Consider the following 113,008-nt stretch of genomic DNA (forward strand, 5'->3'; position numbering starts at 1 on the left):
AAGTCATCGACACACCCAATCCAACGCCACCGGGGCGGCCTTGGACACCGTTCCCGGGCCCGAACCATTCGATTCAACGACCCGCGAAGTACGGGCCTAGCCTGGGTGGATGAGCACGTCAGCGGGGCGAGAGCCCAACCTTGAGCTGCGCGACTTCCTGCGTTCGCGCAGGGCCCGGATCAGTCCCCGTGAGGCCGGCCTGGGGCCGGACGCCGGTCGGCGCCGCGTGCCGGGGCTGCGCCGGGAGGAGGTGGCCCGGCTGGCCGGGATCAGCGTCGACTACTACGTCCGGCTGGAACGCGGGCGCAATCCGAACGTCTCGGCATCGGTGCTGGAGGCCGTGGCCCGCGTGCTGTGCCTGGATGCGGCCGAGCGCGCCCACCTGTTCGACCTGGCCCGCCCCAGGCCGGGCTCGGGCCGTCGCCGCGTGGTGCCGCCGCAGCGGGTGCGGCCCGGACTGCTCCGGCTCCTCGGGTCCCTGGCAGGGACTCCTGCGATGATCCTGGGCCACCGGTTGGACGTGCTGGCCGCCAACCCACTCGCGAAGGCCCTGTACACCGATTTCGACGCCGCGGCGCACCGCGACCGCAACCTCGCCCGGTTCATCTTCCTGGACCCCGCCGCCAGAGACCTCATCGCCGACTGGGAGACCGCGGCCCGTGGCGCGGTGGCGGCCCTGCGCCTGTACGCGGGGCGCCACCCGCACGATTCCCGCCTGACCGAGCTGGTGGGCGAACTGTCCGTGCACGACGAGGACTTCCGCCAGTGGTGGGCCGACCACGACGTCCTCGAATACACCCACGGCACCAAGCGCTACCGCCACCCCCTCGTCGGCGAACTGACCCTCGACTACGAGTCCCTCGTCCTGCCCGACGACCCGGACCAGGCCCTCTACCTCTACACCGCCGAACCTGACAGTCCCTCCGCACACGGGCTGCGCCTGCTGGGCAGCTGGTCGGCGCCGGACCTCACGGCGGGCGGGGGCCACAGCCCGCACCATGCGGTGCGGACGCTGCCCGCCCCGGCCACACGGGACATCCCGCGGGCGGACAGCGCAGCGGCACTTGTCGCGACCACCGACCTCGAGGCCGCCCACGACGCCGACCGCGAGGGCACGCGGTGAGCCCGGGACGGGTTCTGACGGGCATCTCGGCCCGGTCCTGAACGGTCGTGGTCCTCGCGGGAGGCGCCGGACCGCCGGAGGCCGGTCACTGGGTGCGTGCAGCCATAAGGGGCACGGATGGCCGCTGTTGGTGACTCCTACGGCCGAGGTATGACGCCGTGTGCGCACCGCGCGGTTACATGAGCCGGGGATGCGGGCCCGTCGGCCCCGACCGGATGCGAGGGAGCAATGAGCGAAGCACGTGAGAACCAGGAGAGCCACGCCTACGACGTGGTCGTGCTGGGCGCGGGCCCGGTCGGCGAGAACCTCGCCGACCGCTCCCGCGCCGCCGGCCTCACCGTGGCCGTTGTGGAACGTGAACTGGTCGGCGGCGAATGCGCCTACTGGGCCTGCGTCCCCAGCAAGGCCCTGCTGCGGCCAGTGATCGCGGTGGCCGACGCCCGCCGGGTGGACGGCGCCCGGCAGGCCGTCACCGGCCGGCCCGACGCCGACCGGGTCTTCGCTCGCCGCAACCACTACGTCAATGACTGGGACGACACCGGACAGGCCGAGTGGGTGAAGTCCATCGGCGCCGACCTGTACCGCGGCCACGGCCGCATCGACGGCCCCCGCCGGGTCACGGTCACCAGGGACGACGGTGCACGCCACACCCTCACCGCCCGGCACGCGGTGGCCATCGCCACCGGCAGCCGGCCGCTGCTGCCCGACATCCCCGGCCTCCAGGAGGCCCGGCCCTGGACGAACCGGCACGGCACCGACTCCAGCACCGTGCCCGCCCGGCTCGCCATCGTCGGTGGCGGCGGAGTCGCCATCGAGATGGCCACCCTCTGGCAGGGCCTGGGCTCGCAGGTCACCCTGCTCGCCCGCCGCCGCCTGGTCGCCCGCATGGAGCCGTTCGCGGGCGAGCTCATCGCGCGCAGCCTCACCGAGGCGGGCGTGGACGTGCGGATCGGCACCCAGGTCACCGCCCTGCGCCGTCCGGACCCCACCGGGCCCGTCATCCTCACCCTCGACGACGGCAGCGAACTGCAGGCCGACGAGGTCATGTTCGCCACCGGCCGGACCCCCGCCACTGACGACATCGGCCTGGACACGGTCGGCCTCACCTCGGGCACCTGGCTGGAGGTGGACACCACGTGCCTGGTCCGCGGGGTCGACGGCGGGTGGCTGTACGCCGTGGGCGACGTCAACCACCGCGCACTGCTCACCCATCAAGGCAAGTACCAGGCGCGGACCGCCGGCGACGCCATCGGCGCCCGCGCCGCGGGCCTGCCCCTGGACGACGGCCCGTGGGGCGACCACGCCGCCACCGCCGACCAGCACGCCGTGCCCCAGGTCTTCTTCACCGACCCCGAAGCAGCCGCCGTGGGCCTGACCGCCGAGCAGGCGGCCCAGGCCGGCCACCGCATCCACACCGTCGACCTCGACTTCAACGCCGCCCTGGGCGCCAACCTCTACGCCGACGACTACCGAGGCCACGCGCGGATGGTGGTCGACCTCGACCGGGAAGTCCTGCTCGGGGTGACCTTCGTCGGCCCCGGAGTCAGCGAGCTGCTGCACTCGGCGACCGTCGCGGTGGCCTGCGAGGTCCCGCTCAAGCGGCTGAGGCACGCGATCGCCTGCTTCCCGACCGTCAGCGAGATCTGGCTCTTCCTCCTCGCCGCCTACCACCACGACCGCAGCTGAGCCCGTCGTTCACCGAACTTGATCGACCCCGATCCCCGGCCCCGAGCCGACATCGCTCCCGGCACCCACACCGGTGGACCCGACCACTCCGCCCCGACCTTTCGCTTTTCCTCGCCCCGTGGGGAGTTTTCCTTGATCGGAGCGGCGGGTCCACCGGCGGCTGCCTGGTGATCCTTGCGGCCACCGTGCGATCACCGGGCACCGATGCCGCCCGTGACCGGTGGCTTCGCGCTGAGAGCCCTCAGTGCGGGAGCAGGGTCGCCTCGATGCCGGCCAGGACGGCCTCCAGGCCCTGTTCGAAGCCCTGGTCGAAGTCCTGGAACATCTCGCGGCCCGCCGCCGCCGCGAGCGGGTAGGCGGTCAGGCGCTGTGCGCGGGCGTCCAGGTCGTAACCCTCGGTGCCGTTGAAGGGGTTCGGGCCCATGGCCTGCTCCTCCACGACGTAGCCGATGGTGTAGGCGTAGCCGGTGTACCAGGCGCGGGTGGCGGCGCCCAGGGTGAAGCCGGCGCGGGTGAGCAGCTGCAGGCTCGCCTCCAGGCCCGGCACGTAGGACGTGTCCGTGAAGCGGGCGCCGCTGTAGACGCGGGCGCCGTCGCGGTAGCGCAGCAGGTGGGCGCGCAGGGTGCGCATCATGGCGCGGTAGGCCTGGCGCCAGTCCTCCTCAGGCCCCACCTGATCCGAGGCCCCCGACGGCTCGGCCGAACCGGCCGACTCTGCTGTCATGCGGCGCATCATCTCGGTCGCCATCTCGTCGAGCAGCGCCTGCTTGTCCTTGAAGTGCCAGTACAGGGCAGGCGCTTTGACGTCCAGCTCGGCGGCGATCGCACGCAGTGTGAGGCCGTCCAGGCCGAGCTCGTTGAGGAGCCGAAGTGCGGTGTCGGCGACCAGCTGCCGGTCGAGTTTCGGGGTTCGCTGCGGGGTCACGGTTGACAGTTTAACGGCGTTAAGTGCATGCTCGCGGGCAACCGCACTTAACAACGTTAAGGAGCTCTCGTGGCTCTTCGGGCAACGAACCCCAACACCCCGGACCTCCACGCCGCAGACGCCGACACCGACGTGCTGATCGTCGGCGCCGGCCCCACCGGTCTCGCGCTCGCCCTCGATCTGGCCCGGCGCGGCGTCGCCGCGCACCTGGTCGAGCGCGGCACCGCGCTGTTCCCCGGCTCGCGTGGCAAGGGGCTTCAGCCGCGCACCCTGGAGGTGCTGGACGACCTCGGCGTGCTGGCCGAGATCCGCGCGGCGGCCGGCCACTACCCGCCGAACCTGTTCTGGAAGAACGGTGAACCGCAGCGCACGAGCCGCATGTACGACGAGACGAGCGAGCCGTCGGAAGCCGAGCCGTACCCCGGCACGTTGATGCTGCCGCAGTGGCGCACCCAGCGGGTGCTGTACGGGCGGCTGCGCGAGCTGGGCGGCACGGTGGACTTCGGCCGGGAGCTGGTGGCCCTCGGGCAGGACGCGGACGCGGCGACCGCCGAGTTCGCCGACGGCCCGCCCGTCCGGGCGCGCTACCTGGTCGCGGCCGACGGCGGGCGCTCGACGGTGCGCCGGCTGCTGGGCATCACGATGACCGGTCAGACGGTGGACCCGGCCCCGATGCTGGTCGCCGACGTCACGGTCACCGGCCTGGACCGCGATCACTGGCACGTCTTCCCGCCCGCTGACGGCACCACCGGCCCCGGTCTCGGGGCCGGGCTGCTGGCCCTGTGCCCGCTGCCCGGCGGCGGACAGTTCCAACTCATCGCCCAGTTCCCGGAGGGCACGCAGCTGGACCTCTCGCTGGACGGCATCCGGCGTCTGGTCGCCGACCGTTCGCACCTGAGCGCCGAGGATGTGAGCGACCTGCGCTGGGCCTCGGAGTTCCGCCCGCGGGCGGCGCTGGCCGACCGGTTCCGCGCCGGCCGGGTCTTCCTCGCCGGCGACGCGGCGCACGTGCACTCGCCGGCCGGTGCCCAGGGCCTGAACACCAGCATCCAGGACGCCTACAACCTGGGCTGGAAGCTGGGCGCGGTGCTCGCGGGCCGGGCCGCGGACTCACTGCTCGACACCTACGAGCAGGAGCGGCGACCCAACGCGGCACGGATGCTGGGGCTGTCCACGAAGGTGCACCGCGGCGAGGTCCGCCGCGGCCGGGCGACCCAGCAACTGGACCTGGGCTACCGGGAGTCCTCGCTCGCGGTGGAGACCCGCACCGACCTCGCCCCGCACGCCCTGCGCGCCGGCGACCGGGCCCCGGACGGCCGCCGGGGCGGCATCCGCCTCTTCGACGCCTTCCGGGGCCCGCACTGGACGCTGCTCACCGTCGGCGCGCAGGCGGAGCTGCCCGTGGCTGCCTTCGCCGGGGCAGAGGTGCGGATGGTCGACGTCCCGGCCTACGAGGCGTACGGCACCGGCGTCTTCCTCGTCCGTCCGGACGGCTACGTGGGCTGGGCGGGCGCGACGGCGCAGGGCCTGACGGGCTATGCGGCGCGCGTCGGTGCCCTCGGTCGCTGAGACCGGGGGCACCGGGAGGGGTGTCCGAGGCTGCGGCTCCCTGACCGGCGAGTCCTTCCAAGCAGAACGTGCCGCAGGCGAGAGGGTGCGCAGCGGCGGTAGCGGCAGCGGTCGCCGGTCGGGACAGGCGGGGCTGCTCGCGTTCGGCAGGCCGGTGGTGGGTTCGGCTGATGCTTCTCGCCCTCCCGGCGCCCCCGGGCCGTCGCGGAACCACGGGTTCGGCGAGCTGGTCAGGGTGGTGGTCGTCGACGCCACGCCGGCACTGACCGGCGGGCCGGCGCTCAGGACAGCGGCAGCAACGGTGACCGCTTACCGCCACTGCACCACCCCGGACAAGGGGAAAGCGCTCTCATGACCGGGCACATCACCCCCGCCGAACTGGCGCGGAACCCGACATCCGAGACCAGGGACGAAACGCCGAGTTGTGGACGGTCGGCCAAGCACCGAACGCCTTCGGCATCTCCCGCCGCTGCCAGCCCGTCGTCCTCAACCGCCAGATCACGTCCTCGAATTGCTGCCGCGGCCACTCGGGGTACGGGCCGAACCCCCGCCGATCAGCAAGTACGGCTCGGTGAAAAGGTTCAATCTCCGCAGCGGGAAAGGTCTCGATCCCTCCGCGTCGTGAGGGCCCTGCGCACGGCGTAGGCGGCGGCGCCGATCGCCAGCACGGTGGCTCCGGAGGTGACCGAGGCGATCGGCAGGGAGAAGGCGAGCAGCATGCAGCCGGCCAGGCCGAGCGCCGGGACGGCGCGCGGCGGGCGCCCCTCGACGGAGGTCAGGGTCCAGGCGGAGGCGTTGGCGATCGCGTAGTAGGAGAGCACGCCGAAGGAGGAGAAGCCGATCGCTCCGCGCACGTCCGTGACGGCGGCAAGCGCGGCGACGACGGCGCCGACCGTGAGTTCGGCGCGGTGCGGGACGTGGAAACGCGGGTGGACGGCGGCCAGCGCGCGCGGCAGGTGCCGGTCGCGGGCCATCGCCAGCGTGGTGCGCGAGACGCCCAGGATCAGCGCCAGCAGCGACCCGGTCGCCGCGACCGCCGCGCCGAAGCGGACCAGCGGGACGAACCCGGGCACGCCGGCGGCCTTCACCGCCTCGGCCAGCGGTGCCGTCGCGCGACCGAGCCCGTTGCTGCCCAGTACGACCAGCGAGGCGACGGCCACGGCCGCGTAGACGACCAGGGTGATGCCCAGCGCGAGCGGGATCGCCCTCGGGATGGTGCGCGCCGGATCGCGGACCTCCTCGCCCAAGGTGGCGATGCGCGCGTATCCGGCGAAGGCGAAGAACAGTAGACCTGCCGCCTGCAGCACCCCGCCGAACGTGGCGTCCGCACCGACGTCCAGGCGCGCGGTGTCCGCCGTCCCGGAGGTCAGGCAGGCGGTGACGACGGTGGCGAGCACCGCCAGGACCACCGCGACGATCGTGCGGTTCAGCCAGGCCGCCTTCTGCACGCCGAGGTAGTTCACCGCGGTCAGTGCCACCACGGCGCCGACCGCCACCGCGTGCGCCTGGCCGGGCCACACGTACGAGCCCACCGTCAGCGCCATCGCCGCACAGGAGGCGGTCTTGCCGACCACGAACCCCCATCCGGCCAGGTAGCCCCAGAAGTCCCCCAGCCGCTCGCGCCCGTAGACGTACGTGCCGCCGGACTGCGGGTAGCGGGCCGCCAACCGGGCCGAGGAGGTCGCGTTGCAGTACGCCACCACCGCGGCCAGCGCCAGCCCCGGCAGCAGCCCCGAGCCGGCCACATCGGCAGCAGGCGCGAGTGCGGCGAAGATCCCCGCCCCGATCATCGACCCCAGGCCGATCACCACCGCGTCGAACACCCCGAGCTGCCTCCGCAGCCGCGGTCCGCTGCCGACTGCTGGTGACTCGCTCATAGCTGGCTCCCCGGCACGCGCCCGCGTTCGGCAACGGACTCCGATATCGGCAGACGATATATGAGCCGGGTGACGCGTATGCCCACGCATACCGAGACCGACCGGCGGACGGAGCCCGGCCGTCACCGGTGCCGCCCCCATGGGCCGACCCGTCGGACGTCACGCGCTGTCCCGCCTTCGACGGCCCGGGCGGGCAGGCCTGGTACGGCGGCCGACGCTGATCGGCTCGGGGCGGTCAGCAGACGCTCCGTCGCCCTCCCGCGGTGGGACCGCCGAGCGACTGCCGGGCGCGGCCTCCGACGCGGTGAGTGAGCGCCATCGCGTCCTGCTCCGGAACCGGTGCATGCTCCGGTGGCCGCCGAGGTGTCACCGGCAGCGGTGTTCCGCCGAGGATGGCGAGCACGACCTTCCCGTCCACCGTCTCCTCCGCGATGAGCAGGCCGGCCGGTCCGCCCGGCCTGCGGCGGTGGTGGCGCAGCAGATCGAGCACTCGTGCGGAGACCGGAGAGGTCCATGACGGACCGTTCCGGCACGCGCCCGGTGCGAAGAGACGCCTCCGCAGCGCCATGTCCGGCTCGGGGGTGACCGCGTTGGTCACTCCCGAGCCGGCTCGGGGCGAGGGCGTACGACGGCGATGGGGCAGGTGCCGTAGTGGAGCAGAGCGTGGCCCACCGAGCCGAGGGCCAGGCCGTGGAAGCCGCCACGACCACGGGAGCCGACGACTGCGAGATCGGCCCGGTCGGAGGCACGGACCAGCGCGGGCGCGGCCTTGCCCCGGACCAGCTCCGTCTCGATCTCCACATCGGGATACTTCTTGCGAAGGCCGGCCAACTGCTCCTCCACCTCCCGCCGTTGCTCGGCCTCGACGTCCTCCGGAACGAGCTCTCGTTCCGGAGCCTCAGCCGGCACCGGCATCTGCCACACGCGCAGCACCTGCAGCCGGGTGCCGCGCAGGGACGCCTCGTCGAACGCGAACTCCATCGCGCTGACGGAGTGCGGCGACCCGTCGGTTCCGACGACGACCCGGTGATGACCGGTGGTCAGCTGGCCCACCACCACCACCGGGCCATCCGCGTGGCCGGCGACCTGCAGACCGACGGATCCGAACAGCAGGTTTCCCAAGCCCCCCTCGCCGCGTGCCCCGAGAACCACGTTGCGCGCCTGCTTGGACACGGAGCAGAGGACCTCGGACGGTGAACCGGAGAGTTGCTGGCAGCCCACGTCGAGATCCGGATGGCTCTCTCTGACCATCGCCTCGGCCTCGGCCAGGATTGCCGCACCACGCCTGCTTGCGCTCTGCCAACGTCCGGGCGGATGGAACGGAAAGTCCATCTCCCATGCGGGCAGCACGTGGACGATGTAGAGGGGGCAGCCGTGCAATGCCGCGTCGTGCGCGGCCCAGATGAGCGCGCGCAGGCTTCGTTCGAAGCCGTCGTACCCCACGATCACCGGGTCAGTCATCACTACTCCAGCCGGTCGTTCCGCTGTTGACACGAGAGCGCTGACGTGCGGAGCGGCGCATCTCGCTCAGGGCCCGCCGAGTCCTGGCGGACTCCTGACCTGCCGTGGCCGTCGCAGGTGCTCCGCGCGGCCTTCCGCCTCCCTGACCCGCTGTCCCGGACACCCCTTCGGCCGTTCCCCCATTTCCAGGCTCACCCTCTCGAGTCCGGTCCGCCATCCGGTTAGCAGGTGTCCGCGAGGGCCTCGGAAACCAAGCGTCTTCCCTGCGCCTCGGCTGCCAGGGAAGAGGCCTCGGAATCAGGCTTCCGGATCGGCGAGATGGGGCCGAGCACCACCCTGGGAGCGGTCGACGGGTGGCGGGTCGCGCGTGCCGACTGGGGAAGACAGCCGAACACTGCCCCCATGCGTACCTACTGAGCCGAATCGGCGGGCCGAGGACTCACGTGAGGTGCTTGACTTCGCGTAGCAGGTACTGGGGCGGCCGAGACACCTCAACCGTCGCGGCCGCGGACGACGACGACCGGGCAGGGAGCGTGCTGGACGCAGTGCTGACCGACAGAGCCCAGCAGGGCCCCGGTGAAGCCGCCGACACCCCGGTGGCCCACGACCAGCAGTGACGCCCCTTGGGCGGCGACGTCCAGCAGCGCCTGTGCCGCCACCCCCTCCACCGCGTGCGCCCGGATCTCCACCGGTGGCTCGGAGCCCGCGACCTTCTCGATGTTCTCGGCAAGTGCCTTCTGGGCGATCTCGCCGATCTGATTCCGCTGCTCCACGGAGACCACGCTGCCCACCCCGGAGAACGGCGGCTGCCAGGCCATCACCGCCTCCACCACCGCATGGGTCAACCGAGCCTGCCGAATCGCCCAGCGAAGGGCCCGTCTGGACTGCTCGGAGCCGTCCACACCGACGACGATCCTCTTCTCGTGATCCTCTTTCTCGATCATGGTCCCGTCACTCCCTTTCGAAGCTCGGGTCGTCGACGGTGAGCCGTCACACGGACAGCCATGTCAGCGGCGGTGGCACGACCTATGTCCCGTACGGCCCCGAGCGGGATGCACTGCTTGAAGCATCGCCCGTGTCCGGCTGGTCCGCATGCCGGCTTCCCGCCCTCACGGACGGTGTGGAGCAACTCGCCCTCACGCGTGCTCGATCCGGCCGTGGCGCAGTGCTGGACTGTGGTCAGGCGCGTTCCGCAAGGAGGGTGGCGGCGCCTTCGAGAGTGCCCAGACGTGGGTAGTCGTCCTCGTCGAGGCGGCAACCGGTGCGTTCGGAGAGCCGTTCCACCAGGTTGAGGAAGTCGAGTGAGTCGAGTTCGAGGGCTTGGCGGTAATCCGTGTCGGGCCCGATCTCGGTGAAGTCCGCGTCCGGGACGATCTCTGTGATCGCCTCCTGGACGAGTGCGAGCGCCTGGTCGTGGTTCACAGCTCCTCCGGTTTCTGCAGCAACCGGTCGAGGGCGGCCAGGTAGCGTGCGCCGGTGGCGCCGTCGCTGGCTCGGTGGTCGGCGGAGAGAGTGGCGGTGACCACCGGACGGATACCGAGCAGCCCGTCGACGGCCCAGGGCCGCTCGACCACTCTGCCGAGGCCCACCAGGGCGACTTGCGGGGGATAGATGACACCGAGGACGGCCTCGACGCCCTGGTCCCCGAGATTGGTCACGGTGATCGTCGGATCGGTGGTCTCGGAGCGGTGCAGGCGGCCGGACCTGGCGCGGGAGACCAGGTCGCGGAGCCTTGCCATGAGCTCCGGCAGGGTCAGGTCGGTGGCGTCGTGAATGGCGGGGGCGACCAGGCCGCCGCCGCGCAGTGCGACGGCGACGCCGAGGTGGACGGCGGGTGCGGCGGTGAAGTGGTCGTCCGTCCAGAAGCCGTTGAGCTGTGGCACCTCGCGGGCCGCCAGTGCGGCGGCCTTGAGCAGTAGGGCCGTGGGTACCAGCCGTTCGGCCACCGGGAGTTCGCGGTTGCGTTCGTGGAGCCAGCCGATCGCCGCGCCGAGGTCGACGGTGGTGGACAGGTAGTAGTGCGGAATCTCGCGTTTGGACCGGGCCATGAGATCGCCGACCGCCCGTCGCATCGTCTCGTGACGGCCGGTGGCTGCAGCCGGCCGTGCCGTGGCTGCAGACGGGAGCGCGGCTGCGAGCGCGGCTTTGACATCGAGGGCCCGGACGGCACCGCCCGTGCCGGTGCCGGCCACTGCCGCCAGGTCGATGCCGGCCTCCACGGCGAGCCGCTTCGCGAGCGGTGTCGCGCGGACCCGGGTGGCCCCGTCGCCCGTCCCGGGCCGAGCCGGGGGAGTCGGTGGCTTTTCCGGTCGTACGCGTGGGGTGTCGGGGGGTTTGGTGGTGGCGGTCTCGGCGGGAGGTGTCCGGAGCGGTGCGGCGGACGGCGGTTCGGCATTCACATCGGCGCGGGTGATCCGGCCGCCTGGGCCCGTGCCGTGCACGGTGGCCAGGTCCACGCCGCTCTCCTCGGCGAGGTGGCGCACCAGTGGAGAGGTCACCGGCACGCTCGGCTCACTGGTCTGTGTGGCGGGACGAGCCGGTCCGATGACGGCCAGGGACGCTCCGACGGGCATGGTCGTCCCCGGTTCCACCAGCAGGCGGTCGACCGTGCCGTTCTCGAAGCACTCCACCTCGATCGCCGCCTTGGCGGTGTCGACGACGGCGACGATGTCACCCTTGCGTACCTGGTCGCCGGGGTGGACGAGCCATTCGAGTAGCGTGCCCTCGGTCATGTCCGCACCCAGCGCTGGCATCCGGAACTCGGCCATCTCAGCCCACCGCCCGTCGTGCCGCGGCCACGATGTCCGCGGGCTGCGGTAGTGCCGCTTCTTCCAGTTGCCGGGCGTAGGGTACCGGCACCTCTGCTCCGCAGACCCGCTCCACCGGTGCGTCCAGGTCGTAGAAGGCCTGCTCGGTGATGCGTGCGGTGATCTCGGCCGAGAGTCCGCAGGTGCGCCAGCCCTCGTCGATCACGACGGCCCGGTGGGTGCGCCGGACCGAGCCGGTGACGGTGGCGTCGTCCAGCGGGCGCAGGGTGCGCAGATCGACCACCTCGGCGTCGATGTGGTCGGCGGCCAGCTGTTCGGCGGCCTGGAGGGCTTTGCCGAGTGAGCCGCCGTGGGTGATGAGGCTGATGTCGGTGCCGGGGCGGCGGACGGCAGCGCGGTCGATGTCCACCGGCCCTGTGTCGGGCGGCAGGGTGCCGGAGACGTTGTAGAGCGAGCCGTGCTCGAAGATGACCACGGGATCGGGATCGGAGAGGGCCGGAGCGAGCATGTACCGGGCGTCCTCCAGGGTCGCGGGGGCCAGAACCCGGATGCCGGGGATGTGGGCGTAGTAGCCCTCAAGGCTGTGGGAGTGCTGGGCGGCGAGCTGGCGTCCGGCGCCGGTGGACATCCGGATCACCAGGGGTACGGCGACCTGACCGCCGGACATGTGCAGCAGGGTGGCCGCGTTGTTCAGGATCTGGTCGAGGGCGAGCAGGCTGAAGTTGACGGTCATGATCTCGACGATCGGGCGCAGGCCGGCGATCGCGGCGCCGATCCCGGCGCCGACGAACGCCGATTCGGACAGCGGAGTGTCCCGGATACGGGCCGGGCCGAACTCGTCCAGCAGGCCGAGGCTGACACCGAGGGCCCCGCCGTACCGGCCGACGTCCTCGCCCATCAGGAACACCCGCTCGTCCGCCACGAGCGCTTCGCGCAGGGCTTCCCGCACTGCCTCACGGTAGGTCACCGCCTTGCCCGTGGCGGCCTTCCGCGTGGTCACGACGTCCCCCGTGCCGGGCTGTGGACGAAGCGGAGCAAGTCCTCGGCCGGTTCGAGTCCGCCCTGCCTGGCTTGCTCGACGGCCCGGTCCAGTTCCTCGGCGACCTCCTTTTCGAGGAGTTCCACCGAGGTGTCGTCGAAGCCGTTCTCGGTGCGCATCCGCTCCGTGAGCAGGGTGATCGGGTCGCGCTGCTTCCAGCGCTCGATCTCGGCCTTGTCCCGGTAGAGGTCGGGGTCGTACATGGAGTGTGCGCGGAAGCGGTAGGTGCGCAGCTCGAGGAAGTACGGTCCGGAGCCCGCCCGCACGGCCTGTGCGGCGCGCCGGGCGGCGCGCTCGACGGCGAGGACGTCCATGCCGTCCACGGCCCAGGCCACCATGCCGTACGAGGCGGCGCGGGCCGCCAGGTCGACCTGTGCGTGCTCGCGGGCCAGCGGGGTGCCCATGGCGTAGAGGTTGTTCTCGCAGACCAGGAGCAGCGGCAGGTCCCAGAGGGCGGCCAGGTTGGCGGTCTCGTGGAACTCGCCCTCGGCCACGGCACCGTCACCGAAGAGGCAGCACACCAGTTGCTCCCGCTCGCGCAGCAGGTCGGCGAGGGCCAGGCCAGCGGCGACGGGTAGTCCGCCGGCGACGATGCCGTGGCCGCCGTAGAAGCGGCGGTCCGCGTCGAAGAGGTGCATCGACCCGCCGCGTCCCCGGCTGCAGCCGGTCATCCGGCCGAGCATCTCGGCGAAGACCGCCTCCGCGGGGATGCCCCGGGCGAGTGCGTGACCGTGCTCGCGGTAGGTGGTGACCACGGCGTCCTCGGGGGTGAGTGCCTGGTGAACGCCGACCGAGACGGCCTCCTCACCGATGCACAGGTGCACGAAACCCCGGATCTCGCCCGCGCTGTACATCTCCACGCAGCGTTCCTCGAACCGGCGGATTCGCAGCATCTCCTTGAGCAGGCCGAGCCGGTGTCCGGTGTCCGGGCCGGGAGGGCGTGTCCTGGTCCGGCGCTCCTTGGCGGTGGTACGAGGGGTCATTGCGCCTCCTCCAGGGCTGAGACGTCGCCTTCGGGAAGGCCCAGTTCGCGGGCGCGCAGCAGCCTGCGCATCACCTTGCCGCTGCGGGTCTTCGGCAGATGCTGGTCGAAGGCGATCTCTCTGGGCGCGATCGCGGGGCCGAGCCTGCGGCGGGCGAAGGCGGTGATGTCCCGAGCCAGTCGGGTGTCGGGGTCGTAGCCCGGTTTGAGTGAGACGAAGGCCTTGACGACTTCTCCGACGACCGGATCGGGGCGTCCGATCACCCCGGCCTCGGCGACGGCGGGATGCTCCATGAGGGTGCTCTCGACCTCGAAGGGGCCGATCAGGTGCCCGGCGGACTTGATCACGTCGTCCGCCCGGCCGACGAACCAGTAGTAGCCGTCGGCGTCGCACCTGGCGATGTCGCCGGTGAGGTACCAGCCGTCGGCGAAGCAGGCCCGGTACCGCTCCTCGGCGTGGAGGTAGCCGCGGAACATCGACGGCCAGCCGGGGCGCAGTGCCAGTTCGCCCTCCGCGCCCGGCTCGTCCAGGACGTGGACCCGCCCACCTTCGACCAGAGCCCGTCCGTCCCGTCCTCGTTCCAGGACCCCGGCCTGCACCCCGGGCAGAGGACGTCCCATGGATCCCGGGCGGATCTCGGTCCCGGCGAAGTTGGCGATCATGATGCAGCCGGTCTCGGTCTGCCACCAGTTGTCGTGGATCGGCAGGCCTAGGATCTCCTGACCCCACCGCACCGCCTCCGGATTGAGGGGTTCGCCGACGCTGGCGATGAACCGGAGCGCGGACAGGTCGAAGGACCTGGGAAGGTCGGGCGGCCTGCCGCGCGGGCTCACCCGCATCAGCATCCGGATCGCGGTCGGCGCGGTGTACCAGACCGTGACCCGTTCCGAGGCGAGGACGTCGTACCAGCGGCGGGCGTCGTACTCGCCCGCGTCGACGACGAGGGTGACGCCGTGGGTGAGCGGGGCGATGATGCCGTACGAGGTGCCGGTGACCCAGCCGGGGTCGGCGGTGCACCAGAAGACGTCCTCCGGGCGCAGGTCGAGCGCGAAGCCCGCGGTGGCGTGGTGGGCGACCACCGCCTCGTGCACGTGGATCGCGCCCTTGGGGGTTCCGGTGGTGCCGCTGGTGAAGTGGAGCAGCGCCATGTCCTCGGGGTCGGTGTCCGGGATCGTGAACTCCTCGGAGGCATCCGCGAGCAGGCCGTCGAAGGATTCGGTGCCCGGCTGCGGGTCGGGGGACGGGCCGACGATCAGCACGTGCTCCAGTTCCGGCAGCCGGTCACGCCGCCCGGCCACCTTGCGGCGGTAGAGCTCGTCGGTGGTGACCAGCACCTTCACTTCTCCCAGGCGCAGCCGCTCCTCGACCGGCGCCGGTCCGAAGGCGGGGAAGAGGGGGCAGAAGACGGAGGTGTTCTTCAGCGTCCCGAGGACCGATGTGTACAGCTCCGGGCAGCGGCTCAGCAGTGACGCCACCCGGCTCCCGCCACCGACGCCCAGGGCCCGCAGTACGTTGGCGAAGCGGCTGCTTCGCCGGGCCAGTTCGGTGTACGTGATTGCGGTGACCGTGCGGTCTGCGGCGATGCAGCGAAGCGCGAGCCGGTCTCCGTGGCCTGCTGTCACGTGGCGGTCGACGGCCTCGTGGGCGATGTTCAGGCCCCGGCCGCCGGGCAGCCCGTCGAGCTGTTGGCGGGCCTGTTCCCAGGAGAAGGTGAGCCGCCCCCGCTGGTAGTCGGTCAAGCGGGTTGGTACGGCGGCCGTACCGGATCCCGTGAGGCTCTCGCTGTCCACGGCGGCTCCTTCCGACCGGAGGGTTGCTTCGAACCGTCCCTGGCTCCGTACTCGCCCTGTGGTGTCGCGGCCACGACCGGCTGGGAAGATGCGGTCCCCGGGCCACCCTCTCCGTCTCATCCTGCGACGCGGCGACGGTGGCCGCCATGAGGGGGACGGGGCCGGAAGGGGCCGAGTGACGCGGTGCGGCCGGAGCGTAGCGGGACTCGCGTCGTGCTCCACGGGGCCACGGACGACGGCCTGCCCGTGCCGGCACGGCTCGGCTCCGGGTGACTCCGGCCCGTTCCGGGTCAGCCGATCTGTTCGAGCGTGAGGCCGCCCTACGGGCGAGGAGCGAGGAGATCGGTCCTCGCTGGGGCTGGCTGGATCCTCAAGGTCAGGGGTCACTCGGTGGGTGTGATCAGGCCGTAGTGCCCGTCGTACCGGCGGTAGAGGACGTTGCCCCGCCCGGTGGCGTCGTCGGCGAAGAACACGAACGGCTGCCCGAGTGCGTCCATCCGGCGTTTCGCGTTGACGAGGTTCAGCCGGGGTGCGGGGGCCGAACTGATGGTCAGCGGGATGGCGGCAGCGCCGAGCCGCTCCGGGCGCGGGTGCACCTGGGCGAGCCGGTAGCCGGTCGGCGCCGCGCGGTAGAGGACGCTGTCCTCGCCGGTGGTGAGGTCGGTGAACAGGCGGAAGCCGTAGTCCATGGTGTCCATCGCGAAGGCAGCCTGGTCGGGTGTCTCGCGCGGGAGGGAGAACGACTTGTGCCGGACCACCTCGCGCAGCTCCGCCGGGTGGGGGCAGTGGTGGGGGCGGTGCACGGGCTCCGTCCGGAGCAGCCGTTCGTACTCGCCGGCCTCCGGCACACCTCCCCGTTGGGACTCCAAGTGCCGACTCACCCGGGCGAGTTGCAGAACGATTCGCTCGCGCAGCAGGCCGACGGCCTCGCTCATGGTCTCAGCGGCGACCTGGGCGCGGGCGCGGCGGCCGTTGACGTCGAGATTGGCCTGGGCGAGGCAGGGCCGCTCGACGGTGGGGTCGTCCATCCGGGTGAGCCGGATCCGGACGGACAGCACGGGCTCGCGCGTCTCCTCGACCAGAGCGAGCACGGTACTGCGGGCGACCTCCGCCGTTCCGGGCGGCAGGTCACCATAAATCTCGACCCGGACCTCGGGCGTCTGCCCGGTCATGGGCTTGTTCACCATCGGATCTCCTAGCCACGCTCCGCCCGTTCGATCAGGACCGGCCGACCGGGCCCGGCGGGCGATTGCCCGGCCTGTGCCCCGGGCGGCAGCTGCACGGTGGCCGGCCGTCGAGCGAGAGCCTGTCCCTTCACCAGACTGTCAGGCGATCGAGGCAAAGGCATCGGCTGAACGCCTCTGTTCATGGGGCCGGGCGGCCCAAGCCGACGGGGCTGAAGGACACCGCGATTCCAACGGGCCGGGCGGGACAATGGGAGGCCGGAGTGCCGTGAGGCGGCACGGTGGACATGGCGAGGCCCTGGAATCGCGGTTCACGCCGGTTTCCCGGGAGACACCTGTGAGGCGACCGGGTCCGGCAGGCCGGCGACGACTTCGGCGCCGTCGCGCGATCATCCCTCAGGCTCCGAGGCTGGAGGCACGTACGGGCGTCCGAGGTTTCAGCTCTGATCACGCGTCACCGGGCCGGTGGATGTGGACCTGTTGGCAGGAGGCTCGGCGCCGGCGGACGCACCGCGTCTACCGGCGCCCGTTCTGGCGTTGGCGGGGTGTGTTGCGGCCTCAGGTACCGCGGGTGATCTCAACCCGCCGTGGCTGCTTCTTCTCCGCTTTGGGCAGGGGCGCCTTCACGGTCAGCACGCCCTTGTCGTAGCTGGCGGTGATGTCCCCCTCCTCACATCCTTCTGGGAGCCGGATGCTGCGCGTGAAGGAGCCGTAGTGGAACTCCGAACGATGCTTCTCCGTCTTCTCCTCGCGGCGTTCGGCGTGGACGGTCAGCACGCCCCCTTCGACGGTGATCTCGACGTCCTTCGCCGGGTCGATCCCCGGCAGCTCGGCCTTGATGACGTAAGCGCCCTCCTCCTCGCTCTCCTCGACGCGGATGATGTGCTCTTCCGGGGAGATACGCAGGTCGAAGGGGAAGTCCTCGAGCAGGTCCGGGAACGAGGGCCACCAGTGGGCACGCCTGCGGAGCAGTTCACCGGCCATCGTCGTCCTCCTTACACGATTGACCACTTCCTTCATCCTGCGGTGCGGGGCCAGGCTCCGCGATCGGACGAGTCGAGATCTCCACCGAGGAGAACTTGCAAGTACTCGCCCTCACCACCGCCCGCGGTTCCGGGTGATCCACCGGTCGGGGCCGGACACGAATGGCACGCTGATCGCATCGAGACCACGGAGTTCCACTGGGGCGATCGAGGTGGGGCTATCGCGAATCTGCGTACGACGCGATCCACCCGTAGGCCATTACCTGGAGGCCGTCCGCCGTGGCTGGGCGGCGGGGAAGTGGTGAGGTCCATCCCATTCCCTTCCGCCCAGGTGGCTCTTCGCGGACGATGGATGGCTCCGGCCCGTTGCCGGGAGCAGCGATCAAGCGAAAGTCGGTCGACCATGGGTGAGCACGTGCACGTACGCCTGCGCCACGGACTTGACGTGAACGAGCAGGGCGAGCTGGTGGAGCACCTCCGCTGCGGCTGCGGCGAGGTATGGAGCAGGACCCACCGGGTGGAGGATGGCGAAGCCGAGCGGTGAGCCACCGCTCGGGTTCGCCGGAGGTCAAGTCGGTTCCGGGCCGGCCGGGAAGCGGGTGAGGCGCGCGACGCCTGTGGTCAGTGTCGGCCGGATGTCGGCACGGTGACGACCGGGCAGTGGGCGCGGTGCAGCAGGCCGTGTGGGACGGATCCGAGCCTCATCCCGGTGAAGCCGCCCCGGCCTCGGCGTCCGACGACGACCGCCAGCGCATGCTCGGAGGCCCTTGCCAGTTCCTCGACAGGGTGACCACGCACCACCTGGCGGCTCACCGTGACGTCCGGATGCCGCTCCGCCCGTTCGGCCATCGTTTCGAAGAGCAGGCGACGGCACTTCTGGAGTGCGAGGACCTCGTCCGCGGAGTCCAGCAGTGTGGGTTCCCAGACCCAGAGTGCATGAAGGTCCGCGCCGCGTACGGCGGCGGTTTCGAAGGCGTAGTCCACGGCAGCCTCGGAGGCACGGCTGCCGTCCGCCCCGACCACGAGGTACGGCGACCGGCAGACCGCGTCCTCGGGCTCCAGCACCACCACGACCGCGCAGGCGGCCTGGGCGCTGACCGGCACGGCCACCGAGCCGCCGCTCAGGAACTCCTCCAGCCGGTTCAGCCGCCGGGAGCCGAGAACGACCAGCTGCGCCTCCTCGGACTGCCGGCACAGCACCTGCGCAGGGGCGCCCTCCAGCAGGAAGGCGGCGACGTCGAGGCCGGGATGCCGCCCAGTGGCGAAGGCGACGGCCTCGTCGAGGGCCTCCTCGCCGGGGCTGCACCCGGACTTTCGGGACACGACGCCGTCGAAGCCGCCCAGACCCAGGCGAAACGGCGATTCCGCGTGCACCATCCGCAGCGGTGCCCGGCGGCGTACGGCCTCGTCGGCGGCCCAGGCGAGCGCGGGCTGCCCCGGGTGCCTGGCGTCCACGCCGAAGACGACGGGACGGGACGCTTCAGGATTCGTCATCGCTCCTCCAACCGACAGCCGTCCACCCGGTCTCACCTGCACAGTACGGACGTCCGTGCCTCGGTGCCTTCGCGGACAGGGCCGAGCGATCCGACCCGGCGGTCGTGACCTGCTGAAGCGCGCCCGGACCGACGATCGTGCTATGGGAACGACCGTCCGTGAGCTGCTGCGGGGCCGCCGCCGCAGACGGGCGCGCCGCGCCTTCCGTAGTGGGTGAAGGGGTACGAGGCTGCGGGCCGGGTGTGACGTGTCCACGCCCGTGCGCCTTCCGGTGGACTGCGGGCGTGGCCGGGTGTGGCAGGTGCGGCCCGCGTGACCCCGCTCGCCCCACAGGGGCCGGCGCCAGGCGCAGATAGCGACACGCCCGGCTCTCACCGTTGCGATCGAAATCCACTCATATCGACGCTTGTCATCGCCCTCTCATCCTGGCATCAGCCGCACCGCCCGGCCTGGTCGGCCGTGATCGCCAACCCGCTGCTCGGGAGCATCCCGGCCCCGCACACTTCCCACTCCGCTGCCCGCGAGTTCCTACAAGCGGGGTAGATCGAGCAGTTCGCGCAGACGCCCGGCGACCGCCCTCTCGTCCAGCCCCAGCAACGGAGTGATGCCCAACTTGTGGCGGCAGGGCGCCCGCTCACCACCGCTGCGTCCTGGCCCGCCGCAGCCTGGCACGCCCCGAGGAGATCGCCTACTACCTCGGCTTCGCCCCGACGGGGGCTTCCGTCGCCGAGTTGGTCCGTGTGGCCGGCTCCCGCTGGGCCATCGAGGAAGTGCTTCCAAGCTGCCAATAACGAGTGCGGCCTGGACCAGTACGAGGTCCGCCGCTACGTGGGCTGGTACCGCCACATCACCCTGGCCATGCTCGCTCACGCCTTCCTCGCGGCGATGACCGCCCACGCCCTCGAAAAGGGGAGCCGAAGGAACGGTCCCAACAGCCTCGTTCCCCTCGCCGTGGCAGAAGTGCGACGGCTTCTGGACCTTGCCCGTTCCCAGGCGGCCCGGCTCCAGTTCCGGTGCTCGTCGTGTGCCCGGGTTCATGTGGTGGCGTCCGGGTAGCGTAGGAGGGCGCCGAGACCGTCGTGCAGGGGCAGTTCCTCGCGGGGGATGACGATGAGTTCCGCGCCGGTGCCGACGATCGTGCGGATGAGTGCGGCGTCGGCCGGTTCCTCCCAGGAGGATTCGACGCCGAGATACCTCAGTTCGCCCTGGGTCAGGCCGATTTGCTTGGGGGTGAGGCCGACCCACAGCCGCTGGTGCAGGTCGAACGGGTCGTTGATCAGGACGGCTTCGGCCTGGCCCCGGCGCAGCGCGGCGACGGTGTCCGCGAGCCCTTCGGTTGCGCCGCTGTGGCGGGCGCGGCGGGCCAGGAAGCGCTCGACGGAGGCGTGGTCGCGTGCGGACAGGCGGCCGTGGAAGAGGTGGTCGAGTTCGTCCTCCAGCAGGGCGCGTTCGGGTTCGGCGTCCCAGCCGTCGCTGTCGATGCCGACGAGCCGCTGCCGCAGGCGCTTGGGGAGTTCGCGGGCGAGGGTGTTGCGGGCCCAGTGGTCACCGGACAGCACGATCGCCTCGGCGCCGCTGTGATCGGCCAGGTCGGCGAGCTGGACTGCGACCTCGGCGGCGGTCTGCCGCCAGTTGTCGGCTGGCACCCGTCGGCGGGTGCGGTCCTCGGGCGCCACGCGGGTGGAAGGCCATCGTCCGGCCTGCAGGTCCACCTCGAACTCGGCTTCTCCGGGCGTGGTTTGGGGCTGGGCGACGCGGTGGACCGCGGCTGCCACGTACGGGATGTCCGGGGCGTGCTGCATGGCGAGTGGCATGGCGTCGGGCAGCATCGTGTATCGGGCGGTGTCCCGGGCGGGAGGTTCGGGCAGTTCCTCGGCGAGGGCGAGTCGTCCGTGTGCGGCGAAGATGGCCTGACCGTGCTGACCGGGCAGGTCGCGGTCGGTTCCCACGAGGCGGGTGACGGTGCTGGTGGTGGCCATGTCGGCGCCCTGGGCGGCCAGTTCGGCCTGCAGGTGACGGCGGCGCAGGTCGATGGCCCGGTCGGGGTCGTCCAGGTCGCGCGAGGTGTCGACGTAGGCGCAGGCGTAGGGGCCCTGTCGTGCGTACAGCGGGCCGAGGAAGGTCAGTTGCATGAGCGGCTCCCTGAGGTGTCTAGAGCCTTTGGGAGAGTAGGAGTTCATGTGCCTGGCGGGCGGCGCGGGCCGGCCGTTCGGGGTCGGGCTCCTGGTCGGGAATCTCTTCCAAGCCCTGGATGAGGGCGCGGATCGCCTGGCCGAGGGCCTGGACCCGGGCTTCCAGCGTTTCCAGGCGCTCGACGGCGCTTTCGAGGTCGCGGCCGGGAGGGTGGGGACCGGCTGCCGGTGTCTGCTGTGTGGTGTGCTCGGTCATTGTCGGCTCCTGGGGGGAGAGCGCGGGGTCACTCGGCGGGTGTGATCAGTCCGTAGTGGCCGTCGTAGCGGTGGTGGAGGTTGTTGCCGTGTCCGGTGGTGTCGTTGGCGAAGAAGACGAATGGAAGGCCGGTGGCGTCCAGCCGTTTCTTCGCCTCGGCCGGGTTCGTCAGGGGTGCGGGAGTGGGGCTCATGGCCAGTGGCACGGCGACGGTTCCGAGCTGTTCGGGACGCGGGTGGAGCTGGGCGAGCCGGTAGCCGGTCGGCTTCGCGCGGTAGATGACGCTGTCCTGGCCGGTGGTGAGGTCGGTGAAGAGGTGGAAGCCGTAGTCCATGGTCTCCATCTCGAAGGCGGCCTCGTCGGGCGTTTCACGGGCGAGGGAGAAGGACTTGTGCCGGATGACCTCGCGCTCCTCCACTGGGCGTGGGAAGTGGTCGGGCCGGTGGGTGGGTTCCTCTCCGTGCCGCCACTCGTGTTCGCCGGCCTTCGGAGCTCCTCCCCGCTGGGCTTCCCAGTGGCGGCGCAGCCGGGAGACCCGGAGGGTGAGGCGGTCGCGGAGCAGGTCGACGGCCTCGGTCATGCTCTCGGCGGCGACGTGGGCCCGGGCGGGGCGGCCGTTGACGTCGAGGTTGGCCTGGGCGAGGCAGGGCCGTTCGGTGGCGGGGTTGTGTGTGCGGGTGAGCCGGATCCGGGCGAACAGCACGGGTTCGCGGACCTCGTCGAGGAGGGCGAGCACCTTGGTACGGGCGAGTTGCACCGTACCTGGCGGCAGGTCGCCCCGGGCCTTGACCTCGATTTCGGGCTTCTGGTGGGTTACGGGGTCGTTCACCACGGTTCTTCTCCGATCGAAGGCACGGTCGCGGGGCGTCCGGTGTATCGGGTCAGGCCCCCGATGCCCTGGGCGGGAGTGCCGGGGATGCCGGGTTCGAGGACTCGCACCCCGGCGCCGGTGAGCAGCGCGGTGCGGATGGCGACATCGGCCAGTGACGCCTCGACGAGTGGCCCGGTCTCCGGTGCGAACGCGGTACTGAGCTCCGCGATGTCAGTGGGGCCGGGCCCGAACCAGGCGGTGCGGCGGGCGGCGGGGTCGTCGGTGATCAGGAGGGTGCGCAGCTGCCCGTCGGCGAGGGCGCGCACGGTGGCGTAGATGCCCTCCACGGCGTGTCCGCGGGGCGAGAGTTCCTCGGCGTACCTGCTCACCAGTGCCGTGGTCTGATCGTGTCCGGCGCGGTGGGTCTCGGCGTCGACCTGGGCCATGCGTTCGGGTGCGGCGCCGTCCGGGCTGCGGCTGCCGCTGACCGGGTGGATCGAGACCTCCTGCTGGATCCGGGTGGGAAGGTGCTTGGCGAGGTACTGCCGGGCGCGGACATCGCCGGCCAGCATCAGTACGTGCGCGTCCACCTCGGCCAGCGCTGTGCCGAGTGCCTGTGCGACCTTGACGGCGTTGTGCTCCCAGGAGTCCTCGGCCCTGCGCTGGTAGCGCATCTGGGACATACCGCCGGGCTGGTTGCGCTCGATCTCGTCGTCCGGACCGGTGACCGTGCGGCAGGTTGCTTCGGTGGCGCCCGTCGGGTAGAGCTGCAGATCCGCGCCGGTGCGGTCGACCACGGCGACCACGTGGGCGGGGTGGTCCTGGCGCCAGGCCAGCAGCGGCAGCAGATGCGGCAGCGGCCCGTGCAGAGCCAGGTCGGCCTGCTCGCAGCCGGGCAGCACGGCCGAATGCAGTACCTCGCCGCCCGCGGCGAAGGCTGCCAGCACGCCGGAGCCGGGCCGCGCGGACAGGAAGACCCGGGTGAGGGCGTCCAGGTCGTCGACCTCGGCACCTTGGGCGGCGAGCTCGCGGAGGCGGGCCTGCCAGCGTTCCTCCGTGTCAAGGCCCAGCTCCGGGCGCGCTTCGAGATCGAAGTAGACCGACAGGAAAGGGCCGGGCGCGGCGAACAGCCCGCGCAGGGCTTCGGTGCGGGTCTCGGTTCCGGTGGTCATGAGAGCCCTCCTTGAAGAGGGATGCGGAAGATCATCGGCGATCTCGGTGGATCAGGCCCGGGCGGCACACTGCCCAGGCAGTGCTCAGCGAAGGCACGAGGCCGGCGTGTTACCTGCTCTCCCTTCGGCAGCCGATCCCGGGCCGTGCGGCTGGTGTCAGGCGTGGAGGGCGCTTGCAGGCTCACGACCCTGCACTCCCGGGACCACGACGACCGGGCAGGTCGCGTGCTGCACGCAGTGCCGGCTCACCGAGCCGAGCAGGGCGCCGGCGAAGCCGCCCAGGCCCCGGCTGCCCAGGACCAGGAGATCGGCACCGCGTGAGCGCTCCAGCAGCACCTCAGTGGCGTTGCCGGGCACTGAGCTCTGCCGGATCTCCACCTGCGGTTCCGGCCCGGCAACGTCCTCCACCGTGTCGGACAGTACCTTCTCGGCCGTGTGGTCGAGCTGCGGATCTCGCTTGGTCATGGCCCAGCCGTAGACCGTCGGATAGATCCAGGCGATCACGGCGTCCACGACGGCCCCGGTGAGCCGGGCCTGCTCGATCGCCCACCGAAGCGCCTGCTTCGAGAGCTCCGAGCCGTCCACACCCACCACGATCCGGTGCTCCGATCCGACCGTGCCGCCCATGTCGCGCCTCCTTCCGTCCTGTCATCACCACCGTGCCAGCCGGCCCGGCCGGGCCCAAGGTCCGGTCGCCTCCCCGGGCTGGGCCACCTGGCCCTGTCGCGTGGCTTCTCATGATCAGACGGACGGCGGCAGGGCTCTGGACGGCGCCGCATCGCGCTGGTGAAGGTGCCATGAGGCCGGTCCTCGCCGTGTTCTCCGAAACCGCCGAAAGGGCAAGGAAGTTGAAAACCTGACCAACCGGCTCGTGGGCCGCATCGCCGTCCCGCTGGTGGCACGCCTGCGCCCCGGAGCTCGCCCCGGCGTTGACCGCAGGTAGCGCCGGCGGCCCATGCCGCCCGCTGAGGCCAGGACCTCGGACGGGGAGCGACGGCGACCAGCGTCAGCTGAGTGCCCCAGGCCTGCCGACTGCTCGGTTCGCAAGCCGTCGGTCGCCACGGCTGCGGCGAGCTGTGTGAACCGGGGCCACGAACGCGACCAGCACGGCCGGCACCGCGATCTCCGCCAGCGCTCGGCGGCTTCCAAAGCCCGCGTAAGGAGCGCGGCGGTTCGGCCCGGCCGTCTGGAGTTGGCGGGCGGTGGGCCTGTTCAGCCCGTGACGTCCAGCTCGGTATACATGCCGGCCCCGTAGTGGCCGGGGAGATTGCACAGCAGTTCGTAGCGGCCGGGCGTCAGCGTGAGCGTGGCCCAGCCTGTCGCGCCCGAGATGATGCCGTCGCCCGCCCCGGCGCCGCAGCTGCGCGATACCTCGCCCAGGCTGCTGGCCTCATCGATCCGCCCGTCGGTACCGCTCGGCCGTTCTCCCACGGCCTGGCCGTCAGGCAGCGGCAGCACGACCACCTCGTGGGTGAGGGCTCCGGCGTTGAACACGCGCAGCGACACCGTGCCGACGGCAACCGTGCCCGGATGGGCGCGCAGCCACATCATGCCCATGCCGTGCCACCGGGGGGTGTTGTCCTGAGGGAGGCGACCGTGTGGGCCCATCATCCCGCCCATGTCTCCGGCGGTCACATCCACCACGTGGCCCGGTAGCGATGGCGGGGCGCACCCGGGACCTTTCGCCATCCGGCCGGCCGAGGCGGGACCGCGGAAGGCGCCGGGGGCGGCGAGCAACAGCGTCGTGAAGATGCCCAGGACCAGGGCCGCCAGCACCCCGACAACGGCCAGTCGCAGGTCATGACGCGCTGTCACCGGTGCTCCCGCAACAAGGTGAGCCGGCGCTTGTACTCGTCCCCGTCGATCTCCCCGCGAGCGAATCTCTCGGCGAGCAGTTCCTCAGCTCGCCGGTGGCCCCGTTCGGGCTCGCCCGGCGGGGGCGGGCCAGGCTGCCGGCCGTGACGGATGCCGGTCAGGTAGTGGACTAGCGCGATGACACCGGCGATCACCAGCGCCCAGAGCAACACCATCATCACGAGCATGACCAACCAACCGCCCCAACCCCAGCCGCCGTCGTACCACATCATGCCGATCGCCTTCCCACGGCCGATGACACCATCGGTTTCCCCTCATCCAGAGTGGCGCGGGACCAGCGGCGACCGGCAGGGACATCGGCCTCGCCCTTGGGGCCGAACGGCCCAGGCAGCAGGGCGATGACTATTGCCCCCAGCTGGTCCAGGCCGAGAGGGAGAGAACACCGCTGTAGCCGTTGCTCTCCGGATCGGCCTGCTTTCCGACGCCCCTGTACGGCCTGGGGCGGTTCGACCCCGGCCGTCGGGTTGCTGGTGGCCTCACAATCCGGGAGGGCATGGAAGTCCGGCGCGGCGAGGAACGCGGCTGCTGACCCTCGCCGCGTAGTACGCCGTCGTCTACGCGCTCGCCGGATCCGATCTGCTGGCCCACCCTTGCCAGTACGCTCCCGGACGGCCCGATCATCTCGGCCCGAAGGCCCCTGGCCGGAGCACCGGCCGGTGCGGTCTCCTGGAGAGGGGTCACCCGAAGCGAGCGGAGCGCACGGTGAACCGACGGCAGGCAGGGCGACCAGGAGAGCGAGTGGCACCGGCTCCCGCCCGGCAGTGGCTGGCGCCGGTGCTGCTCGGCTTTACCGCCGCCGCCCTGATCGCGGGCGGTAGCGCGTGGCTGGCAGACGCGTGGACACTCGCGGACACGTGCTGGGCTGTGGGTACGGTCGCGGCGATCATGCCGTCCGTGGCGTGGGTGGTCGCCGCGCTGCGACGCGGCAAGGCCGGGGTCGACCTGATCGCTGTTCTCGCTCTTGCGGGCACGCTGGCCACCGGCGAGTACCTGGCCGGCGCGCTGATCGCCCTCATGCTCGCCACCGGCCGCTGGCTGGACGCGGCGGCCGAACGCCGTGCCTCCCACGACCTGCGCCACCTGCTGGAGCACGCCCCGCGGTCCGCGCGGCGCCGCACCGGGGGCGAGGTGCGGACCGTTCCGCTGAGCGAGGTTCGGGTGGGTGACCTGCTGGTGGTTGGACCGGGCGAGGTCGTCCCGGTCGACGGGCGGATCGAGGGCCACACCGCTGTTCTGGACGAGTCCGTTCTGACCGGCGAGTCCCTCCAGGTCGAACGCGTCGCGGGCGAGAGGGTGCGCAGCGGTGGCGTCAACGCGGGCACCGCCTTCGAGTTGCGGGCCGAGGCGACCGCGCGGGACAGCACCTATGCGGAGATCGTGCGGCTGGCCGAGCAGGCAGGTGCCGAGGCCGCGCCGGTGGTCCGGCTGGCCGACCGGTACGCCGCCTGGTTCCTGCCGCTGTCGCTGGCGGTGGCCGGCCTGGCGTGGCTGGTCAGCGGCTCGGCGGTGCGGGCGGTGGCCGTGCTGGTGGTCGCGACCCCCTGTCCGCTGTTGCTGGCCGCGCCGGTCGCGATCGTCTCCGGTCTGTCCCGGGCCGCACGGCAGGGCGTGGTGATCCGCGACGGCGCCGCGCTGGAGACCCTCGGTCGCGCCCGCACCCTGGTCCTGGACAAGACCGGCACCCTCACCGCCGGGCGCCCCCGCGTCATCGATGTCGCCGCCGCCCCCGGTCACACGCCCGCCGAGGTCCTCACCCTGGCCGCCTCCGTCGATCAGTTCTCCCCTCACGTCCTCGCCCACGCCATCACCGACGAGGCCCGCGCTCGCGGACTGCCACTCGTCCAGGTCGATGACGTCACCGAGGTACCCGGCCGCGGCGCGGCCGGACGGGTCGACGGCACTGCCGTGACCGTCGGCCGGCGCGGGCACGACGACACGCCGCTGCCCGGTTGGGCACGTGCCGCCGACAACCGGGCCACTCTCGACAGCGCCGCAGTCGCCTGGCTCGGCAAGGGCGACACGCTCACCGGAGCGATCCTGCTGCGCGACCCGCTGCGCCACGACGCCCCGCGCACCCTGCGCCGGCTGCGCGAGGCCGGCATGGAACGTCTGCTGATGCTCACCGGCGACCGGGCGGAGCCGGCCCGTGAGATCGCCGCAGTCCTCGGCCTCGACGACGTCCACGCCCGGCAGACCCCGGCCGACAAGGTCGCCGCCGTCCGCGCCGAACGCGAGCGGGCGGTCACCGTCATGGTTGGCGACGGTGTCAACGACGCCCCTGCCCTGGCCGCCGCCGACGTGGGCGTGGCCATGGGCGCCCGGGGCTCCAGCGCCTCCTCCGAGGCCGCCGACATCGTCCTCACCACCGACCGCGTCGACCGTCTCGCCGACGCCGCCGGCATCGCGGTGCGCGCCCGGCGCATCGCCGTGCAGAGCGCCCTCGGCGGCATGCTGCTGTCCCTCGCCGCGATGGCCGCCGCCGCCTTCGGCCTGCTACCGCCAGCCGCCGGCGCCCTGCTCCAGGAAGCCATCGACGCCGCCGTCATCCTCAACGCCCTGCGCGCCCTACGACCTGACCGGACCGCCCTGCCCACCATCGAACCGGCCACCGAGCAGCTCCTGCAACGCTTCGCGGCCGAGCACGACGACCTGCGTGCGGTCATCGAAGCCGTCCGCGAAGCCGCCGACCACCTGACCGACGCCACCGGCCCGCAGGCCCTGGACTCAGTCCGACAGATCGACCGACTTCTCACCGACCGGCTCCTGCCGCACGAACTCGCCGAGGAGCACCAGCTCTACCCGGCCCTCGCCCCCGCCCTCGGCGGGCCGGAGGCCACCGCCACGATGAGCCGCGCCCACACCGAGATCCACCGCCTCGCCCGCCGCATCGCCACCCACCTGCAACTCGCCGACGCCAACCACGGCCGCCTGCGCGACGAACAGCTCGACGACCTGCGGGCCTGTCTCTACGGCCTCCACAGCGTGCTTCGCCTGCACTTCGCCCAGGAAGAGGAGAACTACTTCTCGCTCGCACACTGACCGAACGGAGAAGTCGGGGGTGGGCGAGTCGACCACTCCGATACGGTCCGACACCGTCCGGCTGGGCTCCCGGCGGGGAACCACCTGGAAACGGGGTGGTCACCGATCCGTTCAGCCGAGGCCCTTGCGGGCGGTGCGGAACACCTCAGCGTGGGCGGCCTCGTCGGCGCCCGTGACCACGGGCTTCGGAGTGTCGTCGGCCTCCAGCAGGCCAGTCGCCGTGATCGCCTTCATCGTGGAGCTGGGTGCGGTGGCGCCGTCGGACGCACAGCGAGACGCGATGCGCATGGCTCGCCAGTAGCAACCCGAGCGTTCTCACCTGGGCCGACGCCGTCCGCCAGCCGGATACCGGACCACGTCCGCTCCTCCGCTCGTGCAACACGCACCGGCGCCGAGTGGCATGCCGCTTCCGGCGTAATGGGCGGTTCGGGAAGCCGCACCATGCCACGCTGTGGTCTGGTTCGATCGCGGTCGTGTCGGGAGGCCAGGTGCACCGCTCGTGGGAGGGAACGCCTACGCGGATCCAGCGTGACCGCAGAGGCGAAGCGGCGCCTTCAGCGCGGAGGCCGTCCCCACGCCGTCAAGTGAACCGGACCGTGCTCGCCGAGGCATCGGCACCTCCGCAGCCCCCGCCGGGCACGATCCTGCGGGAGCCGGTAGCGGGATCGTTCGACGCGAGACGATGGGAGGGATGCGAAGGCGCGTCCATCCAGATCAGCGCCGAGCCCCGCCGGCCTGGAGGCGTCGAGATCGGCTACGAGGCCACCGGTCGCCGACGATGACGGGGGAACGGGGCGACTCCCAGAAGCCACACGTCCCCGAGGTGCGCCTGCGACTGGGCGTCGAGCTGGAGCAGATCGCCGAGCAGCTCAAGTCACTGGCCCGCGCCCAGGACCAGATGAGCGCCCTGTACGAGGCCGTCCTCAGCCGGGACGTCGACCTGTCCATCATGCTGCGACTGATCGTCGCCACCGCGATGGACCTGGTCGGCGCCCGCTACGGTGCGCTCGGCGTGCTCGACGAGCAAGGCAAGCACCTCGCACTGTTCGTCCCCGCCGGGCTGTCGGACCAGGAGCTGGCCGACCTGGCCGACGTGGAGCTCCCGCACGGGCTCGGCCTGCTGGGGCATCTGATCGCCCATCCCGAACCATTGCGCGTCGACGACATCTCCGCGCACCCGGACTCGGTGGGCTTCCCACCTGGCCATCCACCGATGCGCACCCTGCTCGGAGCCGCGATCAACATCCGCGGCACGACCTACGGGGACTTGTACGTCTCCGAACGACGCGATGGAAAGCCCTTCGACGCCCACGACGAAGCACTGATCATCGCGCTGGCTGCTGCAGCGGGACTGGCCATCGACGACGCCCGGCTGTACGAGCAGTTCCGCCTCGACGCGGAACAGTTCCAACGACTGCTGCTTCCCCGGCTACCCGACCTGCGCCCCTTCGACGCGGCTGCCGTCTACCGGCCCGCCGCCACGCCCGGCCACGTCGGCGGCGACTGGTACGACGCCCTCCTGGCACCGGATCGAGCCTGCGCGGCCGTCATCGGCGACGTCGCCGGACACGACCTGCAGGCCGCCGCAGCCATGGCCCAGATCCGCAACATGCTGCGCGCCCTGCTCTACGACCGGCGCACCCCGCCCAGCGCCGTCCTCATCCAGCTCGACCGGATCCTGCACGCCATCACCGACAACCCCGTCACCACCGCGTGCCTCGCGCGCATCGAACCCGGGGAGCGAGGCGGATGGATGCTGCGCTGGAGCACCGCGGGCCATCCTCCGCCGCTGCTCCTCACCCCTGACGGAAGGACCGACTACCTGCACGCCGACCCCGACCTTCCCCTCGGCGTGGACGCGGCCGAACCACGCCACGACCACACCCGTCCCGTGCCGCCGGGTGCGACGGTGGTCCTCTTCACCGACGGCCTCTTCGAGCACCCCGACCACTCCGTCGAGGCGGGGCTGGACCGCCTCGCCGCGCTCGCGGCCACCCACGCCGCCCTGCCACTGCAGGACTTCGTGCAAGCACTGGCCGACCACCACCCCAGCGACGCCCACGACGACATGGCCATCCTCGCCCTTCGTACACCCTCTGCCTGACCATCGGGCCCGGCGTAGGCGCGCAGTGCGGCCAGCGCGGCGGGGGATGGGCCTCGGCGCGGCGGCTCGGCCGGCTGGTTGCCGGGTGTCTGCGGTGTCGCCGGGCCGGCGGGGCCGGCCGCCGGCCCGGGCGCGGCCATGGGGTGGCCGGGTACGACGGGGCCGATGGCGTTCATGAGGATGAGCCGGTGGAGGCGGCGGCGGGTGTCGCGCAGGGCCATCTCGGCGGCGACCCAGCCCCCGAAGGAGCTGCCGACAACGGCGGCCGGATATGCGTCGAGCTGATCGAGCAGCTCCAGGTAGGACTCGGCGAGGTCGGCAACGGAGTCGAGCGCGGGCGGGCGTGAGGTGGTGTGGTCCCAGCCCGGGTGGATGGGGAGAAGTACACGGTGCCGGTCGGCGAGGTGTTCGGCGAGCGGTGTGAGACTGTCGGGGTCAGACCCGCCGTGCAGGAGCAGGACCGGCGTGCCGTGTCCGCTCTGGCGTACCGTCAGGGCCGGGCCGTGGCGCAGGAGTAGTTGTCGGGTGCTTGGTGGGGTGGATGCCGCCGGGTTCGTCACTTGGCTTGCTCCGGACGTGAGTTGAACTGGCCGACCAGGCCCTTGGGTGCGTCGGCGGCGAAGCAGACAGCGAGGTTGGCCGACGAGTCGGCGGCGGCGGCCTCGGCGCGCGGGAACATCGCCTGTTCGTAGCGGGAGAGCGCGGCCTCGGTGTCGCCGGGATGGTCGAGGATGGCTCGGGCGAGTTCGGCGGCGTCCTGCATGGCATTGTTGGCGCCCTCTCCGGCGAACGGCGGCATCACGTGGGCGGCGTCTCCCAGCAGCGTGACGCCGGGCACACGCTCCCATCGGTGGCTGACGGGCAGGGCGAAGATCGGGCGGGGTACGAGCGGGCCGTCGGCGTCGGCGACCAGTGCTCGCAGGGCGGGATGCCAGTCGGGGAACTGCTCCAGCACCCGGGTCTTCGCCGCGGCGGGATCGGCGAAGTCGATGCCGTCCAGCCAGTCGAGCGGGGCTCTGACGGCGGTGTAGACGTGAAGGCTTCCGTCCCACTCGCGGTGGGCGAGGAAGCCCTTGCCCTCGGCGAGCGCGAAGAGCATGCCGCCACCGACGAGTTCGGCCGCCTCGGGGTGGCGGGCGTCGGCGTCGAGCAGGTCGCTCTCCACGACGGACACCCCGGTGTAGGCGGGCGTGGCGCTGGACAGCAGCGGGCGGACCTTGGACCAGGCTCCGTCGGCGCCGACCAGGAGGTCCGCGGTGAAGACAGTGCCGTCGGCAAGGGTGATCTCGTGGCGGCCGTCCTCCCGGGTCCGGGTCTCGACGACCCACGCGCCCCAGCGGACGGTGCCGTTGGGCAGGGAGTCGAGGAGCAGGTCACGGAGCCGGCCGCGGTCGACCTCGGGACGGGTGTGCGTGGAGTTGTCGTCGCTCTCCTCGAAGAGGACGGTGGCGTGCCGGTCCAGGATTCGCATGGCCTCCGCGCCGGGCAGCACGAGCTTGAGGAGCTCCTGGTGCAGCCCGGCGGCGCGCAGGGCGGCCTGGCCGGACTCCTCGTGGATGTCGAGCATGCCGCCCTGGGTGCGGGCGTGCCGGTCGGCGTCGCGGTCGAAGACGGCGGCCTGGACGCTGCTCGTGTGCAGGACGCGGGCCAGCGTCAGACCGCCCAGGCCGGCGCCGACGATGGCTATGGGGTGGTGCGCCGCGGTCATGACGGTACCTCGATTCGACGGGCGATATGGGGAGCGGAGGGCCGGTCGGAGGCCGGCCGCGATCAGTCCGTCGGCCGGGGGGTGGTCTTCGCGCCATTGATAACTGCGCGGAAGATCCAGGCCAGGCGCTGTTCGGGGGTGCCGGAGACCAGGTCGTTGCCCAGCGCCGCGATCCGTGGGTGCGTCTGGGCCGTGGCGTTCCGCAGCGCGTCCACCAGCGCGGCGTGCTCGTCCTCGGAGGCGATGTCACGGTCCTGGGTGGACTGCTCGGCCGCGGTGGCGGTGGCGATCTGGAGCAGGACGTCCACGCCCCAGGCGGCTTGCGCGTCGGGGACCTCGCCCTCGTGCAGGAGGGCGAGGACCGCCTCGACCAACGCCAGGTAGTTCGGCCCCGAGGGGCGGGCCACCAGTGCGGAGTGCGCGAGGCTGGGGTGCTCGAACAGGACGTGCGTGTAGGAGCCGAGGACGGCCACCAGCCGCTCGCGCCAGTCGCCGGCCGCCTTCGCCGGGGTGAGGTCGACCGCGCCGAGCAGGTCCTCGAGGATCGCCGCGTGGAGCTCGGCCGTGTTGGACACGTACACGTACAGCGAGGCCGGGCCGGTGTCGAGTTCCTGGGCCAGGCGGCGCATGGTGACGCGCTGCAGCCCTTCGGTCCGCATCAGGCCGACGGCGGTGGCGACGATGCCTTCGTAGCTGAGGGCCGGCTTCGCGGGCCGCTCGCGCCTGCTGCGAGGTTCGTGGGTTCGGGGGCTCATGGCCGCAGCGTAACGAACTTGTTTGTAACGAACAAGTTCGTTAAATCGACAAGGCTGTGACTGTCGCACCGGGGACGTCCCGGCCTGCGGGGTCGCGGGCGCAACTTCCAGCTCGGCTTCGTCATACCACCACGCTTCGGCGGCCGTACCGTGACTGCCGACCTGTCATCCCATTGCCTGCCACGGCGGCTGCCGCTGCCGGCTGCCATGGCGAGATCGCGGCCTCGGCTCCGATGCCCGACGGGCACGCCGCGGCCGAGCCGGTTCTGGTCGGCCATTTTGTGGGCGCGGCCGCGCATGCCGCTGTCATGCCGCAGTGGGCGGATCGGTGTTCGTCTCGGCACCGGCGCGCGACCGCCTTCCTGCGCCTGTACCTGCAGCGGGGGCGTTGCCGTTCTGGCGGCATCCGCACAAGCACGCCGGGCGTCACTGATCCCGGGCCGGACGGGTCGTCGCACTCTGGTCGGGCTGTACGAACCGCCTCGAACCGCCCGTCCGTCCCGGCGGGCGGAGCGCGGACGCCGCCGGGACGGACGGGGCGGGTCTCGACAGGTCAGGTCGGCCCACCCAGCTCCTGTGAGATCCGGGCGAGCTGGTCGAGGCGGCGTTCCAGGCTGGGGTGCGTGGAGAACAGGCTGAAAAGGGTCGTCCCTTCGCCGAGGGCGGGGGTGAAGAAGAAGGCGTTGAAGGGCTGGGCGGTGCGCAGGTCCCGGGTGGGGATGCGAGCGATGGCGCCGCTGACCTTGGTCAGGGCGGAGGCGAGCGCGGAGGGGCGGGCGGTGAGCAGGGCGGCGGAGCGGTCGGCCGCCAGTTCCCGGTACCGGGACAAGGTCCTGATCAGCAGGAAGCTGATCGCGTAGACGGTGGCGGAGACTGCCATGACGAGGGCGAGCAGGGCGGCGGTGTTCTGGTCGCCGCGCCGTCCGAAGAGCTCGGAGTAGAAGGTGAACCGGACCAGCAGTCCGGCCAGGACGCCGAGGAAGGAGGCGATGGTGATCACGGCGACATCGCGGTGCGCGACATGGGACAGCTCGTGGGCCAGCACGCCCTCGAGCTCCTCGGTGTCCAGGCGGCGCAGCAGTCCGGTGGTGACGCACACGACGGTGTGGCCGGGGCTGCGGCCGGTGGCGAATGCGTTGGGCAGGTCCATCGCCGAGAGGGCCACCTGGGGTTTGGGCATGTCCGCCATCGCGCACAGCCGGTCGACGACTCCGTGCAGGTGCGGCTCCTCCTCGGGAGTGACCGCGCGGCCGTGCATGGCGAACAGGGCGATCCGGTCGGAGAACCAGAACTGGGCCGCGAGCAGTCCACCGGCGATCACCACCACCACGATCCAGGACTTGAGCAGTACGATGAGCGCGGCGATGAACGCCACGTAGAGCAGCCCGAGCAGGAACAGCGTGGCCAGCATCCGCAGGGTCAGCTGCCGGTCGGGCCGGAAGCGGGTGGTCATGGTGTTCACCCCGGGATCAGGCTCTCGTCGGTGAGCAGGGCGCTCACCTCCGCCAGGCTCATGTCCTCATCGGGAAGCACGAGTTCGGAGGGGACGAGGGAGTCGGGGGTGAGCGGGGCGCCGAGGCGGCGCACCGTTTCGAGGAGGGCTCGCAGGGCCCCGGCGAACCCCTTTTCGTCCTGTGCTTCCACGGCGCTCTGAAGGCGGGCGTCGAGCCGGTTGAGTTCGTCCAGATGGCCTTCGGCAACGCTGTACTGCCCTTCGCCGAGAATCCGCACGATCACGATGCAGCCTCCTTGTCCGGCGGGATGGCGGGCCTGCCGGCGGCTTCGACCGCAGGGGCGGCGCCGGATCCGGGCAACTGGGCTTTCATGCGGGCCAGTTCAGCTTCGATGTCGTGGCCTTCGCTCACGGCATCGAGCTGCGCCTGGATGTCGTCGCGGCCTGCGGGCAGCGTGGCGTCCTCCAGCGCGCCGGTGGCGATCAACTCATCCAGCGCGCCGGCGCGGGCCTTGAGCTGATCGGTCCTGTCCTGGGCGCGCTGCATGGCCAAGCCGATGTCACCCATTTCCTCCGAAATACCGGTGACGGCCTCGCTGATACGGGTCTGGGCCTCCGCGGCGGTGTAACTCGCCTTGATCGTCTCCTTGCGGGTGCGGAAGGCGTCCACCCGCGCCTGCAACCGCTGAGCGGCGAGCGTGAGCTTCTCCTCCTCCGCCTGCAACGAGACTTCCTGGCCCCGCAGATCGGTGATCTGCGAGGTGACGGCCGCGCGCCGGGTCAGGGCCTCGCGAGCGAGGTCCTCACGCCCGGCCGCGAGCGCCTGCTGCGCCTGGTTCTCCAACTTCGCGGAGGACTGGTCGAGATGGGTGATCTGGAGTTCGATGCGTTTGCGGCTGGTGGCCACGTCCGCCAGGCCGCGTCGCACCTTCTGCACCAGGTCCAGCTGTTTCTGGTACGAGTAGTCGAGCACCTCGCGCGGGTCCTCCGCGTGGTCCAGTGCCTTGCCGACCTTGATCCTGAACAGGGCGGCGATACGGCGCATGATGCTGGTCATGGCTGGCCACCTCCGCATTCTTCTGCTCGTCCTCGTCGGCCTCAGCGGCGACCGTGATCAACGACATCGCCGACCAGACTCACTCGCCGACGCCGTGATCGGTCCGGAACATGATGGCGCTCCGCCTCCCCGAGTCGGAAGTGCCTCTCGTTTCACGTTCCTCCGGCCCTGGTCAGGAGGCCAGGGCCGTTCGGTCCCGGGGCCTGGGCGAGTGGGCCTCTGGCTGGCGGGGCCATAGGTGGGAGTGCTGCCGGGCTGCCAGGGCAGCAGCCATCGGCCCTCTGCTGCTCGATCGGGGAAGCGGGTGGTGTCGGCTTCCGTGAGTCCGACGGCCCCCTGTGCTGAGCAGGGCAGTGTACGGCCGGCAATGGGGCGATCTGCGGGCGCCGCCCGCCCGGTCGTGACCGGCAACCACCCGTCCAGCGAGCAGGTCCCGCTCATCTGACGAGCGGCTTTCCCCCAGCCCGAGTAGAACGGTCAACAGCAGACTCAGCCGGCAGCGGCATATGAAACCTGGCTCCCATCCCGGTCCTGCGATCTCCTCGAGGAGGTTTTTGTGGCAACCGACTATGACGCCCCGCGCCGCAGCGACGAGACCGAAAGCACGGACAGTCTCGAAGAGCTCCAGGACCGTCGTGACCAGCGGTTCCCCGGTGCGGCCGTCGACGAGGCCGAAGAACCCGAGTCCGTGGAACTGCCCGGTGCGGATCTCTCCAACGAGGAACTCACCGTCCCGGTCGTGCCTCCGCAGCCGGACGAGTTCGTCTGCGCTCGCTGCTTCATGGTTCACCACCGCAGCCAGCTCGTCGGCCAGACTGCGGACGGCCAGCCTGTCTGCCGTGACTGCCTGCCCTGACCTGACGGCGTACCCCACTGCTGTGAGGGGCGAGCCGCAGCCAGGGCAACAGCACTGCTTGCAGGCAGTGCGCCCGCGAACCCGGCTGCGCGCTGAGCAGTCAGGTGGTGCCGTGCGCGCTGTCGACGGCCACGCGCAGTACGGCGTCCACGTCGGTATGGACGGGTTGCCCGTCCGCGAGATCAGGGTCCAGTGAACCACCACGATCCTTTGCGGGGCGTGGCTTCCGCCTTCTGGCGGAAGCGTTACGGCATATCGCTGCGCTTCGGGCATGGGGGCGCGCCCCTGACCGCCGTGGGTGACCACGATCTCGGCCAGCGTGTCCGCCGCCGCGATGCTGGGGGCGAAGGGTCGGTCACCAGTGCGGTGGCTTCTGAGCATGGTGAGTGGTGGTGCTCGCCGTGGGCTCTGCGGATCGGGGGTGGGCTGTTCGGTTCTGGTGTGCGGGACGGGGTGACCGGCAAGCGGCGGTTGATAGTGGTCCGGGTGGCCCGTTGTGCGAGCGGGTGGAGGGCTATGTTGCGGTCGCGGAGCTCGACCATGCCGTAGGTGTGCAGCAGGAGAGTGTCGACGGTCTCGAAGGGGAACTCGTCGAGGGAGTCGCGCCCGGGCCATGGCCTGCAGGCAGGAGCTGGTCTGCGTCGACGTCGCACACCTCGCCGGTGCTGATGGCCCTGGCCGCGTGACTGGTGCTGATGGGCCTGGGCGTTCGTCGCCGGGTGCTTCTTCATCCTCTGGTGGTGGGCCCGCCGAGCGCCTGCCGGGTGGGGCTGTTGGCACGGTGGGCGGGCGTGGCTGCGCGTCCCGCTCCGGAACCGGCGTTGTTCCAGTGGGTATGTGCCCGGACTCGTGCACGGCGACCGCACGGCGTTCCTCCGGGAGAAGGGCGTCGGAGGACTCCCCGCGACCGAGCAGTACCCGGTCGCGGGCGGTGTCGACGTCCTGTGCGGTGATGACGGTATGTCCGGCTCGCACCGCGTTGATGGCGGCCTCGTTCACGAGGTTCGCCAGGTCCGCTCCGGAGAACCCCGGGGTGCCACGGGCGACGCGCTCCAGGTCGACGTCGGGGGCCAGGGCCTTTCCGCGCACGTGGACGGAGAGGATCGCCGACCGCTCGCCCTGGTTCGGCAGCGGTACGTGACCTGCCGGTCGAACGGACCCGGTCGCAGCAGAGCCGGGTCGAGCGCGTCGGGGCGGTTGGTCGCGGCCAGCACGACGATGCCCGTGCTCTGGTCGAAGCCGTCCATCTCCGAGAGCAGTTGATTGAGGGTCTGCTGGTTGCGTGCGATCATCTCGTGCATTTGAGCCTCCCCCGCTCTCATGGTCCGCCCCGGAGGAGACTCCCCGGCGATCCGTCAGACGATGGGAGAGGCCGACCTGCTCGGGCTCAACCTGGAGTACGACCGGCCGGACGGCACCCGCACACCCGCCGCCCGGGCTATCTGCTCGGCTCGCTCGCCCTGCTGGCAGTCGCCCAGTCCGGGCATCCCGTGGTGCTGGTGCGCGCTCCCTGGGGCTCGCTGGAGCCGGTCCGGCGCGTCTGGGGCCGTTGGTCGCGGAGCTGGTCCCTACCGTGTGACGGGGGTTCAGCTCGCGACGAGCGGAGGGCGGGTGGCCCGGCGGAAACAGGGGACTTCGCAACGTGCGGGGTACCTGTGTGCGCGGCGGCGGTACGGTCAGGCCCGGTCGGCCTCGGTGACAGTCGGCGGGCGCTGCTTCCGGGCGGCGCGGCGTTCGAGGAAGCGGTGCTTCGGGGGGACGCGGGGCAGGGCGAGCAGTCCCAGCGCGGCGGCGGTCAGGCAGGCGCCGGCGCCGAGCGCGAGTCCGGCGCGGGGGCCGAGGCGTTCGGAGACCACGCCGATGATCGGGCCGCCTACGGGGGTGCTGCCCAGGAAGGTGACCGTCCACAGGGCCATGACCCGGCCGCGGAACCGGGGGTGGCTGACCAGTTGCAGTGTGGTGTTGCCGGTCGTCAGGAAGACGGTGCTGCCGATCCCGACACAGACCAGGGCGACGAGTTCGGCCGGGACACCGGGGACGGCCGCGGCCGCCGTCAGCGCGGTACCGAATCCGGCCGCGGCTCCGATCAGCGGGACGACGCCCGCCTCCCCGACCGCGGCTACGGCCAGGCCGCCGACCACCGATCCCAGGCCCATGGCGGAGGTGAGGAAGCCGTAGGTCCGCGCGCCGCCGTGCAGGGTGGTGCGGGCCAGCAGCGGGAGCACGACCTGGAACTCGTAGGCCAGGGTGCCGATCAGGGCCATCATCGCCAGTGGTGCCCACAGGCCGGTGGTGTCGCGCACGTAACGCAGCCCGGCGGCGAGCTGTCCTGGCCCGCGTTCGACGGGGCGGGTCGCAGTGAGCTTCTCGATGCGAATCAGACGTAGTGCCAGCAGGACCGTGAGGAAGCTGGCGGCGTTGGCCAGGAAACACACGCCCACGCCGACCGTGGCGATCAGGATGCCGGCCAGCGCGGGACCGATCGCCCGGGCGGTGTTGGTCATGACACTGTTGAGGCTGACCGCGTTGCGCAGCAGCTGCGGTCCGACGATCTCAGGGACGAAGGCCTGCCGGGTGGGGTTGTCCACCGCGTTCACCGTGCCGAGCGCGACGGCGAGGAGCGCGACCATCCACAGCCGCACGGTGTGCGTCACCGTCAGCAGCCCCAGTAGCAGGGCGAGCGACGCGAGCGTGGCCTGGGTGACCATCAGCAGGAGACGCTTGTCGGCCCGGTCGGCGATCAACCCGCCGTACGGGCCGCCCACAAGGACGGGCAGGAACTGCGCGGCGACCACCAATCCGAGCACGGTGCCCGACCCGGTCAGCTCGAGCACCAGCCAGGACTGGGCCACGGCCTGCATCCAGGTGCCGATCAGGCTGACCGACTGCCCGGCGAAGTACAGCCGGAAGTTCGGCACCCGCAGAGCAGCGAACACCCCCTCATACTGCCGTCCGCGCTCCGCAGTGGCAGTGCACGGACCGTGCGACACGGCGGGTGAGCGGTAGCGGGGTTCAACGTTCGGGGCGCCGGGCGGGGCGGCCAGGGCGGAAGGTGACGGCGAGCCAGCTCGCCCAGCCGACCGGCTGGAGAGCCCAGTAGCTGATCGCCCGGTACAGCAGAGTCCCGGCGATCGCGGGCCCCGGGGGCAGTCCGTACAGGACGAGCAGCGCGGACAGGCTCGCCTCGGCCACCCCCAGACTGCCGGGCGTCAGCCGCAGGGAGCCCGGGATCTGCGTCAGTCCGTAGGCGAGCAGCAGGCCGCGCCACGGTACGCCGCTGCCCAGCGCCCACAGGCAGGCGGCCAGGCAGGCTGCGTCGAAGACCCAGTTCAGCAGCGCGAGCGCGCCCGGGAGCAGCCACGGCCGGACGCCGGGCTGCAGGCTCCGGGCCTGTTCCATCACGTGTGCCAGTCCACGCTGGGCCTGCCGCACCTGGGCGGATCGCCGGCCTGCGCCCTCCCAGACCCGCCGCACCGCATCACGGAAGCCGGCGAAGCGGGACAGGCTGACGGCCAGCAGGCCGACTGCGGACGCCAGCAGCAGCACGCCGGTGACCGGGCGCAGCACGGCGGCGGCCCCGGCCGCGCCAACGGTGAGCAGGCCGATCACGATCAGGATGCCCAGGCCGAGTGCCGACAGCGCGCCGCCGACCACCAGCACGGCCGCCGCCAGGGCCGGTGCCACGCCCCGGCGGCTCAGCTGCTGGAACACCCAGGCGCTGGCGAACGCCGCCCCGCCGGGCAGCGCACCGGCCACGGCGTTGGCAGCCACCGCGATCGCCGCCACCCGCCGCAGGCCCCACCGGACCCCGCCAGCCCACAGGAGCCGCCACGGTACGGCGGCGAAGCACAGGACCGACAGCGCCTCGCACACCACGCCCACCCCCAGTTGGGGCAGTCGTACCCGGGCGATCAGGGCGAACGCCTGCGCCAGCTGATGCCGCTGCCAGATGGCCGCCAGCACCGCGGCTGTCACCAGCAGGCCCGCGCCCACCCACCGCACCCAACCCAGCCAACGGGGATGACCGGCCCGCCTATCCGCGCGGGAGGCGGCTGCGGGTTCCGACCGCTCGGACACCGGCCGTCACCACTGGTAGGTGATGTGGCGCACGGGCCGGACGCTGGTGGCCGACCCGCCGCTCGTGCCAGGCCGACCTCCCAGAGCGTGCGGCCCTGCCGACGATGAAGCATGGGGACGGATGGCTTCCATGACCCTCCTCCTGACCGAATGTTCTGGTCAGCCATCATGAGCGCATACCAACGGCACGACGCCATTCCGCGCGCCGCAGCGATGAGGACTACGACGAGCTGACCGGGGGCGGCGACCAGGAGGAGAAGTGAGGTAGCGCCGGACGGACGAGCCGTTCGACCCCGAGGAAATGATCCGTCGTAGATTGCCCGCCTTTGCGGCTCTATTCCCGAGCCGAGTAGGTCCGTGTGTCACTGAGTACGCCGCCGAGCATGCATGTACTGGCCGGGGGTGGGCGTTACGTGCGACTTCGCGGGCTCGGCGGCGTCAACAGGCCGGGCGTACCGTCATCACCGCGCACGGCCTCGACACCGCCCGCGACCGGGTACTGCTCGGACGTAGGGAGTCTTCCAACGCCCTGCTCCCGGAGGGGCGTCGTGCGGTCGCCGTGCACGAGTCCGGGCATCATCGCCCGACCACCGGCCGTCGCCGCCGGTCTCAGGGACCGGACCGCCGGTCGGGAGGCGGGGCAGCAGGCTTGGGCGTCCACTGGTGCGATCCGCTGTGCGATCTGCCGCCGCTACCGTCGAGCGGCCGAAGGGACTGTTCGACCGCTCGGCCGAATGGGGCGCACTCGCCGCCTTCGCGAGCGATCCGCGTCCGGGGCCGGCCGTGGGCATGGTGACCGGACCCCGTGGGCAGGGCAAGACCTACCTTCTCCAGGAGCTGGCCCGGGCCACTGGCGGCTTCTACTTCGGAGCCCAGGCGACCGAGGCGGAGTCGCTGCGCCGACTGGCCGACCAGCTCGTTGGCCGCACCGGTGAAGGCTCCCCGGCCCGCTGGCGCGGCTGGGAGGACGCCCTGGACGCCCTGGTGGCCCTTGCGGCCGACCGGCCCCTTCCGGTCATCCTCGACGGCTTCCCGGAGCTCGTACGACAGAGTCCCGTGCTGCCGTCCGCCGTCACGAGCGTCTGCCGCCGGCTGCACGACGGGGACGGGCGGAACCGGGCGAGGATGCTGTTGTGCGGCAGCGCCATGCCGGTGATGCAGCGGCTGCTCGGCAGTGCCCCGATGACGGCCGACCTCCAGATCGAGATCGGACGGCTCGACTACCGGCAGGGCGCCCGGCTGTGGGAGATCGAGGATCCCGTCCTCGCCCTCCAGGTGAGTGCCGTCGTCGGTGCGAGCCCGGCCTTCCGCCACGACGCGGCGGGCGAGGACGCGCCCGCGCACCGGGACGACTTCGACGCCTGGGTGTGCCGGACCGTCCTCAACCCCCGTCTGCCGCTGTTCTGGAGGGCGGGCCACCTGATCGAACGAGAGCCGGACGGCTGGGACTGAGCCCTGTGCCACTCCACCCTGGCCGCCCTCGCCGACGGCTGCTCGACACCGGGCACCATCGCCGACTGGCTGGCGCGCCCCGAAACCGACGTGCCACACGTCCTGGCACGACTGAGCGACTGCGGCTTCGTGGACGGCATGCATGACGCCTTCCGCCCCGGTGTGGCGCACTACCGCATCGCCGAGCCGCTGCTCGCCTTCGACCACGCCGTCATCCGGCCCCACCGGAGCGCTCTCGAGCGGCAGGAGGCCGCGGCGGTGTGGCGATCGGTCCGCCCGGCCTTCGACTCGTCCGTCCTCGTGCTGAGCCTCGCCGGCGTCGATGCGCTCGTCGTGGCCGACGAGTACGGGCAACTCGTGGGTCTGGTGACGGCCGGGGATCTCGCCGCCGCACTCGCCGGCCGGCCGCGAGCTTGGAGGAAGGCACAGGCCGAAGGCGTGCCGCGCAAGCCCCGGGGCCTACTGCCAGGACTGCCGCCGCGCCCCCAGGACCATCGGACCGGAGTGCCGTGAGGCGGAACGGTGGGCATGGCGAAGTGCTGGATTCGTCGCTCACGTCGGCTCCTCGAGTGGGAATCCGTGAAGCGGTCACCGGCCGGGTCCGGCAGGGCGTCGACGACTTCGGCGACATCGCCCGGGGCATCCGCTCGGCCGTTTCGGACCGGGCTGCTTCTGCCCGCTCTGGGATGGTCCGCTCAGGATCCGAGGCCGGAGGTGCGTACGGGCGTCCGAGGCTGGGCTCTGATCACGCGTCACCGGGCTGCGGAGGTAGACCTGTCGACAGGCGGCTTGACGCCGGCGGACGCGCCGCGTCCGCCGGCGCCCGTCCCGGGGGGAGGCGCGTGCGGCCTCAGGTACCGATGGTGATCTCGACCCGCCGTGGCTGCTTCTTCTCCGCCTTGGGCGTGGATCGGCTGAGGGCTGCCGTCCACCCTGACCCACGAGGTACGGCGGCTGGCCGATGGCATGCTCGGGATCCAGTACCACCATCGGTCAGGCAGCCTGGGCGCTGACCGGCACGGCCACCAAGTTCGCGCTGAGGATCTCCTCCAGCCGGTTCAGCCGCCGGGAGCCGAGTACGACCATCTGGGCATCCTCGGACTGCCGACACTGACACCTCGGAGGGGACACCCTCCACCAGGAACGTCGAGACCTCCAGACCGGGATGCCGCCGAGCAGCGAAGCCGGAGGCCTCGTCACCGAGCCCCCGCCCGGCCCTCCGACACGCGACGCCGTCGAAGCCGTGCAGGCCGTGGCGGACCGGTGGCTCCGCGTCATGTCAGCTGCAAGGAACGACCGCGACTGGACAGCGCGCGTGATGGATCGCAGCGTGCGCGACCGGGCCGAGATGCGGTCCGATGGGTGCCCGGCGGGTGCGACGGCCGATCACCAGAAGCCCGGCCTCTGGTGTCTCCTCCAGCAGCGTGATCGCGGCGCTGCCGAGCGCCACGGTCGTCACGACCTCCACCTTCGGATACCGCTTGCGCCAGGGCGACAGCTGCCGCTCGACCGTATCCCGTTCGACCCTCGCCATGTCCTTCTCCAGGCCGCCGATGGAGCCGAACGCCAGGTATTCGGTGCCACTCGGCGGGCCCCAGGCGCGGACCACCCGCAGCGGCGCCGAGCGAGCCGAGGCGGTCTCAAAGACGAAGGCCAGTACCTCGTCGCACGGGTGCCTGGTGTCGAGACCGAGCGCGATCTCGCGGTAAGGGGTGTCGGCTGGAGGTCCCGCGTCCGGTGACGCCAGGTGCTCGTCGGCCGCGGTGGTGCCAGCCCGGACGAGCACCACCGGGCAGGCGGCCTGGGCCAGGACCTCCTGACTCACCGAACCGACCAGGAACCCCCGGATCGCGCCGAGGCCGCGCGAGCCGAGTACGAGCATCGTGGCGTTCGTCCCAGCCGCCTCCAAGACATCGGCTGGCACTCCACTGGGGATATGAGCAGCGGTCACCTCCAGGCCGGAGTGCAGTGCCTGGAGTTCCACTTCCTTCCGGGTCAGCTGCTGCTTGCTCCATTGGTTCGCCTCGTCGCTGCCCAGCGGCTGGCCGTGCTGCCAGGGCCAGGCCTGCAGCAGCTCCAGCGGCAACCTGCGCCGCAGTGCCTCCCGGGCCGCCCACTCGGCGGCGGCCTCACTCTCCGGCGAGCCGTCGAAGCCAACGACGATGGGTCCGTTCACGGCGACCTCCGGAGGAAAGCCCTGAGATCCACCAATCGTCGCGCCCGGAGCGGTCGTTGTCTCCTGGACCGGACCGGACCGGCCCTGGCAGTGGGACCGAACGGCCCTGTGCTGACTCTCGGCCCGGGCGGAGAGTGTGAGGTAGAGGACATGCGTGGAGGAGTGAGGGCCATGCGGCACCGCACTGTTCACGACGTGATGACCCAGGAGGTCGTCACCGCTCGGGCGGACACGCCGTTCAAGGAGATCGTGGCGTTGTTCCATCGGAACGACATCACCGCGATCCCGGTCATCGACGACCAGGAACGGCCACTCGGCATGGTCTCCGAAGCCGACCTGATCCGTAAGGAAGCCGTCCTCCCCGATCCCGAGGGCTGTACGCCCGGCCGCTGGTTCGGCCGGCTGGAGCGGGCCCGCGCGGAGGCCGAGACCGCCGGTGGCCTGATGACCAGCCCCGCCGTCACAGCCCGCGCGACCTGGTCCGTACCCGAGGCCGCCCGGGCCATGGACAAGCACAAGGTCAAGCGGCTCCCGGTGGTGGACGAGGTCGGCCGCCTGGTGGGCATCGTCAGCCGCCGCGATCTGCTCCAGGTCTTCCTGCGGCACGACGCGGCGATCCGCGAGGAGATCGCCCACGACGTGTTCGGCCAGACCCTGTGGGTCGCGCCCGGCTCCGTCCAGGTCGCCGTACGCGAGGGCGTGGTCACTCTCAGGGGACGGCTCCCGTGCAAGAGCCTGGTACCGATCGCCGAGCAGCTGCGCCGGGCCGTGGACGGCGTGGTGGCGGTCCACCAGGGTCTCGACTGGACCGAGGACGACACCGAGGTCCAGCTCGAACACCCCCATGCCTACCAGGCCGGCCGGCGCCAGTGACGGCCAGGTACCGTCCGGACGGAGTCCAGGGGGGTACCGCTGGGGTTCCGACCGCCAGTTGTCGCCGGATTCTCTTGCCGGTGCCGCATCGCGCACTTTCTGACCTCACTGCGGAGTGAGGATGAGCCTCATGCCCGAGCGGCCCACCGGGTGGTCCCACGACCGGATCGTGCTGATCGGCGTCGGTGACGAGTACCGCCATGACGAGGGAGTAGCGGTCGGGCAGCCAGTGCCGGCCGGTCCTATCGCGATCCGGTTCGGCGGGCTTGTTCAAAGCCGGAGGCCCGTAGCTGTGGGCATCCACGCATCACGGAGTGCGATCATGCTCACCCAGGGTGACACCGCTTCCGCACCGGTGAAGCTCTTCGTCTCCGCCCTGACCGGGTGTGTGGCGCACTACGCCAGGCTCCGGGCGGGAGATTCATGGACGCACCGCTCGCCGGTCCGGCCCACAAGCCCGCGAGGGAGATGCAGCCGCCGATCGCGATGGCCGCATTATGGCCGGTGTTCCGTGCACCGGAGGAGGCGGAGAGGATGACCGTCATCCGATGCGGCCCACCGTCCCGAAGAGCCCGCGTAGTACGCCCGCTGCCGCCAGAGCTCCGGTCGACTGCGTAGTCACCTATGCCGGCACGCGGCACTCGGGGAAGTGACCGCGGGCCGCGGACGCCTGGGTCACCGCCGAATTGAGATGGGCACTGGAGGTTTCGCCCAAGGCGTAGATGAGTGCCGGCACCATCACGCCCGGCGCGATCGCGGCTGCCGCCCGCCCGATCTCGCCGCCGGTGACGGCGCTGACGACCCGTGCCCCGGCCGCTACCAGGACCAGGAAGAACGTGCCCACCCGCTCGGCGGCCAGCCGCCGCCGCCCGAATCGCCGGACTGTGGTCATCTCGCTCACCTCCCGGGTCGCTGTGTCCACTCCCGACGGCGAGCGCGGCCGTCAACCAGGGTCGTCCAGACCATCCCACCGCGCGGCGAGGCGGTGGGAAACCCCGACTACCGCCGGTGCGGCCCACCCGGCGGGCGTGCAGACTCGAAGGAGAGTCGCAGCGCAGCTCGGTCAGGAGAGCAGCTGTGGGCGCGACCGGACGGCCTGGGCACCGTCGACGAGGCGGCTGAGCATCCAGCCTCCGCCCCCTGATCGAGCCCCACCGAGAGAGGAGAGGCCACCGTGAACGAGAACGCTGAGTCCGCCGACGTGGCCGCACAGCCGATCGATGTTGACCACATCGCTCAGCGCATTGCCGAGCGGCGTGCACAACTCGGTATGACCGAGCAGGAGTTGGCGAAGCAGGCCGCCATGTCCACCCGCTACCTCTGGCATCTGGCCGACGCGGGGCCCGAGTTCGACCCCGGCGGCTTCCTTCGCGTTGCCGCGGCCCTGCACCTGACGTACCAGGAGTTGCTCGAAGGGCGGAGCGACGCCCCGCCCGGGCAGCCTGAGGCAGCTCCGCGACCTGCCCTGTTCCGCCTCACCGAACCCGAGTGCTGGGAGAAGCTCGGCGCCCATGGCATCGGCCGGATCGCCATGCCCGGCGAACCCGGCCCGGCGGTCTTCCCCGTCAACTACGTGATCGACGCCCGAACGGTCGTCTACCGTACGGATCCCCAGGGTGCAGCCGCGGTAGAGGCCGACGCCTCGGTGTCCTTCCAGGTGGACCACATCGACGACCGCCTGAGCCAGGGCTGGAGCGTGCTCATCGCCGGTACGGCGCAGCACGTCGACGACCCCGGCACCATCGAGAGCCTTGCCCGGCGACCCGGTACCCAGCCGTGGGCCGGCGGACACCGTCCGCTGTGGATTCGCATCCGGCCGGAGCGGATCACCGGCCGACGCATCGGCACCATATGAGCTGTCAATGCTCTCGCCTCCGACCTCGGGTGAATGCCTTGGGCAGTCGGTAGGAGGTTCCGAAGGCTGTGGCGGTCGATGCCGTGACGGCGCACGGTGTCCCCGAGCACTCGGCCCTGCCTGGACAGAGTCAACATGACATTCGCAGCGCCTACGACCTGTTCGGCAGTCACAGCCAGTTCCACCCGCCGCTGCGCACCAAGGCCATTGGACGCCTCACCCAGTTCTGCGAGCGGCGTACGCCCACTGGTCAACGGTGAATAGCCTTTGAGGCATCGTTGGACGTCGATGCGGTCAGTGTGGCCTGCCCGGACTGCAAGATCACGGTCGTCGAAGCCGATGATGACACCTTCATCAATCTGTTCACCGTGGTCGATGAGGCAAGCGTGACACGTACGCACGCCCCAGGGCGTTCAACACCTCCACCGGCAGAGCCGAGCGATCCCGATCCGCTTCGCACGGTGGCCTGCTCGGGTCGTCCAGCGTCGCGGACCTGAACAGGCTCGGCCTCCGGCTCTGCGAGGCTGACGAGCCGAGCCGCCTCTCGCGCCGCCCGATCGGCAGTGGCCACGTTCTCGGGCGATCCGTGCTCTGGTCCTGTGCCCTCACCGCTTACGCCGCGGTGAGGTGATCGATGGCGTCGGTCGAGTTGTCGCCGGGCTGCTCACCTCAGGCGCGACAAGGGTGTTGTCGCCGGTGAGGCCCGCCAGGTAGTCCCGCACGTTCGTGACGGTCACGGAGATGATCTGGTCCAGTGCGTCCCGGGTGAAGTACGCCTGGTGCGAGGTGACCACGACGTTGCGGAAGGTCATCAGGCGGGCGAGCGTGTCATCGGTCATCACCTCCAGCGACTTGTCGAGATGGAAGAGCCCGGCCTCCTCCTCGTAAACATCGAGGCCGACACCGTCGAGCCTGCCCGCACGCAGAGCCGCCACCAGTGCGTCGGTGTCGATCAGGCCGCCGCGGCTGGAGTTGATGAGGACGGCGTCGTCCTTCATGAGGTCGAGTGCGGCCGCGTCCACGATGTGACGGGTTTCCGGCAGGAGCGGCAGGTGCAGACTGATCAGATCGGCTTCGGCGAAGATCCTGTACCGGTCGGCGTAGGTCATCCCGAGTGCCAGGCACTCGGGGTTCTCGGTCACGTCGCAGCCCAGCAGCCGCATCCCGAAACCGTGGGCGATCCGCGTGAAGGCGGTACCGATCTTGCCGGTGCCCAGCACGCCGACCGTGCGGCCGTGGAAGTCGCGACCCAGTAGTCCGTCGAGGCGGAAGTCGAATTCGCGGGCCCGGACGCTGGCGCGGACGATCCGGCGGTTCACGGCGAGCGCGAGCGCCCACGCGAACTCGGCGACGGCGTACGGCGAGTAGTACGACACCCGGGTCACCGTCAGGCCCAACCGGCCGGCCGCGCGCAGGTCGACGTTGTTGTAACCGGTCGAACGCTGGGCGATCATCCGGGTTCCGTTGTCGGCGAGTTGTCGCAGGACCTCGGCGTCGAGCGTGTCGTTCACACTGCTGAGGATGATCTCGGAGCCGGCCGCGGTGGGCGCGGTGTCGCGATCGAGGTCCAGGTCCAGGCACCGTAGCTGACGATTGCCGGGGAACGCCGCGTCGAAGGCCGCCTCCAGCAGTGGCCGCTCGTCGGCCAGGACGCCGTACGCGATGATCTCCACGGATTCCTCTGTCGGTCAGGACCGCTCGGCGGCGGCGACGTGCTGCTTGACGGTGGCGAAGCTGTCCGGGGTGACCGAGACCGAGTCGATGCCGGCCTGGACCAGGAAGCGGGTGAACTCCGGGTCGTTGCTGGGGCGTTGCCCGCACAGGCCGACCGGTCGGCCGGCCGCGTGGGCGGTGGCGATCAGGCTCTCGACCGAGCGGGTGACGGCGTGGTCGGTCTCGTCGAAGAGGTGGGCGAGCAGGTCGGAGTCGCGGTCCACGCCGAGGGTGAGCTGGGTGAGGTCGTTGCTTCCGATGGAGAAGCCGTCGAAGCGCATCGAGAACTGCTCGGCGAGCAGGATGTTGGACGGGATTTCGGCCATCACGTAGACCAGCAGACCGTTCCGGCCGCGCGCCAGTTCGTTGGCGGCCATCTCGGAGAGCACACGGTCGCCCTCCTGCGGTGTGCGGCAGAAGGGGATCATCACGACGACGTTGGTGAGTCCGAGTTCGTCGCGGACCTTGCGCAGGGCGCTGCATTCGAGCGCGAAGCCCTCGCGGTAGCGATCGTCGTAGTAGCGGCTGGCGCCGCGCCAGCCGATCATCGGATTGGCCTCGACCGGTTCGAAGGGTGTACCGCCGACGAGCCGGGCGTACTCGTTGGTCTTGAAGTCGCTGGTCCGGACGATCACCGGGTCCGGCCAGCGGGAGGCGGCGATCAGGGCGACTCCCTGGGCGAGGCGGTCGACGAAGTAGTCGGTCCGGTCGCAGTAGCCCTCGGTAAGGGCGTCGACCTGGCGGCGGTCCTCGGGGGAGAGCCGTTCGGGGTGCACCAGTGCCATGGGGTGGACCCGGACCTGGTGGGCCACGATGAACTCCATCCGCGCCAGGCCCACGCCGTCTGCCGGGAGCCGCCACCAGCGGAAGGCGGCGGCCGGGTCGGCGAGGTTGAGCATCACCCTGGTCCGAGTCTGAGGCAGCAGGCCGAGGTCGGTCTCCGACTCCTCGAAGTCGACCTGGCCGGCGTATACATGGCCCTCGGCGCCCTCCGCGCAGGAGACCGTCACCTGTTGCCAGTCGGCGAGCACGGTGGTGGCGCGGCCGGTGCCCACCACGGCGGGTACGCCGAGTTCGCGACTGACGATCGCCGCGTGCGAGGTACGGCCCCCGTGGTCGGTGACGATCGCCGCGGCACGCTTCATCAGCGGCTCCCAGTCCGGGTCGGTGATCGCCGTGACCAGCACCGCTCCGGCCTGGAAGCGCTCCAGGTCGACCGGGTCGGCTAGCGCGCACACCGGGCCCACTCCCACCGCCTCGCCCACCGCGATCCCGTCGACCAGCCGCTCACCGGTGCCGGTCAGCCGGTAGCGTCGCAGCACCGCGCCGCGCCGCCGGGACTGCACCGTCTCGGGGCGGGCCTGGACGACGAACAGCTCACCGCGCGGGCCGTCCTTGGCCCACTCGAGGTCCATCGGGCACCCGTAGTGCTCCTCGACGGCCACGGCCCACTGCGCGAGCGTCCGGACCTCCGTGCCGTTCAGCACCAGGCGCGACCGCTCCTCGGGCGTGGTGTCCACCGTGCGGGTGAGGCCCTGCTCGGCGTACACCGCCTTGCGGCGCTTGGGGCCGACCGAGGCCTGCAGCACCGGGTTCAGCGCCGGGTCCTTGAGCAGCGGCTTGAAGACCACGTACTCGTCGGGATCGACCTGTCCGCTGACCACCGTTTCGCCCAGCCCCCAGGCCGCGCTGATCAGCACCACCTCGGGGAAGCCGGTCTCGGTGTCCAGGGTGAACACCACCCCGGCCCCTCCGAGATCCGAACGGACCATCAGCTGCACCCCGACCGACAACGCGACCGAGAGCTGGCCGAAACCCATCCGCTCTCGGTAGTCGATCGCCCGGTCGGTGAACAACGAGGCGTAACAGCGCCGACAGGCATCCAACAGCGCCTCGCGGCCCCGGACGTTGAGGAAGGTCTCCTGCTGTCCGGCGAAGCTCGCCTGCGGCAGGTCCTCGGCCGTGGCGCTGGAACGCACGGCGACATCGGGGTCGGTCCGCCAGACGTTCCCGCCGAGCCGCTCGTACGCCTCGCCCAGGTCGCGCTCCAGCGCGGACGGCAGGGGAGTGGACAGGACGGCGGCGCGGATCGCGGAGCCGACCTCGGCAAGCGGCTCGCCCTCGCGCAGCCGGTCGAGTTGCGCGGCGATCCGCTTACGCAGACCCGGGGTGTCGAGGAACTCGCGATAGGCCTCGGCGGTGGTGGCGAAGCCGTCGGGTACCCGCACGCCTGCCGGGCCGAGGCGAGTGATCAGCTCGCCGAGCGAGGCGTTTTTGCCTCCGACCAGGCTGACGTCATCGCGGCCCAGGTCGGTGAACCAGATCACACGGCGCATTGCTACTCCCAAGCAGTCAGTACGGCGGTAGGCAGCCGGAGACATCCACAGAGCGGCGACCGCAGCTGCAGACTTGGAGGGGGCTTGGCGGCCCTCACTCTCAAACCCGGTCAAGGCCCGCATCGACTGGCCAGGCGGCTCACGAGACGGTGGGGTGGTGAGGGGACACCCGCTTCTCGCGTCCTTACCCTTCGAGGCCTCCCCGTCGCTTCCAGGAGAACCCTGGCCACCTGCACCCGGAAGGGCCGGTCGGCCCCATCCCCGGGCTCGGCCGGTCCATTCCCCCAGGGCGGCGCTGTGCTGGAAGCCGAGAACCGCAGTCCGGGAGGGTGGCCCTCGACAAGAACTGGCCGGCGTGAGCGCGCGTAGGGAACAAGGCCTGGTAGCCCTGCAGTCTCAACTGCGGGGGCCGTACCCAGGCCATTGACGACACAGGCCGAGGCCCGGTCGGGGGTTGTCGAGGTCGCGTGAGGTCCTGGCAGGGCCGACCGGCCCCTTCCCCGGCCGCTCTGCGCGGCGGGGCCGCGCGGTCCCGCCCAGCGGTCCGAACGGCCTTCCCCGGCAGTGGCCCGGGCCACCGAGGCTGGAAGCAGACCGGTGAAGTGCCGGCTCCGAACCGAAGGGAGCTCCCGATGAACGGCTCCACAGCCCCGACCGGCACCGGAAGCCGCCGCCCCGTGGGCGTCTCCCGCTCCGAGGCCAGCCGCTACGGGCAGGCCGCAGCAACTGGACTCCATGCTCGGACAGTTGGCGTTCGAAACTACGGCCGAAGTAGTTCTTGTCGCCGATGAGAGTCTGTCGGGGGCGTTCTCGCAGAAGCTCGCATTCGGCTGCCAGGAGGCCAAGGAGGGTCTCGCGTTCGTCGGCCTTGGCCCCGGTCAGGGCGAAGGCGATGGGCAGGCCCTGAAGGGTGCAGACCAGGTGCAGGCGCAGGCCCCAGAAGAAGCGGCTGTGGCTGGCGCAGTAGCCGTATTCGGCCCAACCTGCCAGGTCGGAGCAGCGTTTGACGGTCTCGCGGGAGCGGCCGCATTCCATCGGGGTGGAGTCCACGACCCATACGTCGTCGCTCCACACCGAGGTGGTGGCGGCCAGGATCCGGTTGACGCTTCGCATCAGAGCGGCGGCCTTGCGAAGCCGCTTGTTGTAGCCGGGCTGCTGGGGCAGGTAGGGGAAGAGGTGGCGCAGGTGGGCACGGGCATGGCGGAGCCATTTGGCCTCGGAGGTGTAGCCGAGTATGGCCTGCATCGTGGCGAGGGTGACCAGTTCGGCATCGCTCAAGCGGGGCGTGATGCCGACCGGCGGGCGCCACGGCGCCAGGTCGGGATGCTCCTTCAGCATGTCGTCGGTCGTCGCGTAGAGTGCTGTCGCGAGGGTGTCCACGTCGTTCGTCACAAAACGATCTTGGACACCCTCGTTCTCGTCTCCGCAGGCACCCCGTGGGCCACACCACCTGGAGGAACCGGTGTCGTACCCGCAACTGCTCACCCCCGAGGAGAAGCTCGCCGACGCGAAGAAGCTGTTGAGCCTCCCGCGTATCGTCGTGATCTGCGGCTCCACCCGCTTCATGACCGAGATGGCCGAGGCTGATCTGCGGGAGACCAAAGCCGGAAAGATCGTCGTCAAGCCTGGCTGTGACATGAAGTCGCCGCACGAATTTTGGTCTGATCCTGTCGAGGCCGAGGCGTTGAAGGTTCGACTCGACGATCTGCACCGGGCGAAGATCCGGCTCGCTGATGAGGTGCTCGTGGTCGGCGACTACATCGGAGACAGCACCCGAGCCGAAATCGCCTACGCCCGGTCGCTGGGCAAGCCCGTGCGGTTCACGCACCCCGACGTCGACCCTGACGCCTGACCGCCCGCTGCCACCTCGACAACCAGGGCCGGCAGCCCGCCGCCTGACCGTCTCGCGGTGGCTTCGGCCGCTCACCCCACACCCTCCGCAGGCATCCCTTGGAATTGATCATCTAGCGATCACTGCCCTGCGCAGGACGCCGGGACCTGCGGTCACGCAGAACTGAGCCTGCTCCGCTTTAACGGACACCTTTGGTGTGTTGGTCAGGCGGCGAGCATGGCCTCGTAGGCGGCCGGGCTGCGGTAGACCCGGTCCCAGGCCGGGAAGTCCGCGGGCGTCGCCCGCCAGGTGATCCCGCCCGCGACCAGGTACTGCACCGCGTCCAGCATGTGCCGATGGCAGTACCCCTCCGGCCGCCCGCCACGGCCCTCCACCAGCCCGGCACCGGCAGCAGGACACGGACCTGGTCACACTCCGCGTCGGTCATGTCCGAGGGACACCCGACCGCCTGTACGGGCGGTCCCCGGCGTTCCCGAACCGGTGCGCGAGACAATCACACCCACGCGCAGCCGAGTTGGACCCCACCAGGGCAAGGGCATAGAACTGCGGCAACAGGGCCTCCCGGCGCGCTCAACGGTCTTCGACAACCACGAGCTGCACCAGAGGCCCTGTCTTCATGCGCGTTCCAGCCCGACACCACCCGACCGGGGACCACCGCTCGAACCAATGCCCACCAAGATCGATAGAGCAACAGTCACTAACAACCTGACTGTGGACTCCCTCGTCTCAAGCGCGCAGCCAACCCTCGGAATCGATCATATGTTCGGCGCGAGTCCGTTCGCGATTCAGCGACAGGTTTGTACGCGGTGGCCTGTCGTCACGCCCAGTCCTCCGGTTCCCAGGCGAAGAGCAGGTCGAGCAGCTCCCGGTCCCCGTCGAGTTGCAGGGAGTCCGCCGAAATGCGGTCGTACCGCCAGAGGACCAGATCACTGGCCGTGCCGCGAATGGAGAGGCCTGCCGCTTCCGGGGCCTCGCCGATGGCGGGCAGCCGGGTGGTCCGTGCACCGTCGCCGTCGACCGTGAGGCGCCAGGAGCGGTCCTCGGTGGCGTGAAAGTCGAAGGCGGTGGGCTTGTGCGGCCAGGCACTCCTCGTGAAGCTGGCGATGAACAGGCTCTCCTCGACACCGTCGAGCGCCACCTCGACAGGCAGTGAGGCCGAGTCGCCCACGGTGAGCTGGGCATCGTAGGTGTGCACCGCGATCTCCTGGACTTGGTGCCGGGCGACGCCACCGGCAGTGTGCGGCGTCTGCGTGACACCCCAGCCGGTGAAGCAGCCCTGGTCCGGACCGGCCTCCCGCAGGGCCGCCAGCAACAGCTCGGTCGAGGCGGCCAGCCAGGCCAGCACGCCCTCGCGCTCCTGCGGCGCGACCGCGTCACCCTGGGCCGGGGTCCTGGACGTGGCGTCCGGCCCGGCAGCGACGGTGGCGGCCCAGCGACGGCGGCCCTCGCCGATGTGCTGCACCAGGTCGAACAGCGTCCACTCGGGGCAGGTCGGCACGGGCAGGTCGAGGCTGGGCGCGACGGCGATCGCGGCGCGGAAGGCGGTTGCACGTTCGTCGATCAGCCGCAGCAGATCGGGAAACTCCAGAGTCTTGTGCACGGCGGTAGTTCTACCACCCTGGTCCATTCGCCCGACAGCGGTTTTCCCAGCCGGAACTCCGGCCCAGGCGAGCCCACGCTCGGGCTTTCGCTACGCCACGGCCGAGCCCCGCGTTCCGGGCGACAGAACCACGCCCCCGATCGCTCCGGCCGCCTCGGCCTCGGCCAAGATCGCGGTGGGCAGCCGCTCCGGTCCCGTCCAACTCCCAGCTCCGGAAGCGGCCATACACAGTCTGCTGCCGATGCCCATCCCCCCTGCTGCCGACAACCGCAACAGGAGTCCGCGTTCTTGCTGTTCAGCGCCTCAACGCGCAGCCCAGGACCCCTTGGAATCAATCATCTCTAGAGGCGGCTCCAGGTGAGGGCCGGAAGAGCCGCGGCGAGCAGCACCGCCACCGTGCCGGAGACGAGCAGTGGGATGCGGCCGTCGCCGTTCCAGGCGAGACCGGCCCACAGACCCGCGATGAGAACGGCGGCCGAGGCGGCGCCCTGGTACAGGCCCTGCGCGGTGCCCTGTTGCCGATCGGGGACGAGACTGGAGATCCAGGCTTTGCCGACGCCGTCGGTGCAGGCGTTGAAACCGCCGTACAGCGGCAGGACGAGGAAGACCAGCCACGGGACGTGGATGAGGCCGAGACCGAGGTAGCCAACGGCGAAGAAAGCAAGTCCGGCCGCAAACACCAGCGGACGGGGACAGCGGTCCGAGAGCGCACCCGCCGGGTAGGACAGAGCGGCATAGGCGAGGTTGTAGACGGCGTAGGCGAGCACCACCCCGGCCGTGGACAGCCCCAGTTGGTGGGCGCGTAGCAGCAGGAGCGCGTCGGGGAAGTTGACCAGGCCGAAGACGGTCAGTGCGGCGAGGACCCGCCAGTACGCGCGCGGCAGCTCACGCCAAGCCGTACGGGGCGTTCGGGAGTCTGCGGCCCGCTCGGACGGGGTGCCGCGCCGGTCGTGGACGGCGGCGGTCAGGGCGACCGAGGCCGCGGCCGGGACAAGAGCCACCCAGAACAGCGGGCGCAGGCGGTGGTCGAGCGCCTCGTACAGGCCTAGCCCCACCAGCGGTCCGACGACCGCGCCGGCGGTGTCGGCGGCACGGTGCAGGCCGAAGACCCGGCCACGCCGACCGGCGGGGATGCCGTCGACCAGGAGGGCATCGCGAGGCGCACTCCGGAGTCCCTTGCCGAGCCGGTCGGTGACGCGGGCTACCAGCACGAGCGGCCAGACGGTCGCGACGGCGATGAGGAACTTGCCGAGCGCGGCCAGCCCGTAGCCGTAGGCGATGAGCGGTCGGCGCGCGAAGCGGTCGGCGAGCCGCCCGGCGGCGACCTTGGTGAGAGAGGCGGCCCCTTCGGCGAGACCCTCGATCGCGCCGACGGCAGCAGGCGGAGCGCCGAGCACGGTGGTGAGGAAGATCGGCAGAACCGGGTAGAGCAGTTCGCTGGCGGAGTCCTGGAGGAAGGAGACACCGCAGAGCACCTTGACGTTGCGGGTCAGCCAGCCGTTCTCGGTGGGTGGCGCCGTGTTGGTGGCGGCCGTCGTCGGTTCGGGCTCGGTCATTGGTGCAGGGTATCCGGGAGACAGCCGACCGCCGTGGTCGCGTCGGCGAAAGGCGGGTGCGGTCGGTGCTGCGGTGACCGGAACAGAACGGGATGGCCGGGGGCGTGGCTCCGTCACCGGGTGCCGAGTGCGGCTTCCTCGCGGTCGAGTTCGTGCTGAAGGCGTCGGCGAGTGGTGTCGCTGATGCGGTGTCCGTCGTACAGGCGGTGCAGCTCGGCGTTCTGGACGGCTATCACCTCGTGCCGAAGTTCCCGGTAGGCGGCGTCCACGGTGGTGCCGTCCGGGCCGTCGATGCTGTGGTCGAGGCGTGCCGTCAGGCCCCGGTGGACGCGGTCGATGACGGGCTCGGGCATGGCCTCCAGCGCGGCGAGGTGCTCGACGTGGTCGAGCGCGGCGCGGTTGAGGGCGTCGCGGGCGTCGTCCTCCTCGCGGACCGTGTGCTCGGGCTCCAGGGCGATGCCGGAGCGGTTGACCACAGAGGCCAGGCTGAGGCCCTGAACGACCAGGGTGAACACGACGACGGCGGTGGTGAGCACGAGGACGAGCGGGCGCCCGGCGAGCCGGCTGCCGCCGTCGGCGGTGAGGGGGATGGACAGGGCGGCGGCCAGCGGCATGACCCCCCTGGTGCCGGCCCAGGTGACCACCCCGGCCACCCGCCAGGAGAGGCGTCCACGGCTGGGCTTGACCGCGCGGGTCAGTGGCAGGGTCCACGCCACTCGGACGGCGATCAGTACCGCCGCCAGGGCGAGGGCCTGGAGCGGCCACCAGCCGGTCTCCCTGGGCAGGTCGTGGACCAGGGCCGGCAGTTCCAGCCCCACGATGCTGAAGACCACGCTCTCCAGTACGAACACCACGACCGCGTAGACGGCGTGCAACTGCAGGCGGATGCGGGCGTCGCTCAGACGGTGGCCGGAGCGGCCGAGCAGGACACCCGCGACGACGACCGAGGTGATGCCGGAGGTGTGTGCGGACTCCGCCAGTACGTACGCCGCGTACGGCGTGACCAGGGCGATGACGGTTTCCAGCACCGGGGGGGGGTCGGTGGTGCGGCGGCGGATCAGCCACACCAGGCCGGCGACGGCGGCGCCGACCACGCTTCCGCCGCCGCCGAGGAGCAGGAACTCCCCGCCAGCGGCGGGCAGGCTCACCGCACCGCCCGTGGCCACCGCGATGCCGACGGCGACCTTGAAGAGAACGAGGGAGGTGGCGTCGTTGAAGAGGCTCTCCGCCTGCACCAGGACCTGGACACGGCCGGGTAGCGCCAGACGGCGGCCGAGCGCGGTGACGGCGACAGGGTCGGTGCTGGCCAGCACCGCACCGAGCACGAAGGCCATCGCGGGCGGTAGCCCGGTCACGGCGACGGCCGTGAAGCCCACTGCCGCGGCCGAGGCGAAGACCAGGCCGAAAGCGAGGATCGTGACCGGCCGCCACACCATTCGCAGATCGCGCAACGACAACTCCTCCGCCGAGGCGTACAGCAGCGGCGGGAGCACGACCAGCGCGATCGTCTGCGGAGGGATGTGCAGTCTGGGCACGCCGGGTACCAGCGCCACTCCGAGCCCGGCGAGGACCAGCAGAGAGGGGGCGGGGACTCGCCAGCGCCTGGCGAAGGTGGCCACGGCGGTGGCCAGGGCCACCAGGAACAGAACGATCCCCACGGAGTGCATCTGCGAAGAACCCCATCACGTCACGCGGGGTCACCGCCGCCCGTTCGCTGCAGTCGTCCCCCGAGCCGACCAGGCTTCCCGGCACACCACGGGTAATTTTATCGGGAATTTAGCGCGGCGCGACAGACTTGACCGCGCCCCACGCGGTGAGCGTCGACACCCGCCGTCCGGTCGCGCCCCCGGGCTTCGGGTCCGACGAGGTCACCACTGTCGCCCGGCTTCACCGGCCGCCGTCACGGGCCGCCGGAGAAGCTCCGGCGGACGGCCCTGTCCAGGGCGACAGGGACGGCCGCACGTGGACACTGAAGTGGGGGGAACCACCCACAGGGGAGTTCCACTGGTGCGATTCCGCGACTTCTTGGCACGGTTCCGCCCCACCGGTACACCCGGGGCGGCCGCGACCGGCGTCCCGGCCGACCGGGCCGCTGAGCTGGCCGCTGAACTGGGACCGTCCCTCGCACAGCTGACGCAGGCCCAGGAGGAGGCGGCCGCGATCCGGGCCGAGGCCGCCGGGCAGGCCGAGCGGCTACGCCGGGACGGCGCCGAGCAGGCGGCGGAGCTGATCGCGCAGGCCCGGGCGCGGGCACCGAAGGTGCGGGAGGAGGCGGCCGCGGCGGTTCGGCGAACGGCTGAGGCGGAGGTGGTGCAGGTGTCGAGCGCGGCCGAACGTTCGGCCGAGCAGACGCGCCGACGGGCCCGGGAACGGATGCCCGCCCTGGTCGAGCGGATCGCGGCGGAGGCGTTCCGGACGCCGGAGGAGACGGAGAGGCCCCGGTGAGCGCCGGGTGGGTCGGCGGAGCGACCCGGGCGAGAGGTTTGCTGTCCCGCTGCCTCGGGGCCCAGGCGGTAGGACACCTGGCCGCCTCCGCGTCACTCGGTGGGGCCCTGCGGCAGCTGGCGACCACCCCGTACCGACGGTTCCTGACGGCCGACGCCACGGTGACCGAGGCGCAGCGGGCGGTCTCCGCGACGCTGCTGTGGCACCTGCGGGTGCTCGCCGGCTGGCTGCCGCGCTCCGGGGCGAACGCGGTGCGCGTGCTGGCGGCGGGGTTCGAGATCGCCAACACCGAGGACCGTCTGCGAGCCCTCGTGGGGGTGCCGACGCCGCAGCCGTACCGGCTCGGCGCACTGGCCACGGCGTGGAACCGGTTGGCGCGTGCCGGTAGCCCGGGCGAGGTCCGGGCCGTGCTGGCCGCCTCGGCCTGGGGCGACCCGGGTGGCGAGGACCTGGCGACCACGGGCACGGCGATGCGGATCGCGGCCGCCGTCCGGGCCGCCGAGGCGGCGCCTCCCGCGCAGCGGTGGGCGGCAGGCCGCGCCGCCCTGCTGGCGGCCCGTGGGCGGTTCGTCACCGACCGGCCGCTGACGGGTCCGGCCGCCCGGCACGCGGCCCGGCTGCTCGGCCGCAGGGCCGTCGAGGCGGCCTCCTTCGAGGAGTTCCGGCGACAGCTGGTGCCGACGGCACGCTGGACGGTGGACGGCATCGAGAGCCCGGACGAACTGTGGCAGGCCGAGGCCCGCTGGTGGACGGCACTCGACCGGGACGGCCGTGGGCTGTTGCGCGGGGCCCGGTACGGCCTCGAACCGGTGGTGGGCGCCGTCGCCGTACTGTCCGCGGACGCATGGCGGGTACGCGCCGCCCTGGAGCTGGCCGAGCATGGTGGAGGCTCCCCGGAGGTACTAGATGCGCTGGTCTGAGACCGTGGCTCCGGTACGCATGCAGCGGGTGGCGATCGTCGCCCCGCAGGCGGCGCTGCGCGAGGTGCTGGTACGGATCGCCGATGCCGGATGCGTGGAGATCGACCGGATCGAGGAGGCCGCCCCGGGGCCGGCCGGGCGGCGGCTCCAGCGGATGGCGGCCACCCGGTCCGGGCCGGCTGTCGTGGCCGGGGCGCCGCCGGATCTCGACGAGTTGGAGCGGGAAGGGCGTCTGGACCTGCTGGCGGGAGAGGCCCAGGTCGAGGAGCGCTCTGCGAGTGCGGTCCGGGGCGGCGAGGCGGTAGCGCTCGGCGGCTGGTGCCCGGCGGCCGAAGTGCCGCGGGTGGCCGGGCGACTGGCTGCCGCCGGGGGAAGCCTGGTGCCGCTGCGGAGGCCGCGCGGCACCGATCCGCCGACGTTGCTGCGCGGCCGGGGCCCGGTGCACCGGGCGTTCGCCCCGCTGGTGACGACCTACGGCACGGTGCCGTACGCGGACCTGGACCCCACCTGGCCGACCGGGATCGCGTACGTGCTGATGTTCGGCCTGATGTTCGGCGACGCCGGGCACGGGGCGCTGCTGCTCCTGGCCGCTCTGCTGCTGCGGCTGGGCCGCCCGCGTCGGCTGGCGTCGCTCTGCGGCCTCTGGCCCTTCGTGGCCGGGGCCGGACTGGCGAGCACACTGGCCGGGGTGGCCTACGGGGAGTTCTTCGGGCCGACGGGTGTGCTGCCGGTGCTCTGGCTGAACCCGCTGGAGCAGCCCGAGCGGCTGCTCGTCGCAGCGGTGGGCCTCGGCGGAGTGCTCCTCTCACTCGCCTACGCGGCCGGGACGGTGAACCGGTGGCGCGAGGGCGGTCCGGCCAGAGCCCTGTACGCGACCTCCGGAGCCGCCGGGTTCGCGCTCTTCCTCGGTCTCGGTGTCACCGGCGCCGGACTGTACCTGCACCAGCCACCGTGCACGACCGCCGCGCTGGTGCTCGCCCTGGGCGGGCTGGTGCTCGCGGGCGCGGGTCTCTACGGCGACAGCGCGGGCGGCGCGGGCGGTGTGCTGCAGACCGGGGTCGAACTGCTCGACACGGTGGTGCGGATCTTCGCGAACACCGTCTCGTTCGCCCGGATCGCGGCCTTCGGTCTCACCCACGCGGCGCTCGGCCAGGTGGTCTGGCGCGGCACGTCCGCCCTGGCCGGGCGGGGGGCGGGCGGGTTGGCCGGGGCGGTGCTGGTGTTCGCCGTGGGAAACGCGCTCACCTTCGCGCTGGAGGCGCTGGTGGCCGGGGTCCAGGCACTGCGACTGGAGTTCTACGAGCTGTTCTCCCGGGTCTTCGAGGGTCTGGGCCGTCCCTTCCGCCCCTGGCACCCGCCCGTTCGACACACGGAGGTCAACCGGTGATCACCTGGCTGATCGCGCTCCCGGCCCTGGTCGCCGCGCTCGGCGGCGTGCACCTGCTGACCCGGCGGCGCGGGCGGGCGGCGGTGCGCTGGCTGATCGGAGTGAACGCCGTGCTCCTGGCCGGCGCACTGGTGCTGCTGGTGGCTGCGCTCGACGGCCCAGCGCGGGCCGCCGCCACCCCCGGGGCCGCCGCGAGCACCGGGCTGGGTCCGGCCGCGCTGATCGGCGCCAGCATCGCGGTCGCGGGAGCATCGATCGGTGCGGCCCTCGCCGTGGCGTACACCGGAGCCGCGGCCATCGCCGCGCTCAGCGAACGACCCGAGCTGTTCGGCCGGGCGATGGTCATCGTCGGCCTCGCCGAGGGCATCGCGGTCTACGGGCTGGTGGTGGCGATCCTGCTGATCGGGAAGGCCTGACGGTGGGCGCGGTCGTCGCCCTCGGGGAACGGACCAGGGTGGCCGGGTGGTCCCTGGCCGGAGTGACCGTGCTCGTCGCCGATCAGCCGGAGGCGGTGCGGCGGGCCTGGGCTGACCTGCCCGAAGGAGTCGAGCTGGTGATCCTCACCCCGGCGGCGGGCCGAGCCCTCGGCTCCGCGCTGTCGGAGAGCGGTCGGCCGCTCTGCGTGGTGATGCCGTCGTGAGCGCCGCACCGGGCACGGATGCCCTGGAGCCGGTCCGGGCCGAGCTGCTGCGGGTAGCCCGTGCGGACGCCGAGGCACTACTCGCCGCGGCGCGCCGGGACGCCGCCGAGGCCGTGGCAGTCGCCCGGGCGAAGGCCGAGACGATCGTCGAATCCGCCCGGAGCGAGGGCACGGCGGAGGGGGAGAAGGCCAAGTCCGAAGAGCTCGCCCGGGCTCGCCGCCAGGCCGGAGCCGCCGAACTCGCCGTCCGGGGTGAGGCATACGCACAGCTGCGTCGCCGCGTCACCGAGCGCCTGCGCGAACGCTACGAGACGGACCCGGCGATCGGTGAGGGACTGCGGGCGCGGGCCCGCCGACTGCTCGGACCGGACGCGCAGCTGACCGAGCACCCGGAGGGCGGAGTGGTGGCCTCGGTTCCCGGCCGGCGCGTCGATCTTGGCCTGCCGGCGCTGGCCGCGCGGGCACTGGACCGGGTGAGCGTGGAGGCGGAGACGCTGTGGGCGCCGTGAGCCGGATCCTGCGGGTGGCCGGGCCCCTGGTCGAAATCGCGTACGCCGGTGACACCGCGATGCACGACGTGGTGCTGCTCGGCCCGGACCGGCTGCCGGGAGAGGTGGTGGCGATCGGCGGCGAGGTGGCGACCGTGCAGGCGTACGAGTACACGGGCGGTCTGGCTCCGGGACACCCCGCCGTCCCGCAGGGCGGCCCGCTGCGAGCGACGATGGGACCCTGGCTGCTGGGCGGGGTCTTCGACGGTCTGCTGCGCCCGCTCGCCGGTGGTGGCGACTGGCTCGTTCCGGGCGGGGGCGTCCGCGGCGACGACCGTACCTGGCGGTTCGTCCCGGGGGTGACGGTGGGCGAACACGTGGGGGAGGGCGGTGTGCTGGGTGAGATCGGCACCGGGCCGGTGCCGTTCCGTCTCATGGCACCACCGGGGCACGCCGGGACGGTGGAGCGGATCGCCCCCGAAGACCAGTACTCCGCAACGGCGGTGCTGGGCGTGGTGGGCGCTACCGAGGTCCGGATGGCGGTCGAGTGGCCGGTCCGCCGCCCGCGTCCCGCCAGGGAACGGACCGAGGCCCGGGTACCCCTGAACACCGGTCAGCGCGCCATCGACCTGCTCTTCCCGGTCGCCCGCGGCAGCACCGTAGCGGTCCCGGGCGGCTTCGGCACCGGCAAGACCATGCTGCTGCAGCAGATCGCCAAGTGGTGCGACGCGGACGTCATCGTCTACGTCGGCTGCGGTGAGCGCGGCAACGAAATGGCGGACGTCATCGCGGAGTTCGCGGAGCTCGACGACCCGCGCACCGGCGGGAGGCTCGCCGACCGGACCGTGGTGATCGCCAACACCTCCAACATGCCGATGATGGCCCGCGAGGCGAGCGTGCACACCGGTGCGACCGTGGCCGAGTACTTCCGCGACATGGGCCTCGATGTGGTGGTGATCGCCGACTCGACCTCGCGCTGGGCCGAGGCGCTGCGCGAATTCGCCTCCCGGATGGGCGAGTTGCCCGCCGAGGAGGGCTATCCGGCCGGTCTCGCCTCGGAACTGGCGGCCTTCTACGAACGTGCCGGCGCCGTCCGCACCCTGGGCGGCGCGTCAGGGTCCGTGACGGTCCTGGGTGCGGTCTCGCCGCCGGGCGGGGACCTGGCGGAACCGGTCACCGCGCACACCGAGCGTTTCGTCCGCTGCCTGTGGACGCTCGACCGGGAACTCGCCTACGCCAGGCACTACCCCGCCGTTTCCTGGCCCGGCTCGTTCTCCCGGGACGTCGCGTCACTCGCGGCCTCGCACGCGGGCTCCGGCGACCCGGCCTGGCCGCAGCGCCGCGAGCAGATCACGGCCCTGCTCGCCGAAGCGGACCGGCTGGCCGACCTGGTGGACCTGGTCGGCATCACCGCACTGCCCGCGCAGGAGCGGATCAGCGTGCTCGGCGGCCGGCTGGTCAGGGAAGGAGTGCTCCAGCAGAACGCCCTGTCGCCGAAGGACGCGTACTGCCCGCCGGAGAAGACCGCCGCACTGGCCGAGGCCGTACTCGCGGTCATCGCCGAGTGCCGCGAACTGATCGACTCCGGCACCCCCGTGGACACGGTGGAGGAAGTGGACTTCACCCCGCTGCTGCGCGCCCGCGAGGAGGTGGACCCGCAGGGCGCCGCCGCCGTGGCGGTCCGCCGGGACGCCGTGCTCGCCGCGCTCCGGGGGCTGCCGTGACGGCGTGGGGCGAGGTCGAGTACACCGATGTCCGCGAGCTGCGCGGGCCGCTCCTGGTGGTGGGCCGGGTGACCGGAGTCGGCTGGGACGAGTTCGTCCGGATCACCCTCGACTCCGGCGAGCAGCGCCACGGCCTCGTCCTGGAAGTGGACCGCGACCTCGCCGTGGTGCAGGTCCTGGAGGACACCACGGGCATGGACCCGGCCGCCACCAGGGTCGCCTTCGCGGGCACCCCGCTGCGCATCCCGGTCGGCACCGGCTGGCTCGGCCGGGTCTGCAACGGCCGGGGCGAACCCGTCGACGGCGGCCCGCCCGTCTTCGGATCCACCGACGCGGCGGTCGGCGGCGCCCCGATCAACCCGGTGCGCCGCAGGCCACCCGCCGAACCGGTGCTGACCGGGGTCGCGGCGATCGACGTGCTCACCACCCTGGTGCGGGGCCAGAAACTGCCGGTCTTCTCCGCGGCCGGCCTGCCGCACCTCGAACTGGCCGTCCAGATCGCGGCCCAGTCGAACTGCGGCGGCGAGACGTTCAGCGTGGTGTTCGCCGGGATGGGCCTCACCCATGCCGACGCGTCCTTCGTCCGCGACGCGCTCGCCGAACGCGCCGGAGCCGGCGAGCTGGTGCTGCTGCTCAACACCGCCGACGACCCGGTGATCGAACGGCTGCTCACCCCTCGCCTCGCGCTCACCGTCGCCGAACACCTGGCCTTCGACCAGGGCCGCCACGTCCTGGTGGTGATGACCGACATGACCGCGTACGCGGAGGCCCTGCGGGAGGTGTCCGCCGCACGCGGCGAGATCCCCGCCCGGCGGGCCTACCCCGGCTACCTCTACAGCGACCTCGCCTCGCTGTACGAACGCTGCGGACGGATCGTGGACCGCCCGGGGTCGGTCACCGTCCTGCCGGTGCTCACCATGCCCGCGGGCGACATCACCCACCCGGTACCCGACCTGACCGGGTACATCACCGAGGGGCAGATCGTCCTGTCCCAACCGGCCCACGCCCGCGGGGTCTACCCGCCGGTGGACGCGCTGTCCTCGCTCTCCCGCCTGATGCGCAAGGGCGCCGGGCCGGGCCGCACCAGGGACGACCACCTCGACGTCGCCGCCCAGCTGCTCGCCGCGCTCGCCCGGGCCCGTCAGGTGCGCGAACTGGCAGACCTGATCGGTGAGTCCGCGCTCAGCCCCACCGACCGCCGGTACCTGGCGTTGGACGAGGCCTACCTGCACCGCTTCCTGGCCCAGCGGGCCGACGAGAACCTGCTCCTGGACGCGGCCCTCGCCCGGGCCTGGAACGTTCTGCTCACCCTGCCGAGAGCCCAACTCCCGATGATCCCGGCAGAGTTGCTCGACCTTCACGGTGCGACATGACCGCGCCGCGCCGCACCCCGCCGGGCCGGGCAGGACGACTGCGCCTGCACCACGGCCTTCAGGTCGCGCTGCGCGGCGCGGACCTGTTGGAGCGCAAACTGCGGATCCTGAGCGACCGGCACCGACAGCTGCGGGAGGCCGAGGAGGAGGCGGAGCGGATCTGGTGCCGCAGGGTGGGCGAGGCCGAGACCTGGCTGCTGCGAGGGCTGCTGCTGGGCGGCGAACGGGCGCTGGAAGCAGTGGCCGTGGCCGACCGGGCGGACGTCACCGTCGAATGGGTCACCGCGATGGGCGTGCGCCACCCGTCCGCCGCTCTCTGCACTGATGCCGTCCGGTCCGCTGACGAGCCCGCCCCGGGCAACACCGCCCTGGCGCACGCCGAGACCGCCTACCGCGCGGCGGTACGGGCCGCGGCCGAGTACGCGGTCGCCCGTACCGCCGCGCACCTGGTCGGAGCGGAGAAGGACTGGACCCGGCAGCGGGTCCGCGCGCTGCGCCGCCACTGGATCCCACGCCTGACCGCAGAGTTGGCCGCCGCGGACCTGGCCCTGGAGCAGGCCGAGCAGGAGGACTCGGTGCGGCGGCGCTGGGCGGCAGGAACCAGAGAAGGCAGGGCCGAGTGAGGGGGAGAAGGCTGCCCGCCGCCCGGGCCGGGCTCCTCGTCCGCCGTGCTCGGTCAGTGTTGCAGGGTGGGCACGTCCCGTCCGGAGCGCAGCCCTGCTTCGAGCTGCCGCCGTACCTCGGCGCTGAACCGGCGCAGCCGGTCGGAGACGGCGGCCTCGGGCGGGGTGGGGCCGGCGATCAGGCGCGCGGCGGGCGGGAGCCGGGCGAGGTCGGCCTCGAAGGCGGAGCGGGCCTCGGCGAGCGGACGCGGCGGCCGGGTGCGCTGCCCGTGGGCCATCACCGTCTCCAGCAGTGGCCGGGCGCCGGGCGGCGCCGGCTCGTCCCGCAGCGCGATGGTGTCCGTGAAACCGGGGCCGCGGAAGACCTGCTTCGCGCCCGGAGTGGTGGCCTTGGCCGCGGACAGCTTCATCATCGGCCGACCGTCGTACTCGACCAGTTTGTACGCCGCGTCCAGGTACGGCGCGTCCGCCGACACGCCCACCAGCGTGCCGACGGCGAACAGGTCGATCGGTGCCCGCTCGCGGACCAGCCGTTCGACGGCGAACTCGTCCAGGCCGCCGCTCGCCGTGATCCGCACCCCGGGTAGCCCGGCCGCGTCCAGGATCCGCCGCGCCGCCATCGCGAGTGCTCCGAGATCCCCGCTGTCCAGCCGCACCCCGCAGCCCTGGTGCAGCCCGAGCTCGCGCAGCACCCGGGCCGCCACCGCCACCCCGGCCCCGGTGTCGTAGGTGTCCACCAGGAAGGTCACCGGCCCCGGGTGGGCGCGCGCGTACGCCCGGAACGCCTCCGCCTCGTCGCCGAACACCTCGATGTACGAGTGCGCCATCGTGCCCACGGCGGGCAGCCCGTAGCGGTGGGCGGCGGCGACATTGCTGGTCCCCGCGAAGCCCACCAGCGCGCCCAGCCGGGCGGCCTGGTCACCGGCGTCGGCGCCGTGGGTACGCCGCAGCGAGAAGTCCACCACCGGCCGCCCGGCCGCCGCGATCACGCAGCGCGCCGCCTTGGACGCGACCGCCGTCTGGTGGCACACCTGGTTGAGCAGGTACGACTCGACCAGCTGCGCCTCGGCGATCGGCGCCGTCACCTCCAGCAGCGGCTCCCCGGCGAGCACGATCCGCCCCTCCGGCACGGCCCGTACCTCGCCGGTGAAGCCGAGCCCCCGCAGTGGCGCGAGCTCCGGCGCGGGGCGGCCGAGCGCGGCGGCGAACGCCGCGACGTCCTCCTCGTCGACCCGCACCTCGGCCAGGTGGTCCAGGACCGGTTCCAGTCCGGCCGCGACCAGGAAACCGCGGTCCGGAGGCAGTTTCCGGACGAAGAGGCTGAACGTCGCCGGGGCGGTCATCCCCTCCAGCAGGTACGAGTGCGCCATCGTCACCTCGTACAGGTCGGTGATGCGGGCGTTCGACATGGCGCTGACTCCGGTTGTGGCGGGACGGCTCTCCGGACGTGGCCTAACGGCCGGCGGGTCCGAAGCCGGTACACCGTCGGAGGGTCCGGCGGACCGGTCGGGCGACCACCTCCAGGGGGCTCCTACCCGGCCACCTTCCCACTCCGACGTCCTTGTGCCATCCGCCTCAGGGCCTGTGCCCGGTGGGTCCACCGGCCCTCTCGCAACCGCCATTCCGATCGCACCGGCCGACGGGACGCGGGTGTCGCCCCGGCCATGGGCCGTTGGGCCCCCGGACCGAGGCCCTGGAGCCCCTCGTGACGTGTCCCGGGCCCGGGGCATCGTGGAACCAGCACATGTGGCGAACGTGCCGGGGCAGGCGGTGGGAGAGGTGACGGTTGATGCAGCACCGCAGCGTTGTGGACGTGATGACCCGCGAGGTCGTCCGGGTGGCGCCCGAGACGGGCTTCCGGGGGGTCCTGGCCCTGCTCACCGAGTTCGGCATCACCGCCGTGCCGGTGGTCGACGGCGACGACCGCCCGATCGGCATCGTCTCGGAGGCGGACCTGATGCGGGTACAGGCCGCCCAGGACGACCCGTCCGGTCTGCTCGCCGAGCCCGCAGCCGGGGGTCGGGAAGCCGCCACCGCACGGGAGTTGATGACCAGCCCGGCCATCTGCACCTCGCCCAGCACGAGCGTGGTGGCCGCCGCCAGGCTGATGAACCGGCACCAGGTCAAGCGACTGCCGGTGGTCGACGAAAACGGCCGCCTGGTGGGCATGGTCAGCCGGAGCGATCTGCTGCGGGTCTTCCTCCGTGACGACCACGCCATCCGCAACGAGATCGTGGAGGACGTCCTCGCCCAGGTGGCGGGCGTCAGCCCGGCGCAGGTCGGTGTCGAGGTCGACCAGGGCAGGGTGACGCTCAGCGGCACCATCGCGGAACCCCACCTGGTGCCGATCGTGCTGCGTCTGTGCCGCTCGGTGGACGGCGTGGTGTCGGTCACCGACCGTCTGGAGTGCTCCACCGGCTGAGAACGGGCGGCACACCGAGCCCTCGCGAGACCCGTACGGTCAGCGGCCGACTGCACGGACGCGTCCGGAGGACCTTACCGGTTGTTGAGCCAGGTGCTTGGCGACGTCCCACCGTCCTTGGGGGCCCTCGGCGCCTTCGCATGCCCCTCCCGCTCGACGAACGCCGCCAGGCCCTGCGTGAACCGGCACGGAGGAGAGTAGCTCTCCGGGGGAGGATGTCGGGCGGCATCGGATCCTGCGGACGGCGGTACAGCGGCTGCGGCCTGGAGCACCAGAAGCCAGGATCGGTCCATGGCGATTCGTTTGGGATTCGGGCTGCCGCAGATGAAGTGGTACGACCTCGCGCACGCTCCGGCAGAGGCGGCGAGGGCAGCGGAGCGGATCGGTTACGACAGCCTGTGGGTTTTCGAGCGGGTGCTGTTCCCCGAACGTCCGCGGCAGGGCCTGTACGACGTGCCAGGGCTGGCCTGGCCGGACTCCTACCGGTCGGTTGCCCATCCGCTGGTGGTCCTCTCACTCGCCGCCGCGGCGACCGAGCGGGCCCGGCTCGGTAGCAGTGTGCTGATCGCGCCCTTCCACGGCCCGTTCCAGCTCGCCCGCGCGCTTGCGACGCTGGATGCGGCGAGCGGCGGCCGGGTGGTCGCGGGGCTGGGGACGGGCTGGTCGCTGGACGAGTACGCGGCCGCCGGGCTCGCCCCCTTCGAGGAGCGCGGAGCCGTGCTGGACGAGTTGTTGGACGTCTGTGCGGCGGTGTGGGGCCCGGACCCGGTGTCGTACCAGGGCAGGCATGTCGTGATCAACGACGCCGAGGTCGGGCCGAAGCCCGGGCACCCCATCCCCGTCTACCTGGCGGCGTCCGGCGGCAAGGCCTTGGACCGGGTGGCCCGCCGTGCAGATGGCTGGTTGCCGACAGGCATCACACCCGAGCAACTGGCGTCCCGGTGGCGTGAGATCAGAGAGCGGGCCGCGTCGTACGGCCGCGATGCGAGCGCGCTTCAGATCTGTGCGAGGGCGAACATCCGGATCACCGAAGCCCCGGTCCGCGATGCCGAGCGACAGCCCTTCGTCGGCACGGTCGAGCAGATCGTCCAGGACACGGCCGGCTATGCGGCCGCAGGGGCGGACGAGGTGCTTCTCGACCTCCAGGCGAACGCGCGGGATGCCGGCGAACTCGCCGATCTGGCAGCCCGGGTTCATGCGGACGTCCGCAGCGCGGGGATCTGAGGTCGCTCCCCCGCACCGATCTGGGGTTCGCGGCCTTCCACGCTTCCTGGATCCCTCCGCAGGTCCAGAGCAGAGGAGCACGGCATGGACACTCCCGTTGTTCTCATCACCGGCGCGCTGACCGGAATCGGCCGTGCCACCGCGCTCGCCTACGCCCGCGAGGGTGCGGACGTGGTGGTTTCCGGCCGACATCAGGACGTCGGCGACGCGCTCGTCGAGGAGCTGGAGAGGAGCGGTGGGCGTGCGCTCTTCGTCAACGCGGACGTACGCTACGACGCCGACGTCGAGAACCTGGTCGATCGTGCCGTGGAGCGCTTCGGACGTCTGAACGTCGCCTTCAACAACGCCGGTACCGAGGGCAGGATCATGCCGGTGACCGAGGTGAGTGCCGAGGCCTATCAGGCAACCTTCGACACCAACGTCAAGGGCACGTTGCTCAGTCTGAAGCACGAGTTCCGGGTCATGCAGGCGCAGGCCGACGGTGGGAGCATCATCAACGTCAGCTCCACGTACGGACTGATGGGCTACCCCGACCTCGCCCTGTACGTGGGCAGCAAGCACGCCGTCATCGGCATCACCAAGGCCGCCGCCTTGGAGGGTGCCAGGTACGGCATCCGTGTCAACGCGGTCGCCCCGGGTTATACGCAGACCGGCATGTACGAGCGTGCCACCGGCACCGACGCGGTCCGCGCCGCAGTCAACGCCGTGCTCCCGCTGGGCCGGCCCGGGACCCCCGAGGAGATCGCGGCGGCCGTCCAGTACCTCGGCTCCGGTAAGGCCAGCTACATCACCGGCCAGACCCTCACCATCGACGGCGGTCTGATGTCCGGCTGGCCCCTCTTCCCCGATGCCTGAGCTTGCCGTTTTACCGTTCGTAGCGGTTCATCGTGGCTTGGTGCCCTTCTTGCGGCGGGCGGATCGGGTGTATGCCTCGTCGGTGGCGAGGACTGTGCCCACGTCGTGTCGGGGTGCCAGTCGCTGGTTCCTGGAGCCGGAACACCTCGGGCACTCAGGAGGTGGGCGACCGCGAAGCCGATGAGCCCCGCGAGGGCCGGTGCGGCCAGGTCGCGCCCTTCGCGGCCGTGACACCGGTGCCTCGAAGTGGTCAGTCCGCGAAGAGGTGTGGGCCTCCGGGTTCCACGGTCTCCTTCTCGGGGCCCGGTTGCGGGTAGTGGTGGACCCTGGCGTCCGGGCCGGGGAAGAACTCCGACACCCGTCCGGTGTCCGACCAGCGAACGTCGTAGGGCGGGCTGCCGTCGGCGTGGTGCAGCGCCACGACCTCGCCGTCGCGGCGCGTGACGCCGGGCCGGGTGCCCTCCACGATGATCCGGTCTCCCACTGCGGCTTTCATCTCATGCTCCTTGACTCACCAGGGCTCCGCCATGTGCCCGGGGCGGGCCGCTACCTCCATGGCATCGCACGGCCGTACCGCCGGCCAGGGGCCGACCGCCCCTCCGGGTGGGGCCGCCGGTCCCGGGACGGACCGGCAGGTCGGGCCTGGCGGCGCGGGGAGGAACAGGTGGAGCCGCTGTGGTCCGGCCGGACGCACGGCCGGGGCGGCGGGTGAGCCGCCCGGGCCGGCGCGGCAGACCGGGCCCGCTCAGAGGGTGAAGCGGTGGCTCTCGCCGGGCCGGATGGCGACCGGGGAGCCCCGGAAGCGGACCTGGACCGGTTCCTGGCGGCTCTCGCGCAGGCTGACCGTGATCTGCCGGTGGTCGAGCGCGAGCTCCACGCCCCAGTGGCCCCGGTAGCGCAGGTCGAGCTCCAAGTGGCCCAGCGCGGAAGGCAGGTGGGGGTCGAGCCACAGGGCGTCCTCGCGAATCTCCAGGCCCGTGTAGCAGCGCTGGAGCAGGTCGACGGCTCCCGCCATGGCGCCCAGGTGGACGCCCTCGCAGGTGGTGCCGCCCTGGACGTCCCGGAGGTCGGCGGTCAGCGCGTCGCGGAAGTGGCGCCAGGAGGCCCGGCGGTCGGAGCGGGTCAGCACCCAGGCGTGCACCACCGAGCTGAGGGTCGAGCCGTGCACGGTACGGCGCAGGTAGTAGCCGGTGGTGCGGCGCAGCAGCTCGTGCCCGGCCGGGTAGCCGAGTCGGCGCAGCAGGTCGCGGACCTCGCGGGCGGAGAACAGGTACCAGAGCATCAGGACGTCGGCCTGTTTGGACGCCTTGTAGCGGTTGACGCTGTCCCCCTCGGCCTCCAGGATCCGGTCCAGCCTCCTCAGATCGGGGTGCCGCTGCCGGTACGCCGCCCAGTCGAACTCCGCCAGCCGCTCGTAGCCGTCGAACTGGCTGAGCACGCCGTCGTGGAAGGGGATGTGCAGTCGGCGGCTGACCTCCTGCCAGCGGTCCAGCTCCTGCGGGCCGAGGGCGAGCCGTTCCAGGAGCTCCTCGCGCCGGTAGCCGGGCAGCGCTTCGACGGTGTCGAGTGCCCGGGCCAGCACCCACGAGGCCAGGACGTTGGTGTACGCGTTGTCGTCCACCCCCGGCCGCTCGGCCCAGGGGTAGGCGTCGTGGTACTCGTCGGGGCCGAGGACGCCGCGGATCGAGTACCGTCCGCGCCCGGGGTCGTAGGTGGCGGATGAGGACCAGAAGCGGGCGATCTCCAGGAGCATCTCGGCGCCGGCGGTGGCGAGGAAGTCGAGGTCGCCGGTGGCCTGGTAGTACTGCCAGACGTTGTAGGCGACGGCGGATCCGACGTGCCGCTGCAGGTGGCTGTGGTCGGGCAGCCAGTGGCCGGAGAGCGGGTTCAGGTGCAGCCGCTGGGACTCCTCGCGGCCGTCGCTCGCGCTCTGCCAGGGGTACATCGCACCGCGCAGGCCCACCTGGCGGGCGGCCTGGCGGGCGGCGTCCAGGCGGCGGTGGCGGTAGCGCAGGACCGCCCGGGTGAGTTCGGGGAAGCGCAGGTTGAGGAGCCTCAGGACGAAGAGCTCGTCCCAGAAGACGTGGCCGCGGTAGGCCTCGCCGTGCAGGCCGCGGGCGGGAACGCCGACGTCGAGGTCCACGGAGTGCTCGGAGTACGTCTGGAGCAGGTGGAACAGGTTCAGGTGGAGCGAGCCGATGCCGTCGAAGTCGGCCTCGATCCGGCAGCGGCGCCACAACTCGGCCCAGCGCAGGGCGTGTTCGGCCAGCAGTCGGTCGAAGCCCGGGGCCTGCGCGGCGAGCAGCCGGGCGGCCCGCAGCGGAGCGCCGATCGCCGGGTCGCGGGAGGTGTACACCGCGACGGTCTTCTCCACGGTGACCGGTCGGCCCATGAGGGCGTCCAGGGTGAGGAGTTGGGCGGCCCAGCCGTCCTCGACCTCCCCGATGCGGTCGACCGGGAGCGGCGTGTTCGCGTGGTGTACCCGGGTGCGCGCGGCGAGGGCGATGTGCAGCGGTGATCCGGCGGCGGTGACCTCCAACCGGAGCAGGCCGTCGTCGCCCGAACCTTGGCTGACCGGGACCAGATGGCGGTCGGCCAGGCCGAGGTAGCGGGCGACGCCGGTGTTGGTCACCGTCCCGTCGAGCGCGGAGCGGACCTCCAGCCGGCCGGACCAGTTCTCCGGCACCAGTGTGGTCTCCAGCGCGACCAGGTGCGGCTGGGCCTGACTGGCGACCCTGCGCTGGACCATCCGGGTGCGCAGGCCCTGCGGGTCCGCCACCAGCGCGTGCCGGGTGAGCACACCGCGGCGCAGGTCCAGCTCCAGACGCTGCCGTACGGGTGGGCCGGCGAACCACTCGCCGCCCTCGGGGCGGAAGGTGAGCGGCAGCCAGTTCGGGCAGTTGACCAGATCTTCGTTGTCGACGAGGTGCCCGTCGACGGCGGACGTGGCGCGGTCGTAGCACCCGGCGAGGTAGGTGCCGGGGTAATGGACGCCGTCGGCCCGGGACTCGGGGGCGGCGCCCCGGGTGACCAGGTAGCCGTTCCCCACGGCGCACAGGACCTCGCGAAGGCCCTCCTGGACGGGATCGAATCCCTCGTACCGCAGCGTCCAGGGGTCGGGCATCGCCGGCTCCGCGGCCGAGAGCGGCGCCCTCCGTGCCCCGGGCGCGGAGGAGTGCGCGCGGGCGTCTGCGTCCACCTGGCTGGCCTCCTCCGCTCGGCCTGCCTCCAGTGTGAGCGGCGCACCGTCACCCCGCTCAGTGGTTGGAGGCCGACGGCGGTGGCGTCTGCTCGGTCCGGATGATCCGGCCGGTCACGGCGGTGGGCTCGATCCGGACCCAGACGTCGCGATCTCCTCCGGCCCAGGGGGTCGGGAAGCCGCGGTGCGTGAGGTGTTCGATGGTCTCCTGGTCCTCCAGGATCGCGGTGGTGCCGGTGGCGAGGACGCTCCAGCCGGTGCTCAGCGCCTCGTCCAGTCGGTCGACCTCGAAGGCGACGTTCGTGCCCACGGCGGAGGCCAGCAACCCGGTCGCGGTGGTGCGGAAGACCAGGATGCCGTCCAGCACCAGGTAGTTCACCGGAAGGACGACGGGCCCCTCGGAGGTACTAAGGGCCACGCGGCCGACGCCGCCCGGAGCCAGCCTGGCCCAGCACTCCGCAGCACCGAGCTCGGTCAGCACCGGACGGGTGCTCGCCCGTCCGCGGCCCGGCGGCAGGTCGAGGCCGCCGCCGAGCAGCTGCTGGGGGGTCGTGCCGAGCGTTCCGGCCAGCCTGGTGAGCGCGGCGATGTCGACGGCGGCGGGCGAGGACTCCACGTACTCCAGGTACGTCTCGGCCATGCCCGCCCGGGCGGCCGTCTCCCGGCGGCTGAGCCCTAGCTGCTGCCTGCGTAGGGCGATGCGGCGGCCGAGGTCGCCGGCGCCGGTCGGGTACTTCCCGGCCGAGCCCGCGTGCTGCATGAACATGGCCTGCTCCCTTTCGTTACCGGCTTCGGGATCCGCTCGGGACCACCACGAGCGGGCGGTGGCAGCGGTTGACCAGGACGCGCCCGGTCGACCCGAGCACCAGGCCCTGGAAGCCGCCGAGTCCCCGGTTGCCGATCACCAGGCAGCGGGCGTGCCGCGCGGCGGTGGCGAGCATCTGGGCGGGGTCGCCGGTGAGCACCTCGTGCCTGACCCGGACGTCCGGGTACTTCTCGCGCCAGCCGGCGAGCGACTCGGAGAGGTCGAGGAGCGACTCCTCCACGAGATCGGGGCGGTCCGCCTCGCGCGGGCGGCGGACCTCGACCGCCTGCAGGTCGGTCTGCCCGAGCGAGGCCTCCTCGAAGGCGAAGCCGATCGCGGCCTCGCAGGCGGCGGAGCCGTCGATGCCGACCACGACCGGGCCGGCGCCGGAGGTGTCCGGTTCGGGCTCGGGGACGAGCACCACCGGGCACGGGGGATGGCCCACCAGGGACGCGCCTTTGGAAGCGATCATCAAGGTGGCCTGCGGCTCGGTGAGGTGCCGGCCGCCCAGGACCAGCTGCGCCGCTTCTTCGGCGGCCTCGCGCAGCACGCGCACAGGTCGCCCCTCGACGAGCCGGGAGGTGATCTCCAGCTCGGGGTGGCGTTCGGCGGCGAGCAGCCGGGCGGTCTCGAGCAGCTCCTCGCCGTGGGCCCGCAGCGTGATCAGCCGGTGGTGCCCGGGCCGTCCGGGCTCAGTCTGCGGGGAGATGCCGGTGGGCCAGTCCTGGGCGTGCAGCAGGTGCAGCGGCAGGCCGCGCCAGGCGGCGGCGTCACAGGCCCAGCGCACGGCCCAGCGGCTGGCCTCGGAGCGGGAGACGCCCACGACCACGGGGCGGCGGCTTCCGGTGCCGGTCGGGGCTGTGGAGCCGTTCATCGGGAGCTCCCTTCGGTTCGGAGCCGGCACTTCACCGGTCTGCTTCCAGCCTCGGTGGCCCGGGCCACTGCCGGGGAGGGCCGTTCGGACCGCTGGGCGGGACCGGGCGGCCCCTTCGCGCGGATCGGTCGGGGAAGCCCCGGGGTCGGTCGGCCCTGTCGGGACCGCGCGGCGGGGACGGATGGTGGAGGTGTACTGCTCGGGAGCGCCATGGACCGAGGAGGCGCCATGTCCACCGCTCAGCACCCGCCGCGCTCCGTCGAGGCGCTGCTCGCCGACGGGACCACCGTGTCGATCCGGCCACTGGGACCGTCCGACCACGCGGCCGTCCTCGGACTGCACGCGGAGCGGATGTCGGATGACAGTCGCAGGCTGCGCTTCTTCGGCGCGAGTCGGCGTGCCCCGCAACTGGCGGCCGAGCGGCTGTCCGGGCCGCCGAGACCCGAGCTCCTGGCACTGGGCGCCTGGGCGGGCGGAGAGTTGGTCGGGGAGGCCGACTGCGAGACGGTCCCGGGACACCCGGAAGCGGCCGAACTCGCCCTGGCCGTCGCCGACGACTGGCACCACCGGGGCGTCGCCACCCTGCTGCTGGAACACCTGGTCCACGCGGCACGGCAGAATGGCATCCACACCTTCGAGGCCGACACCCTCGCGGACAACCGGGCCGTGCACCGGGTCTTCTCCGACCTCGGCCTGCCGGTGCGCCGCCGCTTCGAGCAGGGCGAGGTACGGGTCCACGTCCCGCTCGACGAGGCGGACGAGCACTACCGCGAGGCCGTGGACGAGCGGGGCCGCAGCGCCGACGTCGCCAGCCTGGCCGCCCTGCTGCGCCCGGCGTCCGTCACGGTGGTGGGTGCCTCCCGGCGGCCGGGCTCGGTCGGTCAGTCCGTGCTGCTGAAGATCCGGCAGGCCGGTTTCACCGGCGAGCTGTGGGCGGTCAACCCGTACGCCGCCGAGATCGCGGGCGAGCGGGCCTACCCTTCGCCGAGCACCCTGCCCGGCACCCCGGACCTCGCCGTGCTGGCGGTGCCGCCGATCGCGGTGGCGAGCGCCGCCGAGGAGTGCGGCCGGGCCGGAGTGCGGGCGCTGGTGGTACTCACCTCCGGTCTGGACGCCGATGCCGCGCGGCAGTTGATGCACGTCTGCCGCCGCCACTCGATGCGGCTGGTCGGCCCGAACAGCCTGGGCATCGCCCAGACCGACCCCGCGATCCGACTGGACGCCGAGTTCGGCGGCGCCTTCCCGCTGCCCGGCACGGCCGGGGTCGCGGTGCAGTCCGGCGGAGTCGGGATCGCGCTGCTGGAGCGGCTGGCCTGGCTGGGCATCGGGGTCTCCAGCTTCGTCTCGCTCGGTGACAAGTACGACGTCAGCGGCAACGACCTGCTGCAGTGGTGGGAGAGCGACGGCCGCACCGACCTCGCCCTGCTGCACGTGGAGTCCTTCGGCAACCCGCGCGCCTTCTCCCGCACCGCCCGCCGGGTCACCCGCAGGTTCCCGATCCTCACCGTCGACGCCGGACGCTCGCCCGCAGGGCGCCGGGGCGCCGCCTCGCACACCGCCGCGGCAGCCACCCCGACCGTCACCCGCGAGACCCTGTTCCGCCAGGCCGGGATCACCGCGACCCGCAGCATCGCCGAACTCGTCGACACCGCCGCCCTGTTGCACAGCCAGCCGCTGCCCTCGGCACGCTGCGCGGTCGCCGTCGTCTCGAACGCGGGCGGTGTCGGCATCCTGGCCGCCGACGCCTGCGCGGACACCGGGCTGACCCAGCTCGAACTGCCCTCCGACCTGGTCACCGAGCTGCGCGACCTGCTCCCCGGCAGCGCCTCGACCGCCAACCCGGTGGACACCACCGCAGCCGTGACCCCCGGCCAACTCGCCGCCTGCCTGGACACCTTGTCGCGCAGCCGGGCGGTGGACGCCCTGCTGGTCTGCCTGGTCCCCACCGCACTGACCACCGCAGCGCAGGACGATCCCCTCCGCGCCCTGCTCGACGGCCCCGCGCACCGCCGCATCCCCCTCGCCGCCGTACTGCTCAGCCAGGAGGTACCGGTCCGCCTGCTGACCTGCGCCGACGGCGGGCACATCCCCTCGTACACCGACCCGCAGGACGCCGCGCGGGCGCTCGCCCACGCCCGCGACCGGGCCCGCCGACTGGCCGAGCCGCCCAGCCCCGAGGCCGCGGCCCCGCCCGGCTGCGACCCGGCCGCGGCCCGGCGCCTGGTCGAGTCCTTCCTCACCGCGAACCCGGGCGGCGGCTGGCTCGACCCGGCCCTGACCGTCGAGCTCTTCGACTGCTACGGCCTACCGCTGACCATCTCGATCTGGACCCCGGACGAACACGGAACCGTCGTCGCCGCCCAGTCGCTGCGACAGCTCGGACACCGGCGCGAGGTCGTGCTCAAGGCGTACTGGCCGGGCCAGGTCCACAAGAGCGCGGCCGGCGCGGTCCGCACCGGCCTGGCCACGGACACCCAAGTCCGCCAGACCTTCCGGGAGTTCACCGAACGGTTCGGCAGCCGGCTCACCGGCGTGGTGGTCCAGCCGATGGCCGCACCCGGGCTGGAACTGCTCGCCGGAGTCGTCCAGGACCGGGTCTTCGGACCACTGGTCCTCCTCGGCCTCGGCGGCACCGCCACCGAGGTACTGGACGACCGGGCCGCCAGGCTCGCCCCGCTGACCGAACGGGACCTGGCCACCATGCCCGCCGAACTGCGCGGCTCCGCACTGCTGTCGGGCCACCAGGGCGCACCCGCCGTCGACCTGGCCGCCGTCCAGGACGTCCTCGCCAGGCTCTCCCACCTGGCCACCGACCTCCCACAGCTCGCCGAACTCGACCTCAACCCGCTGATCGCCCGGCCCGACGGAGTGCTCTGCGTGGACGCCCGGGCCCGGCTGGAACCCAGGCCGTCCTTCGACCCCTACCTGCGACGGCTCCGCCGCCCGGCGGCCGCCGAAGAGGACTGAGCACCATGAACCACAGCATCCTCGACGGCACTTCGACCGTGGGCTTCGCCGACCCGGGCCACACGCGCATCCCCGGCCGGGCCCTCGTCCGGACCTGCATGAGCCGCCCTGCCGTCGCAGTCACCCCCGACACCGACTTCGCCACCATGGTTGCCGCCATCACCGCGTCCCGGCGCGGCGTCCTGCCCGTCGTCGCCCCGGACGGCACCGTGACCGGCGTCGTCGCCGCCTCCGACCTGCTGGCCGCCTACGCCGAGCCGAACACGGCGGAGCTCCTCGCCCGCGACCTGATGACCGCGCCGGCCGTCACCGTGGCGGAGGACCGGACCGTCGCCGAGGCAGTGGCCACCGTCCACCAGAGGTCGATCCACCACCTGCCGGTGGTCGACGGCGAGGACCGGCTGACCGGCATGGTCTCACCACACGACCTCCTGGACGCCCTGCGGCGTGACGACGAGCAAATGCGCAACGAGGCACTGACCCTCGCCCTCACCCCGGGCACCGGCGTCGTCCCGAGCTCGCTGCACATCAGATGCGAACGCGGCCGCCTGACCGTCGCCGGCCGCACCCGCACCCGCGGCGACGCCGCCGCGCTCTGCCTCCAACTCGCCCGGATCGAGGGGATCGCCGGCCTCACCGACCGGCTCCGCTGGGACCTCGACGACATCGAAGGGCGGGCCGAGGCATGATCGGCTCCGCCGTCACGGTGCTCCTGGACCCGCGCCGCATCAACGCAGCGGTGTTCGACGCCGACGGAGTGCTCACCGACTCCCTGCCGCTGCGCACCACCGCCTGGCGCGACACCCTGCACGCCTTCACCGCCCAGTACGCCCGCGCCACCGGCGACGCGCGGCCCCCACTGGCCACCTCGGCCGACCTGCCCGCCCACCTGGCCGGCCTGCTCGACGAGGACATCGCGGCCGCGCTGCTCCGCCCGCCCACCCGTCGAGTCGACCTCGCCGGCAACCATCTCGGCCCGGCCGAGGCGGAACTGCGCCGGATCCTGGCCGACCACGAGGACCAGCGCTTCACGGAACTGCTGGACGCCGAAGGGCTGCAGGCCCGTCCCGGCGCCCACCGGGTCCTGCTCGACCTGCAGGCGGTGGGCGTCGTGGTGGGAGCGTTCTCCAGCGGCAAGCACTGTCCGGCGATGCTGCACCGGGCCGGCCTCGACCACCTGGTGGCGGTCAGTGTGGACGCCGAGGACACCGAGCACTACGGGCTCGCCGGACCGCCCAACCCGGCGCTGCTCCAACTCGCGCTGCGCCTGCTGCACACCCGGCCCGAACACGCGGCGGTGTTCGCGGACACGCCCGCCGCCCTGGAAGCGGGGGAGCGGAGCGGGTTCGCCCTGGTCGTCGCCGTCGACCACCGGGACGAGGAACGGGCCCGGGTGCTGGGCGGCCGGGAACCGGTGGTCCACGACCTGCACCAGGCCGAGGTGCCGGCCGGCCGTCCGATGCCGCTCGGGCTGTGACCGGGCCATGAGCGGGCCGATGCCTGCCCGTACGGCCCTATCGGCGCTGTGTCGGGCCCGAAATCCTGCTCATCAGGGCGGTTCTGTGCAACAGATGGGCCGGTGGCGGGAAGGGACGGCGGCAGAGGTCCGCGGCACCGGAACAACCGGAGAGGGAGGTACCCCGCAGTGAAGTGGCTCGGATCGGAAACAGCTGGAGGAACCCCGGCACCCGCGGGCGGGCGCGGGTCCATGACTGACGAGCGGACGCCCTGATGAGCGCCCCGGTCACTCCGGCGGCCGACGAGGCCGTGATCGACCGCGAAGGCCTGGCAGCCCTGGTCGACGTCCTGCGCTCCCGCGGCTTCACCGTGATCGGCCCGACCGTACGGGGCGGTGCCATCGTGCTCGACGAGCTGGAGTCCGCCGAGAGCCTGCCGTACGGCTGGGGTGTCGAACTCGAGGCGGGGCAGTACCGGCTGCGGGAACGGCCGGACCCGGCGGCCTTCGCCAACGCGGCCGGACCGCAGTCGTGGAAGACCTTCCTGCACCCCGCCCGGGTCCGCCAGTGGCGGGCCGAACGAGCCGACGGACAGCTCACCTTCGAGGCGGACGACCCCCCGACGCCCCGCTACGCCTTCCTCGGTGTCCGACCGTGCGACCTGCGGGCCATCGCGATCCAGGACCGGGTGCTCACCGGAGGCCGGCACGCCGATTCGACCTACCAGGGCCGGCGCTCGGGCGCGTTCCTGGTCTCGGTGGAGTGCACCGAGCCCGGAGGTACCTGCTTCTGCGTCTCCATGGGCACCGGGCCGGCGGCCGGCCCTGGCTACGACCTGGTGCTCACCGAACTGGTCGACGACGAGGACGGCCACCGGTTCTGGATCCGCAGCGGCAGCCCGGAGGGCGCCGACGTCCTCGCCGAACTCCCCGGCAGAAGGGCCGACGACGCCACCCGTGCGGCCGCCCACGAGCGGGTCTCGGCCGCCGCCGACCGGATGGGCCGCACCATGCCGGAGGCCGACCTGCACCAGCTGATGGCGGGCACGCTCGACGCCCCGCGCTGGGACGACGTCGCGTCCCGCTGCCTGACCTGCGGCAACTGCACCATGGTCTGCCCGACCTGCTTCTGCACCACCACCCAGGACGTCACCGACCTGACCGGCGACCACGCCGAACGCTGGCGGCTGTGGGACTCCTGCTTCGACCTGGACCACTCCTACCTGCACGGCGGAACGGTGCGCGCCTCCTCGCGCAGCCGCTACCGGCAGTGGCTCACCCACAAACTGGGCACCTGGTACGACCAGTTCGGCTCCTCGGGGTGCGTCGGCTGCGGGCGGTGCATCGTCTGGTGCCCCGTCGCGATCGACATCACCGAGGAGGCGGCCGCCCTGCACGACTGGGCCGGCCGACCGGCGGACGACGGCGAGGAACCGGCATGACCGAGCTGCCGTTCCTGCTCGACGCGCTGCCCCAGGCACACCGGGACCGGCTGCTCGCCCTCGCCCGCGACAACTCGTTCCCCCCGGGCGGGCGGCTGTTCGACGAGGGAGGGCAGGCCGACCGCTTCTGGCTGATCCGCTCCGGTGAGGTCGCCCTCGACCTGTACGTCCCCGGCCGCCCGCCGCCGGTCGTGCAGACCGTCGGTCCGGGCCAACTCCTCGGCTGGTCCTGGCTCTTCCCGCCGTACCGCTGGCACCTGGGGGCCCAGGCCCTCGGGCCGGTGGACGCCTGGGAGTTCCCCGCCGACGAGGTCCGAGCGCTCTGCACGGCGGACCCGGCCCTCGGGTACCAGCTGACCCTGCGCTGCGCCGAGGTGATCGGCGAACGGCTCCGGGCCACCCGGATCCGCCTGCTGGACCTCTACGCACCTCGCACGGGCGCGCCATGAGCACCGTCACGCCACCGCTCCCGTACCGGGTGACCGCCTTCCGGCCGGAGACGGGGGACGCCGTGTCGCTCGAACTGCAGCCCGTCGAAACGGCGCTGCCCGCCTTCCTGCCGGGGCAGTTCTCCATGGTCCACGCCTTCGGCGTCGGCGAGGTGCCGATCTCGGTCAGCGCGATCCGAGGCCGCGACGGCGCCCTGGTGCACACCGTGCGCGAGGTCGGCGCCGTCTCCGGAGCACTGTGCCGACTGCGCCCCGGCGATGTCCTCGGCCTGCGCGGCCCCTACGGCACCGGCTGGGACCTGGACTCGGCGACCGGAACGGACGTCCTGGTGATCGCCGGCGGCATCGGACTGGCTCCACTGCGCCCGGTGGTGCACCAGGTGCTGGACCACCCCGAACGGTACGGCGATCTCCGCGTCCTGGTGGGCGCCCGCACCGCCGGGGACCTCCTCTACCGGGACGAGCTGGAAAGCTGGCGGACCTCGGCCCAGGTCGAGGTGACGGTCGACCGCCCCACCCCCGGCTGGCAGGGCGCGGTCGGCGTCGTCACCACACTGCTCGACCGGGCCGGACCGCTCGGCGACGACACCCGCGCACTGCTCTGCGGACCTGAGGTGATGATCCGCCACACCGCGCAGGCGCTGCTCGCACGGGGTGTGCCCGCACGGCGCATCCAGGTGTCGCTGGAGCGGAACATGAAGTGCGGCACGGGCCACTGCGGCCACTGCCAGCTCGGACCGCTCCTGCTCTGCCTGGACGGACCGGTGGTCGACTACGCCCGATCCGGGCCACTCCTCGCCGTGCGGGAGTTGTGAGATGACCGACGACACTCTCCCCACCCTCGCGGTCTGGAAGTTCGCCTCCTGCGACGGCTGCCAGCTGACCCTGCTCGACTGCGAGGACGAACTGCTCGGCCTGGCCGACCGGGTGCGGATCTCGCACTTCCTGGAGATGTCCGGCGCCGAGGGTACGGGTGACGACGGCCCGGCCGGCCTGGAGGGCGTCGGACCGTACGACCTCTCCCTGGTCGAAGGGTCCGTCACCACGGCCGAGGACGCCCGGCGGATCCGCCGCATCCGGCAGATCTCCCGCCGCCTGGTCACCATCGGGGCCTGCGCCACCGCCGGCGGCGTCCAGGCCCTGCGCAACTTCGCGGACGTGACGGAGTTCCGCGCCGCCGTCTACGCCCACCCCGAGTACATCGCCACGCTGGCCACCTCCACCCCCATCTCGGCCCACGTACCGGTCGACTTCGAGCTGCGCGGCTGCCCGATCGACCGCCGCCAGCTGCTGGAGGTGATCACCGCCTACCTGGCCGAACGCAAGCCGAACATCCCGGCGCACAGCGTCTGCTACGAGTGCAAACGCCGCGGCACCACCTGCATCACCGTCGCCCACGGCACCCCGTGCCTCGGCCCCGTCACCCACGCCGGCTGCGGCGCCATCTGCCCGGCCTACGACCGTGGCTGCTACGGCTGCTTCGGGCCGTCCAACACCCTGAACATGCCGGCGATGGTGCGCCAGCTCCAGCACGACGGCATGAGCGAACGGGACGTCGTGCGGGTCTTCCGGACCTTCAACTCGGCCTCCCCCGAGTACGCCGAACTACCCGGCCTCGTCAACCAGGACACCTCCACCGACAGGGAGACCGGATGAGCCACCGGGGAGAGCGGATCCTGCGCCTGGACGCACTCGCCCGAGTGGAGGGCGAAGGCGCCCTGCACCTGGCGATCGGTGACGGCGAGGTCACCGACACCCGCCTGCGGATCTACGAACCGCCGCGCTTCTTCGAGGCATTCCTGATCGGCCGAGGGCACACCGAACCACCCGACATCACCTCCCGGATCTGCGGAATCTGCCCCGTCGCCTACCAGATGACCGCCTGCCAGGCCATCGAGGCCGCCTGCGGTGTCACCGTCGACGGCCAACTCGCCGAGCTGCGCCGCCTGCTCTACTACGGCGAGTGGATCGAGAGCCAGTCCCTGCACATCCACCTCCTCCACGCCCCCGACTTCCACGGCCACCCCAGCGCCGTCGAACTCGCCCGCGAGCAACGCGGACCCGTCGAGCGGGGACTGCGGATCAAACAGGCCGGCAACGCCGTCATGGAGCTGCTCGGCGGCCGCGCCATCCACCCGGTCAACGTCCGGCTCGGCGGCTTCTACCGGGTACCGACGCGAAGCGAACTCGCACCGCTGGCCGAGCAGTTGCGCCGAGTGCGGGACGACGCACTGGAGACGGTGCGCTGGGTGGCCGGTTTCGACTTCCCCGACGCGGAAATCGACTGCGAACTGCTGGCCATGCAGGAGAGCGGCCGGTACGCCATCGACTCCGGTGCGCCCACCGTCCTTAGCCCGGCCGACGGCACCACCCCGAATCAGGCGAACTCACAACGCCGGTTCCCCGTCGGCGAGTTCGAACAGCACGTGGTGGAGGAACACGTCCCCCACTCCACCGCCCTCAGATCGAGCCTGGACGGCAGACGCCATCTCACCGGCTCACTCGCCCGCTATGCCATCAGCGGCCGCTGGCTGCACCTGACCGCCGCCGAAGCCGCACGGGCGGCCGGCCTCGGCGACCCGGCCACCGGCGCGGTGTGCCGCAACCCCTTCCGCAGCATCGTCGTCCGCGCCGTCGAAGTGGTGCACGCGGTCGAGGAGGCGCTGCACATCATCGGCGCCTACGAACCGCCGCCCCGGCCGCATGTCGACGTGGCGCCGCGCGCGGCCGAGGGCTGCGCCGCCACCGAGGCGCCGCGCGGCCTGCTCTACCACCGCTACGCCATGGACGCGGACGGCACCCTCACCTTCGCCCGGATCGTCCCGCCGACCGCCCAGAACCAGGCGGCGATCGAGGAGGACCTGCGGCGGCTGGTGCAGGCGCGCCTGGACCGGCCCGGCGATCCCCCCACCGACGAGGAGCTGACCGGTCTGTGCGAACGGGCCGTCCGCAACCACGACCCGTGCATCTCCTGCTCAGCCCACTTCCTCGACCTGACCGTGGACCGGGCGTGACGGGCCGCGTGGTCGTGATCGGCGTCGGGAACCCCTACCGCCGGGACGACGGAGCAGGACCGGCCGTCGTCGAAGCGCTGAGCAGCACGGTGCCCGAGGGTACGCTGCTCATCGTCAGCGACGGCGAGCCCGGGCGGATGCTCGGCCTCTGGAACGGCCGTGACAGCGTGATCGTGGTCGAGACCGTGCACGGGCACCCGGGCCACCCGGGGCGGCTGCACACCCTGGACGCCGAGACGACCGCCAGGTGCGCGAGCGGCCCGGCCAGCAGCCACGGCCTGGGCCTCGGCGAGACCGTCGCCCTGGCAGCCGCGCTCGACCGGATGCCCCTCGAACTCGTGGTCCACGCAGTGGAGGGCGAGGACTTCGGCCTCGGCCCCGGACTCAGTGCCGCAGTCCGCGCGGCGCTCGCGGAACTGGTCGACCGGGTGGCCACAGCCGTCCGGGACGCGCACCGACGCCAGCGTTCCCGGTCAGGCTGAGCCGGAGTTCCCGGGCCGAGGCCTCGGGTACGGGGCAGGGCTCTCGGTCGTCATGGCGATCTCCAGAGGAAAGCCCTCCCATCGTCCTGCCCGGAGCGGTCGTTGTCTCCTGGACCGGTCTGGCCACGGCAGTGGGACCGAACGGCCCTGTGCTGACTCTCGGCCCGGGCGGAGAGTGTGAGGTAGAGGACATGCGTGGAGGAGTGAGGACCATGCAGCACCGCACCGTTCACGACGTGATGACCCAGGAGGTCGTCACCGCTCGGCCGGACACGCCGTTCAAGGAGATCGTGGCGTTGTTCCACCGGAACGACATCACCGCGATCCCGGTCATCGACGACCAGGAACGCCCGCTCGGCATGGTCTCCGAAGCCGACCTGATCCGTAAGGAAGCCGTCCTCCCCGACCCTGAGGGCCGTACCCCCGGCCGCTGGTTGGAGCCGCAGGACCGGGCCCGCGCGGAGGCCGAGACCGCCGGTGGCCTGATGACCAGCCCCGCCGTCACAGCCCGTGCCACCTGGTCCGTACCCGAGGCCGCCCGGGCCATGGACAAGCACAAGGTCAAGCGGCTGCCCGTGGTCGATGAGGTCGGCCGCCTGGTGGGCATCGTCAGCCGCCGCGATCTGCTCCAGGTCTTCCTGCGGCACGACGCGGCGATCCGCGAGGAGATCGCCCACGACGTGTTCGGCCAGACCCTGTGGGTCGCGCCCGGCTCCGTCCAGGTCGCCGTGCACGAAGGCGTGGTCACCCTCACCGGACGGCTCCCGCGCAAGAGCCTGGTACCGATCGCCGAGCAGCTGTGCCGGGCCGTGGACGGCGTGGTGGCGGTCCACCAGAGTCTCGACTGGACCGAGGACGACACCGAGGTCCAGCTCGAACACCCCCACGCCTACCAGGCCGGCCGGCGCCAGTGACGCCCGGGGCAGTTGTCGTCACCCGAGTCGTCGTCATCTCATGGGCAAGGCCGCGGTTGGGCCGGAGAAGCCTCGACATCACCAGGCCCGAGCTCAACTCCGTAGTAGCGGATCGCGCCGCGCCAGCCGGTCATCAGCGGCTACACCGACCCCGCTCGACCGGCGTCCCGAGGTGACAATCGGACTGAAGGAGCCCGAGAGATGCGCGTCGCCGACCTCATGACCGCACCGCCGGTCACCGTCACGCCCCACACCACGGCGAGGGACGCCGCCCGGCGCATGGACGAGGAGGCGGTGGGCTGCGTCCTGGTGGCCGAGGGCGGCACCCTGCACGGCGTCCTCACCGACCGGGACCTGGTGGTCCGGGCACTCGCACGCAACGCGGACCCCGCGACGCGGGTGTCCGAGCTGATGTCCGCCCCCGTCGTCACCCTCGACACCACCGACGACCTCGCCGCCGCCTATCGGGCCTTCCGCCGTACGGGTGTGCGCCGACTGCCCGTGCTGGACGGCTACCGTCTGGCCGGTGTCCTGACCATCGACGACCTCTTCCTGGACGTCCTGCAAAACCTGGCCGACCTGCTCGGTCCGGTCTCCTGGAGCGCCCTGCGCGAGGGCAGCCCCGGGCCGGGACCGGCGATCCCACCCGCAGCTGTGAGGAGCACACCGTGGAAAAGCGCTGGGACACCGTAGGCGAGGTGATGACCCACGCCGTCATCGCCGTCGGACGCGACACGAGCTTCCAGGAGATCGCCGAGATCCTGCAACGCTGGAGGATCAGTGCGGCACCGGTGCTCACCGGGGACGGCCGGGTGATCGGGGTGGTATCCGAGGCCGATCTGCTGACTGCTCAGGACCAGGCCCCGGAGAGCGCCGAGAACCTGACGGCCGGACAGCTGATGTCGGTCCCGGCCGTCACCGTGCACGCCGACAGCCCGACCGCCGAGGCTGCCCGGGCGATGGCACGCGGCCATCTCAAACGCCTGCCGGTGATCGACGAGGAGGACCGCCTGGTAGGCATCGTCAGCCGCGGGGACCTGCTCAAGGTACACCTGCGAACCGACGAGGACCTCGCCCAGCAGGTCCGCTTCGAACTGCTCGCGGCGCTGGGGCCCGCGTACGCGTCGGCTGTCGACGTCCACGTCGAGGAGGGCCGGATCACCCTCACCGGTTCGCTGCCCGAAGCGGCGCCGAAGGCCCTGCTGGAGCGCCTGGTCCGGGCCGTGCCCGGGGTGGTGGACGCCGAGGCGCGGCTCACCGCTGTGAGTGGTGACCAGGAGCCGGTGACCTCGTGAACCGGCCGGTCCTCGCCGCCGTAGACGGCTCGCCCGCGAGCCTGGCCGCCGCCCGCTGGGCGGCCGACGAGGCCGCCAGGTGCGGTGCACCACTGCGCCTGGTACACGCCTGGCCGTGGCCGCAGCGTGCGGCCCCGGGACTGCCGGGCGTGAGCGAGGTGCGCGGACAAGCCCTCTGTCTGCTGGCCGACACGGCGGAGGACCTCCGCACAGACCATCCGGACCTGAACGTGTGCACTGCCTTGCTGGATGAGCCGGCCCGGCAGGGGATCGTGGCCGCGGCACGGGACGCCCGCCTCGTGGTACTCGGCTCGCGCGGGCTCGGCGGCTTCACCGGCCTGCTCCTCGGATCGGTGAGCCTGGCGGTCGCGGCACGCGCCGACTGCCCGGCCGTCCTGATCCGGGACGAACACCAGCAGCCTCCGGCCGGGCAGGTCGTGGCCGGTATCGATGCCCACGACCCGTCCGAGGCCGTCCTGGAATTCGCGCTCGAGACAGCCCATTCGCGCGGCGCGGACCTACGGGTCGTCCACGCCTGGGACCCGCCACCCTGGTGGCGGAGCTCCCCGGAGGAGCAACGCGCTGACTGGGCAGGGGCTGTCCGGGCACAGAAGGAACTGCGAGAGCTTCAGCAGGTGATCCGTGACCACGCGTCCGGTGACGTGAAGGTCATCGAGGAGGTGCGTCCGAGTGGTGCTGCCAAGGCGCTGCTCCAGGCAGCCGAGCACGCGGATCTGCTCGTCGTGGGCAGGAGCGGTCGCGGCCGTCCAGGCCACCTCGGATCGGTCGCCCACGCGGTGATCCACCACGCGCGGTGCCCGGTCGCGGTGGTCCCGCACGGCTGACCCCGGTCGCATCGTGGGCCGGGCCCGTGAAGATCCCGGCCCACGGCTTCGGTCACTCGGACGGGTTCACCGGGATGCTGCGTGCTGCCTTCTCCTGTTCGACGGCCTGCGGGGTGCCGGTCCGTCGTCGCACTCCCACGGTCCGGCGGTGCCCTCCCTGGCCTCATGAGCCGCTCGGCCCCGTGCCAGGGCCTCCCGGCCCATGACGGCGGTGTCGGCGTCCCGCGCGGTGCGAGCGTCCCGGGACGCGCAGAATCGTAGGAGAGCCGTCCGCCGGTCAGGAGCACAGCGATGGACACGACCGACTCCAGCGAATCCGTACAGCCCGTGCGCGTCTTCCTGCTGGACGACCACGAGGTGGTCCGGCGCGGGGTGCGTGATCTGCTGGAGGCGGAGCCCGACATCGAGGTCGTCGGCGAGGCGGGCAGCTGCGCCCAGGCCCTCGCCCGGGTGCCGGCGCTGCGCCCGCAGGTGGCCGTGCTCGACGTACGGCTGCCGGACGGCGACGGGGTGACCGTCTGCCGCGAACTACGCGACCGGATGCCCGAATTGGCCTGCCTGATGCTCACCTCCTTCGATGACGACGACGCCCTGCTGGACGCGGTCATGGCCGGAGCCGCCGGGTACGTGCTCAAGCAGGTCAAGGGCGTCGACCTGGTCAGCGCGGTACGGACGGTCGCCTCCGGCCAGTCGACGCTGGACCCGGCCACCACCCGCAGACTGATGGAGAGCCTGCGCCACCACGACGAGTCGGACACCGACGCCGCCCTCGCCCAACTGACGCCTCGCGAGCGGGAGATCCTGGCATTGGTCGGTGAGGGCAAGACCAACCGGCAGATCGGTCAGGAGCTCTACCTCGCCGAGAAGACCGTCAAGAACCACGTCTCGCGCATGCTCGCCAAGCTCGGCGTCGAGCGGCGCCTCCAGGCGGCCGTCCTCGCCGCCCACGCCGAGGCCGAGCACCCCGGGCACCCGCGCTGAGCCGGGCGGCCCGGCACATGGATCCGAACGGCCCAAGCGCCGCCGACCAGGTCGGTCGCACCATGGGCGCAGAGGGTATCCGCCTTACGGTACGAGCAAGGAGCCCGTGATCACGTACCTCGGCCGCGTGCCGCGGCAGCATTCCGCCGCCGGGCCCAAACCCCCGCCGCCCGGCCCCTCCAGGCGGTGCCGGCCCCTCTGACAGCCCGAAGGAGCGTCCGCGTTTCAGAGCAGGGCCCAGCACCGGCTGACCCAACCAACCCCTGGGAGACCGCCATGGCCGCCATGGCCCTGGACGGTGCCACGGTGGAGAAGCTCGTCTCCGCCGCGGTGGCCGCCCCTTCGATCCACAACACCCAGCCCTGGCGCTACCGCCTCCGGCCCGAGACCAGCACCCTCGAAGTCCGTGCCGCGCCCGAGCGGTCGCTGCCGGCCACCGACCCCGAGCAGCGTGCCCTGCACATCTCGGTCGGTGCGGCGGTGCTGAACCTCCGCACCGCCGCACGCCACCTCGGCTGGGCACCCGACGTGCACCTGCTGCCCGACCCGGCCGAGCCCGACCTGCTGGCCGCCGTCCGCCTGGACGAACCGTCCCGGGCACAGCTGCCGCGGACGGCCGAGCTGTACGACGCGATCTGGCACCGGCACACCGTCCGCACCCCGTTCACCGGCCCGCCGATCCCACCAGCAGTACGGAACGAACTGGTCGAGGCCGCCCGCACGGAGGAAGCGGTGCTCTACTTCCCCGACCGGGAGGAGACGGCCAGATTGCTCCACCTCACGGCCGAGGCCGAGCGCCGCAACGTCACCGACCCCGAGCACCGCAGCGAAAGCCGCAGCTGGATCCAGAGGCCGGGCGGGGGACCGTACGGCATCCCGGCCGCCGCCCTCGGCCCGCAGGACGCCGCCGGACACCTGCCGATGCGGGACTTCTCCGCCATCCACCCCGCCGAGCACCAGGCCCCCGAGGCCTTCGAGGCCGAGCCGTGCATCGCGGTGCTCGCCACCGAGCACGACCATCCCATGGACTGGCTGCGCGCCGGACTGGCCCTGGAGCACGTCCTGCTGACCGCCACCGTCCGTGGGGTACGCGCTTCGCTGCTGCACCAGGCGATGGAGTGGCCCAACCTGCGTTGGGAGACCCGCAGCCCGCACCGGGGACCGGGCTTCGTCCACATGCTCATCCGGCTCGGCTACGGACCGGAGGGGGCGCCCACACCCCGGCTGCCGGCCTCCGAGGTGCTGGTGGTCGACGGCAGCTGAGGCTGTCGGCCTCACTCGGGCGGCAGTGGGACCCGCCAGAGCACTTCGGTGCCGCCGTGCGGGAGTGCGTGCGCGTCGAAGGCGCCGCCGAGCGCCGCCGCCCGCTCGGCGAGGTTCTCCAGCCCGCTGCGCCGTCCGCCCTTAGAGAGCCCGACACCGTTGTCCGTCACGGTGACCGTCAGCTCGGCGTCCGCCGCCAGCGCGACCTCCACCGAGGTCGCGTCGGCGTGCCGGGCGGCGTTGGACAACGCCTCCTGGAGGACGGCGACGGCTTCGTCCGCGATCTGCGGCGGCACGGTGACGTCCAACAGGCCGGACATCCGCAGGCCGGGAGTGAAGCCGAGCACGGCCGCCGCCCGCTCGACGACCTCCACCACCCTGGCGCGCAGCCCCTTGGCGGCAGGTCCCGCTTCCCGGGCCCGAAGGCCGAAGATCGTGGATCGGATGGTCTTCGCGGTCTCGTCGAGGTCGTCGATGGCGCGCAGCACCCGGTTTCCGGCTTCCGGGTGGTCGATGAAGCGGATCGCGCCCTGGAGGGTCATACCGGTGGCGAACAGCCGTTGGATCGCCAGGTCGTGCAGATCGCGGGCGATCCGGTCCCGTTCTTGGAGTAGCGCGATCTGCTCGGAGTCCCGGCGCCGCTCCGCCAGCTCCATCGCCAGCGCAGCGTGCCCGGCGAAACTCAGCAGCAGCCCCGACTCATCGGACTCGAAGAGCGGATCACCTTCCGCGCGGGCCAGCATCAGCACGCCGCGTACGCCGTGTTCCGGAGTACCGATCGGTACCGCCACGGCGGGCCCCAGACCGCGCCAGCGCGGTGGCCCGGCGGTGATCCGCGGGTCCTGCTGCACGTTCGTGCTCACCACCAGTTCACCGGTGCGCGCCGCAGCCCCCATGAACGAGCCTTCCAGGGGCAGTACCAGACCGCGGTGCTCCCGCTCACACAGCCCGACGGCGATCCGGACCTCCAACTCCTCGGAGTCGGGCACGGGCAGGGCGACCACCGCGAGGTCCGCTCCCGCGATCTCACCCGCTCTGGCGACCAGTAGGTCCAGCACCTCCTTCTCGGAGCTTCCGGACAGCAGACTGCCGGTGATCTCCGCACTGGCCGCCAGCCACCGCTCACGCAGCCGACCCTGTGCGTACAACCGGGCGTTGTCGATCGCCACCCCCGCCGCCACCGCGAGCGTGGACAGTACGGCTTCGTCCTCGGCGTCGAATTCGCCGCCGCCGCGCTTCTCGGTCAGGTACAGGTTGCCGAACACCCTGTCCCGGACCCGGATCGGCACCCCCAGGAAGCTGCGCATGGGCGGGTGGTTGGCGGGAAAGCCGTAGGAGGACGGATGCTCGGAGATCTTGCCTAGCCGCAACGGCACTGGGTGCCGGATCAGCTCGCCCAGCAGACCGTGGCCCGACGGCAGCGCCCCGATCCGCTTCACCTGCTCCGCGGTCACCCCGACCGGGACGAACTGCGACAGTCGATGGTCCTCACCGATCACCCCGAGAGCGCCGTACTCGGCGTCGACCAGGTTCACCGCCGCCTCCACGATGTGCCGCAGCGCCTGGGCCAGCTCCAGATCCCGGCCGACCGCGAGCACCGCCTCCAGCAGGCTGTGGATCCGGTCGCGGGCGCCCCGAGCGGCGTTCAGCCTGGCCTGCAGCTCGTCCAGCAGGTCGTCCAGCCGCAGCTGCGGCAGCGGTACCGAACTCTCCGATGCGCTCCCCACCGGTACCTCCGCGGCTCGCCGGACACCACCACCCAGCCTAGAAGGACCGAACCAGGCGCGTCCCCCGCAACCGGTGCCCATTGGGCCCACCGGTCCACTCCCAGGGGCGGCCGACCCACGGCACGCAGTCCCACCCTGGACAGCCCTGGACCTGAAGGGGGCAGCGGGTGATCGTGCCGGCCGCTCAACGGCTGACAGAGGTGATCGGGGCATGAAGGCGCCGACCTTGTCACGGGCCGGGCCGTCGTATCTGTGGCGAGATACCCGATGCGGTGATCCGGGAGAGGCAGGACGCCGTCGTCCGGGTGGACGTGGTTACCGTCCGCGGTATGGACCTGCACATCCTCGAGGGCGACGTCCCCGAGGTGACCGACGGCCGGATCCTCGGCTACGGAGCCGTCAGCACCGTCATCGAGACCGGCCCGGGCGTACGGAGCGTGGCCGACGGCGACCGCGTCCTGGTCTCCCGCAACTTCGCCCGGGCGGCACGATGCCCTGAAGGTCGCCCTGTTCCGGACCTGACCGAGCCCCGCGGAGAGATGACGGAGTCACCGTGAAAGAGAACCCCCAGTCGACCGACGCGGCTGTGCAGCCGACCGGATCCGTCCTCCTTGCCCCGCGCGTTGCCGAGCAGCGTACGCAATTCGGTCTGACCGAGCATGAGTTGGCGAGCCAGGCGGCGATGTCTCCCTGAGTGGTCGACGGCCCCGGCCCTGAACCGGGTTGTCCTGGTACCCCGCTGACTCGGCCCCGGCCGCGCACTTGGGCGACACCGGTTCGGGACGAGGGACGTCAGATGCCCGAAGTGTGGGCGAGTTGGCCGACGGCCGCGGTGACGGCCATGGCGAGCCCGCCGCCGAGAACCACCCGCAGAGCCGGGCGCAGCACGCCTGCGCCTGCCGTACGGGCGGCCAGCACGCCGGCAGCGGCCAGACCGCAGAGAGTGACGACGACGATCAGCCACAGCCGTGCAGCGGTGGGGGCGAGGAGGCCGAGGAAGGGGACGGCTCCGCCGGTGAGGAAGCTGGCGGCGGAGGCGAGGGCGGCTTGCACCGGGTTGGCCGTGGTGTGTTCGCTGTGGCCGAGTTCGTCGCGCAGATGGGCCTGGAGCGGGTCGGCCTCCTGGAGGGCCTCGGCGACCTGTCGGGCCAGCGCCGGCGGGACGCCGCGGCTCTCGTAGATGGCGGTGAGTTCGGCGAGCTCGGCTTCCGGGGCGTCGGCGAGCTCACGGGCCTCCTTGGCGCGGTCGGCTTTCTCGACATCGACCTGCGAGCTGACCGAGACGTGCTCACCTGCGGCCATCGCCATTGCACCCGCGGACAGCCCGGCAAGACCGCCGGTGACCACTGCGGAGGTGCTCGCTCCGCTAGCCGCGATGCCGACCATGATGCTGGCAACGGAGACCAGCCCGTCGTTGGCTCCGAGGACGGCGGCACGCAGCCAGCCGGCCCGGCCCGCGGTGTGGCCTTCCGGGTGGGGAATGCGCTGGTCCGGGAAAGTCATCGGATGAGATGCTCCCGTAGGGGTCTCATGGTCACAGTCTCGGCAGGACTCGCCGGGGTGTCGTATCCAGTGAGCCGTTCGTGGCCGATGCGGGCGCTTCTGGGCTACGGCCTGCGCGCGGCCGACGCCGCCGATCTGGCCGCGAACACGAGCCGAACGCGCTGGAGCCACTCGAGACCGGCGGTCTGTCCGTCCGACATGATCCGCCGGCACGCTCACACCAGTGAGAGTGGTGAGTCTGGCGTTGCCCTCAGGGCCGCCGGCGTCGCCGTCCCGGTAGCCGGTCCGCGCTGTTCGGCTGGTGCCGGGCCGCCGGGTGAGTCGTGGATGGGCGGTGCGCCTGGCGAACGCCCCGCCCGGGAACGCGGAGCGCGAGCGGACCCGCAGGACGAGCTGTCCGTCGTCGACAAGGTGGCGCAGGACGGAGCAGGTTGCGCACGATGCCGGGGTGGACGAGCCGCCCGGTCTCAAGCCCCGCCAACACCGGCAGGATGTCGCAGGCGGGCAGTGCGAGCGGACGCGGGAAGCGCCCAACCCAATGCCGCGTGGCGGCTGCGCGGGAGCCTGGGCCCGACGGTGCGGGGCGGCCATCCGCGTCCCAGAGCACGGGCCAGTTGGTCCATGGTCACCGGTGACCTCACCGTGGAGCCGGACGGATACATCCGCGCAGCTGGTGCGGTGGTGGAGCTGTTGCCGAGGTGGCCACCCCGTCGTCGGTGTTTGCGGGGCGGCCACCCGGTGGCAGCCGTTTCCGGGAGCACCACATGACGACCTTAGCAGTTGCTGATGTTGGCAACTGTGTGCCAGGGCAGGAGGAGGAATGCGTATCTCACCGCAAGGCCGCGCGGCTGAGCTGCTTGCTCCGTTCTCGGCGCGGGGTGGCGTGTGTCTCCCTGCGCCGGGTAGGCGGTGCCCGCATGTGTGGTGCGGGCGCTCCGTCTTCCTGTCCGGCTCCGCTGGTCGCGGAGTGCGCACGCATGCTCATCGTCACCCTGGGTGTGGTGCTCGAGGGTGGTGGTGAGCATCCAGCGGGAATTCGAGGATGCGGACGGCATCGGGGTCCTGTACCTGACCGACTCTCTGGGCGAGCAGGCCGCCCACCGCTTCCAGGGCGCGTTCGACTGGGCCGTCGCCCGGTGTTTCCGTGCGGCCGTGATCGACATCTCCGCCCTGGTGGGCTTCAACGCCGCGGGTGAGGGCGTGATCGTGGACGCCCACCGCTCTCTGGCGACTGCCGGTCGGCGCTGACCACCCACGGCCCGATGATGGCGTACTTGCGTGATTGCTAAGGTCAGTAATTGATGATGTTCTGCCTTGCTTGGGCCCGATGGAGACGGTGACGCCCGTGAACGCCGAAACCCCCGCCACGCCTCCCGTGGTCGGCGCACCGCTGTACCAGCTGAAGGCGGAGTTCTTCAAAACACTCGGGCACCCGGTGCGCATCCGGGTCCTGGAACTGCTCAGCGAGCGCGAGCACGCGGTCGCCGAGATGCTGCCCGAAGTCGGTGTCGAGGCGTCCCACCTGTCCCAGCAGCTCGCAGTCCTGCGCCGGGCCAAGCTCGTGGCCTCCCGCCGCGAGGGCTCCACCGTGTACTACAGCCTCACCAGCTCCCAGGTCGCCGAGCTGCTGCGGGTCGCGCGGGCCATCCTCAGCGGCGTCATCACCGGCCAGGCCGAACTTCTCGACAGCCTGCTCGTCCCCACCACCGCCACGACCGAGGGCTGACCCGACCGCACCGTGATTGCCGGGCTCCGGTCAATCCGTGCAGTTCAACCGTGGTGACGCAGACGCGTTCTCCTGGAAGCAGTCCTGGTGATAGACGTCCCAACGCCAGTCGATGGAGTAGCAGAGGCCGGGGCCCACGCAGGGGTGGCTGTTGGTCCAGGCGTCGGGGCCGACAGGAAGTGGTCGCCGGTGCACAGGAGTTGGCTGGTGGGGCGGTCGATCTCGACCTGGCCGTACCATCCGCGCCCGCCCGGCTGGACGATCATCTTGCTGTTTTACCCGTCGTGCCGCATGCGGGCGTGATGGTCTTCGTGCTCGCCTTGTTCCACCCTTCCCGCGCGGACGGCATCGCGGACGAGCAGTGCCGCGCAGTCGGGGTACTGGCGGAGGCTGTCTTCGCGCTGTTCTGTCCGGCTGCCGGAGCCTTCTCACGTCGGACGGCGGAGCTGCCCGCTACGGGCCCTCGTCTGTCATGCTGAGCGTTGGTCCAGCTGGTGGCCGCTGAGGTCGAGGATCTCCTCGACGGGCCGGCGTGGTGTGGGGTGTCCGGGCGGGCCGAAGCCGAGCCGCATGACGAGTTGGACGTGGCCGGGGCCCTCGGCCGGATCGCGCAGCCGCCACCGCGTTTCTTGCCATTCGACCGCCTGGTGCAGGATGTTGGCGCGGACCCCGTGGGTTGTCGCCAGCAGCCAGACCCGTTCCATGGCCTGACCGGTGCGCAGCCAGTCGTTTGGGTGGTCACCGTGTGTCTTTATGACGGCGACCTGCGGTAGGGCCTCGAACCTCTCGGCCGACACGGCGGGGCGGGGCGGGTGGCCGGTGAAGCCGCGCATCGGCACCCGGGCGTCGAGGTCCAGCGGCCCGAGTGCCTCGAGCGGGATGCCGTCGGTGGCGGGCTCCTCCGGGCGCAGCCAGCTTCGGGTCTCGGCTTGCCGTGCGACGTCCTCGGCGATCCGCTGCTCGGCCTCGGTGGTGAGCGCCAGGACGCGGCGCGCGCCGTCCTCCTCCAGAACCTCCAGGGTCGTTCCCTCGTCGTCGGCGGCCTCGATCAGCTCGCCGATGACGGCTTCGGGGACGTCGCGGTTGGCGAACGGCTGGCGGCTGGAGTGGCGGTGGGCGATCGCGGCGTACAGATCCGGGATGTTCCCGCCACCGTCGGGGAGTGGTTCGGACAGATCGATGATCGCGGCCAGGTCCGGTTGGGGAGGATCGGGGCTCAGCCGGACGGTGGCCTGGCGTCCGAGGTGGTGGGCCGCGGTGCGGAGGTTGAACAGGGCCGCGCCGACGGAGATGAGCATGGCCCGGCCGTCCGGGTCCGCGACGGGTACCGCCCTTTCGGGGTCCGAGTACACCAGCATGCCGTGCAGGTTGGTGGTCGGGCGCAGCCGCCAGGGTTGGCTGTTGTGCACCGAGGGCGCGGCGCCGGCCGCGGTCGCGAGCAGTCGCAGTTCGGTGAGGGTGAGAGGGGACTCGGTCATCGTGGTCACTCCTTCGACCGGCAGGAGTCGCCGTTGCCCCGCTGTGTCAGCCTACTCGGTGCGTGGGCGGTTCGATGTGTCCGTCGCGCAGCGACGGGAGGACGGCTGGCGCTGGGATTCTGGTTATGTGATCGGCCGGGTGGCGGTCGTCCTTCGTGCCGTCCGGCCGATGTCTGGGCCGCTGGTGGCATCGGCCGTCCGGTCGGGAGGGACCACCGGTGAGGGTTGCTCGTTGGCTGAGTCGGTCAGTGCCGCGTGCGGTAGTAGTCACGCCAGACGAGGCGGTAGATCCTGGTCCAGCGGGGGATGGACCGGATGCCGGGGATGAACGGCACCAGGACCAGGGCGAGGCTGAGCACGGCCATGATGGCCCAGATTTCGGCGTCCGCGTTCTTCGAGGTCGTGAACGGGTCGATCTGGTACCAGAAGGTGTAGAGCCACAGCCAGGCCTGTCCGGGGTAGTCCCCGGTCTCGTTCATCATCCCCCATTGGCTTCCGGTCAGGTGCTGTTCGGCGGCCCGGTCCGACAGGTACGAGCCGTCGGCGAGGAAGAGCATCGGCTTGGTGAAGTCGGTCTGGTAGAAGCGACCCCGGCCCAGCAACTGGCCGTCGAGTGAGCCCGCCTGGGCAAGCGTCAGTAGATGGGCGGTCAGTACCGGCACCGGGCCGTAGTCGCCGGGGCCGACCTTGGCCGGATCGCCGTCCGGTGCCTTGCCCAGGGCGTCCGCGTAGGCCGAGCTCCAGGACTGCCGCTGGTCGGCGGAGGCGGCGTTCCACTCGGTGAGTGCGGCGGTGACCTCCGGCGGCTCCGCGGAGTGGCGCAGGGGTTGCAGCACGAAGTCCTCGGCCGGGTCGACGGGGATGCGGACGCCGGCTGCCCGCTGCAGGCTGACCGGGCCGATCTTCTGGCCGGCGCCCGGGGTGTGGTTGTAGGGCGGGCCGTACTGCGCGGAGGTGCTGGTGCCGGCGAGTTCGGCGACGGCCGTCGCGGTGAAGTCGTTCGGCGCCGCGGTGGACCAGGCGGCCAGGGTGATCGGTGTTTCGTCCGGGGAGGAGAACAGACCGGCCAGCCCCGCGCTGAGCAGGGCGGTGATCACCAACGCGATCGTGAACTCCTTGACCAGGTCGTAGCGGCGGACGGGGAAGGCGTCCGACCCGGGCGCCTGGGCGGGCTTCACCGCTCGACCTCGGGCGCGGTGACGCCGATCGGCGGCACGATGCCGCGCATGCGGACCAGCAGGACGTGCCAGGCGGTCAGCAGCCCGATCGCGAGCGGGAGCAGGACGATGTGCCACATCAGCATCTGGCCGAAGTCGAGGACGTTGAACCAGGCGCCGATGCCGACCGCGTTGAGCGCGTCCTTGGCCTGCCCGGAGATCCACTGGGAGTCGAAGTTCTGCTGGACCAGGTAGCCGGTGAACGCGGTGCCGATCGAGACCAGGAAGGTGACCGCGCCGGTCGCCCAGGTCAGGGCCCGTCGGCCGCGCCAGGCGGCCATGAAGAACTTGCCCCACAGATGGATCACCATGACGGCCATGAACAGCTCCACGCTCCACAGGTGGACGCTGTTGACGTACCTGCCGACGCTGGAGGTGTGCCACCAGGCGGGGCCCATCAGCGCGAGCACACCGCCGGAGACCAGGACCACCACGAGCGCCGACACGGTGAGCACCCCGAAGACGTAGATCCACGATGCCATGTAGACCGGCTGGGTCTCGGGGAGGAGCTTCTCGGGCGGTAGCCTCCGCAGGGCGTACCGCCGGATCGCGCCGGTCCAGTTACTCGCCATCACGCCGCCCGTGCGGGAAGGGCAGCAGCAGCGCGGCCACGAAGACCACCACCATCAGGCAGATGACTACCAGATTCGTCACCGAGATCTGGACCACGCCCCAGTGCACGTAGTGGCCCGGGTGGTTCAGGTCGACAGGCGCCGAGAGGACACTCGTCGTCGGTGCTGCTGTCATCGCCGCTTCCTTCCGACCACCGAACAGGATCTGGCGCCAGACTGACGCGGCGAGTGCGCGCCGGCACGTGCAGTGGTCCGAACGCGCGAGGATTGGCGCCACGCGTGGGACGTGGTCAAGCGAAGTCCGCGCCCGAGTTCCCCCAGGCCACAGTCGCGCGAGCCGGTGGCCGGTGGCCGGTGGCCGGGGCCGACTCGGCGGAACGGGTCAGTGCGGGGGTGGCAGCAGCGGCTTCTGCGGAGAGTTGATTCGCGAGGGTTCCCTCAAACGCCGGCGACGGCCGCGGTGCACGCCATGGCGAGCCCACCACCGACGACCACGCGCAGTGCTGGACGCAAGACAGTGGTTCCGGCGGCGCGGGCGGCGAGTACGCCGGCCAGGGTGAGGCCGCAGAGGGTGACCTTTTCCCAGCGCGACCGGACCTGCCGCCCGGGAGGTGGTGGTGAGGTGGATCCCGCGCTTCTCTGCGACCGGCTCCCATGCCGTGATCCGGTCGGCGACGACCTCGTCCACTCGGACCGGCACCGGTTGCGGTAGGGCCTGCTCGGCCCGGGCCACCGCCAGGAGGCCGCCCATCTCGCCCGGCTCCCTGGTCGCCGACCACCGATTCGGTGGTCACCGCCATCGTGCCCACACGCCGGGGCCGGTCGCTTGGGCCGAACAGCCCCGACTCCACCCACACGTGTGTGGTGCACGATCAGGGCCCGCCCGGCCCGGTCGATGGGCCCGAAGGCCCCTGCCACGCCACACCGAGATCCACCACCTGCCTGACAGATCGCCAATCACCTGCAACTCGCCGACGCCGACCACGGCCGCCTGCACCCCGAACAGTTCGACGACCTGCGGTCCTGCCTCTACGGCCTCCTAGAGTGCTGCGCTTGCACTTCGCCCAGGAAGAGGAGAACTACTGCTCCCTCGCACGCTGGCCAAAGCGAGAGGTCGGGGGTGGTCGAGTCGACCACCCCCGACTTTTCGACCCCGTTCGGCTCCCGGCGGGGAGCCACCCGGAACGGGGGCGGTCACCGTTTGGTCAGCCGAGGCCTCTGCGGGCGGTCTGGAACGCCTGGGCGTGGCCGGCCTCGTCATTGGCGTTGTGCTGGAAGAGGGTGGCCGCGGCGGTGTCGCCGACGGCCTTGGCCTGTCGGGCGAAGGTCGGGTACATCGTCTGGGACTCGTAGGTCTCGCCGGTGATGGCCGTGGTCAGGTTCCGGCTCGTGGTGCCGACCGTTCCGGCCAGCACCGCCTCGCCGGAGAGGTGCTCCTGCAACTCCACGTTGGAAATTCCGGTGAACAGGCGTGCCAGAGCTGCGTTGCCGCTCTGCTGGGCGCGCTGGGCGTAGAGGCTGTACTTGGCGTGGGCCAGGGCCTCACCGTGCATGGCGGTGTCGAGGTTGGTCTTGGTCTGCGCCGAAGTGACCTTGGGCTGCCCGGCCGCCACCAAGACGGGGCTGACGGCCGGGGGCGCCGGGATGGCGCCCTTGCCGGCGCGGACCGAGGTGAGCGCGGCCCGGTATGCGGACAGGTGCGCTGTCTCGTCCTTGGCGATCTCGGCGAAGAGGTCGGCCGCGGCGGTGTCGCCGGCCGCCTTGGCCTGCCGGGCGAACGTCGGGTACATGGTGGTGGACTCGTATCCCTCGCCGCTCAGGGCGTCGGTCAGGTTCGCCTCGTTGCTGCCCACGAGGCCGCTCAGCGCGGCCTCCTCGGTGAAGTGCTCACCCAGCTCCACACCAGCGGTCTTCCGGAAGAGGTCGGCCACGGCCGAGCGGCCCTCGCGTTGGGCCTGGGCCGCGAAGAGGGTGTAGGAGGCGTTGGCGAACGCCTCGCCCTGCATGGACTTCGTGAGGTTGGTGCGTGTCTGCTGCTGGAGGGCCGGGATCGCGGTCCCGACAGCTGTAGCGGCGGACGCGGTGGCGGTTGCACACATCACGACACTCACAGCCAACGAACCGGTGACCAGAGCGCGTATCGGGTAGGCGGTCATCTCAACCTCCTCGGCGGACACCCGACCGGGTGCCCCGCCCATCACAGCAAGGCGCCCCGGATACCGCGATCCGGTATCACCCATCCAGGTGAATACGCGAAACGACGACCGCGCCGACCCAACATCCGTCTCCTGGCCTTCTCATCAAACCGCGTGCAACGGCGACCGACTGATCTGAGGCGCCCGGTGCCCGGTCCGGTCGGCAGCGCGGTTCGCGTCGCGTCACGATGAGGGGGCGGACGGGACGGCCAGATCCGGCTCGGGCCTACCGTGTCCGGAGGTTCCGCTCCCGACCGGATCGCAACCACCGCTCAGCGGCGACCCAGGATCCTTGCCAGGAAGCCACCCTCCTTGCCCGTGTTCTTGTCGCAGGTGCAGCGGTCGGCCTTGCCAACCCCGGCCAGCACCTGGTCGACGTGCATGCCGCACCCCGCATAGGTGGCCTTGCCGCAGGTGCGGCAGACGGTACGTCGACACATCACATGACTCCTTGCGTCGTGGCCCTTGATGGGCAGCCGTTTCTTCAAATATACCCTGCGGGGTATTTTCGCGGGTCGTGACTGTCGGCTGTGCATGTCCTGCAGGCGCGACGCGTAGGTGAGCAGGCGGGAGCCGGGCCGCGCCGTGTCCGTGCGGCCGGGGTCTCCCGGGAAGCAGAGTGGAGGTCTTCACCCGAGCCATCGGCGGAAGGGCGGGAGGCGCTGAGCGGAAGTCAGCTTGTTGGCGGATGCCAGGGGTGCGGCCGACGTGACGGGTCGGGGACGGCTCATCCGCCCACATCCTCGGCGGCGTTTCGTCGCCTCAACCTGCTGCGAGCCGCCGGTGCGGAGTCGGCCGGACGGTCTGGATCAGCCAGGTGTCGGTGACCGTGCCGCTCGGCCAGTCCGACCGGACTCTGCAGAAGCGCGCCGACACGCCGATCCACCATGGCGAGGAGCCTCTGGCGGGCCACCTCGCCCACGCGCGTAGCCTCGTCGCCGAACGTCCCGGCCGAGGCCATCCTTTCGACGCTGGACGACTGGTGCTCGGCCGAGCCGCTGGCGTTGCTGGTGGACGACTTGCACCGGGCGGGCCCTGGTCACCCCGGCCGATATGAGCGATCGCGACGCCGCCGAGGAAGCGGTTTCCCGTCTGCCGCTGGTGCACCCGGAGATCACCATCGCCTGGCCGACTCGGAATGCCGACCGCCACCAGCCCGGCCACGCCCAGCGGTCAGCCGATCTCCCCTGCCCGGGGAAGAAGGACACGACCTGACCGGTCGACCGCTCCGTGGCGGTTGCCGAGAGCGGGCGATGCAGATCAGGCCTTCTTGACGACGCTGGACTTGAGCTGCATGGCGCCGAAGCCCTCGATGCGGCAGTCGATGTCATGGCCGTCGACGCCGTCGACCAGGCGGATGTTGCGGACCTTGGTGCCCGCCTTGATGCCCGAGGCGCTGCCCTTGACCTTGAGGGCCTTGATGACGGTCACGGTGTCGCCGTCGCTCAGCACGTTGCCGACCGCGTCCTTGACCACGCGCTCGCTGACCCCGGGGGAAGCGGCCCCGCCGGCGTCGGTGGGCACCCACTCGTGGCCGCACTCCGGGCAGACCATGAGGGCGTTCATCTCATAGGTGTACTCGCTGGCGCACTGCGGGCACGGGGGGAGGTTGTCGCTCATGTGTTCAGGATATCCAGGTCGTCTGAGGGATGTTTTCCGTGGTCAGCGGGCGTGAAGGCCCGCGATGTCGCAGTCTCGGTCGGCCAGTTCAGTGTCGATTGCCGAGGGCGAAGAGCAGGATGACGAAGCCGGCGAACAGGTGGGTGCCGAGGATGTAGACCGAGGCGCGGATGAGCATGGCCTTGCGGCGGCTCCTCTCGTCACTGGTGCTGTCACTCATCGAGGCTCCTGGCCGATTGCGGAGGGGCGGTCCTCCCGGGGCTGGGGGCGGATGTGCAGGCGTCGGCCAGTGGTGGCGGCCTCGGTGAGGAGGGCTTGGAGGGCGGGCAGATCGACGGTCTGCCGGGAGGCGGGGGCGCCGTGATCGTCATAGGGGGTAATGGTGAAACGCAAGGGCGGCCTCATTCCGGGGTCGGGGCGGGCGGTGTGAGCGGGAGGTGGACGAGGATGGTCTTGCCACCGTTGGGGTCGGGTGGATCGTCAGTTCGCCGTCGAGGTGGCGGGCGACGGCGAGGACGGTGGTGCTGCCCGCGAGCGTTCTGGGTCGTACGCCCCAGCCGGTGAGGACGGTCGCCGTGATCCGGCGGGCCACACAGGCTCATCCGGTAACGCCGGGAATGGTCGGCGGGCCGGGCCGGCGGAGGAGGGCTCGCGCTGCCTGCGATCCCGCCAGCGCCGGATCACCGTGGCCTCTCGGCGGTTTCGGCCACTCGGGAGGCTCCGGTGGTGGTCAGGTTTTGATCGGAGGGGACGGCCTGGCCGTGGAGGTGAGTGCGGGCGTAGCTGATGGCGTCGGGGGTGGTGGCGAATACGTGGCCGTCGGCGTGCAGCTTGTCGAGTGTGCCGAGGGCGTCGAGGGGGCGGTGGTGTTCGTCGCGGATGCCGGACATGAGGACGAGAGTGCCCCGGCGCTGGAGTTTGGTGACGGCGTCACCGAGGACAGTCGCGCCGCTGGCGTCGATCGCGCTGACCCGGGACATCCGCAGGATGACGACCTTGACCATGGCGCTCTCGGTGAGTTCGAGCAGGAAGCGGTGCGCGGCGGCGAAGAGCAGCGGGCCGTCGATCCGGTAGGCGACGATGTGCTCGTCGAGCAGCGCCTGCTCCTCGTTGTGGTGGTCGTCCGAAGGGGGCACCTCCCGGCCGGAGGCTGGGGGAAGGTCGCCGTGCAGCGGGACCTGCTCGACCCGCGCTGCCTTCGCGACTGCGGCGAGGGCGAGCACGCCGGATACCAGCAGGCCGACGACGACTGCGGTGACCAGGTCGAAGGCGAGCGTGGCGGCGGCGGTGAGGAGCAGGACGGCCGCCTCGCCGCGCCCGGTGCGGGCGATTGCGCGCAGCGAGCCGACCTCCACCATCCGCACGGCGGTGGCGATCAGCACGCCGGCCAGGGCGGCCAGCGGAATCCCGGCGACCAGGGGCGCGACGGCGAAGACGATCACGGCCAGGGCGGCGGCGTGGACGAGAGCGGCGAGTCGGGACACGGCGCCGGAACGGACGTTGACGGCGGTACGGGCGATCGCGCCGGTGGCGGCGACACCGCCGAACAACGGGGCAGCCAGGTTGGCCAAGCCCTGGCCGAACAGTTCGCGGTCGCTGTCGTGGCGCTCGGACACGCTCATCGCGTCCGCGGCGGTTGCCGACATCAGCGACTCCAACGCGGCCAGCGCGGCGACCGTGAAGGCGGAGGGCAGCAGAGCGGGGACGGCGGAGAGGTCGAGGAAGCCGAGCGAGGGCGCCGGCAGCCCGGCGGGCAGGTAGCCGATGGTGGCGACCGGCAGGTCGGCGAGGTTGGTGACGACGGTCGCGGCGACGACAGCGATCAGCGAGAACGGCAACGAGGGGCACAGGCGTACGCCGATGAGCATCACGACGGCCACCGCGAGGGCCACACCGAGCGCCGCCCAGTGCGGTGCGGCGGCGTACTCGCGCACTGCCCTGGCCGCGACGACGGCCGGGTTGCCGCCCTCGGGCTTCCTGACACCGAGCGCGCCCGGGACCTGCTGAAGGGCGATGACACCGGCGATGCCGACCGTGAAACCCTCCACCACCGGCACGGGGACGTAGGCCATCCAGCGGCCGGCCCGGGCCAGGGCGAGGGCTATGAGGATGATCCCGGCGAGCAGACCGACAGTGAGCACGCCGTCGGTGCCGTAGCGGGCGACGATGGGGACCAGGACGACGGTCATGGCGCCGGTCGGCCCGGACACCTGGAGGTTGGAGCCGCCGAAGACCGCGGCGAGCGCCCCGGCGACGACGGCGGTGGCCAGGCCCGCCTCTGCGCCGGCGCCGGAGGAGATGCCGAAACCGAGGGCCAGCGGAAGTGCGACGATCGCCACCGTCAGGCCGGCCAGCAGGTCCTTGCGGGGCGAGCGACCCATCGTGGCGAGGATCCGTTGGGTGGGGAGGACAGAACGCATGCGGTCGAGAACAGCATGGGCGGGGCTCACGCGGTGACCTCAGGGGTCGTGGTTCCGGCGAGCTCGTGCAGCAGCTGGTTCTGGCCGGTGATCACGTCACTGAGGATTCGGCGGGCCGCGCGCAGCAGCTCGGCGACGTCCGGGGTGGAGAGCGCGTAGAGCACGGTGTTGCCGTCGCGGGTGGCGGTGACCAGGTTGGTGCGGCGCAGGACGGCGAGCTGCTGGGAGAGGCTGGAAGCCTCGATGTCGAGGGCGGCGAGCAGGTCGCGCACCAGCAGCGGGCCGTCCTGGAGGAGTTCGAGGACCCGGATGCGGGCCGGGTGGCCGAGGGTGCGGAAGAACTCCGCCTTCGCCTGGTACAGCGGGACGGCCATGTCTCAGCTCTCTCCTTGCTCTTCCCCGGCGGTGTGCGGGATGTCGATGCCGTGGCCGGCCGCGAGCGGCAGCAGCGCCGCTACGCGCCCGGCATAGGCCTGGGTGCTGTCGTCCCTGCTGACTCGGGCTTGCCGCAGGGCCTGGCGGGTCTGGGCCAGTTGCTCGCGCTACTCCTCGTCGAACAGCGCGCTCACGACCTCCCAGGTGGCCGACAGGTGCCGGACGCACCGTACGCCGATCCAACAGCACGCCAGCATGTATGAATATGAAGAATTTTTCAAATCGCTGGTTTTGCATGTGATGAATTCGGACAGTAGTGATCTCTTGTGATCAGTAGCGGTCATCGCGCCGGGGGCCCGGTGGGCACTGCCCACGCTCAGTGCCGGTCGCTCCGCAGGGCCGATTTCGAGGTGGAACGGTCGGAAGGGCTTCTGCATGGCAGGGATCGACGGCGCGCTGAAGGACGCGATGGTGATCGACAGGGCGCTGGGCGCGGCCCAGGTCGACTCCGCGGCGCGATGGTGCTGGCCACGCCTGGCGACGTCGCGGGGCAGGACCTGCAACTCGCCGCGGCCGGTGCCACCGACGTCGTGCGGCGATAGCGGGTGTGGTCCCTCAAACTGGTGGCCAGGCGCCGCTGTTCGCGGCGGACCGTGCCGTCCTGGTAGGCCACGGTGACCCACGGACAAGCAGACCGTGAGTCGGGTCCTGGCCGAATCGGACGATCCGCCGTTCCCAGACAACGAGGACGAGACACAACTCGCCTTCGACATCCTGGTCGCCAGGTCCGGGAGCGGCCGGCACGCCAACGACTACGCGCACCGTGTAGAAGAAGCCGCGCGAGATGCCCACGCGTACGTCCAGAACCGCGTTCCTCCCGAGTGGGCGATAGGACAGGAGGCATAGACCCCGGCTTCGGCAGGCAGGGATTGCCGTTGACCGCGGAGTCCTGCGGTGTGAGACCCTACGGTCGGGAGTCGCAGGGGACGTCGCAGGCAGAAGCAATGGGGGCGAAATGGGATCTAGCGGGCCTGTGGGGGCGGGGCTGGCTCCGGTGGAGACCGCTGGTCACCTCTTGGAGAAGATCCGGCAGGGCAACGTGTACGCCCAAGGAAAGAAGAAGCGTTTCCGCCTGGCCTCCTCGGCGTTGAAGGTGCTGACGCTCTCGCTGTCCGCCGCCTCAACGATCATCCTCGGCTTGCAGAGCCTGAACTTCTGGGCTGGCTTGGCCTTCGCCCTCGTGGCACTGGTTACCCTGCTGGGAGCCGTTGAGTCGTTCTTCAACTGGAGATCGCGCTGGGTGTTGATGGAGGAGACGCAGTATCGGTTCCAGCGTCTCGCTGATGACCTCGAGTACCTCATCGCCTCAACTCCCGCCGCTGATCTCAGCTACGATCGGCTCCAGCCCCTCTTCGATGAATACCAGAGTGTATGGGCGCACCTGAGCGAGGGCTGGCTGCAGGAGCGCCGCGCGCTCAACTCCTCCTCCGGGGGCCAATGAGCCTTCGCCGTCAGCCCGGGTGGATCGGCGCTCAGCGCTCCGGCGGTGGCAGCCAGGCCACCGCCGCCCGGGCCGTCGGCAAGGTGCCCGCGCCGCCATGGTCCATCGAAGACCTCGCGCGGGCGTCCCTCCTGGGAGACCATGCCTTCATGGACACCGAGACCGTCGTACGCACCCGCCGCGCCCTGCACGCGGTGGCCGAGCTGGTCCTGGCCGGGCCGCAGTACCGGTCCAGCGGCACGATCCGGCTGCGCGCCTGCGCGGGCGGCTTCGCCACCAGCGTCGAGCCGCAGCTGCGAGTGATCGGTGCGGAACTGGTCGCGCCCGGGCAGGTGCTGTCCCTCGAATGGACCACCTGCACCGCGCTCGGCGCGGCACTCGGGCTCACGATCGGTGCTCCCGCCGGGCTGTACCAGGACGGGCCGGGTATCGCCGCCGACGACGCGGTTGAGGCGGATCCGTCCGCCGCCCGCCGGCTCGCGCACTGCTTCGCGCTCGGCGACGCCGCGCTGCGCGGGCTGTTCCCGGGCGCGGAGCCGGTCATCTGGCCCGAGCACTTCGACATCGGGGTGACCGTCGGCGAAGTGAACTACGGCGTCTCACCCGGCGACGCGTTCCGGCCGGAGCCGTACGCGTACGTCGGCCCGCACACCTTTCGGCAGGGCGAGTTCTGGAACGCGCCGTTCGGGGCCGCCCGGACGATCCGTGAACTCGGTGGTGCCATCGGCGTCATGGCCTTCCTGGAGCAGGGCCACCGACTGGCCGTCAGCAACTGACGGACCCGAAGGGCGCCAAGCCGTCCGGGACTTCGGGTGGACGGCCTTCGCAGGGGCCGCGGCGCCCACTCCCACGGCGACGTCGCTGCCGGCCACGGCCACCGCTCCGTCCTCGTTCACCTGGATGGTGGCCTTCTCCGCGGCCTCGTTGAGCGGATCCGGAGCTCCAGCTGGAGGAGGGGGTCGCTGGCCGGAACGCGGCTCCCGGCAGTAGTCCGCTGTCCACACCGGCGAGAGCGGCGAAGTCGTCGTCGCCCTGCTGGTCGTAGCGTCCACAGTCTCCAACTCGCCTGGCAAGCCGATGAGATGACGTCGGCTCCGGGTCGGTGCGAGTTGGATGTACGCACTTCGTCTGCGCCTGTTGCCGGGGCGGGCATTCGCGACGGGTGCGGCGGGAAACACGCCGTGCCCGTACGGGCCTGCGTGTCATGAGCCCGAACTTGTCTGATCAAGTTCGACTGGCATTCTTCCGCCGGACAGCACCGGCCGGTACCTATGTCCCGTCCATGGCGCACAGCCATGGCGATCACCCCCACCAACGGGACGAGGTATCCCTATGCGACTGCGCTCGAGCTCCCTCGGCGGGCTGCTCGCCGCCCTACCCCTCCTTGGCGCGCTGGTCGTCGCCGCCCCTGTCCCCGCCCACGCGGCAGGGAGCAGCGGCAACCTGATCGTCAACGGTGACGCGGAGGCTGGCGGCTACTGCACCAACGACTGGAGCGCGGCCACCACCGTCCCCGGTTGGACGGTCCAGGCCGGCGGCGTCAACGTCATGTGCTACACGGCCGGTTCCTTCGGCCAGCCGAACGACGGCAACACGCCCGGAAAGGCCTTCTTCGGCCCCGGCAACTTCGGGGACGGCTCGATGGCGCAGACCGTCGACGTCTCCTCGGCCGCCACGGCGATCGACGGCGGCGGAGTGCACTACAACCTCGCGGGTTGGCTGGGCGGTTGGACGACCTACGGCGGTTACGCCGCCGTCAGCCTGCACTTCCAGGACGCGAACGGTCACCCGATCGGTGCGACCGCCAAGCTGCCGACCGTCTCCGCGACCGACCGCGGCCTGTCCACCAAGTTCCTCTCCCGCAGCGCCACCGGCTCCGTCCCGGCCGGGACGAGGTCGATCCAGGCCGAGGTGCAGTTCCTGTCCACCTCCAGCGAGACCGGCTACCTGGACGACCTCTCCCTCACCCTCGACACCCCGGTCACCGCACCGGCACCGGTGGCCCCGCCCGCGTCCAGCGTGCCGGGCTACGACCACGTGTTCACGGTCATGATGGAGAACACCGACTACTCCCAGATCATGAACGACCCGGCGGACACGCCGTACATGCACAGCCTGATGTCCCAGGGCGCCACCCTCACCGACGCCCACGGCGTCTACCACCCGAGCGACGAGAACTACCTCGCCATCGCGGGCGGCGACACCTACACCAAGGGCGCGACCTACTGGCCCAACATCAACTCCCCGCAGCGCAACCTCGGTGACACGATCGAGGAGGCCGGCAAGAGCTGGAAGGCCTACGAGCAGGGCATGGGCACGCCCTGCAACACCACCACCCAGTACGACGCCAAGTACGAGCCGGACGACGCGCCGTTCATCAACTACACGGACATCGGCGGCAATGCGGCCCGCTGTGCGGCGCACCTGTTCGACACCTCGCAGCTGACCACCGACCTGCGGTCGGCGGCCACCACCCCGAACTTCTCCTGGATCGCCGCTGACGACTACTACGACGGCGAGGCGTCCGGCAACGGAAACGCCACCAGCCTTCAGGTGCAGGACGGTTGGCTGAAGCAGACCCTCGCCCCCGTGCTGTCCTCGCCCGCGTGGACCCAGGAGCGCTCGCTGCTCATCCTGACCTGGGACGAGAGCGAGAACGAGGGGTACAACCACGTCGCCACCCTCGTCCTCGGCTCGCAGGGCACCGTCCCGGCCGGGACCAGCAGCCCGCTGCACTACGACCACTACAGCATCGGCCGTACCATCGAGTCGGCTCTCGGCCTGCCCGGGCTGACCGCCAACGACACCTACGCGACGCCGCTGGGCGCTGCCTTCGCACCGTCCACGGCGACCACGGCGATGCTGGCCGGCGACCTGAACGCGGTGGCGAACGGCGGTAATGTCACCTTCCGTTACGCCGTGCCGAACGCCTCGCAGGTCAGCACGAAGAACTGGGTCGGCATCTACCCGGCGGGCGTGACCCCGGGCTCGCAGTCCTCGCTGGCCTGGGCCTACGCGCCGAACCAGAGCGGCACGGTCACTCTGACCACGAGCAAGCTGAACGGCGCGGGCAGGTACGACGTGTACTACCTGGCCAACGACGGCTACTCGGTGCTGGCCGGACCGTTCTCACTGACCGTCGGCTGACGCCTCCCGACGCCGCTCGCCCGGCAGGGGTCGCAGGTTCGAACCCTGTCGTCCCGACGTGAGTCGGAAAGGCCGCTGGCCGGGAGAAATCCCAGGTCAGCGGCCTTTTGCATGACGCCCCGGCAGTGAAACGGCGGACCTGTGAGCACCCACTGAACGACGTTGCTGGGGGTTGGATGGGGACCATCCCTGAACGCCCGGGGCCCGTGCGCCTGATCCCGGAAACCATCGGCCCGCCGGCCCGCCTTCTGGCACCGCCCCAGCTGATCGACGCACTGCACTGATCCTGGACGCAGGCCCGTTCTCGTGGTGCGGTCGTGGCCGTCGACGGCTCGACGGCTCGTCGGGCGGCGAGGGCGACGAAGCGCGCGTAGCCGTCCGCGGTGGTGGAGGGCGTGCGGCGGGACGGGCTTGACGCGAAATGGAGGCGGCGAGATCGTGAACAGGGTCTGTCATGTCACATGTGCCATGACAGAGGCGGGAGTGGTGAGCCAAGCGCGCCATCGGGAGGGCGTGACCGGCTCCCCGGGCAAGGGAGGGGCACCCTGTGGAGTTGGAGCTTCGGCATCTTCGGGTGTTGTGCACGATCGCCGACACTGGCAGCGTGGGTCGGGCTGCCGTGGCGCTCGGGGCCTCGCAGCCCGCCACCAGTACCCAGCTGCGCCGGATCGAGCGGCATCTCGGCGCGCCGCTGTTCGAGCGAACGGCCTCCGGTGTGGCGCCGACCGGCTTCGGTACCGAAGTGCTGGCGGCCGCGCGCGAGGTGCTGGCGCGGGCCGACTGCCTCGGTCGCCGATCGGCCGAGGAGGCCGCGCAGAGCCGCCGGGAGCTGCGGCTGGCGGCCACCAACTCGCCGATCCTGCCCGGTCTGCTGTCCCGGGCCAGAGCGCAGATGCCCGACCTGCTGTTCACGGTGAGCAGCGTCTACCGCTCCTCGGAGATCGTCGAGCTCCTGGAACAGGACAGCCTGGACGTCGCCATCGCCGTCGACTACCCGGGCATGGAGCTGCGGCACTCCGAAACGGTCGCGCACCGGGGCATCGTCACCGAACCGAGCTTCGTGGCCCTGGCCGCCGGTCACCGGCTCCGACACCGCACCGAGATCGCGCTGGCCGACCTGGCCGAGGAGGCCTGGTTCCTGACCCCCGATGACGGCGCCGGCTGGCCCGGGGTCTTCCTCACGGCGTGCGCCTCGGCCGGCTTCGCCCCGGCGACGGTGCACGAGTTCCTCGGCGACCGGCTGGAGCTCCAGGACATGATCGCCGACGGCCTCGGCGTCTCCGTCGTCCAGGCGACCACCCGGCCGCTGGCGGACGTGGTCGTCAAACCCCTGATGGGCACGCCGCTCTGGGCCCGCTACCTGCTCGCCTGGCGGCCCGCGGCGATGACCGGGACGGTGGTCGAGGCCCTGTTCGGCGCCGCGACCGCGGCCTACCGGGAACTGATCGCCGGCTCGCCGCACTTCCAGGCCTGGGCCTCGAGAACCTACCGCGCGCCGCGCCCGTGACCACTTGCTCGTCACCACCGCGCCCGTGACCACTTGCTCGTCACCACCGCGCCCGTGACCACTTGCTCGTCACCACCGCGCCCGTGACCACTTGCTCGTCACCACCGTGCCCGTGACCACTTGCTCGTCACTACCGCGCCCGTGACCACCGCGCCCGGGGTCGTGGGCACGCCCGCCAACTCGCCGCGCGGGCCGGTGTTATGGCGGATCCGCGCATTCTGATATCCCCTTCACGCATTGTCCGCTCCGGCAGCCCGGTGACAGGATTTCGTCAACCCTCACCCCCTCACCCCCCTGCCTGACGCTCAATGAGCTTCCCCCACCCAGGAAATGGACCAGCAGTGCGTTTACGAATACCCATGTCCAGGTTGGTGGCCGGCATCGTCGCCGGCTGCGCGTCCGCTGTCGGCCTGCTGCCGGCACCCGCCCTCGCCGCGTCCGCCCCGGCCCCCGCCAAGCCGGCTGCCGCGGTGTCAGCCGCCCTCCCGAAGCCGCTTGGCGCCACCATCCCGGGCGGCTCGGAGGACTTCGCCCCGGTCGCCACCCCGCTCCCGCCGGCCCTGCTCGGCCAGGCGGTGATGGGGCATCCGTCCGGTACCGCCGTGCAGACGGCCCAGGGCGCGCCTGCGGCCAAGCCGGCCGCGGCCAGGCCGACCGCCCTTGCCGCCCCGCGGGCGCAGAGCTGCACCCCGGCCGACTTCGGCAGCCGGTCCGGCGACGCGCTGGTCTCGTACGTGGAGTCCTCGACCACCGACTGCGTCAACACCCTCTTCAACGTCACCGGCACCAGCGCGGGCAGCATCTTCCGGGAACCGCAGATGCTCAGCGTCGCCGACGCCTTCCGGAAACTGGCGACGGGCTACGGCGGTGACGACTCCGCCGGCATCTGGCAGTCGGTGCTGTTCCTCCGTGCCGGGTACTTCGTCCAGTCCAACAACGCGTCCTCCGTGGGCGGTTACGACGCGAAGCTGTCGGCGGCGAGCAAGGCCGGACTGGACGCCTTCTTCGCCAACCCGCACGCGGCGGACGTCACCGCGAGCAACGGCGACGTGCTGTACGACGTGCTGGTGCTCACCGACAGCGCGAACCTGCAGGGCGACTACCTCAACGTCTACAAGCAGGAGCTGAACGGCTACAACAGCTCCTACGACGCGATCCCCAGCATGGTGAACGCGGTCAACGCGGTGCTCCTCGCGCCGCTGTGGCGCGCCAACTGGAACCCGGACTTCGTCGCCGCCGTCACCGCCGACCCGAGCATCCTCGACACCCTGAGCACCTTCGCGATCAACAACAAGGGACTGTTGAACGGCGCGAACGCCTTCCTCGACGTCAACGCGGGCAACGACCTCGCCCGGATGACCGGTGACGGCCCCGCGGTCGAGGCCGTCGCGAAGCCGCTGGTGAAGTCGGTGCTCGGTGCCTCCGCGATCACCGGCCCGACCGGCCCGCTGTGGGTGCACACCGCCTACCAGGCCAACGCCTTCGACGGCTCGCAGTGCTCGTACTACGGCGTCTGCGACCTGCCCGCGCAGCTGACCGCGGCGGTGCTGCGGGACACGTACGCGTGCGCGCCGAACCGCACCATCGTGGCGGAGTCGCTCTCGGCGTCCGACCTGGCCGCGGTCTGCTCCAGCCTGCAGGGCGAGGACCCGTTCTTCCACAACCTGGTCAAGGACGACGGCCCGGTTCCGGGCCAGTACGACCAGACCATCACGCTCGCGGTCTTCGCGAACAAGGCCGACTACACCACGTACTCCTGGGCCATCTACGGCAACTCGACCGACAACGGCGGCGAGACGCTGATGGACCCGACCGACCCGAACAACCAGGCCGTCTCGGTGATGTACCAGAAGTCGTGGAACGACGGCTTCGTCGCCAACGTGTGGAACCTCAACCACGAGTACACGCACTACCTGGACGGTCGCTACGACATGAAGGGCACGTTCGGCACCGAGATCTCCGTGCCGGACGTCTGGTGGATCGAGGGCGTCGCCGAGTACGAGTCCTACGCCTACCGCGGCACCACCGACACCCAGGCGATGCAGGAGGCGGCGAAGCACACCTACAAGCTCAGCACGATCTTCCAGAACACGTACGACAACTCGGACTCGACCCGGGTCTACCCGTGGGGCTACCTCGCGGTCCGGTACATGTTCGAGAAGCACCCGACCGACGTCCACACCATGCTCGGCCACTTCCGCACCGGTGACTACCAGGGCGGCTACGCGGTCTACAACAGCCTCGGCACCGCCTACGACGCCGACTTCGACAGCTGGCTCACGAGCTGTGCGGCGGGTGCCTGCTACGCCCCCGGCCCGACGGCGCTGTTCGGCCAGTCGGTCA

102 protein-coding genes and 6 pseudogenes (1 of these 108 cut by a window edge) are annotated in these 113,008 nt (G+C 71.7%); 50 read left to right on the plus strand and 58 right to left on the minus strand.

Annotated elements, in window-relative coordinates; genetic code table 11:
* The first annotated feature begins 109 nt into the window (after window positions 1-109).
* A complete protein-coding gene (locus tag ACWDAK_RS14985; RefSeq protein ID WP_344636570.1) occupies window positions 110-1,123 on the plus strand; it encodes a helix-turn-helix transcriptional regulator in 1,014 nt (337 codons plus the stop codon).
* A gap of 228 nt (window positions 1,124-1,351) precedes the next feature.
* Window positions 1,352-2,809, plus strand: coding sequence for a dihydrolipoyl dehydrogenase family protein (locus ACWDAK_RS14990; RefSeq protein WP_427393595.1), 1,458 nt, complete (start codon window positions 1,352-1,354; stop codon window positions 2,807-2,809).
* Between the two features lie 241 nt (window positions 2,810-3,050).
* Here ACWDAK_RS14990 and ACWDAK_RS14995 read toward each other — a convergent pair whose 3' ends face one another.
* Window positions 3,051-3,734 (minus strand): TetR/AcrR family transcriptional regulator C-terminal domain-containing protein, encoded by a 684-nt coding sequence (locus ACWDAK_RS14995; protein ID WP_344636572.1) that lies wholly within the window; start codon window positions 3,732-3,734, stop codon window positions 3,051-3,053.
* 69 nt (window positions 3,735-3,803) lie between these two features.
* Here ACWDAK_RS14995 and ACWDAK_RS15000 point away from each other — a divergent pair, with 69 nt between their 5' ends.
* Window positions 3,804-5,303 carry an FAD-dependent monooxygenase gene (locus ACWDAK_RS15000; RefSeq protein ID WP_427393596.1) on the plus strand — a complete coding sequence of 500 codons (1,500 nt, stop codon included), beginning with the start codon at window positions 3,804-3,806 and terminating at the stop codon, window positions 5,301-5,303.
* Window positions 5,304-5,706: 403 nt separating this feature from the next.
* On the opposite strand, the pseudogene ACWDAK_RS15005 reads toward ACWDAK_RS15000, so the two are convergent.
* From ACWDAK_RS15005 to ACWDAK_RS15055, 11 genes and pseudogenes are all read right to left on the minus strand, one after another.
* Window positions 5,707-5,897: pseudogene (locus ACWDAK_RS15005) on the minus strand (hypothetical protein); the annotation flags it as partial.
* Window positions 5,885-7,180 (minus strand): APC family permease, encoded by a 1,296-nt coding sequence (locus tag ACWDAK_RS15010; RefSeq protein WP_427393597.1) that lies wholly within the window; start codon window positions 7,178-7,180, stop codon window positions 5,885-5,887. The pseudogene ACWDAK_RS15005 and the gene ACWDAK_RS15010, both read right to left, overlap by 13 nt.
* A gap of 594 nt (window positions 7,181-7,774) precedes the next feature.
* Complete coding sequence (locus ACWDAK_RS15015; protein WP_344636575.1) at window positions 7,775-8,641, minus strand: universal stress protein; 867 nt, start codon at window positions 8,639-8,641, stop codon at window positions 7,775-7,777.
* Between the two features lie 491 nt (window positions 8,642-9,132).
* Entirely contained in the window at window positions 9,133-9,585 is a 453-nt protein-coding gene (locus ACWDAK_RS15020) for a universal stress protein (protein WP_344636576.1), read from the minus strand.
* A gap of 235 nt (window positions 9,586-9,820) precedes the next feature.
* Window positions 9,821-10,063 carry an acyl carrier protein gene (locus tag ACWDAK_RS15025; protein ID WP_344636577.1) on the minus strand — a complete coding sequence of 81 codons (243 nt, stop codon included), beginning with the start codon at window positions 10,061-10,063 and terminating at the stop codon, window positions 9,821-9,823.
* Window positions 10,060-11,409: a 2-oxo acid dehydrogenase subunit E2 gene (locus ACWDAK_RS15030; RefSeq protein WP_427393598.1), complete on the minus strand. Its 1,350-nt coding sequence runs from the start codon at window positions 11,407-11,409 to the stop codon at window positions 10,060-10,062. The genes ACWDAK_RS15025 and ACWDAK_RS15030 overlap by 4 nt, the downstream gene beginning before the upstream one ends.
* 1 nt (window position 11,410) lies before the next feature.
* Window positions 11,411-12,409 carry an alpha-ketoacid dehydrogenase subunit beta gene (locus ACWDAK_RS15035; protein WP_344636579.1) on the minus strand — a complete coding sequence of 333 codons (999 nt, stop codon included), beginning with the start codon at window positions 12,407-12,409 and terminating at the stop codon, window positions 11,411-11,413.
* The gene (pdhA, locus tag ACWDAK_RS15040) at window positions 12,406-13,431 is read right to left on the minus strand and encodes a pyruvate dehydrogenase (acetyl-transferring) E1 component subunit alpha (RefSeq protein ID WP_344636580.1); all 1,026 of its coding nucleotides are present in this window, start codon (window positions 13,429-13,431) and stop codon (window positions 12,406-12,408) included. Before pdhA ends, ACWDAK_RS15035 begins: the two co-directional genes overlap by 4 nt.
* On the minus strand, window positions 13,428-15,221 hold the full coding sequence (gene acsA / locus ACWDAK_RS15045) for an acetate--CoA ligase (RefSeq protein WP_344636581.1): 1,794 nt from the start codon (window positions 15,219-15,221) through the stop codon (window positions 13,428-13,430). The genes pdhA and acsA overlap by 4 nt, the downstream gene beginning before the upstream one ends.
* A gap of 383 nt (window positions 15,222-15,604) precedes the next feature.
* Window positions 15,605-16,408 carry a sigma 54 modulation/S30EA ribosomal C-terminal domain-containing protein gene (locus ACWDAK_RS15050; RefSeq protein ID WP_427393599.1) on the minus strand — a complete coding sequence of 268 codons (804 nt, stop codon included), beginning with the start codon at window positions 16,406-16,408 and terminating at the stop codon, window positions 15,605-15,607.
* A gap of 555 nt (window positions 16,409-16,963) precedes the next feature.
* On the minus strand, window positions 16,964-17,389 hold the full coding sequence (locus ACWDAK_RS15055; protein ID WP_427393600.1) for an Hsp20/alpha crystallin family protein: 426 nt from the start codon (window positions 17,387-17,389) through the stop codon (window positions 16,964-16,966).
* A gap of 402 nt (window positions 17,390-17,791) precedes the next feature.
* Here ACWDAK_RS15055 and ACWDAK_RS15060 point away from each other — a divergent pair, with 402 nt between their 5' ends.
* Window positions 17,792-17,932, plus strand: coding sequence for a hypothetical protein (locus ACWDAK_RS15060; RefSeq protein WP_427393601.1), 141 nt, complete (start codon window positions 17,792-17,794; stop codon window positions 17,930-17,932).
* Window positions 17,933-18,009: 77 nt separating this feature from the next.
* Here ACWDAK_RS15060 and ACWDAK_RS15065 read toward each other — a convergent pair whose 3' ends face one another.
* The gene (locus ACWDAK_RS15065; RefSeq protein ID WP_427393602.1) at window positions 18,010-18,882 is read right to left on the minus strand and encodes a universal stress protein; all 873 of its coding nucleotides are present in this window, start codon (window positions 18,880-18,882) and stop codon (window positions 18,010-18,012) included.
* A gap of 641 nt (window positions 18,883-19,523) precedes the next feature.
* On the opposite strand from ACWDAK_RS15065, the pseudogene ACWDAK_RS15070 reads away from it, so the two are divergent.
* Window positions 19,524-19,990: pseudogene (locus tag ACWDAK_RS15070) on the plus strand (hypothetical protein); the annotation flags it as partial.
* On the opposite strand, the gene ACWDAK_RS15075 reads toward ACWDAK_RS15070, so the two are convergent.
* From ACWDAK_RS15075 to ACWDAK_RS15105, 7 genes are all read right to left on the minus strand, one after another.
* On the minus strand, window positions 19,917-21,014 hold the full coding sequence (locus tag ACWDAK_RS15075) for a baeRF2 domain-containing protein (RefSeq protein WP_344636587.1): 1,098 nt from the start codon (window positions 21,012-21,014) through the stop codon (window positions 19,917-19,919). The pseudogene ACWDAK_RS15070 and the gene ACWDAK_RS15075 sit on opposite strands and share 74 nt — an antisense overlap.
* A gap of 19 nt (window positions 21,015-21,033) precedes the next feature.
* Window positions 21,034-21,270 carry a hypothetical protein gene (locus tag ACWDAK_RS15080; protein WP_344636588.1) on the minus strand — a complete coding sequence of 79 codons (237 nt, stop codon included), beginning with the start codon at window positions 21,268-21,270 and terminating at the stop codon, window positions 21,034-21,036.
* A gap of 28 nt (window positions 21,271-21,298) precedes the next feature.
* Window positions 21,299-22,099: a sigma 54 modulation/S30EA ribosomal C-terminal domain-containing protein gene (locus ACWDAK_RS15085; RefSeq protein WP_427393603.1), complete on the minus strand. Its 801-nt coding sequence runs from the start codon at window positions 22,097-22,099 to the stop codon at window positions 21,299-21,301.
* The gene (locus tag ACWDAK_RS15090) at window positions 22,096-23,253 is read right to left on the minus strand and encodes a baeRF2 domain-containing protein (protein WP_344636590.1); all 1,158 of its coding nucleotides are present in this window, start codon (window positions 23,251-23,253) and stop codon (window positions 22,096-22,098) included. Before ACWDAK_RS15090 ends, ACWDAK_RS15085 begins: the two co-directional genes overlap by 4 nt.
* Window positions 23,254-23,409: 156 nt before the next feature.
* Window positions 23,410-23,880 (minus strand): universal stress protein, encoded by a 471-nt coding sequence (locus ACWDAK_RS15095; protein WP_344636591.1) that lies wholly within the window; start codon window positions 23,878-23,880, stop codon window positions 23,410-23,412.
* 585 nt (window positions 23,881-24,465) lie between these two features.
* The gene (locus ACWDAK_RS15100; RefSeq protein ID WP_427393604.1) at window positions 24,466-25,068 is read right to left on the minus strand and encodes a sulfocyanin-like copper-binding protein; all 603 of its coding nucleotides are present in this window, start codon (window positions 25,066-25,068) and stop codon (window positions 24,466-24,468) included.
* Entirely contained in the window at window positions 25,065-25,340 is a 276-nt protein-coding gene (locus tag ACWDAK_RS15105; RefSeq protein ID WP_344636593.1) for an SHOCT domain-containing protein, read from the minus strand. Before ACWDAK_RS15105 ends, ACWDAK_RS15100 begins: the two co-directional genes overlap by 4 nt.
* A gap of 673 nt (window positions 25,341-26,013) precedes the next feature.
* Here ACWDAK_RS15105 and ACWDAK_RS15110 point away from each other — a divergent pair.
* Window positions 26,014-28,167: a heavy metal translocating P-type ATPase gene (locus tag ACWDAK_RS15110; RefSeq protein WP_427393651.1), complete on the plus strand. Its 2,154-nt coding sequence runs from the start codon at window positions 26,014-26,016 to the stop codon at window positions 28,165-28,167.
* A gap of 111 nt (window positions 28,168-28,278) precedes the next feature.
* On the opposite strand, the gene ACWDAK_RS15115 is transcribed toward ACWDAK_RS15110, so the two are convergent.
* A complete protein-coding gene (locus ACWDAK_RS15115; protein ID WP_344636594.1) occupies window positions 28,279-28,455 on the minus strand; it encodes a hypothetical protein in 177 nt (58 codons plus the stop codon).
* 490 nt (window positions 28,456-28,945) lie between these two features.
* Between ACWDAK_RS15115 and ACWDAK_RS15120 the strand changes: the two genes are divergently transcribed.
* A complete protein-coding gene (locus ACWDAK_RS15120; protein ID WP_344636595.1) occupies window positions 28,946-30,271 on the plus strand; it encodes a PP2C family protein-serine/threonine phosphatase in 1,326 nt (441 codons plus the stop codon).
* Here ACWDAK_RS15120 and ACWDAK_RS15125 read toward each other — a convergent pair.
* The 6 genes and pseudogenes from ACWDAK_RS15125 to ACWDAK_RS15150 form a co-directional block, all read right to left on the minus strand.
* A pseudogene (locus ACWDAK_RS15125) lies at window positions 30,271-30,831 on the minus strand (alpha/beta fold hydrolase); the annotation flags it as partial. The gene ACWDAK_RS15120 and the pseudogene ACWDAK_RS15125 sit on opposite strands and share 1 nt — an antisense overlap.
* Window positions 30,828-31,979, minus strand: a complete 1,152-nt coding sequence (locus ACWDAK_RS15130; RefSeq protein ID WP_427393605.1) for an FAD-dependent oxidoreductase — start codon at window positions 31,977-31,979, stop codon at window positions 30,828-30,830. The gene ACWDAK_RS15130 and the pseudogene ACWDAK_RS15125, both read right to left, overlap by 4 nt.
* Before the next feature lie 62 nt (window positions 31,980-32,041).
* Window positions 32,042-32,734, minus strand: a complete 693-nt coding sequence (locus ACWDAK_RS15135) for a TetR/AcrR family transcriptional regulator (protein ID WP_344636598.1) — start codon at window positions 32,732-32,734, stop codon at window positions 32,042-32,044.
* Window positions 32,735-33,287: 553 nt separating this feature from the next.
* The gene (htpX, locus tag ACWDAK_RS15140; RefSeq protein WP_344636599.1) at window positions 33,288-34,187 is read right to left on the minus strand and encodes a zinc metalloprotease HtpX; all 900 of its coding nucleotides are present in this window, start codon (window positions 34,185-34,187) and stop codon (window positions 33,288-33,290) included.
* 5 nt (window positions 34,188-34,192) lie between these two features.
* A complete protein-coding gene (pspAA, locus tag ACWDAK_RS15145; protein ID WP_344636600.1) occupies window positions 34,193-34,471 on the minus strand; it encodes a PspA-associated protein PspAA in 279 nt (92 codons plus the stop codon).
* On the minus strand, window positions 34,468-35,244 hold the full coding sequence (locus tag ACWDAK_RS15150; protein ID WP_427393606.1) for a PspA/IM30 family protein: 777 nt from the start codon (window positions 35,242-35,244) through the stop codon (window positions 34,468-34,470). Before ACWDAK_RS15150 ends, pspAA begins: the two co-directional genes overlap by 4 nt.
* A 556-nt stretch (window positions 35,245-35,800) precedes the next feature.
* On the opposite strand from ACWDAK_RS15150, the gene ACWDAK_RS15155 reads away from it, so the two are divergent.
* Window positions 35,801-36,100 carry a DUF4193 domain-containing protein gene (locus tag ACWDAK_RS15155; RefSeq protein WP_344636602.1) on the plus strand — a complete coding sequence of 100 codons (300 nt, stop codon included), beginning with the start codon at window positions 35,801-35,803 and terminating at the stop codon, window positions 36,098-36,100.
* Between the two features lie 993 nt (window positions 36,101-37,093).
* Here ACWDAK_RS15155 and ACWDAK_RS15160 read toward each other — a convergent pair.
* The 4 genes and pseudogenes from ACWDAK_RS15160 to ACWDAK_RS15175 form a co-directional block, all read right to left on the minus strand.
* Window positions 37,094-37,189, minus strand: a pseudogene (locus ACWDAK_RS15160) (hypothetical protein); the annotation flags it as partial.
* Between the two features lie 107 nt (window positions 37,190-37,296).
* A pseudogene (locus ACWDAK_RS15165) lies at window positions 37,297-37,422 on the minus strand (AAA family ATPase); the annotation flags it as partial.
* 354 nt (window positions 37,423-37,776) lie between these two features.
* Entirely contained in the window at window positions 37,777-39,036 is a 1,260-nt protein-coding gene (locus ACWDAK_RS15170; RefSeq protein ID WP_344636603.1) for an MFS transporter, read from the minus strand.
* Between the two features lie 76 nt (window positions 39,037-39,112).
* Window positions 39,113-40,093, minus strand: coding sequence for a lysylphosphatidylglycerol synthase transmembrane domain-containing protein (locus ACWDAK_RS15175; protein ID WP_344636604.1), 981 nt, complete (start codon window positions 40,091-40,093; stop codon window positions 39,113-39,115).
* Between the two features lie 759 nt (window positions 40,094-40,852).
* Between ACWDAK_RS15175 and ACWDAK_RS15180 the strand changes: the two genes are divergently transcribed.
* The gene (locus tag ACWDAK_RS15180) at window positions 40,853-41,629 is read left to right on the plus strand and encodes an ATP-binding protein (RefSeq protein WP_427393607.1); all 777 of its coding nucleotides are present in this window, start codon (window positions 40,853-40,855) and stop codon (window positions 41,627-41,629) included.
* Window positions 41,630-41,719: 90 nt separating this feature from the next.
* Entirely contained in the window at window positions 41,720-42,142 is a 423-nt protein-coding gene (locus ACWDAK_RS15185) for a hypothetical protein (protein WP_344636606.1), read from the plus strand.
* A gap of 766 nt (window positions 42,143-42,908) precedes the next feature.
* On the opposite strand, the gene ACWDAK_RS15190 is transcribed toward ACWDAK_RS15185, so the two are convergent.
* Window positions 42,909-43,805, minus strand: a complete 897-nt coding sequence (locus tag ACWDAK_RS15190; RefSeq protein WP_344636607.1) for a universal stress protein — start codon at window positions 43,803-43,805, stop codon at window positions 42,909-42,911.
* A 171-nt stretch (window positions 43,806-43,976) separates the two neighbouring features.
* Between ACWDAK_RS15190 and ACWDAK_RS15195 the strand changes: the two genes are divergently transcribed.
* Entirely contained in the window at window positions 43,977-44,678 is a 702-nt protein-coding gene (locus tag ACWDAK_RS15195) for a CBS domain-containing protein (RefSeq protein ID WP_344636608.1), read from the plus strand.
* A gap of 622 nt (window positions 44,679-45,300) precedes the next feature.
* Here the strand turns inward: ACWDAK_RS15195 and ACWDAK_RS15200 are convergent.
* Window positions 45,301-45,570 (minus strand): aquaporin, encoded by a 270-nt coding sequence (locus tag ACWDAK_RS15200; RefSeq protein ID WP_427393652.1) that lies wholly within the window; start codon window positions 45,568-45,570, stop codon window positions 45,301-45,303.
* Between the two features lie 282 nt (window positions 45,571-45,852).
* On the opposite strand from ACWDAK_RS15200, the gene ACWDAK_RS15205 reads away from it, so the two are divergent.
* The gene (locus ACWDAK_RS15205) at window positions 45,853-46,533 is read left to right on the plus strand and encodes a helix-turn-helix domain-containing protein (RefSeq protein WP_344636609.1); all 681 of its coding nucleotides are present in this window, start codon (window positions 45,853-45,855) and stop codon (window positions 46,531-46,533) included.
* Window positions 46,534-47,138: 605 nt separating this feature from the next.
* On the opposite strand, the gene ACWDAK_RS15210 is transcribed toward ACWDAK_RS15205, so the two are convergent.
* The 3 genes and pseudogenes from ACWDAK_RS15210 to ACWDAK_RS15220 form a co-directional block, all read right to left on the minus strand.
* Window positions 47,139-48,206 carry a 2-hydroxyacid dehydrogenase gene (locus ACWDAK_RS15210; protein WP_427393608.1) on the minus strand — a complete coding sequence of 356 codons (1,068 nt, stop codon included), beginning with the start codon at window positions 48,204-48,206 and terminating at the stop codon, window positions 47,139-47,141.
* Between the two features lie 15 nt (window positions 48,207-48,221).
* On the minus strand, window positions 48,222-50,582 hold the full coding sequence (gene ppsA, locus ACWDAK_RS15215; protein ID WP_427393609.1) for a phosphoenolpyruvate synthase: 2,361 nt from the start codon (window positions 50,580-50,582) through the stop codon (window positions 48,222-48,224).
* A gap of 687 nt (window positions 50,583-51,269) precedes the next feature.
* Window positions 51,270-51,974: pseudogene (locus ACWDAK_RS15220) on the minus strand (IS982 family transposase); the annotation flags it as partial.
* 70 nt (window positions 51,975-52,044) lie between these two features.
* Between ACWDAK_RS15220 and ACWDAK_RS15225 the strand changes: the two are divergent.
* The gene (locus ACWDAK_RS15225; protein ID WP_427393610.1) at window positions 52,045-52,434 is read left to right on the plus strand and encodes a hypothetical protein; all 390 of its coding nucleotides are present in this window, start codon (window positions 52,045-52,047) and stop codon (window positions 52,432-52,434) included.
* 203 nt (window positions 52,435-52,637) lie between these two features.
* On the opposite strand, the gene ACWDAK_RS15230 is transcribed toward ACWDAK_RS15225, so the two are convergent.
* From ACWDAK_RS15230 to ACWDAK_RS15245, 4 genes are all read right to left on the minus strand, one after another.
* Complete coding sequence (locus tag ACWDAK_RS15230; RefSeq protein WP_427393611.1) at window positions 52,638-52,763, minus strand: hypothetical protein; 126 nt, start codon at window positions 52,761-52,763, stop codon at window positions 52,638-52,640.
* A gap of 488 nt (window positions 52,764-53,251) precedes the next feature.
* Complete coding sequence (locus ACWDAK_RS15235) at window positions 53,252-54,034, minus strand: maleylpyruvate isomerase family mycothiol-dependent enzyme (RefSeq protein WP_344636615.1); 783 nt, start codon at window positions 54,032-54,034, stop codon at window positions 53,252-53,254.
* 341 nt (window positions 54,035-54,375) lie between these two features.
* Window positions 54,376-55,590 (minus strand): MFS transporter, encoded by a 1,215-nt coding sequence (locus ACWDAK_RS15240; RefSeq protein WP_344636616.1) that lies wholly within the window; start codon window positions 55,588-55,590, stop codon window positions 54,376-54,378.
* 113 nt (window positions 55,591-55,703) lie between these two features.
* Window positions 55,704-57,257: a Na+/H+ antiporter gene (locus tag ACWDAK_RS15245; RefSeq protein WP_427393612.1), complete on the minus strand. Its 1,554-nt coding sequence runs from the start codon at window positions 57,255-57,257 to the stop codon at window positions 55,704-55,706.
* Between the two features lie 340 nt (window positions 57,258-57,597).
* On the opposite strand from ACWDAK_RS15245, the gene ACWDAK_RS15250 reads away from it, so the two are divergent.
* From ACWDAK_RS15250 to ACWDAK_RS15290, 9 genes are read left to right on the plus strand one after another with little or no spacing between them, the layout of a single operon-like run.
* Complete coding sequence (locus ACWDAK_RS15250; protein ID WP_427393613.1) at window positions 57,598-58,035, plus strand: V-type ATP synthase subunit E family protein; 438 nt, start codon at window positions 57,598-57,600, stop codon at window positions 58,033-58,035.
* Entirely contained in the window at window positions 58,032-58,955 is a 924-nt protein-coding gene (locus tag ACWDAK_RS15255; RefSeq protein WP_344636619.1) for a hypothetical protein, read from the plus strand. Before ACWDAK_RS15250 ends, ACWDAK_RS15255 begins: the two co-directional genes overlap by 4 nt.
* Window positions 58,942-60,342, plus strand: coding sequence for a V-type ATPase 116kDa subunit family protein (locus ACWDAK_RS15260; RefSeq protein ID WP_344636620.1), 1,401 nt, complete (start codon window positions 58,942-58,944; stop codon window positions 60,340-60,342). The genes ACWDAK_RS15255 and ACWDAK_RS15260 overlap by 14 nt, the downstream gene beginning before the upstream one ends.
* Window positions 60,339-60,758: an ATP synthase subunit C gene (locus tag ACWDAK_RS15265; protein WP_344636621.1), complete on the plus strand. Its 420-nt coding sequence runs from the start codon at window positions 60,339-60,341 to the stop codon at window positions 60,756-60,758. Before ACWDAK_RS15260 ends, ACWDAK_RS15265 begins: the two co-directional genes overlap by 4 nt.
* Before the next feature lie 2 nt (window positions 60,759-60,760).
* Window positions 60,761-60,982: a hypothetical protein gene (locus tag ACWDAK_RS15270; protein ID WP_344636622.1), complete on the plus strand. Its 222-nt coding sequence runs from the start codon at window positions 60,761-60,763 to the stop codon at window positions 60,980-60,982.
* Window positions 60,979-61,491 (plus strand): hypothetical protein, encoded by a 513-nt coding sequence (locus ACWDAK_RS15275; RefSeq protein WP_427393614.1) that lies wholly within the window; start codon window positions 60,979-60,981, stop codon window positions 61,489-61,491. The genes ACWDAK_RS15270 and ACWDAK_RS15275 overlap by 4 nt, the downstream gene beginning before the upstream one ends.
* The gene (locus tag ACWDAK_RS15280; protein ID WP_344636624.1) at window positions 61,479-63,194 is read left to right on the plus strand and encodes a V-type ATP synthase subunit A; all 1,716 of its coding nucleotides are present in this window, start codon (window positions 61,479-61,481) and stop codon (window positions 63,192-63,194) included. The genes ACWDAK_RS15275 and ACWDAK_RS15280 overlap by 13 nt, the downstream gene beginning before the upstream one ends.
* Window positions 63,191-64,567 carry a V-type ATP synthase subunit B gene (locus tag ACWDAK_RS15285; protein WP_344636625.1) on the plus strand — a complete coding sequence of 459 codons (1,377 nt, stop codon included), beginning with the start codon at window positions 63,191-63,193 and terminating at the stop codon, window positions 64,565-64,567. The genes ACWDAK_RS15280 and ACWDAK_RS15285 overlap by 4 nt, the downstream gene beginning before the upstream one ends.
* Entirely contained in the window at window positions 64,564-65,190 is a 627-nt protein-coding gene (locus ACWDAK_RS15290) for a V-type ATP synthase subunit D (RefSeq protein WP_427393615.1), read from the plus strand. Before ACWDAK_RS15285 ends, ACWDAK_RS15290 begins: the two co-directional genes overlap by 4 nt.
* 53 nt (window positions 65,191-65,243) lie before the next feature.
* On the opposite strand, the gene ACWDAK_RS15295 is transcribed toward ACWDAK_RS15290, so the two are convergent.
* On the minus strand, window positions 65,244-66,599 hold the full coding sequence (locus tag ACWDAK_RS15295) for a nicotinate phosphoribosyltransferase (protein WP_427393616.1): 1,356 nt from the start codon (window positions 66,597-66,599) through the stop codon (window positions 65,244-65,246).
* 380 nt (window positions 66,600-66,979) lie between these two features.
* Between ACWDAK_RS15295 and ACWDAK_RS15300 the strand changes: the two genes are divergently transcribed.
* The 3 genes from ACWDAK_RS15300 (at window position 66,980) to ACWDAK_RS15310 (ending at window position 69,691) form a co-directional block, all read left to right on the plus strand.
* Window positions 66,980-67,612: a CBS domain-containing protein gene (locus tag ACWDAK_RS15300; protein ID WP_427393617.1), complete on the plus strand. Its 633-nt coding sequence runs from the start codon at window positions 66,980-66,982 to the stop codon at window positions 67,610-67,612.
* Between the two features lie 291 nt (window positions 67,613-67,903).
* Complete coding sequence (locus ACWDAK_RS15305) at window positions 67,904-68,836, plus strand: TIGR03619 family F420-dependent LLM class oxidoreductase (RefSeq protein WP_427393618.1); 933 nt, start codon at window positions 67,904-67,906, stop codon at window positions 68,834-68,836.
* A gap of 84 nt (window positions 68,837-68,920) precedes the next feature.
* Window positions 68,921-69,691: an SDR family NAD(P)-dependent oxidoreductase gene (locus ACWDAK_RS15310; RefSeq protein ID WP_427393619.1), complete on the plus strand. Its 771-nt coding sequence runs from the start codon at window positions 68,921-68,923 to the stop codon at window positions 69,689-69,691.
* A gap of 250 nt (window positions 69,692-69,941) precedes the next feature.
* Here ACWDAK_RS15310 and ACWDAK_RS15315 read toward each other — a convergent pair whose 3' ends face one another.
* The 4 genes from ACWDAK_RS15315 to ACWDAK_RS15330 form a co-directional block, all read right to left on the minus strand.
* Window positions 69,942-70,187: a DUF1918 domain-containing protein gene (locus tag ACWDAK_RS15315; protein WP_344636629.1), complete on the minus strand. Its 246-nt coding sequence runs from the start codon at window positions 70,185-70,187 to the stop codon at window positions 69,942-69,944.
* A 249-nt stretch (window positions 70,188-70,436) separates the two neighbouring features.
* Window positions 70,437-72,815, minus strand: a complete 2,379-nt coding sequence (locus ACWDAK_RS15320; RefSeq protein WP_427393653.1) for a glycoside hydrolase family 65 protein — start codon at window positions 72,813-72,815, stop codon at window positions 70,437-70,439.
* A 133-nt stretch (window positions 72,816-72,948) separates the two neighbouring features.
* Window positions 72,949-73,656, minus strand: a complete 708-nt coding sequence (locus ACWDAK_RS15325) for a helix-turn-helix domain-containing protein (RefSeq protein ID WP_427393620.1) — start codon at window positions 73,654-73,656, stop codon at window positions 72,949-72,951.
* Window positions 73,657-73,672: 16 nt separating this feature from the next.
* Window positions 73,673-74,569 (minus strand): universal stress protein, encoded by an 897-nt coding sequence (locus ACWDAK_RS15330; protein WP_344636632.1) that lies wholly within the window; start codon window positions 74,567-74,569, stop codon window positions 73,673-73,675.
* Between the two features lie 228 nt (window positions 74,570-74,797).
* On the opposite strand from ACWDAK_RS15330, the gene ACWDAK_RS15335 reads away from it, so the two are divergent.
* From ACWDAK_RS15335 to ACWDAK_RS15405, 15 genes are all read left to right on the plus strand, one after another.
* A complete protein-coding gene (locus tag ACWDAK_RS15335; protein WP_344636633.1) occupies window positions 74,798-77,536 on the plus strand; it encodes a bifunctional acetate--CoA ligase family protein/GNAT family N-acetyltransferase in 2,739 nt (912 codons plus the stop codon).
* 5 nt (window positions 77,537-77,541) lie between these two features.
* Window positions 77,542-78,225 (plus strand): CBS domain-containing protein, encoded by a 684-nt coding sequence (locus tag ACWDAK_RS15340; protein WP_427393621.1) that lies wholly within the window; start codon window positions 77,542-77,544, stop codon window positions 78,223-78,225.
* Entirely contained in the window at window positions 78,222-79,013 is a 792-nt protein-coding gene (locus tag ACWDAK_RS15345; RefSeq protein WP_344636635.1) for an HAD family hydrolase, read from the plus strand. Before ACWDAK_RS15340 ends, ACWDAK_RS15345 begins: the two co-directional genes overlap by 4 nt.
* A gap of 254 nt (window positions 79,014-79,267) precedes the next feature.
* A complete protein-coding gene (locus ACWDAK_RS15350; protein WP_427393622.1) occupies window positions 79,268-80,434 on the plus strand; it encodes a 4Fe-4S dicluster domain-containing protein in 1,167 nt (388 codons plus the stop codon).
* Window positions 80,431-80,883 carry a cyclic nucleotide-binding domain-containing protein gene (locus ACWDAK_RS15355; RefSeq protein ID WP_427393623.1) on the plus strand — a complete coding sequence of 151 codons (453 nt, stop codon included), beginning with the start codon at window positions 80,431-80,433 and terminating at the stop codon, window positions 80,881-80,883. The genes ACWDAK_RS15350 and ACWDAK_RS15355 overlap by 4 nt, the downstream gene beginning before the upstream one ends.
* The gene (locus ACWDAK_RS15360; RefSeq protein WP_344636638.1) at window positions 80,880-81,698 is read left to right on the plus strand and encodes an FAD/NAD(P)-binding protein; all 819 of its coding nucleotides are present in this window, start codon (window positions 80,880-80,882) and stop codon (window positions 81,696-81,698) included. Before ACWDAK_RS15355 ends, ACWDAK_RS15360 begins: the two co-directional genes overlap by 4 nt.
* A gap of 1 nt (window position 81,699) precedes the next feature.
* Window positions 81,700-82,539 (plus strand): NADH-quinone oxidoreductase subunit B family protein, encoded by an 840-nt coding sequence (locus ACWDAK_RS15365; protein WP_427393624.1) that lies wholly within the window; start codon window positions 81,700-81,702, stop codon window positions 82,537-82,539.
* The gene (locus tag ACWDAK_RS15370; protein ID WP_344636640.1) at window positions 82,536-83,897 is read left to right on the plus strand and encodes a Ni/Fe hydrogenase subunit alpha; all 1,362 of its coding nucleotides are present in this window, start codon (window positions 82,536-82,538) and stop codon (window positions 83,895-83,897) included. The genes ACWDAK_RS15365 and ACWDAK_RS15370 overlap by 4 nt, the downstream gene beginning before the upstream one ends.
* Window positions 83,894-84,379, plus strand: a complete 486-nt coding sequence (locus tag ACWDAK_RS15375) for a hydrogenase maturation protease (RefSeq protein ID WP_427393625.1) — start codon at window positions 83,894-83,896, stop codon at window positions 84,377-84,379. Before ACWDAK_RS15370 ends, ACWDAK_RS15375 begins: the two co-directional genes overlap by 4 nt.
* A gap of 212 nt (window positions 84,380-84,591) precedes the next feature.
* Entirely contained in the window at window positions 84,592-85,293 is a 702-nt protein-coding gene (locus ACWDAK_RS15380) for a CBS domain-containing protein (protein WP_344636642.1), read from the plus strand.
* Window positions 85,294-85,494: 201 nt separating this feature from the next.
* Window positions 85,495-85,986 (plus strand): CBS domain-containing protein, encoded by a 492-nt coding sequence (locus ACWDAK_RS15385; RefSeq protein ID WP_427393626.1) that lies wholly within the window; start codon window positions 85,495-85,497, stop codon window positions 85,984-85,986.
* Window positions 85,962-86,588, plus strand: a complete 627-nt coding sequence (locus tag ACWDAK_RS15390) for a CBS domain-containing protein (protein ID WP_344636644.1) — start codon at window positions 85,962-85,964, stop codon at window positions 86,586-86,588. The genes ACWDAK_RS15385 and ACWDAK_RS15390 overlap by 25 nt, the downstream gene beginning before the upstream one ends.
* On the plus strand, window positions 86,585-87,433 hold the full coding sequence (locus ACWDAK_RS15395; RefSeq protein ID WP_344636645.1) for a universal stress protein: 849 nt from the start codon (window positions 86,585-86,587) through the stop codon (window positions 87,431-87,433). The genes ACWDAK_RS15390 and ACWDAK_RS15395 overlap by 4 nt, the downstream gene beginning before the upstream one ends.
* Before the next feature lie 291 nt (window positions 87,434-87,724).
* Entirely contained in the window at window positions 87,725-88,414 is a 690-nt protein-coding gene (locus ACWDAK_RS15400; protein WP_344636646.1) for a response regulator transcription factor, read from the plus strand.
* A 276-nt stretch (window positions 88,415-88,690) separates the two neighbouring features.
* Window positions 88,691-89,677 carry an Acg family FMN-binding oxidoreductase gene (locus ACWDAK_RS15405; RefSeq protein ID WP_344636647.1) on the plus strand — a complete coding sequence of 329 codons (987 nt, stop codon included), beginning with the start codon at window positions 88,691-88,693 and terminating at the stop codon, window positions 89,675-89,677.
* An 11-nt stretch (window positions 89,678-89,688) separates the two neighbouring features.
* Here ACWDAK_RS15405 and ACWDAK_RS15410 read toward each other — a convergent pair whose 3' ends face one another.
* On the minus strand, window positions 89,689-91,404 hold the full coding sequence (locus tag ACWDAK_RS15410; RefSeq protein WP_344636648.1) for a sensor histidine kinase: 1,716 nt from the start codon (window positions 91,402-91,404) through the stop codon (window positions 89,689-89,691).
* 272 nt (window positions 91,405-91,676) lie between these two features.
* On the opposite strand from ACWDAK_RS15410, the gene ACWDAK_RS15415 reads away from it, so the two are divergent.
* Window positions 91,677-91,961, plus strand: a complete 285-nt coding sequence (locus tag ACWDAK_RS15415; RefSeq protein WP_427393627.1) for an alcohol dehydrogenase catalytic domain-containing protein — start codon at window positions 91,677-91,679, stop codon at window positions 91,959-91,961.
* 235 nt (window positions 91,962-92,196) lie between these two features.
* Here the strand turns inward: ACWDAK_RS15415 and ACWDAK_RS15420 are convergent, their stop codons facing one another.
* The gene (locus ACWDAK_RS15420; RefSeq protein WP_344636650.1) at window positions 92,197-92,907 is read right to left on the minus strand and encodes a VIT1/CCC1 transporter family protein; all 711 of its coding nucleotides are present in this window, start codon (window positions 92,905-92,907) and stop codon (window positions 92,197-92,199) included.
* A gap of 1,017 nt (window positions 92,908-93,924) precedes the next feature.
* On the opposite strand from ACWDAK_RS15420, the gene ACWDAK_RS15425 reads away from it, so the two are divergent.
* Both ACWDAK_RS15425 and ACWDAK_RS15430 read left to right on the plus strand, forming a co-directional pair.
* A complete protein-coding gene (locus ACWDAK_RS15425) occupies window positions 93,925-94,155 on the plus strand; it encodes an STAS domain-containing protein (protein ID WP_344636651.1) in 231 nt (76 codons plus the stop codon).
* A 97-nt stretch (window positions 94,156-94,252) separates the two neighbouring features.
* Window positions 94,253-94,633, plus strand: a complete 381-nt coding sequence (locus ACWDAK_RS15430) for an ArsR/SmtB family transcription factor (protein ID WP_344636652.1) — start codon at window positions 94,253-94,255, stop codon at window positions 94,631-94,633.
* 470 nt (window positions 94,634-95,103) lie between these two features.
* Here ACWDAK_RS15430 and ACWDAK_RS15435 read toward each other — a convergent pair whose 3' ends face one another.
* The 6 genes from ACWDAK_RS15435 to ACWDAK_RS15460 all read right to left on the minus strand — a co-directional run bounded on the left by ACWDAK_RS15435 (window position 95,104) and on the right by ACWDAK_RS15460 (window position 100,535).
* Window positions 95,104-96,111 carry an Acg family FMN-binding oxidoreductase gene (locus ACWDAK_RS15435; protein WP_427393628.1) on the minus strand — a complete coding sequence of 336 codons (1,008 nt, stop codon included), beginning with the start codon at window positions 96,109-96,111 and terminating at the stop codon, window positions 95,104-95,106.
* A gap of 245 nt (window positions 96,112-96,356) precedes the next feature.
* Window positions 96,357-97,289: a hypothetical protein gene (locus ACWDAK_RS15440; RefSeq protein WP_344636654.1), complete on the minus strand. Its 933-nt coding sequence runs from the start codon at window positions 97,287-97,289 to the stop codon at window positions 96,357-96,359.
* On the minus strand, window positions 97,286-97,900 hold the full coding sequence (locus ACWDAK_RS15445) for a cytochrome b N-terminal domain-containing protein (protein WP_427393629.1): 615 nt from the start codon (window positions 97,898-97,900) through the stop codon (window positions 97,286-97,288). Before ACWDAK_RS15445 ends, ACWDAK_RS15440 begins: the two co-directional genes overlap by 4 nt.
* The gene (locus tag ACWDAK_RS15450; protein WP_427393630.1) at window positions 97,890-98,075 is read right to left on the minus strand and encodes a hypothetical protein; all 186 of its coding nucleotides are present in this window, start codon (window positions 98,073-98,075) and stop codon (window positions 97,890-97,892) included. Before ACWDAK_RS15450 ends, ACWDAK_RS15445 begins: the two co-directional genes overlap by 11 nt.
* Before the next feature lie 1,030 nt (window positions 98,076-99,105).
* Window positions 99,106-100,056 (minus strand): ferritin family protein, encoded by a 951-nt coding sequence (locus ACWDAK_RS15455; protein ID WP_344636657.1) that lies wholly within the window; start codon window positions 100,054-100,056, stop codon window positions 99,106-99,108.
* A gap of 311 nt (window positions 100,057-100,367) precedes the next feature.
* Entirely contained in the window at window positions 100,368-100,535 is a 168-nt protein-coding gene (locus tag ACWDAK_RS15460; protein WP_427393631.1) for a hypothetical protein, read from the minus strand.
* A gap of 613 nt (window positions 100,536-101,148) precedes the next feature.
* Between ACWDAK_RS15460 and ACWDAK_RS15465 the strand changes: the two genes are divergently transcribed.
* Window positions 101,149-101,310 (plus strand): hypothetical protein, encoded by a 162-nt coding sequence (locus tag ACWDAK_RS15465; protein ID WP_344636659.1) that lies wholly within the window; start codon window positions 101,149-101,151, stop codon window positions 101,308-101,310.
* A gap of 45 nt (window positions 101,311-101,355) precedes the next feature.
* Here the strand turns inward: ACWDAK_RS15465 and ACWDAK_RS15470 are convergent, their stop codons facing one another.
* From ACWDAK_RS15470 to ACWDAK_RS15490, 5 genes are all read right to left on the minus strand, one after another.
* Window positions 101,356-101,715 (minus strand): zinc ribbon domain-containing protein YjdM, encoded by a 360-nt coding sequence (locus ACWDAK_RS15470; protein WP_344636660.1) that lies wholly within the window; start codon window positions 101,713-101,715, stop codon window positions 101,356-101,358.
* A gap of 88 nt (window positions 101,716-101,803) precedes the next feature.
* On the minus strand, window positions 101,804-101,935 hold the full coding sequence (locus ACWDAK_RS15475) for a DUF6126 family protein (protein WP_344636661.1): 132 nt from the start codon (window positions 101,933-101,935) through the stop codon (window positions 101,804-101,806).
* Entirely contained in the window at window positions 101,932-102,108 is a 177-nt protein-coding gene (locus ACWDAK_RS15480; protein ID WP_344636662.1) for a hypothetical protein, read from the minus strand. Before ACWDAK_RS15480 ends, ACWDAK_RS15475 begins: the two co-directional genes overlap by 4 nt.
* Before the next feature lie 287 nt (window positions 102,109-102,395).
* Window positions 102,396-104,135 carry a SulP family inorganic anion transporter gene (locus ACWDAK_RS15485; protein WP_344636663.1) on the minus strand — a complete coding sequence of 580 codons (1,740 nt, stop codon included), beginning with the start codon at window positions 104,133-104,135 and terminating at the stop codon, window positions 102,396-102,398.
* Between the two features lie 26 nt (window positions 104,136-104,161).
* Window positions 104,162-104,509 carry an ArsR/SmtB family transcription factor gene (locus ACWDAK_RS15490; protein ID WP_344636664.1) on the minus strand — a complete coding sequence of 116 codons (348 nt, stop codon included), beginning with the start codon at window positions 104,507-104,509 and terminating at the stop codon, window positions 104,162-104,164.
* A gap of 697 nt (window positions 104,510-105,206) precedes the next feature.
* Here ACWDAK_RS15490 and ACWDAK_RS15495 point away from each other — a divergent pair.
* From ACWDAK_RS15495 to ACWDAK_RS15520, 6 genes are all read left to right on the plus strand, one after another.
* Window positions 105,207-105,416, plus strand: a complete 210-nt coding sequence (locus tag ACWDAK_RS15495; RefSeq protein WP_427393632.1) for a hypothetical protein — start codon at window positions 105,207-105,209, stop codon at window positions 105,414-105,416.
* Window positions 105,417-105,585: 169 nt separating this feature from the next.
* The gene (locus ACWDAK_RS15500) at window positions 105,586-106,011 is read left to right on the plus strand and encodes a DUF4231 domain-containing protein (protein WP_344636666.1); all 426 of its coding nucleotides are present in this window, start codon (window positions 105,586-105,588) and stop codon (window positions 106,009-106,011) included.
* Between the two features lie 149 nt (window positions 106,012-106,160).
* The gene (locus ACWDAK_RS15505; RefSeq protein ID WP_427393633.1) at window positions 106,161-106,787 is read left to right on the plus strand and encodes a hypothetical protein; all 627 of its coding nucleotides are present in this window, start codon (window positions 106,161-106,163) and stop codon (window positions 106,785-106,787) included.
* A gap of 556 nt (window positions 106,788-107,343) precedes the next feature.
* Entirely contained in the window at window positions 107,344-109,158 is a 1,815-nt protein-coding gene (locus tag ACWDAK_RS15510) for an alkaline phosphatase family protein (RefSeq protein ID WP_427393634.1), read from the plus strand.
* Between the two features lie 547 nt (window positions 109,159-109,705).
* A complete protein-coding gene (locus ACWDAK_RS15515; protein WP_344636669.1) occupies window positions 109,706-110,665 on the plus strand; it encodes a LysR family transcriptional regulator in 960 nt (319 codons plus the stop codon).
* A gap of 359 nt (window positions 110,666-111,024) precedes the next feature.
* Window positions 111,025-113,008, plus strand: the 5' portion of a protein-coding gene (locus ACWDAK_RS15520; RefSeq protein ID WP_427393635.1) for a collagenase. Its footprint extends 560 nt past the window's final position; only the first 1,984 of its 2,544 coding nucleotides appear in the window; it begins with the start codon at window positions 111,025-111,027; the stop codon falls past the right edge of the window.

The sequence above is a fragment of the Kitasatospora sp. NPDC001175 genome, from assembly GCF_053598215.1.

Bases quoted from the DNA above. Each gene is read 5' to 3' on its own strand.
- ACWDAK_RS14985 (WP_344636570.1), top strand. From the start codon at position 110: ATGAGCACGTCAGCGGGGCGAGAGCCCAACCTTGAGCTGCGCGACTTC.
- ACWDAK_RS14990 (WP_427393595.1), top strand. From the start codon at position 1,352: ATGAGCGAAGCACGTGAGAACCAGGAGAGCCACGCCTACGACGTGGTC.
- ACWDAK_RS15010 (WP_427393597.1), bottom strand. From the start codon at position 7,180: ATGAGCGAGTCACCAGCAGTCGGCAGCGGACCGCGGCTGCGGAGGCAG.
- ACWDAK_RS15015 (WP_344636575.1), bottom strand. From the start codon at position 8,641: ATGACTGACCCGGTGATCGTGGGGTACGACGGCTTCGAACGAAGCCTG.
- ACWDAK_RS15020 (WP_344636576.1), bottom strand. From the start codon at position 9,585: ATGATCGAGAAAGAGGATCACGAGAAGAGGATCGTCGTCGGTGTGGAC.
- ACWDAK_RS15030 (WP_427393598.1), bottom strand. From the start codon at position 11,409: ATGGCCGAGTTCCGGATGCCAGCGCTGGGTGCGGACATGACCGAGGGC.
- pdhA (WP_344636580.1), bottom strand. From the start codon at position 13,431: ATGACCCCTCGTACCACCGCCAAGGAGCGCCGGACCAGGACACGCCCT.
- ACWDAK_RS15050 (WP_427393599.1), bottom strand. From the start codon at position 16,408: ATGGTGAACAAGCCCATGACCGGGCAGACGCCCGAGGTCCGGGTCGAG.
- ACWDAK_RS15055 (WP_427393600.1), bottom strand. From the start codon at position 17,389: ATGGCCGGTGAACTGCTCCGCAGGCGTGCCCACTGGTGGCCCTCGTTC.
- ACWDAK_RS15060 (WP_427393601.1), top strand. From the start codon at position 17,792: ATGGGTGAGCACGTGCACGTACGCCTGCGCCACGGACTTGACGTGAAC.
- ACWDAK_RS15065 (WP_427393602.1), bottom strand. From the start codon at position 18,882: ATGACGAATCCTGAAGCGTCCCGTCCCGTCGTCTTCGGCGTGGACGCC.
- ACWDAK_RS15075 (WP_344636587.1), bottom strand. From the start codon at position 21,014: ATGCAACTGACCTTCCTCGGCCCGCTGTACGCACGACAGGGCCCCTAC.
- ACWDAK_RS15080 (WP_344636588.1), bottom strand. From the start codon at position 21,270: ATGACCGAGCACACCACACAGCAGACACCGGCAGCCGGTCCCCACCCT.
- ACWDAK_RS15090 (WP_344636590.1), bottom strand. From the start codon at position 23,253: ATGACCACCGGAACCGAGACCCGCACCGAAGCCCTGCGCGGGCTGTTC.
- ACWDAK_RS15095 (WP_344636591.1), bottom strand. From the start codon at position 23,880: ATGGGCGGCACGGTCGGATCGGAGCACCGGATCGTGGTGGGTGTGGAC.
- ACWDAK_RS15105 (WP_344636593.1), bottom strand. From the start codon at position 25,340: ATGATGTGGTACGACGGCGGCTGGGGTTGGGGCGGTTGGTTGGTCATG.
- ACWDAK_RS15110 (WP_427393651.1), top strand. From the start codon at position 26,014: ATGCCGTCCGTGGCGTGGGTGGTCGCCGCGCTGCGACGCGGCAAGGCC.
- ACWDAK_RS15115 (WP_344636594.1), bottom strand. From the start codon at position 28,455: ATGCGCATCGCGTCTCGCTGTGCGTCCGACGGCGCCACCGCACCCAGC.
- ACWDAK_RS15120 (WP_344636595.1), top strand. From the start codon at position 28,946: ATGACGGGGGAACGGGGCGACTCCCAGAAGCCACACGTCCCCGAGGTG.
- ACWDAK_RS15130 (WP_427393605.1), bottom strand. From the start codon at position 31,979: ATGACCGCGGCGCACCACCCCATAGCCATCGTCGGCGCCGGCCTGGGC.
- ACWDAK_RS15135 (WP_344636598.1), bottom strand. From the start codon at position 32,734: ATGAGCCCCCGAACCCACGAACCTCGCAGCAGGCGCGAGCGGCCCGCG.
- htpX (WP_344636599.1), bottom strand. From the start codon at position 34,187: ATGACCACCCGCTTCCGGCCCGACCGGCAGCTGACCCTGCGGATGCTG.
- ACWDAK_RS15150 (WP_427393606.1), bottom strand. From the start codon at position 35,244: ATGACCAGCATCATGCGCCGTATCGCCGCCCTGTTCAGGATCAAGGTC.
- ACWDAK_RS15195 (WP_344636608.1), top strand. From the start codon at position 43,977: ATGCGGCACCGCACTGTTCACGACGTGATGACCCAGGAGGTCGTCACC.
- ACWDAK_RS15200 (WP_427393652.1), bottom strand. From the start codon at position 45,570: ATGACCACAGTCCGGCGATTCGGGCGGCGGCGGCTGGCCGCCGAGCGG.
- ppsA (WP_427393609.1), bottom strand. From the start codon at position 50,582: ATGCGCCGTGTGATCTGGTTCACCGACCTGGGCCGCGATGACGTCAGC.
- ACWDAK_RS15230 (WP_427393611.1), bottom strand. From the start codon at position 52,763: ATGCTGGACGCGGTGCAGTACCTGGTCGCGGGCGGGATCACCTGGCGG.
- ACWDAK_RS15240 (WP_344636616.1), bottom strand. From the start codon at position 55,590: ATGACCGAGCCCGAACCGACGACGGCCGCCACCAACACGGCGCCACCC.
- ACWDAK_RS15245 (WP_427393612.1), bottom strand. From the start codon at position 57,257: ATGCACTCCGTGGGGATCGTTCTGTTCCTGGTGGCCCTGGCCACCGCC.
- ACWDAK_RS15260 (WP_344636620.1), top strand. From the start codon at position 58,942: ATGCGCTGGTCTGAGACCGTGGCTCCGGTACGCATGCAGCGGGTGGCG.
- ACWDAK_RS15290 (WP_427393615.1), top strand. From the start codon at position 64,564: ATGACCGCGCCGCGCCGCACCCCGCCGGGCCGGGCAGGACGACTGCGC.
- ACWDAK_RS15295 (WP_427393616.1), bottom strand. From the start codon at position 66,599: ATGTCGAACGCCCGCATCACCGACCTGTACGAGGTGACGATGGCGCAC.
- ACWDAK_RS15300 (WP_427393617.1), top strand. From the start codon at position 66,980: ATGCAGCACCGCAGCGTTGTGGACGTGATGACCCGCGAGGTCGTCCGG.
- ACWDAK_RS15305 (WP_427393618.1), top strand. From the start codon at position 67,904: ATGGCGATTCGTTTGGGATTCGGGCTGCCGCAGATGAAGTGGTACGAC.
- ACWDAK_RS15310 (WP_427393619.1), top strand. From the start codon at position 68,921: ATGGACACTCCCGTTGTTCTCATCACCGGCGCGCTGACCGGAATCGGC.
- ACWDAK_RS15315 (WP_344636629.1), bottom strand. From the start codon at position 70,187: ATGAAAGCCGCAGTGGGAGACCGGATCATCGTGGAGGGCACCCGGCCC.
- ACWDAK_RS15320 (WP_427393653.1), bottom strand. From the start codon at position 72,815: ATGCCCGACCCCTGGACGCTGCGGTACGAGGGATTCGATCCCGTCCAG.
- ACWDAK_RS15325 (WP_427393620.1), bottom strand. From the start codon at position 73,656: ATGTTCATGCAGCACGCGGGCTCGGCCGGGAAGTACCCGACCGGCGCC.
- ACWDAK_RS15330 (WP_344636632.1), bottom strand. From the start codon at position 74,569: ATGAACGGCTCCACAGCCCCGACCGGCACCGGAAGCCGCCGCCCCGTG.
- ACWDAK_RS15335 (WP_344636633.1), top strand. From the start codon at position 74,798: ATGTCCACCGCTCAGCACCCGCCGCGCTCCGTCGAGGCGCTGCTCGCC.
- ACWDAK_RS15340 (WP_427393621.1), top strand. From the start codon at position 77,542: ATGAACCACAGCATCCTCGACGGCACTTCGACCGTGGGCTTCGCCGAC.
- ACWDAK_RS15345 (WP_344636635.1), top strand. From the start codon at position 78,222: ATGATCGGCTCCGCCGTCACGGTGCTCCTGGACCCGCGCCGCATCAAC.
- ACWDAK_RS15350 (WP_427393622.1), top strand. From the start codon at position 79,268: ATGAGCGCCCCGGTCACTCCGGCGGCCGACGAGGCCGTGATCGACCGC.
- ACWDAK_RS15355 (WP_427393623.1), top strand. From the start codon at position 80,431: ATGACCGAGCTGCCGTTCCTGCTCGACGCGCTGCCCCAGGCACACCGG.
- ACWDAK_RS15360 (WP_344636638.1), top strand. From the start codon at position 80,880: ATGAGCACCGTCACGCCACCGCTCCCGTACCGGGTGACCGCCTTCCGG.
- ACWDAK_RS15365 (WP_427393624.1), top strand. From the start codon at position 81,700: ATGACCGACGACACTCTCCCCACCCTCGCGGTCTGGAAGTTCGCCTCC.
- ACWDAK_RS15370 (WP_344636640.1), top strand. From the start codon at position 82,536: ATGAGCCACCGGGGAGAGCGGATCCTGCGCCTGGACGCACTCGCCCGA.
- ACWDAK_RS15380 (WP_344636642.1), top strand. From the start codon at position 84,592: ATGCAGCACCGCACCGTTCACGACGTGATGACCCAGGAGGTCGTCACC.
- ACWDAK_RS15385 (WP_427393626.1), top strand. From the start codon at position 85,495: ATGCGCGTCGCCGACCTCATGACCGCACCGCCGGTCACCGTCACGCCC.
- ACWDAK_RS15400 (WP_344636646.1), top strand. From the start codon at position 87,725: ATGGACACGACCGACTCCAGCGAATCCGTACAGCCCGTGCGCGTCTTC.
- ACWDAK_RS15405 (WP_344636647.1), top strand. From the start codon at position 88,691: ATGGCCGCCATGGCCCTGGACGGTGCCACGGTGGAGAAGCTCGTCTCC.
- ACWDAK_RS15420 (WP_344636650.1), bottom strand. From the start codon at position 92,907: ATGACTTTCCCGGACCAGCGCATTCCCCACCCGGAAGGCCACACCGCG.
- ACWDAK_RS15435 (WP_427393628.1), bottom strand. From the start codon at position 96,111: ATGACCGAGTCCCCTCTCACCCTCACCGAACTGCGACTGCTCGCGACC.
- ACWDAK_RS15445 (WP_427393629.1), bottom strand. From the start codon at position 97,900: ATGGCGAGTAACTGGACCGGCGCGATCCGGCGGTACGCCCTGCGGAGG.
- ACWDAK_RS15450 (WP_427393630.1), bottom strand. From the start codon at position 98,075: ATGACAGCAGCACCGACGACGAGTGTCCTCTCGGCGCCTGTCGACCTG.
- ACWDAK_RS15455 (WP_344636657.1), bottom strand. From the start codon at position 100,056: ATGACCGCCTACCCGATACGCGCTCTGGTCACCGGTTCGTTGGCTGTG.
- ACWDAK_RS15460 (WP_427393631.1), bottom strand. From the start codon at position 100,535: ATGTGTCGACGTACCGTCTGCCGCACCTGCGGCAAGGCCACCTATGCG.
- ACWDAK_RS15465 (WP_344636659.1), top strand. From the start codon at position 101,149: ATGAGCGATCGCGACGCCGCCGAGGAAGCGGTTTCCCGTCTGCCGCTG.
- ACWDAK_RS15470 (WP_344636660.1), bottom strand. From the start codon at position 101,715: ATGAGCGACAACCTCCCCCCGTGCCCGCAGTGCGCCAGCGAGTACACC.
- ACWDAK_RS15475 (WP_344636661.1), bottom strand. From the start codon at position 101,935: ATGAGTGACAGCACCAGTGACGAGAGGAGCCGCCGCAAGGCCATGCTC.
- ACWDAK_RS15485 (WP_344636663.1), bottom strand. From the start codon at position 104,135: ATGCGTTCTGTCCTCCCCACCCAACGGATCCTCGCCACGATGGGTCGC.
- ACWDAK_RS15490 (WP_344636664.1), bottom strand. From the start codon at position 104,509: ATGGCCGTCCCGCTGTACCAGGCGAAGGCGGAGTTCTTCCGCACCCTC.
- ACWDAK_RS15505 (WP_427393633.1), top strand. From the start codon at position 106,161: ATGGACACCGAGACCGTCGTACGCACCCGCCGCGCCCTGCACGCGGTG.
- ACWDAK_RS15510 (WP_427393634.1), top strand. From the start codon at position 107,344: ATGCGACTGCGCTCGAGCTCCCTCGGCGGGCTGCTCGCCGCCCTACCC.